The 113,276-nt window shown below is 65.5% G+C and carries 101 protein-coding genes, 3 tRNA genes and 1 pseudogene (1 of these 105 running past the window's edge); 79 read left to right on the plus strand and 26 right to left on the minus strand.

The genetic code is table 11. The features are described from left to right. Positions 1-216 precede the first annotated feature (216 nt). The 3 genes from DES45_RS19005 to DES45_RS19015 all read right to left on the minus strand — a co-directional run bounded on the left by DES45_RS19005 (position 217) and on the right by DES45_RS19015 (position 2,600). Positions 217-573, minus strand: coding sequence for a DUF1236 domain-containing protein (locus DES45_RS19005; RefSeq protein ID WP_114771624.1), 357 nt, complete (start codon positions 571-573; stop codon positions 217-219). 213 nt (positions 574-786) lie between these two features. Beyond that, complete coding sequence (gene glnA, locus DES45_RS19010) at positions 787-2,196, minus strand: type I glutamate--ammonia ligase (protein WP_114771625.1); 1,410 nt, start codon at positions 2,194-2,196, stop codon at positions 787-789. A gap of 65 nt (positions 2,197-2,261) precedes the next feature. Beyond that, positions 2,262-2,600 (minus strand): P-II family nitrogen regulator, encoded by a 339-nt coding sequence (locus DES45_RS19015; RefSeq protein WP_114771626.1) that lies wholly within the window; start codon positions 2,598-2,600, stop codon positions 2,262-2,264. A 178-nt stretch (positions 2,601-2,778) separates the two neighbouring features. Here DES45_RS19015 and DES45_RS19020 point away from each other — a divergent pair, with 178 nt between their 5' ends. Beyond that, positions 2,779-4,266 carry an NAD(P)H-hydrate dehydratase gene (locus DES45_RS19020; protein WP_114771627.1) on the plus strand — a complete coding sequence of 496 codons (1,488 nt, stop codon included), beginning with the start codon at positions 2,779-2,781 and terminating at the stop codon, positions 4,264-4,266. Here DES45_RS19020 and DES45_RS19025 read toward each other — a convergent pair. Beyond that, positions 4,259-5,626: a multicopper oxidase family protein gene (locus tag DES45_RS19025; RefSeq protein WP_114771628.1), complete on the minus strand. Its 1,368-nt coding sequence runs from the start codon at positions 5,624-5,626 to the stop codon at positions 4,259-4,261. The genes DES45_RS19020 and DES45_RS19025 overlap by 8 nt on opposite strands. A gap of 173 nt (positions 5,627-5,799) precedes the next feature. Here DES45_RS19025 and DES45_RS19030 point away from each other — a divergent pair. The 46 genes from DES45_RS19030 (at position 5,800) to DES45_RS19255 (ending at position 55,316) form a co-directional block, all read left to right on the plus strand. Beyond that, positions 5,800-5,884 (plus strand) — tRNA-Leu (locus DES45_RS19030). Positions 5,885-5,996: 112 nt separating this feature from the next. Next, on the plus strand, positions 5,997-7,394 hold the full coding sequence (tig, locus tag DES45_RS19035; RefSeq protein ID WP_114771811.1) for a trigger factor: 1,398 nt from the start codon (positions 5,997-5,999) through the stop codon (positions 7,392-7,394). Between the two features lie 81 nt (positions 7,395-7,475). Continuing rightward, positions 7,476-8,117, plus strand: a complete 642-nt coding sequence (locus DES45_RS19040; protein ID WP_114771629.1) for an ATP-dependent Clp protease proteolytic subunit — start codon at positions 7,476-7,478, stop codon at positions 8,115-8,117. Between the two features lie 226 nt (positions 8,118-8,343). After that, a complete protein-coding gene (gene clpX / locus DES45_RS19045; RefSeq protein WP_114771630.1) occupies positions 8,344-9,612 on the plus strand; it encodes an ATP-dependent Clp protease ATP-binding subunit ClpX in 1,269 nt (422 codons plus the stop codon). Positions 9,613-9,841: 229 nt separating this feature from the next. After that, the gene (gene lon / locus DES45_RS19050) at positions 9,842-12,271 is read left to right on the plus strand and encodes an endopeptidase La (protein ID WP_114771631.1); all 2,430 of its coding nucleotides are present in this window, start codon (positions 9,842-9,844) and stop codon (positions 12,269-12,271) included. A 199-nt stretch (positions 12,272-12,470) separates the two neighbouring features. Next, complete coding sequence (locus DES45_RS19055; RefSeq protein WP_114771632.1) at positions 12,471-12,749, plus strand: HU family DNA-binding protein; 279 nt, start codon at positions 12,471-12,473, stop codon at positions 12,747-12,749. 81 nt (positions 12,750-12,830) lie between these two features. Beyond that, positions 12,831-12,906 (plus strand) — tRNA-Val (locus tag DES45_RS19060). 103 nt (positions 12,907-13,009) lie between these two features. Then, positions 13,010-13,086, plus strand: a tRNA-Asp gene (locus DES45_RS19065). Positions 13,087-13,266: 180 nt separating this feature from the next. After that, a complete protein-coding gene (locus DES45_RS19070; protein ID WP_114771633.1) occupies positions 13,267-13,695 on the plus strand; it encodes a low affinity iron permease family protein in 429 nt (142 codons plus the stop codon). 169 nt (positions 13,696-13,864) lie between these two features. Continuing rightward, the gene (locus tag DES45_RS19075) at positions 13,865-14,230 is read left to right on the plus strand and encodes an NADH-quinone oxidoreductase subunit A (protein ID WP_114771634.1); all 366 of its coding nucleotides are present in this window, start codon (positions 13,865-13,867) and stop codon (positions 14,228-14,230) included. After that, positions 14,221-14,802, plus strand: a complete 582-nt coding sequence (locus tag DES45_RS19080; RefSeq protein WP_114771635.1) for a NuoB/complex I 20 kDa subunit family protein — start codon at positions 14,221-14,223, stop codon at positions 14,800-14,802. Before DES45_RS19075 ends, DES45_RS19080 begins: the two co-directional genes overlap by 10 nt. Before the next feature lie 14 nt (positions 14,803-14,816). Further along, positions 14,817-15,419, plus strand: a complete 603-nt coding sequence (locus DES45_RS19085; RefSeq protein WP_114771636.1) for an NADH-quinone oxidoreductase subunit C — start codon at positions 14,817-14,819, stop codon at positions 15,417-15,419. Positions 15,420-15,431: 12 nt separating this feature from the next. Beyond that, positions 15,432-16,622 carry an NADH-quinone oxidoreductase subunit D gene (locus DES45_RS19090; RefSeq protein ID WP_114771637.1) on the plus strand — a complete coding sequence of 397 codons (1,191 nt, stop codon included), beginning with the start codon at positions 15,432-15,434 and terminating at the stop codon, positions 16,620-16,622. A 98-nt stretch (positions 16,623-16,720) separates the two neighbouring features. After that, positions 16,721-17,785 carry an NADH-quinone oxidoreductase subunit NuoE gene (gene nuoE, locus DES45_RS19095; RefSeq protein ID WP_114771638.1) on the plus strand — a complete coding sequence of 355 codons (1,065 nt, stop codon included), beginning with the start codon at positions 16,721-16,723 and terminating at the stop codon, positions 17,783-17,785. 14 nt (positions 17,786-17,799) lie between these two features. Continuing rightward, a complete protein-coding gene (gene nuoF / locus DES45_RS19100; protein WP_114771639.1) occupies positions 17,800-19,101 on the plus strand; it encodes an NADH-quinone oxidoreductase subunit NuoF in 1,302 nt (433 codons plus the stop codon). Between the two features lie 9 nt (positions 19,102-19,110). After that, complete coding sequence (nuoG, locus tag DES45_RS19105) at positions 19,111-21,189, plus strand: NADH-quinone oxidoreductase subunit NuoG (RefSeq protein ID WP_114771640.1); 2,079 nt, start codon at positions 19,111-19,113, stop codon at positions 21,187-21,189. 12 nt (positions 21,190-21,201) lie between these two features. Then, a complete protein-coding gene (nuoH, locus tag DES45_RS19110; protein ID WP_114771641.1) occupies positions 21,202-22,227 on the plus strand; it encodes an NADH-quinone oxidoreductase subunit NuoH in 1,026 nt (341 codons plus the stop codon). A gap of 14 nt (positions 22,228-22,241) precedes the next feature. Next, positions 22,242-22,730, plus strand: coding sequence for an NADH-quinone oxidoreductase subunit NuoI (gene nuoI, locus DES45_RS19115; protein ID WP_114771642.1), 489 nt, complete (start codon positions 22,242-22,244; stop codon positions 22,728-22,730). Between the two features lie 141 nt (positions 22,731-22,871). Then, on the plus strand, positions 22,872-23,486 hold the full coding sequence (locus DES45_RS19120; protein WP_114771643.1) for an NADH-quinone oxidoreductase subunit J: 615 nt from the start codon (positions 22,872-22,874) through the stop codon (positions 23,484-23,486). Positions 23,487-23,497: 11 nt separating this feature from the next. Beyond that, positions 23,498-23,806, plus strand: a complete 309-nt coding sequence (nuoK, locus tag DES45_RS19125; RefSeq protein WP_114771644.1) for an NADH-quinone oxidoreductase subunit NuoK — start codon at positions 23,498-23,500, stop codon at positions 23,804-23,806. Between the two features lie 25 nt (positions 23,807-23,831). Beyond that, positions 23,832-25,880 (plus strand): NADH-quinone oxidoreductase subunit L, encoded by a 2,049-nt coding sequence (gene nuoL, locus DES45_RS19130; protein WP_114771645.1) that lies wholly within the window; start codon positions 23,832-23,834, stop codon positions 25,878-25,880. Next, complete coding sequence (locus DES45_RS19135) at positions 25,880-27,391, plus strand: NADH-quinone oxidoreductase subunit M (protein ID WP_114771646.1); 1,512 nt, start codon at positions 25,880-25,882, stop codon at positions 27,389-27,391. Before nuoL ends, DES45_RS19135 begins: the two co-directional genes overlap by 1 nt. 7 nt (positions 27,392-27,398) lie before the next feature. Next, a complete protein-coding gene (gene nuoN / locus DES45_RS19140) occupies positions 27,399-28,838 on the plus strand; it encodes an NADH-quinone oxidoreductase subunit NuoN (RefSeq protein WP_114771647.1) in 1,440 nt (479 codons plus the stop codon). Between the two features lies 1 nt (position 28,839). After that, a complete protein-coding gene (locus tag DES45_RS19145) occupies positions 28,840-29,661 on the plus strand; it encodes a biotin--[acetyl-CoA-carboxylase] ligase (protein ID WP_114771648.1) in 822 nt (273 codons plus the stop codon). 3 nt (positions 29,662-29,664) lie between these two features. Further along, positions 29,665-31,341: a ribonuclease J gene (locus DES45_RS19150; RefSeq protein WP_114771649.1), complete on the plus strand. Its 1,677-nt coding sequence runs from the start codon at positions 29,665-29,667 to the stop codon at positions 31,339-31,341. 28 nt (positions 31,342-31,369) lie between these two features. After that, entirely contained in the window at positions 31,370-31,774 is a 405-nt protein-coding gene (gene mce / locus DES45_RS19155; protein WP_114771650.1) for a methylmalonyl-CoA epimerase, read from the plus strand. Between the two features lie 11 nt (positions 31,775-31,785). After that, complete coding sequence (locus DES45_RS19160) at positions 31,786-32,121, plus strand: DUF1467 family protein (RefSeq protein ID WP_245571797.1); 336 nt, start codon at positions 31,786-31,788, stop codon at positions 32,119-32,121. A 396-nt stretch (positions 32,122-32,517) separates the two neighbouring features. After that, entirely contained in the window at positions 32,518-33,846 is a 1,329-nt protein-coding gene (proS, locus tag DES45_RS19165) for a proline--tRNA ligase (RefSeq protein WP_114771651.1), read from the plus strand. A 7-nt stretch (positions 33,847-33,853) separates the two neighbouring features. Then, positions 33,854-35,143: a lipoprotein-releasing ABC transporter permease subunit gene (locus DES45_RS19170; protein ID WP_114771652.1), complete on the plus strand. Its 1,290-nt coding sequence runs from the start codon at positions 33,854-33,856 to the stop codon at positions 35,141-35,143. 3 nt (positions 35,144-35,146) lie between these two features. Next, on the plus strand, positions 35,147-35,842 hold the full coding sequence (locus tag DES45_RS19175) for an ABC transporter ATP-binding protein (protein WP_114771653.1): 696 nt from the start codon (positions 35,147-35,149) through the stop codon (positions 35,840-35,842). Positions 35,843-36,307: 465 nt separating this feature from the next. After that, entirely contained in the window at positions 36,308-39,778 is a 3,471-nt protein-coding gene (gene dnaE, locus DES45_RS19180) for a DNA polymerase III subunit alpha (RefSeq protein WP_114771654.1), read from the plus strand. Between the two features lie 168 nt (positions 39,779-39,946). Beyond that, positions 39,947-40,963 (plus strand): 30S ribosomal protein S2, encoded by a 1,017-nt coding sequence (locus DES45_RS19185; protein WP_114771655.1) that lies wholly within the window; start codon positions 39,947-39,949, stop codon positions 40,961-40,963. Positions 40,964-41,072: 109 nt separating this feature from the next. Continuing rightward, positions 41,073-42,002, plus strand: coding sequence for a translation elongation factor Ts (gene tsf / locus DES45_RS19190; RefSeq protein WP_114771656.1), 930 nt, complete (start codon positions 41,073-41,075; stop codon positions 42,000-42,002). A 72-nt stretch (positions 42,003-42,074) separates the two neighbouring features. Further along, positions 42,075-42,788 (plus strand): UMP kinase, encoded by a 714-nt coding sequence (pyrH, locus tag DES45_RS19195; RefSeq protein ID WP_114771657.1) that lies wholly within the window; start codon positions 42,075-42,077, stop codon positions 42,786-42,788. 57 nt (positions 42,789-42,845) lie between these two features. Beyond that, complete coding sequence (gene frr, locus DES45_RS19200; RefSeq protein WP_114771658.1) at positions 42,846-43,406, plus strand: ribosome recycling factor; 561 nt, start codon at positions 42,846-42,848, stop codon at positions 43,404-43,406. 30 nt (positions 43,407-43,436) lie between these two features. Beyond that, positions 43,437-44,204, plus strand: a complete 768-nt coding sequence (locus DES45_RS19205) for an isoprenyl transferase (protein ID WP_114771659.1) — start codon at positions 43,437-43,439, stop codon at positions 44,202-44,204. 2 nt (positions 44,205-44,206) lie between these two features. Continuing rightward, entirely contained in the window at positions 44,207-45,064 is an 858-nt protein-coding gene (locus tag DES45_RS19210; protein ID WP_114771660.1) for a phosphatidate cytidylyltransferase, read from the plus strand. A 4-nt stretch (positions 45,065-45,068) separates the two neighbouring features. Continuing rightward, a complete protein-coding gene (dxr, locus tag DES45_RS19215; protein WP_114771661.1) occupies positions 45,069-46,274 on the plus strand; it encodes a 1-deoxy-D-xylulose-5-phosphate reductoisomerase in 1,206 nt (401 codons plus the stop codon). After that, positions 46,274-47,437, plus strand: coding sequence for an RIP metalloprotease RseP (rseP, locus tag DES45_RS19220; protein ID WP_114771662.1), 1,164 nt, complete (start codon positions 46,274-46,276; stop codon positions 47,435-47,437). Before dxr ends, rseP begins: the two co-directional genes overlap by 1 nt. 163 nt (positions 47,438-47,600) lie before the next feature. After that, positions 47,601-49,994, plus strand: coding sequence for an outer membrane protein assembly factor BamA (gene bamA, locus DES45_RS19225; protein ID WP_114771663.1), 2,394 nt, complete (start codon positions 47,601-47,603; stop codon positions 49,992-49,994). A gap of 42 nt (positions 49,995-50,036) precedes the next feature. Continuing rightward, the gene (gene lpxD / locus DES45_RS19230; RefSeq protein ID WP_114771664.1) at positions 50,037-51,110 is read left to right on the plus strand and encodes a UDP-3-O-(3-hydroxymyristoyl)glucosamine N-acyltransferase; all 1,074 of its coding nucleotides are present in this window, start codon (positions 50,037-50,039) and stop codon (positions 51,108-51,110) included. Between the two features lie 33 nt (positions 51,111-51,143). Further along, positions 51,144-51,608, plus strand: coding sequence for a 3-hydroxyacyl-ACP dehydratase FabZ (fabZ, locus tag DES45_RS19235; RefSeq protein WP_114771665.1), 465 nt, complete (start codon positions 51,144-51,146; stop codon positions 51,606-51,608). Then, a complete protein-coding gene (gene lpxA, locus DES45_RS19240; RefSeq protein ID WP_114771666.1) occupies positions 51,608-52,414 on the plus strand; it encodes an acyl-ACP--UDP-N-acetylglucosamine O-acyltransferase in 807 nt (268 codons plus the stop codon). The genes fabZ and lpxA overlap by 1 nt, the downstream gene beginning before the upstream one ends. Next, complete coding sequence (locus DES45_RS19245; RefSeq protein ID WP_114771667.1) at positions 52,414-53,280, plus strand: LpxI family protein; 867 nt, start codon at positions 52,414-52,416, stop codon at positions 53,278-53,280. The genes lpxA and DES45_RS19245 overlap by 1 nt, the downstream gene beginning before the upstream one ends. Continuing rightward, a complete protein-coding gene (gene lpxB / locus DES45_RS19250) occupies positions 53,273-54,454 on the plus strand; it encodes a lipid-A-disaccharide synthase (protein ID WP_114771668.1) in 1,182 nt (393 codons plus the stop codon). The genes DES45_RS19245 and lpxB overlap by 8 nt, the downstream gene beginning before the upstream one ends. Positions 54,455-54,518: 64 nt before the next feature. Continuing rightward, on the plus strand, positions 54,519-55,316 hold the full coding sequence (locus tag DES45_RS19255) for a DUF4113 domain-containing protein (protein ID WP_147282451.1): 798 nt from the start codon (positions 54,519-54,521) through the stop codon (positions 55,314-55,316). A 73-nt stretch (positions 55,317-55,389) separates the two neighbouring features. Here the strand turns inward: DES45_RS19255 and gltA are convergent, their stop codons facing one another. Continuing rightward, complete coding sequence (gltA, locus tag DES45_RS19260) at positions 55,390-56,679, minus strand: citrate synthase (protein ID WP_114771670.1); 1,290 nt, start codon at positions 56,677-56,679, stop codon at positions 55,390-55,392. A gap of 168 nt (positions 56,680-56,847) precedes the next feature. Next, on the minus strand, positions 56,848-58,278 hold the full coding sequence (gene gltX / locus DES45_RS19265) for a glutamate--tRNA ligase (RefSeq protein ID WP_114771671.1): 1,431 nt from the start codon (positions 58,276-58,278) through the stop codon (positions 56,848-56,850). 140 nt (positions 58,279-58,418) lie between these two features. Between gltX and DES45_RS19270 the strand changes: the two genes are divergently transcribed. Then, positions 58,419-60,698: a ComEC/Rec2 family competence protein gene (locus DES45_RS19270; RefSeq protein WP_114771672.1), complete on the plus strand. Its 2,280-nt coding sequence runs from the start codon at positions 58,419-58,421 to the stop codon at positions 60,696-60,698. Here DES45_RS19270 and lexA read toward each other — a convergent pair. Further along, the gene (gene lexA / locus DES45_RS19275) at positions 60,676-61,380 is read right to left on the minus strand and encodes a transcriptional repressor LexA (RefSeq protein WP_114771673.1); all 705 of its coding nucleotides are present in this window, start codon (positions 61,378-61,380) and stop codon (positions 60,676-60,678) included. The genes DES45_RS19270 and lexA overlap by 23 nt on opposite strands. Before the next feature lie 167 nt (positions 61,381-61,547). Between lexA and DES45_RS19280 the strand changes: the two genes are divergently transcribed. Next, on the plus strand, positions 61,548-62,186 hold the full coding sequence (locus DES45_RS19280) for a LysE family translocator (RefSeq protein WP_114771674.1): 639 nt from the start codon (positions 61,548-61,550) through the stop codon (positions 62,184-62,186). Between the two features lie 21 nt (positions 62,187-62,207). Here the strand turns inward: DES45_RS19280 and DES45_RS19285 are convergent, their stop codons facing one another. From DES45_RS19285 to DES45_RS19315, 7 genes are read right to left on the minus strand one after another with little or no spacing between them, the layout of a single operon-like run. Further along, on the minus strand, positions 62,208-63,464 hold the full coding sequence (locus tag DES45_RS19285) for a molybdopterin molybdotransferase MoeA (protein WP_114771675.1): 1,257 nt from the start codon (positions 63,462-63,464) through the stop codon (positions 62,208-62,210). Further along, positions 63,461-63,937 (minus strand): cyclic pyranopterin monophosphate synthase MoaC, encoded by a 477-nt coding sequence (gene moaC, locus DES45_RS19290; protein ID WP_114771676.1) that lies wholly within the window; start codon positions 63,935-63,937, stop codon positions 63,461-63,463. The genes DES45_RS19285 and moaC overlap by 4 nt, the downstream gene beginning before the upstream one ends. Further along, complete coding sequence (trpC, locus tag DES45_RS19295) at positions 63,934-64,734, minus strand: indole-3-glycerol phosphate synthase TrpC (RefSeq protein ID WP_114771677.1); 801 nt, start codon at positions 64,732-64,734, stop codon at positions 63,934-63,936. The genes moaC and trpC overlap by 4 nt, the downstream gene beginning before the upstream one ends. Before the next feature lie 9 nt (positions 64,735-64,743). Further along, positions 64,744-65,757 (minus strand): anthranilate phosphoribosyltransferase, encoded by a 1,014-nt coding sequence (gene trpD / locus DES45_RS19300; protein ID WP_114771678.1) that lies wholly within the window; start codon positions 65,755-65,757, stop codon positions 64,744-64,746. 5 nt (positions 65,758-65,762) lie between these two features. After that, positions 65,763-66,389 (minus strand): anthranilate synthase component II, encoded by a 627-nt coding sequence (locus DES45_RS19305; protein ID WP_114771679.1) that lies wholly within the window; start codon positions 66,387-66,389, stop codon positions 65,763-65,765. Between the two features lie 59 nt (positions 66,390-66,448). Continuing rightward, positions 66,449-67,969 (minus strand): anthranilate synthase component I, encoded by a 1,521-nt coding sequence (gene trpE / locus DES45_RS19310; protein ID WP_114771680.1) that lies wholly within the window; start codon positions 67,967-67,969, stop codon positions 66,449-66,451. Between the two features lie 5 nt (positions 67,970-67,974). Beyond that, complete coding sequence (locus DES45_RS19315) at positions 67,975-69,870, minus strand: SurA N-terminal domain-containing protein (protein WP_114771681.1); 1,896 nt, start codon at positions 69,868-69,870, stop codon at positions 67,975-67,977. A gap of 135 nt (positions 69,871-70,005) precedes the next feature. Between DES45_RS19315 and tpiA the strand changes: the two genes are divergently transcribed. From tpiA to DES45_RS19330, 3 genes are all read left to right on the plus strand, one after another. Then, on the plus strand, positions 70,006-70,773 hold the full coding sequence (gene tpiA / locus DES45_RS19320) for a triose-phosphate isomerase (RefSeq protein WP_114771682.1): 768 nt from the start codon (positions 70,006-70,008) through the stop codon (positions 70,771-70,773). A gap of 121 nt (positions 70,774-70,894) precedes the next feature. Further along, positions 70,895-71,332 carry a preprotein translocase subunit SecG gene (gene secG, locus DES45_RS19325; protein WP_114771683.1) on the plus strand — a complete coding sequence of 146 codons (438 nt, stop codon included), beginning with the start codon at positions 70,895-70,897 and terminating at the stop codon, positions 71,330-71,332. Positions 71,333-71,435: 103 nt separating this feature from the next. Further along, on the plus strand, positions 71,436-73,064 hold the full coding sequence (locus tag DES45_RS19330) for a CTP synthase (protein WP_114771684.1): 1,629 nt from the start codon (positions 71,436-71,438) through the stop codon (positions 73,062-73,064). A 94-nt stretch (positions 73,065-73,158) separates the two neighbouring features. Here the strand turns inward: DES45_RS19330 and DES45_RS25235 are convergent, their stop codons facing one another. Continuing rightward, positions 73,159-74,403: a cadherin domain-containing protein gene (locus tag DES45_RS25235; RefSeq protein WP_173947410.1), complete on the minus strand. Its 1,245-nt coding sequence runs from the start codon at positions 74,401-74,403 to the stop codon at positions 73,159-73,161. Positions 74,404-75,576: 1,173 nt separating this feature from the next. On the opposite strand from DES45_RS25235, the gene DES45_RS19340 reads away from it, so the two are divergent. From DES45_RS19340 to DES45_RS19355, 4 genes are all read left to right on the plus strand, one after another. After that, complete coding sequence (locus DES45_RS19340) at positions 75,577-76,440, plus strand: VOC family protein (RefSeq protein ID WP_114771686.1); 864 nt, start codon at positions 75,577-75,579, stop codon at positions 76,438-76,440. Positions 76,441-76,496: 56 nt separating this feature from the next. Next, entirely contained in the window at positions 76,497-76,895 is a 399-nt protein-coding gene (locus DES45_RS19345) for a DUF350 domain-containing protein (protein WP_114771817.1), read from the plus strand. A gap of 150 nt (positions 76,896-77,045) precedes the next feature. After that, entirely contained in the window at positions 77,046-77,894 is an 849-nt protein-coding gene (gene kdsA, locus DES45_RS19350) for a 3-deoxy-8-phosphooctulonate synthase (RefSeq protein WP_114771687.1), read from the plus strand. A 135-nt stretch (positions 77,895-78,029) separates the two neighbouring features. Next, positions 78,030-79,199: an MFS transporter gene (locus DES45_RS19355; RefSeq protein ID WP_114771688.1), complete on the plus strand. Its 1,170-nt coding sequence runs from the start codon at positions 78,030-78,032 to the stop codon at positions 79,197-79,199. On the opposite strand, the gene queF is transcribed toward DES45_RS19355, so the two are convergent. After that, a complete protein-coding gene (gene queF, locus DES45_RS19360) occupies positions 79,184-79,633 on the minus strand; it encodes a preQ(1) synthase (RefSeq protein ID WP_425374298.1) in 450 nt (149 codons plus the stop codon). The genes DES45_RS19355 and queF overlap by 16 nt on opposite strands. Before the next feature lie 129 nt (positions 79,634-79,762). On the opposite strand from queF, the gene eno reads away from it, so the two are divergent. The 13 genes and pseudogenes from eno (at position 79,763) to DES45_RS19425 (ending at position 93,417) form a co-directional block, all read left to right on the plus strand. After that, positions 79,763-81,046, plus strand: a complete 1,284-nt coding sequence (eno, locus tag DES45_RS19365; protein WP_114771690.1) for a phosphopyruvate hydratase — start codon at positions 79,763-79,765, stop codon at positions 81,044-81,046. A gap of 125 nt (positions 81,047-81,171) precedes the next feature. After that, entirely contained in the window at positions 81,172-81,867 is a 696-nt protein-coding gene (locus tag DES45_RS19370) for a hypothetical protein (RefSeq protein ID WP_114771691.1), read from the plus strand. Positions 81,868-81,958: 91 nt separating this feature from the next. After that, on the plus strand, positions 81,959-82,276 hold the full coding sequence (locus DES45_RS19375; RefSeq protein WP_114771692.1) for an FtsB family cell division protein: 318 nt from the start codon (positions 81,959-81,961) through the stop codon (positions 82,274-82,276). 167 nt (positions 82,277-82,443) lie between these two features. After that, the gene (gene pdhA, locus DES45_RS19380) at positions 82,444-83,505 is read left to right on the plus strand and encodes a pyruvate dehydrogenase (acetyl-transferring) E1 component subunit alpha (protein WP_114771693.1); all 1,062 of its coding nucleotides are present in this window, start codon (positions 82,444-82,446) and stop codon (positions 83,503-83,505) included. Positions 83,506-83,565: 60 nt separating this feature from the next. Then, on the plus strand, positions 83,566-85,017 hold the full coding sequence (locus DES45_RS19385) for a pyruvate dehydrogenase complex E1 component subunit beta (protein ID WP_114771694.1): 1,452 nt from the start codon (positions 83,566-83,568) through the stop codon (positions 85,015-85,017). Between the two features lie 4 nt (positions 85,018-85,021). Further along, entirely contained in the window at positions 85,022-85,318 is a 297-nt protein-coding gene (locus DES45_RS19390) for a DUF5076 domain-containing protein (protein ID WP_114771695.1), read from the plus strand. A gap of 82 nt (positions 85,319-85,400) precedes the next feature. Then, positions 85,401-86,849 carry a pyruvate dehydrogenase complex dihydrolipoamide acetyltransferase gene (locus tag DES45_RS19395; protein ID WP_114771696.1) on the plus strand — a complete coding sequence of 483 codons (1,449 nt, stop codon included), beginning with the start codon at positions 85,401-85,403 and terminating at the stop codon, positions 86,847-86,849. Between the two features lie 124 nt (positions 86,850-86,973). Next, positions 86,974-88,402: pseudogene (gene lpdA / locus DES45_RS19400) on the plus strand (dihydrolipoyl dehydrogenase). 825 nt (positions 88,403-89,227) lie between these two features. Beyond that, positions 89,228-89,824: a hypothetical protein gene (locus DES45_RS19405; protein ID WP_147282452.1), complete on the plus strand. Its 597-nt coding sequence runs from the start codon at positions 89,228-89,230 to the stop codon at positions 89,822-89,824. 165 nt (positions 89,825-89,989) lie between these two features. Next, positions 89,990-91,321 carry a dicarboxylate/amino acid:cation symporter gene (locus DES45_RS19410; protein WP_114771698.1) on the plus strand — a complete coding sequence of 444 codons (1,332 nt, stop codon included), beginning with the start codon at positions 89,990-89,992 and terminating at the stop codon, positions 91,319-91,321. Between the two features lie 127 nt (positions 91,322-91,448). Further along, complete coding sequence (lipA, locus tag DES45_RS19415) at positions 91,449-92,408, plus strand: lipoyl synthase (RefSeq protein ID WP_114771699.1); 960 nt, start codon at positions 91,449-91,451, stop codon at positions 92,406-92,408. 16 nt (positions 92,409-92,424) lie between these two features. Next, positions 92,425-92,949 carry a P-loop NTPase family protein gene (locus DES45_RS19420; protein ID WP_114771700.1) on the plus strand — a complete coding sequence of 175 codons (525 nt, stop codon included), beginning with the start codon at positions 92,425-92,427 and terminating at the stop codon, positions 92,947-92,949. Next, the gene (locus tag DES45_RS19425) at positions 92,950-93,417 is read left to right on the plus strand and encodes a type II toxin-antitoxin system RatA family toxin (protein ID WP_114771701.1); all 468 of its coding nucleotides are present in this window, start codon (positions 92,950-92,952) and stop codon (positions 93,415-93,417) included. On the opposite strand, the gene DES45_RS19430 is transcribed toward DES45_RS19425, so the two are convergent. Both DES45_RS19430 and DES45_RS19435 read right to left on the minus strand, forming a co-directional pair. After that, entirely contained in the window at positions 93,418-93,906 is a 489-nt protein-coding gene (locus DES45_RS19430; protein WP_114771702.1) for a CinA family protein, read from the minus strand. It abuts the gene before it with no gap. Next, positions 93,903-95,096 carry a bifunctional 2-C-methyl-D-erythritol 4-phosphate cytidylyltransferase/2-C-methyl-D-erythritol 2,4-cyclodiphosphate synthase gene (locus tag DES45_RS19435; RefSeq protein WP_114771703.1) on the minus strand — a complete coding sequence of 398 codons (1,194 nt, stop codon included), beginning with the start codon at positions 95,094-95,096 and terminating at the stop codon, positions 93,903-93,905. The genes DES45_RS19430 and DES45_RS19435 overlap by 4 nt, the downstream gene beginning before the upstream one ends. A gap of 144 nt (positions 95,097-95,240) precedes the next feature. On the opposite strand from DES45_RS19435, the gene dusB reads away from it, so the two are divergent. The 7 genes from dusB (at position 95,241) to hflX (ending at position 104,360) form a co-directional block, all read left to right on the plus strand. Continuing rightward, positions 95,241-96,260, plus strand: coding sequence for a tRNA dihydrouridine synthase DusB (dusB, locus tag DES45_RS19440; RefSeq protein ID WP_114771704.1), 1,020 nt, complete (start codon positions 95,241-95,243; stop codon positions 96,258-96,260). Beyond that, positions 96,257-97,357 (plus strand): two-component system sensor histidine kinase NtrB, encoded by a 1,101-nt coding sequence (locus tag DES45_RS19445; RefSeq protein WP_114771705.1) that lies wholly within the window; start codon positions 96,257-96,259, stop codon positions 97,355-97,357. The genes dusB and DES45_RS19445 overlap by 4 nt, the downstream gene beginning before the upstream one ends. An 11-nt stretch (positions 97,358-97,368) precedes the next feature. Next, positions 97,369-98,823, plus strand: a complete 1,455-nt coding sequence (gene ntrC, locus DES45_RS19450; RefSeq protein WP_114771706.1) for a nitrogen regulation protein NR(I) — start codon at positions 97,369-97,371, stop codon at positions 98,821-98,823. A 120-nt stretch (positions 98,824-98,943) separates the two neighbouring features. Further along, complete coding sequence (locus DES45_RS19455) at positions 98,944-101,157, plus strand: sensor histidine kinase NtrY-like (RefSeq protein WP_170151571.1); 2,214 nt, start codon at positions 98,944-98,946, stop codon at positions 101,155-101,157. Then, positions 101,154-102,524 carry a nitrogen assimilation response regulator NtrX gene (gene ntrX, locus DES45_RS19460; protein ID WP_114771708.1) on the plus strand — a complete coding sequence of 457 codons (1,371 nt, stop codon included), beginning with the start codon at positions 101,154-101,156 and terminating at the stop codon, positions 102,522-102,524. Before DES45_RS19455 ends, ntrX begins: the two co-directional genes overlap by 4 nt. Positions 102,525-102,700: 176 nt before the next feature. After that, positions 102,701-102,955 carry an RNA chaperone Hfq gene (gene hfq / locus DES45_RS19465; protein ID WP_114188605.1) on the plus strand — a complete coding sequence of 85 codons (255 nt, stop codon included), beginning with the start codon at positions 102,701-102,703 and terminating at the stop codon, positions 102,953-102,955. A 1-nt stretch (position 102,956) separates the two neighbouring features. Continuing rightward, positions 102,957-104,360 carry a GTPase HflX gene (gene hflX / locus DES45_RS19470; RefSeq protein ID WP_114771709.1) on the plus strand — a complete coding sequence of 468 codons (1,404 nt, stop codon included), beginning with the start codon at positions 102,957-102,959 and terminating at the stop codon, positions 104,358-104,360. On the opposite strand, the gene mazG is transcribed toward hflX, so the two are convergent. The 4 genes from mazG to DES45_RS19490 all read right to left on the minus strand — a co-directional run bounded on the left by mazG (position 104,355) and on the right by DES45_RS19490 (position 108,148). Next, positions 104,355-105,197: a nucleoside triphosphate pyrophosphohydrolase gene (gene mazG / locus DES45_RS19475; protein WP_114771710.1), complete on the minus strand. Its 843-nt coding sequence runs from the start codon at positions 105,195-105,197 to the stop codon at positions 104,355-104,357. The genes hflX and mazG overlap by 6 nt on opposite strands. A 75-nt stretch (positions 105,198-105,272) precedes the next feature. Continuing rightward, positions 105,273-106,169, minus strand: coding sequence for a DMT family transporter (locus tag DES45_RS19480; RefSeq protein ID WP_114771711.1), 897 nt, complete (start codon positions 106,167-106,169; stop codon positions 105,273-105,275). Between the two features lie 221 nt (positions 106,170-106,390). Continuing rightward, entirely contained in the window at positions 106,391-106,864 is a 474-nt protein-coding gene (locus DES45_RS19485) for a DUF411 domain-containing protein (RefSeq protein ID WP_114771712.1), read from the minus strand. Between the two features lie 396 nt (positions 106,865-107,260). Continuing rightward, the gene (locus DES45_RS19490) at positions 107,261-108,148 is read right to left on the minus strand and encodes an MBL fold metallo-hydrolase (RefSeq protein WP_114771713.1); all 888 of its coding nucleotides are present in this window, start codon (positions 108,146-108,148) and stop codon (positions 107,261-107,263) included. A gap of 109 nt (positions 108,149-108,257) precedes the next feature. Here DES45_RS19490 and DES45_RS19495 point away from each other — a divergent pair, with 109 nt between their 5' ends. Genes DES45_RS19495 through DES45_RS19505 form a run of 3 tightly spaced genes read left to right on the plus strand, consistent with a single transcriptional unit; the run spans position 108,258 to position 110,105 of the window. Continuing rightward, positions 108,258-108,812 carry a rhodanese-like domain-containing protein gene (locus tag DES45_RS19495; RefSeq protein WP_114771714.1) on the plus strand — a complete coding sequence of 185 codons (555 nt, stop codon included), beginning with the start codon at positions 108,258-108,260 and terminating at the stop codon, positions 108,810-108,812. 24 nt (positions 108,813-108,836) lie between these two features. Further along, positions 108,837-109,616 carry a sulfite exporter TauE/SafE family protein gene (locus DES45_RS19500; protein ID WP_114771715.1) on the plus strand — a complete coding sequence of 260 codons (780 nt, stop codon included), beginning with the start codon at positions 108,837-108,839 and terminating at the stop codon, positions 109,614-109,616. A gap of 48 nt (positions 109,617-109,664) precedes the next feature. Further along, positions 109,665-110,105: a protein tyrosine phosphatase family protein gene (locus DES45_RS19505; protein ID WP_114771716.1), complete on the plus strand. Its 441-nt coding sequence runs from the start codon at positions 109,665-109,667 to the stop codon at positions 110,103-110,105. Between the two features lie 4 nt (positions 110,106-110,109). Here DES45_RS19505 and DES45_RS19510 read toward each other — a convergent pair whose 3' ends face one another. The 4 genes from DES45_RS19510 to metG form a co-directional block, all read right to left on the minus strand. Further along, the gene (locus DES45_RS19510; RefSeq protein WP_114771717.1) at positions 110,110-110,907 is read right to left on the minus strand and encodes an MBL fold metallo-hydrolase; all 798 of its coding nucleotides are present in this window, start codon (positions 110,905-110,907) and stop codon (positions 110,110-110,112) included. After that, positions 110,904-111,701 carry a TatD family hydrolase gene (locus DES45_RS19515; protein WP_114771718.1) on the minus strand — a complete coding sequence of 266 codons (798 nt, stop codon included), beginning with the start codon at positions 111,699-111,701 and terminating at the stop codon, positions 110,904-110,906. Before DES45_RS19515 ends, DES45_RS19510 begins: the two co-directional genes overlap by 4 nt. A 73-nt stretch (positions 111,702-111,774) precedes the next feature. Next, positions 111,775-113,103: a family 1 glycosylhydrolase gene (locus DES45_RS19520; protein ID WP_114771719.1), complete on the minus strand. Its 1,329-nt coding sequence runs from the start codon at positions 113,101-113,103 to the stop codon at positions 111,775-111,777. A gap of 45 nt (positions 113,104-113,148) precedes the next feature. Beyond that, on the minus strand, positions 113,149-113,276 hold the 3' end of the coding sequence (metG, locus tag DES45_RS19525) for a methionine--tRNA ligase (protein WP_114771720.1). It continues 1,423 nt past the right edge of the window; the window shows 128 of its 1,551 coding nt (coding positions 1,424-1,551); the start codon falls outside the window, past its right edge — the gene reads right to left on this strand; its stop codon occupies positions 113,149-113,151.

Raw genomic sequence — 113,276 nt, forward strand, 5'->3', positions numbered from 1 at the left:
GAACGACGCCTTCGGCTACTACGGCGACCGCAACAACGCCGAGTTCGGCGTCGTGCGCGCCGGCCTGAACTTCAAGTTCGGCACCTACTAAGACCCCTTGCCTCACGGCAAACCTGAAAGGCCCGGGATCTCTCCCGGGCCTTTTTGTTGTTGATCCCTCTGGACTTCGAGCCGCCGGCCGTGGCTCAGCCGGTGCGTGGCGGCTTGCGAAGAGCGTTACTCGACGATGGTCACGACCTTGCGGGTCTGCGGGTCGATGAGGACCACGTCGTCGTTGTAGACGAAATACTGGTAGCCTTTGACGGACGGCACGTCGGACACGATCGTCTCGGGCACGGCCTGCAACTCCACGCTGTCCGGCACCGTCCAGCCCACCGTCACCCTCTCCTTGAACGTGACGGGCTTCGCCGTGGTCAGCCTTTCCCGAATGACGGTGCGCTTCTCCGGAGCGATGGTGATCGAGCCGGTCGTATCGGCGGATGTCGTGGTGGTCGTCGTCACGGAGGTCTGGGCCACGGCGGGAGCTGCGGTCAGCAGGCCGAGAGCGGCCGTCGCAACGTGCAGCGATTTCATGTCGTGTCTCCTCTGAAATGATAAGGGCGGACAGCCCATCCACGACAGCCGGTCTAACTCTTTTGGGTGATGCGCCGTTCCACGCTGGGCCTTGGCATTTCTCGCTCACGCTCGAAGTTCGACCGGTCATCCGGGCACAAAAAAGCCGGAGCCTTTCGGGCTCCGGCGGAGGAGACTGCGCGACCGCAGTCGGGAGGAACGATCGGTTCCTGCTCAGCAGGAATAGTACATCTGGAACTCGACCGGATGCGGGGTCATCTCGAAGCGGGCAACCTCCGCCATCTTCAGCTCGATGTAGCTGTCGATGAAGTCGTCGTTGAAGACGCCGCCGGCCTTCAGGAAGGCGCGATCCTTGTCGAGGCTGGCCAGCGCCTCGCGCAGCGAGCCGCAGACGGTCGGGATCTTCTTCAGCTCGCGCGGCGGCAGATCGTAGAGATCCTTGTCCATCGCCTGGCCGGGGTCGATCTTGTTCAGGATGCCGTCCATGCCGGCCATGAGCAGGGCCGCGAAGGCGAGATAGGGGTTCGCGGTCGGATCGGGGAAGCGAACCTCGACGCGCTTGGCCTTGGGCGAGGTCGTCCACGGAATGCGGCATGAGGCGGAGCGGTTGCGGGCCGAGTAGGCGAGCAGCACCGGAGCCTCGTAGCCTGGGACGAGACGCTTGTAGGAGTTCGTCGACGGGTTCGTGAAGGCGTTCAGCGCCTTGGCGTGCTTGATGATGCCGCCGATGTACCACAGGCACTCCTGAGACAGGTCGGCATACTTGTTGCCGGCGAACATCGGCTTGCCGTCCTTCCAGATCGACTGGTGCACGTGCATGCCCGAGCCGTTGTCGCCATAGACCGGCTTCGGCATGAACGTCGCGGTCTTTCCGTAGGACTGGGCGACGTTGTGGATGCAGTACTTGTAGATCTGCATCTCGTCGGCGGTCTTCACGAGCGTGTTGAACTTGGTGCCGAGCTCGTGCTGGGCCGAGGCAACCTCGTGGTGGTGCTTCTCGACGGTCACGCCCATGGCCGCCATGGCGGCGAGCATCTCACCGCGCATGTCCTGGGCCGAGTCGAGCGGCGGCACCGGGAAGTAGCCGCCCTTGATCGGGATGCGGTGGCCGAGATTGCCGCCCTCGTAGTCCCTGTCGCCGTTGGTCGGCAGCTCGGAAGCGTCGAGCTTGAAGCCTGTGTTGTACGGGTCGGCCATGAACTTCACGTCGTCGAAGATGAAGAACTCGGCTTCTGGGCCGACATAGACCGTGTCGCCGATTCCGGTGGACCTCAGGAACGCCTCGGCCTTCTTGGCGATGCCGCGCGGATCGCGCTCGTATGGCTCGCCCGTAGCCGGCTCGAGAATGTCGCAGACGATCGACAGGGTGGAGGCGGCGAAGAAGGGGTCCACCTGCGCCGTCGTCGGATCGGGCATCAGCACCATGTCGGATTCGTTGATCGCCTTCCAGCCGGCGATCGAGGAGCCGTCGAACATGACGCCGTCCGCGAACAGGTCCTCATCGACCATGGAGACGTCGAAGGTGACGTGCTGCCACTTGCCGCGCGGATCCGTGAACCGGAAATCGACATACTTGATGTCGTTGTCTTTGATCGCCTTCAGCACATCCTTGGCGGTCTGCATGATTTGATGGTCCTCTTCTGGCCTTAAGTTTTCCGCGGCCCTGGGCCTCGGTGTCGAAAGCAAGCTCAGATCGCGTCGGATCCGGTCTCGCCTGTCCTGATGCGAACGGCCTCTTCGACCGTCGAAACGAAAATCTTGCCGTCGCCGATGCGACCCGTCTGGGCCGCCTTGCGGATTGCCTCGATGGCGCTCTCGACCATGTCGTCGCTCAGGACGATCTCGAGCTTCACCTTCGGCAAGAAGTCGACGACGTACTCGGCGCCGCGATAGAGTTCGGTATGACCCTTCTGGCGCCCAAAACCCTTGGCCTCGATGACGGTGATGCCCTGGAGGCCGACCTCCTGAAGGGCTTCTTTGACTTCATCGAGCTTGAAAGGCTTGATGATGGCTTCAATTTTCTTCATCCGGTGAACCGCTTCAGTTCGAGGTTTGCCGCTTTTAGCACCAGCAGGAGGTGCCTTCCATGGCTCCAGCCCATGAAAGCCCGTACTTTTGCCGCTTGGAAGAGCAGCGTCTGATTAAAGTTTGTGCACCTGCACCATTCGTAATCTTCACGGCTCAAAACTAGGCTGAGACCCCGCCATGGCGCCTCCAGAACTCATCCTGACCCCCCACGAAATGGCCCGGGCGGATACTGCGACCATCGCGTCCGGCACCCCGGGACTCGATCTCATGCGTCGTGCAGGACGCGCCGTCGCGGATGCGGCGAGGCGGATGACGGCGCCGGGGGGCCGCATTCTCGTGGCTGCCGGTCCTGGCAACAATGGCGGCGACGGCTTCGTGGCCGCCACGGCCCTGGCGGCCGACGGCTTCGATGTCGCCGTGGTGCCTCTCGGCCGGATCGACCGGATGCGGGGCGATGCGGCCGAGGCCGCCAGCGGCTGGCATGGCGAGGTCGTTCCTGCCGAAGAGGCGCGATTCCATGAGGCCGACCTCGTTATCGACGCCCTGTTCGGCACCGGCCTCGCACGTGATCTCGACGGCGCCGCCCGGTCTCTGGTCGAGCAGATCGACGCCGCGGGGCGGCCTGTCCTGGCAGTCGACCTGCCTTCGGGGCTCGACGGGGAAACGGGCGACGTGCGCGGGGTGGTGATCAAGGCGGTCCGCACCGTCACCTTTGCGGCTCGCAAGCCTTGCCATCTCCTGATGCCGGGTCGGGCCTATTGCGGGCCGGTGGAGGTCGCCGACATCGGCATCTTGCCGGAGACCCTGTCCGCGGTAAGCGGACAGCTCTTCGTCAACAGTCCCGATCTCTGGCGGGCTCACCTTCCGAAGCCGGACCTGGCCTCACACAAATACGACCGTGGCCATACGCTGGTCGCCTCGGGCGGGGCGACCCGGACCGGCGCGGCCCGGCTTGCCGCCGTGGCGGCGCTCAGGATCGGATCGGGACTCGTCACGATCGCCTCGCCGCCTGAGGCACTGGGGGTCAATGCCGCCCACCTCACCGCCGTCATGCTGCGGGGCTGCGACGGGCCGGAGGGGCTCTATCACATCCTCAAGGATCCACGGTTCAACGCGCTCGTGCTGGGCCCGGCGCTCGGCATCCATGCCAATACGCGGGCCATGGTGGCCGTGGCGGTGCAGGCACAGCGCAGCCTCGTGCTGGATGCGGACGCGCTGACATCGTTCGAGGATCTGTCATCCGAGCTCCACCAGGCCTTCCGGCAAGCGCCGACGGTGCTCACGCCGCACGAGGGCGAGTTCAAGCGCTTGTTCAGCGGACATCCGGATCTCCTTGATCCGCCGTCGAAAGTCGAGCGGACGAGACGGGCGGCGGCCTATACCGGAGCGGTGTTGCTTCTGAAGGGCTCGGACACGGTGATTGCGGCGCCGGACGGACGCGCGGCCATCAACGAGAACGGGACGCCCTATCTTGGAACTGCAGGCTCGGGCGATACCCTTTGCGGCATCATCGCGGGCCTGATGGCGCAGGGGCTGCCGGCCTTCGAGGCCGCCTGCGCCGGAACCTGGATCCACGCGGAGGCGGGAGCGGGTTTCGGGCCGGGCCTCATTTCCGAGGACCTCGCCGGCCTCCTCCCGGGAGTCCTGCGCGACCTGCTTAGGTGACCTCGATCCAGGTCCAGAGCCCCCGGTCGAAGCGCTCCATCACGGTCGACGCCAGGAGCCACTTGCCCGGGTTGTCGGCCACGAAGGCGATGCGGATGGTGCGAGTCTCCGGAACCTGAGCCGTATCGAGAAAGTAGGGGTCCCAGCCGTCGTCGAGCGGATGGAGCAGGCGGAAAACATGTCCGTGGAGATGAAGCGGCTGGACCATCGGCGTCTGGTTGGTCAGCGTCAGCACCACGGGAGAGCCGCGCTTCACCTTCAGGAGCGGCGCGCCCGCGACGGACCCCGCCGCCCCATTGATCGTCCATGGGCTTCCGGCGCCCGCCGGTGCCTTGATGACCACGTCCTTGCGGGTCGCCGCCTGGAGCTTGATCGTATCCGGCAGGGCCTTGTTCGGCGCAAGGGGCGCGATGGCCGGCAGAGGAGGGCGATTCTCTCCAGTGGTGACGACCTCGACCAGCGGAAAGCCGTTGCCGACCATCGCCATGACCGTGCCGGTGACGTTCGGCTCCGCGGGCAGGTCGACCAGAAGGTCATAGCGAGAGCCGGGCGCGAAGGGGAGCGAGGCCTTCAGGGGCTCGAAGGTGTCGGTCGGCTGGCCGTCGATGGCGATGATGAACGGCTTGAGACCGTCGAATCTCAGGCGCATGGCGCGCGCGTTGCAGGCATTGGCGAGACGCAGGCGCACCCGCCCGCCCTGCGGCGCTTCGACCCGGAACGGGGTGGCTTTGCCGTTGACGCTCAGAAGGTTCCCGAGGCGCCCGGCGGGGTTCTCTCGCGAAGCCTCATCGAAGGGCGCGAGCGAGCCGTCCTCACCGAGACTCCAATCGTCGACCAGGAGGGGAATGTCCGCGTCGACCTGGGGCGGATCCTTCTCGTCCACGATCAACAGGGCGGAGAGCCCGCGCTCGAGGGGTTCGGCGCTTCCCCCGAGGACGCAGGGGCGGATCAGAAAGGTGCCGGCATCGGGCGGCGTGAGGCGGTATTCGAAGGATTGGCCGGGCGGCACCGGATCCTGTGTCAGTCCACCGACGCCGTCCATTGCGTTCGGGCCGCGAATCCCTTGGAAATGGAGGGAAAGAGGCTTCGGTGTCTCGTTGCGGAGGGCTAATCGAAGCTCGCTGCCGTGCTTGATCCTCACGGCCGGAGCCAACTCGCCGTTGAACGTCCAGATCTCCGCCTCCTGGCCCGCATCCGGGCGGAGCCGCCGCTGAGTCGGCTTCGCGACCAGGGTCGGTGAGACGACAGTGCCCAGTCCCTCGACCTTCCCCGCAGAGGGCGCCGGCTGGGCGAAGCCGCACCGGGGGATGCTCGCCACGGAGGCTGTCAGTCCGGCAAGGGCGGCGCGGCGAGTGATCATGGACGACTCATCTATAAAGAAGGGGCAGGGCTGTCGGTAAAGCGTTGAACGCCAACGGCCAAGTTTGGTTGCTTTTGCGCCGGGAAGCCCCAACTTTTTTGATGCACCAAATATTCACCGTGTTATAGAGCCGCGTCCGGACGATGGGGCGCGTGCATCGCGCCGCCTCCCGCGCGGGCGTGGCGGAATTGGTAGACGCACTGGATTTAGGTTCCAGCGGCGAAAGTCGTGGGGGTTCGAGTCCCTCCGCCCGCACCAATCCCGTCAGATTGGTATCCGGACGGCTCCTTCGGCCTGGTTGACGGCGTCACGCCGCCTCGGCCGGAGCCTGGGACACAGATTTTTCGAGTGAATGAAGGCGAATGACATCATGCAGGTGACGGAAACACTGTCCCAAGGCTTGAAGCGAGAATTCAAGGTCGTGCTGCCCGCAACCGAGCTGGAGCAGCGCCTGAACGACGAACTGGCGACCCTCAAGGACCGCGTGCGTCTGAACGGTTTCCGTCCCGGCAAGGTGCCGGTCGGTCACCTCCGCCGGGTCTACGGCCGTTCCGTCATGGGTGACGTGGTCCAGAACGCCGTCAACGAGGCGAACCGCAAGATCGTCGAGGACAACAGCCTCAAGCTGGCCTTCGAGCCGCAGATCAAGTTCCCGGAGAACCAGGACGAGATCGAGAAGGCCATGGACGCCAAGGGCGACCTCGCCTTCACGGTGGCTCTCGAGGTTCTGCCGACCTTCGACCTGATCGACGTCTCCGACGTCGAGGTGAAGAAGCCGGTGGTCGAGGTCACGGACGCCGAGATCAACGAGTCGCTCGAGCGCATGGCCAAGCAGAACCGCTCCTTCGAGCCGAAGGATGGCAAGGCCGAGAACGGCGACCGGGTGGTCGTGGACTTCGTTGGCCGGATCGACGGCACGGAGTTCGAAGGCGGCAAGGGCGAGGACATCCGCGTGGAGCTCGGCTCCAACACCTTCATCCCCGGCTTCGAGGACCAGCTGGTCGGCCTCCAGGCCGGCGACACCAAGCTCGTGAAGGTCGCCTTCCCGACCAACTACCTGGCGCCGCACCTGGCCGGCAAGGACGCCGAGTTCGACGTGACCGTGAAGGCCGTCGAGGCTCCGGGCGAGCTGAAGATCGACGACGAGCTCGCCAAGGGCTTCGGCATGGAGTCCCTCGACAAGCTCAAGGACGCCATCCGCGACGCGATCCGCAAGGACTTCGACGCGCAGTCCCGCCGCAAGGTGAAGAAGGAGCTCCTCGACGCCCTCGACACCCGCTACAGCTTCGATCTGCCCCCGAGCCTCGTGGAGCAGGAATTCGCTGCCGTGTGGTCGCAGGTCGAGGCGGACATGAAGTCCAACAACCGCACCTTCGCGGACGAGGACACCACCGAGGAGGAGGCACGTGCGGAGTACCGCAGGATCGCGGAGCGTCGCGTCCGTCTCGGCTTGGTCCTTGCACAGATCGGTGAGAAGTCCGATATCAAGATCTCCGACGATGAGGTCACCCAGGCTCTCATCGAGCGGGTCCGCCAGTACCCTGGCCAGGAGAAGCAGGTTTGGGAGTTCTACCAGAAGAACCCGCAGGCCCTTGCTGAGATCCGGGCGCCTCTGTTTGAGGAAAAGGTCGTCGATCAGATCCTGTCGCAGGTGAAGGTCGTCGACGAGACCGTGACCAAGGAGGCGCTGTTCGGCGACGACGAGGGCGAGGAAGCCGCGTCCGAGACGAAGGCCAAGGGCGGAAAGAAGGCTGGCAAGAGCGAGTAACGCCCTTTCAAGCGTCTCGCCGCTAGCATCATTTTGAACGGCCGCGCGACCGCGCGGCCGGACTTTTGGAGCAGTGAGACGATGAGAGATCCGGTCGCCCTCTTTAACAACACGCTCGTCCCGATGGTGGTCGAGCAGTCGAATCGCGGCGAACGCGCCTTCGACATCTATTCGCGCCTCCTGCGTGAGCGGATTATTTTCCTCACCGGGCCGGTGGAAGACTACTCGGCTTCGCTGATCGTGGCGCAGCTCCTGTTCCTCGAAGCCGAGAACCCTAAGAAGGAAATCTCCTTCTACATCAATTCGCCCGGCGGCGTGGTCACCTCGGGCCTGTCGATCTACGACACGATGCAGTTCATCCGCTGCCCGGTTTCGACCCTCTGCGTCGGCCAGGCCGCCTCGATGGGCTCGCTGCTCCTGGCCGCCGGCGAGGCCGGCCAGCGCTTCGCCCTCTCGAACGCCCGAATCATGGTTCACCAGCCGTCCGGCGGCTACCAGGGCCAGGTGACGGACATCATGATCCATGCCCGCGAGAGCGAGGCCTTGAAGCGCCGCCTCAATGAAATCTACGTGAGGCACACGGGCCAGGATATCGGGGCGGTCGAGCAGGCCCTGGAGCGCGACAACTTCATGACGGCCGATGCAGCCAAGGAATTCGGCATCATCGACCAAGTCCTGTCGAAGCGCCCCGAGCCGACCACCCCGGTCGGACCTACGGCCTAACCCCTAAAATCTGGGGACAAATTCCTCCCGGATGCGTCTTTTTGGCGTGCGGCCGCGTTCCTATTGATCATGCATCATTCGCATGTTTGCATGGGGATTCGGGAGGCAAGATAATTTTCGTGGCTCGGATTCTCAGCGCCGGAACCTTTCATTAGCTCCGGCGCTCATAAACTGAAGGGTGCCCGGCCGGCATGTGGCCGACCTGGTACCGATTGGAGATGTGATAATGACCAAGGCTGGCGGCAACGACTCCAAGAGCACGCTGTACTGCTCCTTCTGCGGCAAGAGCCAGCATGAGGTTCGCAAGCTGATCGCTGGCCCGACCGTTTTCATCTGCGATGAATGCGTCGAGCTGTGCATGGACATCATCCGCGAGGAGTCGAAATCGTCGCTCGTGAAGTCGCGCGATGGGGTTCCTACTCCCAAGGAAATCAGCCGCGTTCTCGACGACTACGTGATCGGGCAGGAGCACGCCAAGAAGGTGCTCTCTGTTGCAGTGCACAACCACTACAAGCGCCTCGCTCACGCGACGAAGCATAACGACGTGGAGTTGGCGAAGTCCAACATCCTCCTGATCGGCCCCACGGGCTCGGGCAAGACCCTGCTGGCGCAGACCCTCGCCCGGATCCTGGACGTGCCGTTCACTATGGCGGACGCCACGACCCTTACGGAAGCCGGCTACGTCGGCGAGGACGTGGAGAACATCATCCTCAAGCTGCTCCAGGCCTCCGACTACAACGTCGAGCGGGCGCAGCGCGGCATCGTCTATATCGACGAGATCGACAAGATCTCCCGGAAGTCCGACAACCCGTCGATCACCCGCGACGTGTCGGGCGAGGGCGTGCAGCAGGCGCTCCTGAAGATCATGGAAGGCACTGTCGCCTCCGTGCCTCCGCAGGGCGGCCGCAAGCACCCGCAGCAGGAGTTCCTGCAGGTCGACACCACGAACATCCTGTTCATCTGCGGCGGCGCCTTCGCGGGCCTCGAGCGGATCATCGCCGGCCGCGGCAAGGGTACGTCGATCGGCTTCGGGGCGTCCGTCAGCGCGCCTGACGACCGGCGCACGGGCGAGATCTTCCGTGAGGTGGAGCCCGAGGACCTGCTGAAGTTCGGCCTCATCCCCGAGTTCGTGGGCCGTCTCCCGGTCCTGGCGACCCTCGAGGATCTCGACGAGGAGGCTCTGAAGAAGATCCTCCAGGAGCCGAAGAACGCCCTGGTCAAGCAGTATCAGCGCCTCTTCGAGATGGAGAACGTCAACCTGACCTTCCAGGACGAGGCCCTGTCGATGATCGCCCGAAAGGCGATCGAGCGGAAGACCGGCGCCCGCGGCCTGCGGTCCATCATGGAAGGCATCCTGCTCGAGACCATGTACGACCTGCCGGGCCTGGACTCGGTGGAGCAGGTGGTCATCGGCCCCGAGGTCGTGGAAGGAAAGGCCAAGCCGCTTTTCATCCACGGCGACCGTGGGGAGCAGACCGCCAGCGCGAGCGCCTGAGGCCCGCGGGGTTACCTAACGACAATAAGCATGGCGGGTGTGCCGTTCTTGAAACATTCTACCCGCCACGCCACATTATCTCTGACGCGACCGTCGTCAGCTCATTTCCCGAGGGACGGCGCCGCGTACCGGATGCAGCAATCATAAAAAGCTCGAGCGTTCCGGTTTTTCGTCCGCAGGCCAGCTTATCGGAGGGGCCGAACGGGCGCAGTCAAAAGGATGTCGTCTTATGACACAATCGAAGCCACGTCAGCCTGTCGTTCCAGGCTCGACCGGAACCTACGCGGTTCTGCCTCTGCGCGATATCGTCGTCTTCCCGCACATGATCGTGCCGCTTTTCGTCGGCCGCGAGAAGTCCATCCGAGCGCTTGAGGAAGTGGTCAAGGGGGACCGTCACATCCTCCTGGCGACCCAGATCGATGCGACGGATGACGATCCTGCCGCCGATGCGATCTACAAGGTCGGTACTCTGGCCAGCGTGCTCCAGCTCCTGAAGCTGCCCGACGGCACCGTCAAGGTGCTTGTCGAAGGTGCGAGCCGTGCCAAGGTCAAGGCCTATACTCAGACCGAAGAATATTACGAAGCGGAAGCAGAGGTGCTCCCGGACTCCCTGGGCGACCAGATCGAGGCCGAGGCTCTTGCCCGCTCCGTCGTGTCGGAATTCGAGAACTACGTGAAGCTGAACAAGAAGGTCTCTCCGGAGGTCGTCTCGGCGGTCACGCAGATCGACGAGCCCGCGAAGCTCGCCGACACCATCGCGTCCCACTTGGCCATCAAGATCGCCGACAAGCAGGCGATCCTTGAGATCCCGACCGTCGCCCAGCGCCTCGAGAAGGTGCTCGGCCTGATGGAGAGCGAGATCTCGGTGCTCCAGGTCGAGAAGCGAATCCGCACCCGCGTCAAGCGTCAGATGGAGAAGACGCAGCGCGAGTATTACCTCAACGAGCAGATGAAGGCGATCCAGAAGGAGCTCGGCGACGACGAAGGTCGCGACGAGCTGGCCGAGCTCGAGGAGAAGATCGAGAAGACCAAGTTCACGAAGGAAGCCCGCGAGAAGGCGATGGGCGAGCTCAAGAAGCTCCGCCAGATGTCGCCGATGTCCGCGGAAGCCACCGTCGTGCGCAACTATCTCGACTGGCTGCTCGGGATCCCGTGGAACCGCCGCTCGAAGATGAAGAAGGACCTCAAGGTCGCCCAGGACGTGCTCGACGCCGATCACTACGGCCTCGACAAGGTCAAGGAGCGCATCGTGGAGTATCTGGCCGTGCAGCAGCGCGCCAACAAGCTCACGGGTCCGATCCTCTGCCTCGTCGGCCCTCCGGGCGTCGGCAAGACCTCGCTCGGCAAGTCGATCGCCAAGGCCACGGGCCGCGAGTTCGTGCGCATGTCGCTCGGCGGCGTGAGGGATGAGTCAGAGATCCGCGGCCACCGCCGGACCTATATCGGCTCGATGCCCGGCAAGATCATCCAGTCGATGCGCAAGGCCAAGACGTCCAACCCGCTCATCCTGCTCGACGAGATCGACAAGATGGGCATGGACTTCCGCGGCGACCCGTCGGCGGCCCTGCTCGAGGTGCTCGACCCGGAGCAGAACAGCACGTTCAACGACCACTACCTGGAGGTCGATTACGACCTGTCGAACGTGATGTTCGTGACCACGGCGAACACGCTCAACATCCCGGCTCCGCTCCTGGACCGCATGGAGGTGATCCGCATCGCGGGTTACACCGAGGAGGAGAAGGCCGAGATCGCCCGCACGCACCTGATCCCGTCCGCCATGAAGAAGCATGGCCTCGAGGTGAAGGAGTGGGAGATCGGGGATGAGGCGCTGCTCATGCTGATCCGGCGCTACACCCGGGAGGCGGGCGTCCGCAACCTGGAGCGCGAGCTCGCCAACCTCGTCCGCAAGGCCGTGAAGGAGATCCTCCTGACCAAGGTCAAGAAGGTCGAGGTGACCACCGCCAACCTGCCCGACTTCCTTGGGCCCCCGCGCTATCGCTACGGCGAGGCCGAGACCGAGGACATGGTCGGTGCGGTCACGGGCCTGGCCTGGACCGAGGTCGGCGGCGAGCTGCTCACGATCGAAGGCATCATGATGCCGGGCAAGGGCAAGATGACCGTCACGGGCAATCTCCGGGACGTCATGAAGGAATCGATCTCGGCCGCGGCGTCCTATGTCCGCTCCCGGGCCGTCGATTTCGGCGTCGAGCCGCCCCTGTTCGATCGCCGCGACATCCACGTACACGTGCCGGAAGGCGCCACGCCCAAGGATGGCCCGTCGGCCGGCATCGCCATGGGGACCGCGATCGTGTCCGTCATCACGGGCATCCCGGTCCGTCGTGACATCGCCATGACCGGCGAGGTCACGCTGCGGGGCAGGGTGCTTCCCATCGGCGGCCTGAAGGAGAAGCTCCTGGCGGCGCTCCGCGGCGGCATCAAGAAGGTCTTGATCCCCGAGGAGAACGCCAAGGATCTGGTCGACATCCCGGCGAGCGTGAAGAACGGTCTCGAGATCGTTCCGGTCTCGATGATGGATCAGGTGCTCCAGCACGCCCTGGTGCGCATGCCCGAGCCCATCGAATGGGACGAGGCATCCGTGCTGAAGGCGCCCAAGACGCCGGCCGTCGAGGACGACTCGGTCGGGGTCGTGGCCCACTAAAACTGACGTTACGTCACTTCATTATCGGGCCCCCGGACGGCAAATCCGGGGGCTCTTTTTTTGCTTGAGAATCGTAAAAACCGGCTGTTTTCAGCCAGTTCGGGGCTTGCATACGGACTAGCTTTACGCCAGAGGGATGATCCCTGAAACGGTGGCACATATTCCTTTTTGGCTACCGTGATCACTGGAGGACAAAAAGATGAACAAAGGCGAGCTCGTTGCGGCCGTCGCCGACAAGGTGGGTCTGACGCGGGGCCAGGCTGGTGAGGCGGTCGACGCCGCCATCGAGGCCATCACCGGTGCGCTCAAGAAGGGCGACGAGGTGAAGATCGTCGGCTTCGGCACCTTCGTGGTGACCAACCGCGCCGCCGGCGAGGCCCGCAACCCGCGCACCGGTGAGAAGGTGACGGTTCCGGCCTCGAAGACTCCGAAGTTCCGCGCCGGCGCGGGCCTGAAGGATGCCGTGAACGCGAAGTAACCGCTTTTTCAGCGACGATCGCTTCAAAGAGGGCCGACCGCGCTTGCGTTGTCGGCCTTCTCTTTTTATGTGGGACAAAGCGGGCGGTTAGCTCAGTTGGTAGAGCATCTCGTTTACACCGAGAGGGTCGGCGGTTCGAGCCCGTCACCGCCCACCATTTCAAGGTTCCCGGCACGATTTTCGGATCGGCGACAAGGAACGCTTGACAGGGGTCGGGGGCCCTCGTAAACCGCCTCCACACCGCTTCGGCGGTCCGATGCGCGGGCGTAGCTCAGTCGGTTAGAGTGCCGGCCTGTCACGCCGGAGGTCGCGGGTTCGAGCCCCGTCGCCCGCGCCACTTCCTTAGCAGAACATCGATATGCGCCGGCAGGTGATGGATCCGCATCGCCAGAGGCCGGCTTGCCGCCCGACTGCTGCTCCTTCAGCCTAATTCCCTTGCGTCACTGCGCCCCCGGAGTCCGGTTGGGACCATTTCGCAAGCTGTGCGTTATCAGCCGGGAGGTTGAGGCGCAGGAACATGTGGTTTTCGAAGACCTTCACCGAGATTTCGAATCGCGTTTCACAGGCGACGGGCCGTCCGGCCACCTTTGCAGCCGCGGTTGCCATCATCATCCTCTGGGCCGTTACCGGCCCCGTCTTCCACTTCTCCGACACGTGGCAGCTCATCGTGAACACGGGCACCACGATCGTGACCTTCCTGATGGTCTTTCTGATCCAGAACACCCAGAATCGCGACGGTGCGGCCATCCAGGCCAAGCTGGACGAGCTGATCCGGGCCAGCGCGGCCCAGAACGTGTTCATTGGGATCGAGCACCTGACCCAGGACGAACTCGACGAGATCCGGGCTCACTGCGAGGCCAAGGCTAGGGCCGAAACCGCCGCAAACCAGGCCGAAGACCATGCCAACCGCAAGGCGGCCAAGGCTGCCGAGAAGGCCACTTCATAGTTTAGAAGTCTTCTTTTGCGGCGCGTCAAACACTTGTCAGGGAAGGGGATCTCGGATAAGCCTCGCCCCGCAATCAGCGTTGTCGCAGGGCCTTCTCTCGGGCCGGTCTGCGGATTAAATGCTTGATTGTTGCCGGCTTTAAGCCGCGCCTCGTTTCTTTAGGTGTCGCATGACGAATCTCCTCGCCGACTACCTGCCTCTCGTGATCTTCATCGGCGTGTCGCTCGTGATCGGGCTGGCGCTGCTCGTGGCCCCGTTCATCGTGGCCTATAGCCGCCCCGACACGGAAAAGCTGTCGGCTTACGAGTGCGGGTTCAATGCCTTCGATGACGCCCGCATGAAGTTCGACGTGCGGTTCTACCTCGTCGCCATTCTGTTCATCATTTTCGACCTCGAAGTGGCGTTCCTGTTCCCGTGGGCGATCACCTTCGGAAACCTGGGCTGGTTCGGCTTCCTCTCCATGATGATCTTCCTTGGGGTGCTGACGGTCGGGTTCATCTACGAGTGGAAGAAGGGAGCCCTGGAATGGGATTGATCGCCGAGAACCAGACGCTGGTCGCCCCCGCTCCCCGCGGCATCATCGACCCCAACAGCGGTCAGCCGGTCGGCTCCACCGACCCTTATTTCGTCGGGATCAAGGACGAGCTCGCCGACAAAGGCTTCCTGGTCACCTCGACTGAGGACCTGATCACCTGGGCGCGCACCGGCTCGCTCATGTGGATGACCTTCGGTCTCGCCTGCTGCGCGGTCGAGATGATGCAGATGTCGATGCCGCGCTACGACGCCGAGCGCTTCGGCTTCGCGCCCCGCGCCTCGCCGCGCCAGTCCGACGTGATGATCGTGGCCGGCACGCTGACCAACAAGATGGCCCCCGCGCTCCGGAAGGTCTACGACCAGATGCCCGAGCCGCGCTACGTCATCTCCATGGGCTCCTGCGCCAATGGCGGCGGCTACTATCATTATTCCTACTCGGTGGTGCGCGGCTGCGACCGCATCGTGCCCGTCGACATCTACGTTCCGGGCTGCCCCCCCACCGCCGAAGCCCTGCTTTACGGCGTGCTGCTTCTGCAGAAGAAGATCCGCCGCACCGGCACGATTGAGCGCTGAGCAAAGGTCAACTGATGAGTGCTGAGCTCCAAGCTTTGAGCGACCACATCGCCTCGTCCCTCGGCGAGGCGGTGACGGACCGCACGATCGCCTTCGGCGAGCTGACGATCGTCGTCCGCGGCCAGGACATCGTGCGGGCAGTCACCTTCCTGCGCGACGATCCGCAGTGCCGCTTCGTCTGCTTCATCGATATCTGTGGCGCGGACTATCCGGCCCGGGAGAAGCGCTTCGACGTGGTCTACCACTTCCTGGCGCCGCACCATAACCGCCGCATCCGCGTGAAGGTCGAGACCGACGAGGCGACTCCCGTCCCTTCGGTCATCAGCGTCTTCCCGGCCGCGAACTGGTTCGAGCGCGAGGCCTACGACCTCTACGGCATCCTGTTCTCGGGCCACCCGGACCTGCGCCGGATCCTGACCGACTACGGGTTCGAGGGCTTCCCTCTCCGCAAGGACTTCCCGATGACGGGCTTCGTCGAGGTCCGCTACGACGAGGCCCAGGGCCGCGTGGTGTATGAGCCGGTCAAGCTCAACCAGGAATTCCGCAACTTCGATTTCCTCTCGCCCTGGGAAGGCACGGACTACGTGCTGCCCGGTGACGAGAAGGCCAAGGCATAAGGCGGGACGCTCATGGGCGAGCACAACATCCGCAACTTCTCGATCAACTTCGGTCCGCAGCATCCGGCGGCGCACGGCGTGCTTCGCCTCGTGCTGGAGCTCGACGGCGAGATCGTCGAGCGCGTCGATCCGCATATCGGCCTGCTGCACCGCGGCACCGAGAAGCTGATCGAGTACAAGACCTACGTTCAGGCCAATCCCTATTTCGACCGGCTCGACTATGTCGCGCCGATGAACCAGGAGCACGCTTACTGCATGGCCGTCGAGCGGCTCCTCGGCATCGAGGTTCCGCGCCGCGCGCAGCTCATCCGCGTCCTCTTCTCGGAGATCGGCCGGCTGCTCTCTCACCTCCTCAACGTGACGACGCAGGCCATGGACGTCGGCGCGCTCACGCCGCCCCTGTGGGGCTTCGAGGAGCGCGAGAAGCTCATGATCTTCTATGAGCGCATCTCCGGGTCGCGCATGCACGCGAATTATTTCCGGCCCGGCGGCGTCAACATGGACATCCAGCCGGAGCTGATCGACGACATCGAGGCCTTCTGCGACCCCTTCCTGAAGGTGCTCGACGATCTCGACACCCTCGTGATCGGCAACCGCATCTTCAAGCAGCGCAACGTCGACATCGGCGTGCTCACTCTGGACGATTGCTGGGCCTGGGGCTTCTCGGGGCCGCTCGTCCGCAGCTGCGGCGTGGCGTGGGACCTGCGCAAGTCGCAGCCCTACGAGTGCTACGAGGAGATGGAATTCGACATCCCCGTGGGCAAGAACGGCGACAACTACGACCGCCAGGTCATCCGCATGGAGGAGATGCGCCAGAGCGTGCGCATCATGCGCCAGTGCCTGACCAAGCTGCGCGCACCGGACGGGCAGGGGCCGGTCACGACCCTCGACGGCAAGGTCGCGCCTCCATCCCGCAAGGATATGAAGCGCTCCATGGAAGCGCTGATCCACCACTTCAAGCTCTACACGGAAGGCTTCCACGTGCCGGCCGGCGAGGTCTACACCGCCGTCGAGGCGCCGAAGGGCGAGTTCGGCGTGTATCTCGTGTCGGACGGCACCAACAAGCCGTATCGCTGCAAGATCCGCGCTCCGGGTTTCGCGCACCTCCAGGCCATGGATTTCATGTGCCGCGGGCACATGCTCGCCGACGTGGCGGGCATCCTGGGCTCGATCGACATCGTGTTCGGCGAGGTGGATCGCTGAAGATTCAATGCCCGAGCCCGGGGATCGGGCAAGGCGAAAGGTTCAAGTCGTGAATGGCCGGGGCTCTGCCCCGGCCATGACGATGAGGAGAAGAATGAATGGCCGTTCGTAAGCTCGCGCCTGAAAACATGCAGCCCAAGAGCTTCGCGTTCTCGCCCGAGACCGAAGCTTTTGCGGATCAGCAGATCGCCAAGTACCCGCCGGGCCGCCAGGCTTCGGCGGTGATCGCTCTCCTGTTCAAGGCTCAGGAGCAGGCGGGCGGCTGGCTGCCTCAGAAAGCCATCGAGGCCGTCGCGGCCAAGCTCGACATGGCGCCGATCCGCGTCATGGAGATCGCGACGTTCTATACGATGTTCAATCTGGAGCCGGTCGGAAAGTACTTCATCCAGTTCTGCGGCACGACGCCTTGCCAGCTCCGCGGCGCGGGCGATATCAAGAAGGTGCTCGAGAAGCGGATCGGCGACCAGAACCACGTCACGGCGGACGGCACCTTCTCGTGGCTCGAGGTCGAGTGCCTCGGCGCCTGCTGCAACGCCCCGATGGTGCAGATTAACGACGATTACTACGAGGATCTCACTCCTGAGAACTTCGACAAGCTCCTCGACGATCTCGCGGCCGGCCGGCCGGTGAAGAAGGGCTCGCAGATCGGCCGCAGCACGTCCGAGCCGTTCGAGGCCGTCAACACCCTGCAGGATCCGTCCCTCTACGACGGTTCCGTGATTGGCGCCTGGCGCAAGCGCTTCGAGGAGACCGCAAAGCCGGCAGAGACGGCCGAGCCCGCTGCTGCGGCCGCCAGCGTTCCGCAGGAGGTCAAGGCCGCGAAGCCGACCGCCGGCCGTCCGATCGAGAGCGACGTCGCCGATACGCCGGCCAAGCGGGCGAAGGAAGGCGAGACCCCGGTCAACCCGGCCGACCGCGCCGGTGCGGCGGATCAGACGAAAAACACCGTGGTCGACCAGCGCAAGGAGAGCGGCGACAAGCCCGCCCCCCAGAGCAGCAAGTCCTACGTGGCGACGCCCAGCAAGCCCGAAGAGGGCAAGGTGACGCCCGAGGCGCCGACGACTCCGGTCGCCGGCACGAGGCCGGCCCAAGCCGAGACCCGCCGCGACGGCAGCGAGAGCAAGCCGGCCGTGGTGGTCGACAAAGACAACAAGACGTCCTGATGGAGTGATCGGGAATGCTTCAGGACAGAGATCGCATTTTCACCAACCTGTACGGCTTCCATTCACCCGGCCTCCAGGCCGCGAAGATGCGGGGCGCGTGGGACGGCACCAAGTTCCTGCTCGAGAAGGGCCGCGACTGGATCATCGACGAGATGAAGGCCTCGGGGCTCCGCGGACGCGGCGGCGCCGGCTTCCCTACCGGGCTGAAATGGTCGTTCATGCCCAAGAAGTCCGACGGGCGTCCGCACTACCTCGTGGTGAACGCCGACGAGTCGGAGCCGGGCACCTGCAAGGACCGGGAGATCATGCGGAACGATCCGCATCTTCTGGTCGAGGGATGCCTGATCGCGTCCTTCGCCATGGGGGCGAACGCCGCCTACATCTACATCCGCGGCGAGTACATCGCCGAGCGGCATGCGCTCCAGCGGGCGATCGACGAGGCCTATGAGGCCAAGCTGATCGGCAAGGACAACATCCACGGCTATCCCTTCGACCTCTACGTCAGCCACGGCGCAGGCGCCTATATCTGCGGCGAGGAGACGGCGCTCATCGAGAGCCTCGAAGGCAAGAAGGGCATGCCGCGCCTGAAGCCGCCGTTCCCGGCCAATATGGGCCTCTACGGCTGCCCGACGACCGTGAACAACGTAGAGTCGATCGCCGTTGCCGGCACGATCCTGCGCCGCGGCGCCGCCTGGTTCGCCGGCATCGGCCGCCCGAACAACGTGGGCACCAAACTCTTCTGCGTGTCGGGCCACGTGAACAAGCCCTGCAACGTCGAGGAGGCCATGGGCCTCACCTTCCGCGAGCTGATTGACAGCCATTGCGGCGGCATCCGCGGCGGTTGGGACAACCTTCTGGCGGTGATCCCCGGCGGATCCTCGGTGCCGCTCGTTCCCGCCGAGCAGATCATCGACGCGCCGATGGACTTCGATACCCTGCGAAACCTGCGCTCGGGTCTCGGCACCGCCGCCGTCATTGTGATGGACAAGTCCACGGACGTGGTCCGCGCCATCGCCCGAATCTCGTACTTCTACAAGCACGAGAGCTGCGGCCAGTGCACCCCGTGCCGTGAAGGCACGGGCTGGATGTGGCGCGTGCTCACCCGCATGGCGGAGGGCCGCGCCCAGAAGCGCGAGATCGACATGCTTCTTGAGGTTTCGACCCAGATCGAGGGCCACACCATCTGTGCGCTCGGCGACGCGGCGGCTTGGCCGGTGCAGGGCCTGATCCGCCACTTCCGGCACGAGATCGAGAAGCGGATCGACGACTACGCGGCGAACCCGCATTCAGAATCCGTCATGATCGCGGCGGAGTGAGATTGAGAGATGGCCAAAATCATCGTTGATGGCGTCGAGGTCGACGTTCCGCCGGAATACACCCTGCTCCAGGCCGCCGAGGCGGCCGGGGCGGAAATTCCGCGCTTCTGCTTCCACGAGCGGCTTTCGATCGCCGGCAACTGCCGCATGTGCCTCGTCGAGGTGAAGGGCGCGCCCAAGCCTGTGGCGTCCTGCGCCTGGGGTGTGCGCGACTGCCGTCCGGGCCCCAACGGCGAGCCGCCCGAGGTTTCGACCAAGTCGCCGACGGTCAAGAAGGCTCGCGAAGGGGTGATGGAGTTCCTCCTCATCAACCACCCGCTCGATTGCCCGATCTGCGATCAGGGCGGCCAGTGCGACCTGCAGGACCAGGCCATGGCCTACGGCGTCGACACCAGCCGCTACCACGAGAACAAGCGCGCCGTGACCGACAAGTATCTCGGCCCGCTGGTCCGCACCTCCATGAACCGGTGCATTCACTGCACCCGCTGCGTCCGCTTCACCACCGAGGTGGCGGGCGTGGAGGACATGGGCGCCCTGTGGCGCGGCGAGGACATGGAGATCACGAGCTATCTCGAGAAGGCGCTCGGCTCCGAGCTGCAGGCGAACGTGGCGGATCTCTGCCCGGTCGGAGCGCTCACCCACAAGCCGGAAGCCTTCCACTACCGCCCTTGGGAACTCACGAAGACCGACTCGGTCGACATCATGGACGCGGTCGGCTCTTCGATCCGCGTCGACTCCCGTGGCCGCGAGGTGATGCGCATCCTGCCGCGCGTGAATGAGGACGTGAACGAGGAGTGGATCACCGACAAGGCCCGCCAGATCGTGGACGGCCTGCGGCTCCAGCGTCTCGACCGTCCGTTCGTCCGCGAGAACGGCCGCCTGCGTCCCGCCACTTGGCAGGAGGCCTTCGCGACCGTCGCTAACCGGGTCAAGGGAACGGATCCGAAGCGCATCGGCGCCATCGTCGGCGATCTCGCCGCGGTCGAGGAGATGTACGCCCTCAAGCTCCTGATGCAGAGCCTCGGGGTCGCGAACATCGACGCCCGCCAGGACGGCACGGTGCTGTCGCCGGCCCATGGCCGCGGCTCGTACCTGTTCAACTCCACCATCGCCGGAATCGAAGAGGCCGATGCGATCCTGATCGTGGGCTCGAACCCGCGCATCGAGGGTTCGCTCGTCAACGTGCGCATCCGCAAGCGCTGGCGCCAGATCGCGCTTCCGATCGCCATGATCGGCGAGAACGCGGACCTGACCTATCCGGTGGACTACCTCGGCGCCGGTCCCGAGACGCTGGCGGACATCCTCGCCGGTCGCCACAGCTTCGCCGAAGCGCTCAAGGGCGCCGAGAAGCCGTTAGTCATCGTGGGGCAGGGGGCGCTCTCCCGTCCCGACGGGCTTGCCATCCTGTCGCTCGCGGCTCAGCTGGCGCAGAGCATCGGCGCGGTCAGGGAAGGCTGGAACGGCTTCTCGGTCCTGCATACGGCCGCATCCCGTGTCGGAGCGCTCGATCTCGGCTTCGTGCCGGGCGAGGGCGGCCTGACGGCGCAGCAGATGGCGCAGGGCGGTGTGGACTTGCTATTCAACCTCGGTGCCGATGAGATTGATGTCGCTCCGGGCGCCTTCGTGATCTACCAGGGCACCCACGGCGACCGCGGAGCACACCGCGCCGACGTGATCCTGCCGGGCGCCACCTACACGGAGAAGTCCGGCACTTTCGTCAACACGGAGGGACGGGTCCAGATAGCCAACCGCGCGGCCTTCGCGCCGGGCGAAGCCCGCGAGGACTGGGCGATCCTGCGCGCCCTGTCGGACGTGCTGGGTCACCGCCTGCCCTTCGACTCGCTCAACGCCCTGCGGGCGAAGCTCTATGCGGAGTTCCCGCATTTCGCCGCAATCGAGACGATCACGCCCGCCGACGCGGCGTCGGCCGTCCAGGCCCTCGCGGGCCTCGGCGGCAGCCCGGGACGCGACGCATTCGTCAGCCCGATCAAGGACTTCTACCTCACGAACCCGATCGCACGCGCGTCCGGCGTCATGGCCGAGTGCTCCGCACTCGCCCGTGAACTCCGGCTCGAGGCGGCCGAGTAAGAGGATCGGATCATGGAATTCGGAGACATCATCCTCGCGGTCGCGATCATGCTGGGCAAGAGCCTGCTCATGCTCGTGGCGCTGCTCGTGTTCATCGCCTACGCGCTCTATGCGGACCGCAAGGTCTGGGCGGCGGTGCAGCTGCGCCGCGGCCCGAACGTGGTCGGCCCCTGGGGCCTGCTGCAATCCTTCGCGGACCTGCTCAAGTTCGTGCTCAAGGAGCCGGTGATCCCGTCCTCGGCCAACAAGGGCATGTTCCTGCTGGCGCCGCTGCTGATGTGCACGCTCTCGCTCGCCGCCTGGGCGGTGATCCCGCTCAACGCGGGCTGGGCGATCGCCGACATCAACGTGGGCATCCTGTACATCTTCGCGATCTCGTCGCTCGGGGTCTACGGCGTCATCATGGGAGGTTGGGCCTCGAACTCGAAGTACCCGTTCCTGGGTGCGCTTCGCTCGGCGGCCCAGATGGTGTCTTATGAGGTCTCCATCGGCTTCGTGATCGTGACCGTGCTCATGTGCGCCGGCACCCTGAACCTCTCGGCCATCGTGGAGGCCCAGAACACGGCGCTCGGCATCTTCGGCTGGTACTGGCTGCCGCTCTTCCCGATGTTCGTGGTGTTCTTCATCTCGGCCATGGCCGAGACGAACCGCCCGCCCTTCGACCTGCCGGAGGCGGAATCGGAACTCGTGGCCGGCTACATGGTGGAGTATTCCTCGACCCCGTACCTGCTCTTCATGCTGGGTGAGTACGTGGCCATCATGACCATGTGTGCCCTGGGCACGATCCTGTTCCTCGGCGGCTGGCTGTCCCCGATCCCGTTCGCGCCCTTCACCTGGATTCCGGGCGTGATCTGGTTCGTTCTGAAGGCCAGCTTCCTGTTCCTCCTCATCGCCATGGTGAAGGCCCTGGTGCCCCGCTACCGCTACGATCAGCTCATGCGCCTCGGCTGGAAGGTGTTCCTGCCGCTCTCGCTGGCCATGGTCATCCTCGTGGCGGCCGTCCTGATGATCACCGGCACCGCGCCGGGCATGCGCTAACGGAGATCGGCGAAATGAAGCTCGATCAGGTTGCCAAGTCGCTTCTGCTGAAGGAGTTCGTGGCGGGGTTCATCCTCACCGTGAAATACTTCTTCAAGCCGAAGGCGACGATCAATTACCCCTTCGAGATGAGCCACCGCGGGCCCCGCTTCCGCGGCGAGCATGCCCTGCGCCGCTACCCCAACGGGGAAGAGCGCTGCATCGCCTGCAAGCTCTGCGAGGCGATCTGCCCGGCCCAGGCGATCACCATCGAGGCGGGCCCACGCCGGAACGACGGCACCCGCCGCACGACCCGGTACGACATCGACATGGTGAAGTGCATCTATTGCGGCATGTGCCAGGAGGCCTGCCCGGTCGATGCCATCGTGGAAGGCCCGAACTTCGAGTTCTCGGTCGAGACCCGCGAGGAGCTCTACTACGACAAGGCCAAGCTGCTCGAGAACGGCGAGCGCTGGGAGCGCGAGATCGCGCGTAACCTCGTCAAGACGGCGCCCTACCGGTAAGGGCGATCCTGCCCTGCAAACAGGGCAGGGGGCAAACAGGCCGGACGGGTTGTCCCGTCCGGATTCGGAAACTATAGACGGGCCGCCGGATTCCCCGGAGCCACGTCGGAAGGGGCCGCTCCACGCGGCTTGAGCTGAAGCATGACGGTTACCGCTGCCTTCTTCTATCTCTTCGCGACGATCACCGTCGCCTCGGGCTTCATGGTGATCGCCTCGCGCAATCCCGTGCAGTCGGTGCTTTTCCTCATCCTGGCCTTCGTCAACGCGGCGGGACTCTTCCTGATGATGGGCGCCGAGTTCCTGGCGATGATCCTGGTGATCGTCTATGTCGGCGCGGTCGCGGTGCTGTTCCTCTTCGTGGTCATGATGCTCGACGTGGACTTCGCCGAGCTGCGCCAGGGCTTCCTGCAGTACCTGCCGGTCGGCGGCCTGATCGGCATCGTGTTCCTGCTCGAGCTGGTGCTGGTGATCGGCGCCTACGTGGTCGATCCGGGTCTCGTCCGGACCCCTTCGGTCCCGATCCCGGCGCCGGACGTCATGACGAACACCGAGGCCCTCGGCCAGGTGCTCTACACCCGCTACTTCTACTTCTTCCAGGCGGCCGGCCTGATCCTTCTGGTCGCCATGATCGGCGCCATCGTCCTGACGTTGCGTGAGCGCGTCGGCGTCCGTCGCCAGGACATCACGAAACAGAACGCCCGGACGCAGGAGACCGCGGTCGAGGTGCGGAAGGTTCCCTTCCGCCAGGGCATCTAAGGGAGACAGCGATGGTCATCGGTCTTGGTCATTATCTCACCGTCGCCGCTGTGCTCTTCACGCTCGGCGTCTTCGGGATCTTCATCAACCGGAAGAACGTGATCGTCATCCTGATGTCGATCGAGCTCATCCTGCTCGCCGTCAACATCAACATGGTGGCGTTCTCGACCCATATGAACGACATCGTCGGCCAGGTCTTCGCGCTGCTGATCCTCACGGTCGCGGCCGCGGAGGCGGCGATCGGCCTCGCCATTCTGGTGGTCTTCTTCCGCAACCGCGGCTCCATCGCGGTCGAAGACGTCAACATGATGAGGGGCTAAGGCCCGAACGGCGAAGTAAGAGACCATGTATCACGCAATCGTCTTCCTGCCGCTCGTCGGCTTCCTCATCGCAGGCCTGTTCGGCCGGATCCTCGGCGCCCGTCCGAGCGAACTCATCACCACCGGCCTTCTCATGGTGGCGGCGGTCCTCTCCTGGCTGGCGTTCTTCAGCGTCGCTTACGGCGACGGCGCGACCCGCATTCAGGTGGCGCAATGGATGGTGTCCGGCGACCTCGTCGTCGACTGGGCGTTCCGGATCGACACACTCACGGCCGTGATGCTGATCGTCGTGAACACGGTCTCGGCCCTCGTTCACCTCTACTCCATCGGCTACATGCACGAGGATCCGCACCGTCCGCGGTTCTTCGCCTATCTGTCTCTCTTCACCTTCGCCATGCTCATGCTGGTGACCGCCGACAACCTCGTGCAGATGTTCTTCGGCTGGGAAGGCGTGGGTCTCGCCAGCTACCTGCTGATCGGCTTCTGGTACCAGAAGGACTCGGCCAACGCCGCTGCCATGAAGGCGTTCATCGTCAACCGTGTCGGCGACTTCGGCTTCCTGCTCGGCATCTTCACCCTGTTCGTGCTGTTCAACAGCGTCACCTTCGACCAGATCTTCCCGCGGGTCGCCGAGCTCGCCAACAACCGGTTCCACTTCCTCGGAATCGAGTGGCACGCCCTGACCATCGCCTGCCTGCTGCTCTTCATGGGCGCCATGGGCAAGTCGGCCCAGTTCCTGCTCCACACCTGGCTGCCGGACGCGATGGAGGGCCCGACGCCGGTCTCCGCCCTCATCCATGCCGCCACCATGGTGACGGCCGGCGTCTTCATGGTCGCCCGCCTGTCCCCGGTCTTCGAGTACGCCCCGGCGGCCCTGACGGTGGTGACCATCATCGGCGGCATCACGGCGTTCTTCGCCGCCACCGTCGGCCTCGTCCAGAACGACATCAAGCGCGTGATCGCGTACTCGACCTGCTCGCAGCTCGGCTACATGTTCGTGGCCCTCGGCGTCGGCGCCTACAGCGTGGGCGTGTTCCACCTGTTCACGCACGCCTTCTTCAAGGCGCTGCTCTTCTTGGGCGCCGGCTCGGTCATCCACGCGATGCACCACGAGCAGGACATGCGCCATATGGGAGCGCTCCGCCGCTACATCCCGTTCACCACGGCCATGATGGCGATCGGCACCCTGGCGCTGACCGGCTTCCCGTTCACCGCCGGCTACTACTCCAAGGATGCGGTGATCGAGGCCGCCTATGCCTCCCACTCTACGGCCGGTTCCTTCGCGTTCCTGGCGACGGTCATTGCCGCCTTCATGACGTCCTTCTACTCCTGGCGTCTGTTCTTCATGACCTTCGAGGGTTCCGCCCGTTGGGGCCATCACGGGCACGACGCACATGCGCCGCATGACCATGAGGGCGTGGAGCATGACGCACGCAGCCGCGACGTGGAGCCTGCCTCGCACGCTCAGCACGATCACAGCCATGACCATGGCCACGGCCATGCCCATACGCCGCACGAGAGCCCGCTGGTGATGCTGGTGCCGCTGATCGTGCTGGCGACCGGAGCCCTGCTCGCCGGCATCATCTTCCATGGCGCCTTCATCGGCGAAGGCTACGAGGAATTCTGGAAGGGGGCGGTCTTCACCCGTCCGGACAATCATATCCTCGAGGAGATGCATCATCTCCCGGGCTGGGTGCCGCTGCTCCCGACCCTGATGATGATCCTGGGCTTCCTGCTCGCGGTGTACATGTACATCATCGACTCGAAGCAGCCGGCCAAGCTCGCGGCGGATCACCCGATCCTGTACCGGTTCCTCCTGAACAAGTGGTACTTCGACGAGCTGTACGATGCGATCTTCGTCCGTCCGGCCATGGCCATCGGCCGCTTCTTCTGGCGCACCGGCGACCAGCGGATCATCGACGGGCTGGGGCCTGACGGGATCTCTGCCCGCGTCCTCGACGTCACCCGCGGGGTCGTCCGGGTCCAGACCGGCTACCTCTACCACTATGCCTTCGCCATGCTGATCGGCGTCGCCGCTCTCGTGACCTTCTATCTCTTCAGGGGAGCCCACTGATGCTCGGGTTCGGCATTCTCTCCGGACTTCTGATCCTGCCGCTGGTCGGAGCGGCGTTCATCCTCACGCTCCGCGGCGACAGCGAGGCGGCGCGCTCCAACGCGCGCTGGGCGGCGCTGGCCACCACCATCGTGACCTTCCTCCTGTCGCTCGTCGCCTGGGGACGGTTCGATGCCGGTAACTCGGCGTTCCAGCTCGTCGAAAGCCATGCCTGGCTCGCCGAGACGATCCGGTTCAAGCTCGGCGTGGACGGCTTCTCGATGCCGTTCATCGTGCTCACGACATTCCTGATGCCGTTCTGCATCCTGGCCTCGTGGGACTCGATCCAGAATCGGGTGAAGGAGTACTTCGTCGCGTTCCTGATCCTCGAGACGACCATGATCGGCGTCTTCGCGGCGCTCGATCTGGTGCTGTTCTACCTGTTCTTCGAGGCGGGTCTCATTCCGATGTTCCTCATCATCGGCATCTGGGGCGGCAAGCGGCGCATCTACGCGAGCTTCAAGTTCTTCCTCTACACGCTGCTCGGCTCCGTGCTCATGTTGCTCGCCATCATGGCGATGTACTGGGCGGCAGGCACCACGGACATCCCGACTCTGCTGACCTTCAAGTTCGCCGAGAACCTGCAGACCTGGCTGTGGCTCGCGTTCTTCGCCTCGTTCGCGGTGAAGATGCCCATGTGGCCGGTTCATACTTGGCTCCCCGACGCCCACGTCGAGGCGCCGACGGCGGGCTCGGTGATCCTGGCGGGCATCCTGCTGAAGATGGGCGGTTACGGCTTCATCCGTATCTCGCTGCCCATGTTCCCCGACGCGTCGGTCTACTTCGCGCCCTTCGTGTTCTCCCTCTCGGTCATCGCGATCATCTACACCTCGCTGGTCGCCATGATGCAGGAGGACATGAAGAAGCTCATCGCTTACTCCTCGGTGGCGCACATGGGCTTCGTGACCATGGGCCTGTTCAGCATGAACCCGCAGGGCATCCAGGGCGCCATGTTCCAGATGGTGTCGCACGGCCTCGTCTCGGGCGCGCTGTTCCTCTGCGTCGGCGTGGTCTACGACCGGATGCACACCCGCGAGATCCGCGCCTATGGCGGTCTCGTGAATCGCATGCCGCTCTACGCCGTGGTGTTCCTGATCTTCACCATGGCCAATGTGGGCCTGCCGGGCACCTCCGGCTTCGTCGGCGAGTTCCTGTCGCTCATGGGCGCCTTCCGGGCCAACACCTGGGTGTCGTTCTTCGCCACCACCGGCGTCATCCTGTCGGCGGCCTACGCGCTCTGGCTCTACCGCCGGGTCGTCTACGGGGTGCTCGACAAGCCGAGCCTCCAGGGGATCGCGGACCTCAACCGCCGCGAGATCATCACCTTCGCGCCGCTCGTCCTGCTCGTCATCTATTACGGCGTGCATCCGGGCCCGATCCTCGACGCCTTCGCCGCCCCGACGGACGCCCTGATGAAGGGCTACGAGGCTGCGCTCCAAACCGTGAAAACGGCGGCTGTCGCCGCACACTGAGGCCACGATGAATTCCGCCCTCGCCATCCCCACCTTTGGTCCCCTGCTGCCGGAGATCATCCTCGCAGTCGGTGTGCTCGTCCTCATCCTGTTCGGCGCCTTCCGGGGAGAGCGCTCCGCGGACGGCATGAACATCGTCGCGCTGGCGCTTCTCGCCGTCGCCTTCGTGGCGGTACTGATGCTCCCCTCCGAGCGCGTGGAGACCATGGCCGGCTCCTTCGTGGTCGACTCCTTCGCCAAGTTCATGAAGGGACTGACGCTCATCGCCTCCGCGGGCGGCGTCATCCTGTCCATGGACTACATGCGGCGGGAGCGGATCAACCGGTTCGAGTATCCGATCCTGATCGTGCTCTCGACCATCGGCATGCTGATGGTGATCTCGGCCAACGACCTGATCGCGCTCTATCTCGGCCTTGAGCTGCTCAGCCTCTCGTCCTACGTGATCGCCGCGTTCGACCGCGACAATGTCCGCTCGACGGAAGCGGGCCTCAAATACTTCGTGCTCGGCGCCCTGTCGTCCGGCATGCTGCTCTACGGCGCATCGCTGGTCTACGGCTTCACCGGCAGCGTGTCGTTCCCGGTCATCGCCACCACGCTCCAGGGCAACGTGGGCAACGGCGTGATCTTCGGCCTCGTCTTCGTGGCGGCCGGCATCGCGTTCAAGATCTCGGCCGTGCCGTTCCACATGTGGACGCCGGACGTCTACGAGGGCGCTCCGACTCCGGTCACGGCGTTCTTCGCCGCGGCGCCGAAAATGGCCGGCATGGCCATGGCGACCCGCGTCTTCATCGATGCCTTCCCGGGCATCCTCGGCCAGTGGCAGCAGATCATCGTCTTCATCTCGATCGCCTCGATGGCGCTCGGCTCCTTCGCGGCGATCGGTCAGCGCAACATCAAGCGCCTGATGGCCTACTCGTCCATCGGCAATGTGGGCTACGCGCTGATCGGCCTCGCGGCGGGCACGCCGGAAGGCATTCAGGGCGTCGCCGTCTACATGGCGATCTACCTCGCCATGACGCTCGGCACCTTCGCGGTGATCCTCGGCATGCGCCGCGGCAACGTCATGTTCGAGACGATCGACGATCTCTCGGGCCTTGCCCGCACGCATCCGGTCATGGCCTTCTGCCTCGCCATGATGATGTTCTCGCTCGCCGGCATCCCGCCGCTCGCCGGATTCTTCGCGAAGTTCTACGTCTTCGCCGCCGCTATCCAGGCCAATCTGGTGACGCTCGCGGTGATCGGCGTGGTGACCAGCGTCATCGGCGCCTATTACTATCTGCGCATCGTCAAGGTCATGTACTTCGACGAGCCCGTGCAGCCGTTCGAGCGCATGGCGCCTGGCGTCAGCTTCGTGCTGGTGGTTTCGAGCGCGGTCGTCCTCCTCTTCTGGATCGTTCCGGCTCCGGTCGTGAACGCAGCGGGCGCTGCGGCGCGCTCCCTGTTCTGACGTGCATCTGTCGCCCGAAACGCAGGCCGCCGGCTATCGGCTGATCTCGCTCGAGGCGACGGAGTCCACCAACGACGACGCGCTTCAGGCTGCGAAGGAGGGTGATCCTGGCCAACTCTGGATCACCGCCACGGAACAGCGGTCGGGGAGGGGGCGCCATGGCCGGCAATGGTCGTCGCCTCCCGGCAACCTCTATGCCAGCCTCCTGCTCCTCGATCCCTGCGAGGTGGCGCTTGCGCCGCAGCTCGGCTTCGTGGCCGGCCTCGCCCTGCACGAAGCGGTAGAGACCGTCACGGGCGTCGGAATCCCGCGGCTGGCCCTGAAATGGCCCAACGACCTCCTGCTCGACGGCGCCAAGGTTTCCGGCATGCTGCTCGAAGGGCATCGGGTCGGGGCGGGCCGTCTGGCGGTGATCATCGGGCTCGGCGTGAACGTCGCCTTCTCGCCGACCGGCACGCCCTACCCGACGGCCAACCTGAGATCTCTCGCGCCCGGCCTGCGGCGCGAGGACGTCTTCGCCGCTCTTTCGTCCGCCTTCGCACGAACCTTTGCGGCGTGGAGGGCCTCGATCCGTCAGAACAATGCGGATCCGTTAGGTCCGGTCCGCCGGCTGTGGCTGGAGCGGGCAGCCGGGCTCGGCCGGGAGGTTACCTTGCGCCTTCCCTCGGGAGAGAAGCGCGGTATCTTCGAAGGGCTCGACCGCTCGGGCCGGCTGCAGCTGAAGACCCCCTCCGGTCTGGAGCTGGTCGATGCGGGCGATCTTTATTTTCCTCATTTACTGCACGATATAGCCCAGCCTGACGCTGGTGCGACAAGGTTTTGATACATGGCATCCTCTACGGACGAATTGGTTTTCCTGCCCCTGGGAGGCCTGGGCGAGATCGGCATGAACGCCGCCCTCTACGGGTTCGGGCCTGAAACGAACCGGCAGTGGATCCTCGTCGATTGCGGGATGGGCTTCGGAGGCGAGGAGCATCTTCCCGGCATCGATCTGGTCTATCCCGACCTCCGCTTCATCGAGGAGGAGCGGCACAATCTCCTCGGCATCTTCATCACCCACGCGCACGAGGACCATATCGGCGCCCTCGTCGAGATGTGGCCGCGCCTCCGCGCCCCCGTCTACGCCACGAAATTTGCGATCGGCCTCCTGGAGACCCGCCGCCTGTCGGAGCCGGGTGCCCCGAAGATCGACCTGAACGAGATCGCTCCGGGCCAGCGGTTGAAGCTCGGGCCGTTCGACATCGAGTACGTGCCGGTCGCCCACTCGATCCCGGAATCGAACGCCATGGCGATCCGGACCCCGCACGGTCTCGTCGTCCATACGGGTGACTGGAAGCTCGACCCCACTCCCTATCTGGGCAGCCTGACGTCCGAGGAAACGTTCCGCGCGCTCGGCGACGAGGGCGTGCTGGCTCTGGTCTGCGACTCGACGAACGTGGTGCGCGATGGCGTGAGCCCCAGCGAGGCGGACGTGTCACGGAACCTGGCCGCGCTCATCAAGGATGCGCCTTACCGGGTCGCGATCACGACCTTCGCGTCGAATGTCGCTCGCATCCGCTCGGTTGCCGAGGCGGCGCGGGAATGCGGCCGCGAGGTCGTCGTTGTCGGCCGGGCCATGGACAGGGTCGTCGATGTGGCCAACGAATGCGGCTTTCTCGAAGGGCTGCCTGAGTTCCGCTCCACGGATACCTTCGGCTATCTGCCGCGCGACAAGGTCGTGGCGATCCTGACCGGCTCCCAGGGCGAGCCTCGCGCGGCTCTCGCGCGCATCTCGCAGGACGAGCACCCGGACATCGCGCTCTCCAAGGGCGACCGGGTCATCTTCTCGTCCCGCGCCATCCCGGGGAATGAGAAGGAGGTCGGCGGGATCATTAACCGCCTCATCGAGCAGGGGATCGAGGTCATCACCGACCGGACCGAACTGGTGCACGTGTCGGGCCACCCGCGCCGCGGAGAGCTCGCCCAGATGTATCAGTGGACGAGGCCGCGGATCGCCATTCCGGCCCACGGCGAGGCGCTGCATCTGGAGGAGCATGCGCGGTTCGCCCATGCACAGGGCGTCCCTGAGGTCGTGCACGGCGTCCGTAACGGCAAGATGGTTCGTCTCGCTCCGGGCCCCGCCGAGATCATCGACGATATACCGGCAGGTCGGCTCTACAAGGACGGCAACATCGTCCTGCCCGCGGGAGAACGGGCCGTTCCCGAGCGCCGGAAGCTTTCCTTCGCGGGCATCGTCAGCGTGGCCATCGCCATCGACGGGCACGGGGAGATCGCCGGGGATCCGGTGATCGACGCCATGGGGCTGCCGGAAAAGAACCGGCAGGGGGAGAACATCCTCGACATGGTGGCCGATGCGGTTGGAGACGTTCTCGACGGGCTGTCCAAGGCCAAGCGCCGGGATCCGGAGCTGGTGGAGAATGCGGTCACGCGCACGGTGCGGGCCACCATCAACGAGGCCTGGGGCAAGAAGCCCGCGTGCCATGTGCTCGTGATCGAGGTATAGCCACGGTTACGTGATCAGAGGGGACAGAATGATCGGGCGCCTCAACCACATCGCCATCGCGGTCCGCGACCTCGGGGCCGCGTCGCGGCTCTACCGGGAGACGTTGGGCGCCGAGGTTTCGGCCCCGCAACCCCTGCCCGAGCATGGGGTGACGGTCGTCTTCATCACTCTCCCCAACACGAAGGTCGAGCTGCTCGAACCCCTCGGCGAGACGTCTCCGATCGCGGGTTTCCTGGACAAGAACCCGGACGGCGGCATCCATCATGTCTGCTACGAGGTCGAGGACATCCTGGCGGCACGCGACCGGCTCGTTTCCTCGGGCGCCCGTGTGCTGGGCGGCGGAGAGCCGAAGATCGGGGCTCACGGAAAACCGGTGCTGTTCCTGCATCCGAAGGACTTCAACGGCACCCTGATCGAACTCGAGCAGGCGTAAGGGGCAGGGCCGTGATCAAGCTGATCAAATCCGTCGCAGAATCAACTTGGGCAACCGTGGCGGTCGTCGTTGTCCTCACGGCCATCGCCATCGCGGTCGTCGTCAATTTCCTCGGCATGCGGGTCAGCGGCAGCCTGGCCCTGTATTTCGTGATCTGGTGGATCCTGCTCTTCGCCGTGCTCCCGTTCGGGGTGCGCAGCCAGATCGAGGCCGGGGAGGTGGTCAAGGGCAGTGAGCCGGGAGCTCCTGCGGCGCCGGCCCTGCGCGAGAAGGCCATCTGGACCACCCTGGTGGCGTCGACCGTCCTGGTGATCGTCGCAGGCGTTCTGCCCCTCTCGGGCCTCTGAAATTCAAGAAAAAGCGAGGGGCCAAAAAGAAAAAGCAAGGCTTTCGCCTTGCCTGAACTGCCTTTTGGCCATGTTGTCCCTTGGCTTTCTTACGCCGTCGCTTGTCATAGCGAGCGAGGGACTTGTTCCTCCCGAAACTCGGACCGCTCAGCCTTTGACCAAAGACCGGTCGAAAGCGTTAGCGGCTTGTTTATAGCCGCCTCAAAGTGGCCTGTCATCTTTTTTGGCAGCCTCTGATGCAATTTTCGGCATATCTTGTATTGACCTTTGGTATTAGACACTCGCCGCGGCCCCATGCGTGGACATGACAGCTTGTCTTTTGCCGGGGGTCTGTGTTGTGTGCTTGAAACGAGTCGCGACCGGTCTTTCCACATCCATCGACACTGAAGGCGTTCCATGCGTTTGAGCCGCTATTTCCTGCCCATTCTCCGCGAAACGCCGAAAGAGGCGGAGATCGTCTCCCACCGTCTCATGCTGCGCGCCGGCATGATCCGCCAGGAAGCCGCAGGGATCTACGCCTGGCTGCCGCTGGGCCTGAAGGTCCTGAACAAGGTCAATGCCATCGTGCGCGAGGAGCAGAACCGCTCCGGGGCGATCGAGCTTCTCATGCCGACGATCCAGTCCGCGGATCTCTGGCGGGAATCGGGCCGCTACGACGCCTACGGCAAGGAGATGCTCCGCATCCAGGATCGGCACGAGCGCGAGATGCTCTTCGGGCCGACCAACGAGGAGATGATCACGGAGATCTTCCGCGGCTACGTGCGCTCCTACAAGGACCTGCCGCTGAACCTGTACCACATCCAGTGGAAGTTCCGTGACGAGGTGCGTCCGCGCTTCGGCGTCATGCGCTCGCGCGAGTTCCTGATGAAGGACGCCTATTCCTTCGACCTGGACCAGGCCGGCGCCGTCCACTCCTACAACAAGATGTTCGTGGCCTACCTTCGCACCTTCGCCCGCATGGGCCTGAAGGCGATCCCGATGCGCGCCGATACCGGTCCTATCGGCGGCAACCTGAGCCACGAATTCATCATCCTGGCCTCCACGGGCGAGAGCGAGGTCTTCTGCCACGCGGACTACCTGAACTACGACATTCCTGCGGCCGATACGAACTTCGACGACATCCAGGGCCTGCAGGGCATCGTCGACAAGTGGACGACGCTCTATGCCGCGACCTCCGAGATGCACGACGAGGCGGGCTTCGAGGCGATCCCAGACGACAAGAAGATGTCGGCGCGCGGCATCGAGGTCGGCCATATCTTCTATTTCGGCACCAAGTACTCGGCCCCGATGGGCGCCAAGGTGATGGGACCGGACGGGCAGGAACGGGAGGTCCACATGGGCTCCTACGGCATCGGCCCGAGCCGCCTCATCGCCGCGATCATCGAGGCGAGCCACGACGAGAGCGGCATCATCTGGCCCGAGGCCGTCGCACCGTTCGACGTGGCGATCCTGAACCTCAAGACCGGCGATTCCGCCACGGATGCGGCCTCGGACCGGCTCTACAAGGAGCTGACCGCTGCCGGCCGCGACGTGCTCTACGACGACCGCGACGAGCGCCCAGGCGGCAAGTTCGCCACCGCCGACCTGATCGGCATTCCCTGGCAGGTCCTCGTCGGCCCCAAGAGCCTGGCCGAGGGCAAGGTGGAGCTGAAGCACCGCGCCACGGGCGAGCGGGAGATCCTGCCGCTCTCCGACGTGGTTTCCCGCCTGACCGCACCCAAATAAGGGCACGATGGCCAAGACCTCGTCCACCAAGGCGGCGCCCACCGGGACCAAGCCCTTCTCGCTTTTCGAGTGGATGCTCGCCGGGCGCTATCTGCGCACGCGACGGCGGGAGGGCTTCGTGTCGGTCATCGCCGGATTCTCGTTCCTCGGCATCATGCTGGGCGTCGCGACGCTCATCGTCGTGCTGTCGGTCATGAACGGCTTCCGCAAGGAACTGCTCGACAAGATCGTCGGCATCAACGGCCACATCTTCGTCGCGCCGATCGAGTCGCCGCTTACCGACTACGCGGAGGTGGCCCAGCGGATTGCGGCGGTTCCGGGCGTCAAGCGGGCAATTCCCCTGGTCGAGGGGCAGGCCTTCGGCTCCTCGCAGTACAACGGCAGCGGCGTGCTCGTGCGCGGCATCCGGGGCGAGGACCTCCGACGGATCGACTACATCGCCAACAACCTCCGGCAGGGCACGCTCGAGAACTTCGAGAACGGGGAGGGCGTCGCCATCGGGCGCCGCCTCGCGGAAGCCCTGTCCCTTCAGGCCGGCGACACGTTCACGCTCATCACCCCACGCGGCGCGGCGACGCCGTTCGGGACAGCGCCGCGGGTCAAGGGATATCCCGTGAAGGCGATCTTCGAGATCGGAATGTCCGAGTTCGACTCGAGCTTCGTCTACATGCCGCTCGCGGAGGCGCAGGCCTATTTCAACCGCCAGAACGACGTTCAGCTCATCGAGGTCTTCCTCGAGAATGCCGACCGGGTCGATGAGGCGCGCGCCGCCATCGAGGCGGCGGCGGGCCGACAGATCCTCATGACCGACTGGCGGCAGCGCAACCGCACCTTCTTCGGGGCGCTGGAGGTGGAGCGGAATGTCATGTTCCTCATCCTCACCCTCATCGTCCTGGTGGCGGCCCTCAACATCATCTCGGGCCTCATCATGCTGGTGAAGGACAAGTCCGAGGACATCGCGATCCTTCGCACCATGGGGGCGACGCGCGGCGCGATCATGCGCGTCTTCCTCATCACGGGGGCATCGATCGGCATCGTCGGCACGATCGCAGGGTTCGCGCTCGGGCTCGTGCTGGCGCTCAATGTCGAGTCGATCCGCAATTTCATCTCGCACCTGACGAACACCAACCTGTTTCCGGCGGAGCTCTATTTCCTCAGCCGATTGCCGGCCGATGTGGATCCGCGCGAGGTGATCACGATCCTCATCATGGCCATGGTGCTGTCGCTCCTCGCCACCCTCTATCCGTCCTGGCGGGCCGCGAAGCTCGATCCGGTCGAAGCGCTGCGCTACGGATAGCCCATGGCACCGGCCCAGCCCAGACCAACCCTGCACCTGTCCAAGGTCGAGCGCCGCTATCCGCAAGGGCAGGGGTTTCTCGAAGTACTGCGCGGCGCCGATCTCGCGATCTGGCCTGGGGAGATCGTGGCCCTCGTCGCGCCGTCCGGAACCGGCAAGTCGACCCTGCTCCATGTCGCGGGGCTGTTGGAGAAGCCCGATGGCGGCGAGGTCTTCGTAGGCTCCCAGCCGACCGCCTCCATGGGCGACCAGGAGCGTACGCGGCTCCGGCGCGAGGATCTCGGCTTCGTCTACCAGTTTCACCACCTGCTGCCGGAATTCTCGGCGCTGGAGAACGTGGTGATTCCCCAGCTGATCCGCGGTCTGCCGAAGGGCGAGGCGGAGGAGCGGGCCAAGCAGATCCTGGCCTTTCTGGGTCTCGGCAAGCGCTTGGATCACCGCCCGGCCGAACTCTCGGGAGGCGAGCAGCAGCGCGTCGCCATCGCCCGTGCGGTTGCCAATGCGCCGCGGCTCCTCCTGGCGGACGAACCGACCGGGAATCTCGATCCGAACACAGCCGACCGCGTGTTCCAGACGTTGGTGTCGATCGTGCGCGCATCCAAGCTCGCGGCCCTGATCGCCACCCACAACATGGAGCTTGCAGCGCGCATGGACCGGCGGGTCACCATCCGCGACGGGCTCGTGGTGCAGTTGCCCTAAGGCTTCACTCTTTTCGTCAGCCGCCTATCGTCCCCAATGCTCCGGAGGGCTGGGAAAGGGATTTCCCGCTTGGCGCGCACGTGCGGGTGGCTTCCGTTCCTTACCTGTGTCTCCGCCGCCTCAGGCTGGGAACCACATCGGCTCGATCCACGCCTCCCCGGCCTTAAGACTCTGTTGACTCCGTCCAAACGGCAGGTTCTGCACACCCTTTACACAGAACATCCGCCGAACAAAAATGAACATACAAGGAACACGGAGTTGGAACCATGCTGCGAATGATCGTCGAGACGGCCGCTGAAATCGCTTCCCTGATCATGTTCGGATCTGCCATAGCAATCTGGGCGCTGGTACTCTCCCCCGTGGCATAATCCTCACGATTCACAGGAACCATTTCTCCCCAACCGTCGGTAACGACCGCTTGGGGAGAATCGTGTCACACTAGGCGCCTGTCTCGAGTTTCGGTTCATGGCGCGCGTTCTTCAAGATATCGGCTTCGTCCACCTGCATGTGCATTCCTCGTATTCGCTTCTCGAGGGAGCGCTGAAGATCGCGCAGCTCGCGAAGCTGGCGGCGGCCGACAAGCAGCCGGCGCTGGCCCTGACGGACACCAACAATCTCTTTGGTGCCCTCGAATTTTCCGAAAAGCTCGCGGGCTCCGGCATCCAGCCCATCGCGGGCGTCCAGCTTTCCGTCTGCTTCGAGGAGCCGGACCCGGTCGCCCGGATCGTGCCGCAGCCGTCCAACGTCGTGCTGCTGGCGCAGACGGAGGAGGGCTACCGCAACCTCATGCGCCTGGTGAGCCACGCCTATTTCGGCGTGCCGCTCGGTGATTCCCCGCGTGTGGCGGCGCCGGATCTGGCGCGGCACTGCGAGGGGCTGATCGCCCTGACGGGCGGGTTCACGGGCCCGCTCGACAGTGCGTTGCGCGAAGGCCGGCCGGAGCTGGCCCAGGCCCGGCTCGACGTTCTCAAGCATGCCTTCGGGCATCAACTCTATGTCGAGATCCAGCGCCACAATCTGGATTCGGAGCGAATGGTCGAGGGCGAACTCCTCGCCTTCGCCGATCGCAACGGCCTGCCCATCGTGGCCGCCAACGAGCCGTTCTTCTCATCCGCCGGCGACTACGAGGCCCATGACGCGCTGCTCACCATCGCGGAGGGACGAATCGTCTCCGACGACAACCGCCGCCGGGTTTCGCCGGAGCATCACTTCAAGACCCGACAGCAGATGATGGAGCTGTTCGCGGATCTGCCGGATGCCCTCCAGTCGAGCGTCGAGATCGCCATGCGCTGCTCGACCAGGGTGCGGACCCGCAAGCCCATCCTGCCGAATTTCGGCACCGGCCCCGATGCCGCCGCGCTGGACGAGGGCGAAGAGCTGCAGCGCCAAGCGGAGGAGGGGCTCGCCAAGCGCCTCGCGGCGCACGGTCCGGCGCCGGGACTGACGGAGCGGGACTACCGCGACCGCCTCGCCTTCGAGGTCGGCATCATCCGCAAGATGAAGTTCCCCGGTTACTTCCTGATCGTGTCGGACTTCATCAAGTGGGCGAAGGACCACGACATTCCCGTCGGTCCAGGCCGCGGCTCGGGTGCGGGCTCCCTCGTCGCTTATGCGCTGACCATCACCGACCTCGACCCCCTGCGATTCACCCTGCTGTTCGAGCGCTTCCTCAACCCGGAACGTGTCTCGATGCCGGACTTCGACATCGATTTCTGCGTCGAAGGGCGTGAGCGGGTCATCGAATACGTGCAGCAGCGCTACGGCGAGGAGCAGGTCGCGCAGATCATCACCTTCGGTACCCTGCTCGCCCGCGGCGTGATGCGCGACGTCGGCCGCGTGCTGGAAATGCCCTATGGGCAGGTCGACAAGCTCACCAAGCTCGTGCCGCAGAACCCGGCCAATCCCGTGACCCTCGCCCAGGCCATCGAGGGCGAGCCGCGCCTGCAGGCGGCTATCGACGAGGAGCCGGTCGTCAAGCGCATGCTCGACATCGCCCAGAAGCTGGAGGGGCTCCACCGCCACGCCTCGACCCACGCGGCCGGCGTGGTGATCGGCGACCGCCCGCTTCAGGAACTGGTGCCGCTCTATCGAGACCCGAAGACCGGGATGCGGGTGACCCAGTTCAACATGAAATGGGTCGAGCAGGCGGGCCTCGTGAAGTTCGACTTCCTCGGCCTCAAGACCCTCACGGTCCTCCGCACCGCCGTCGATCTCATCAAGCGCAAGGGCATCGAGATCGACCTCTCTGCCCTGCCGCTCGACGACCGCAAGACCTACGAGATGCTCCGACGCGGCGAGACGGTCGGCGTGTTCCAGGTGGAATCGGTCGGCATGCGCAAGGCGCTGGTCGAGATGGAGACCGACCGCTTCGAGGACATCATCGCCCTGGTGGCGCTCTACCGCCCGGGCCCAATGGCCAACATCCCGGTCTACTGCGCCCGGAAGCTCGGCAAGGACGAGCACAACAAGGCGGACTGGTACCCGCACGACAAGCTGGAGCCGATTCTGCGCGAGACCTTCGGGATCATCGTTTACCAGGAGCAGGTGATGGAGGTGGCGAAGGTCCTCGCCGGCTACTCCCTCGGGGACGCCGACCTGCTCCGCCGCGCCATGGGCAAGAAGATCAAGGCCGAGATGGACGCGCAGCGCGAGCGCTTCGTGTCGGGTGCGAAAGAAGGAGGAATCGACAAGGCCAAGGCCAACGAGATCTTCGACCTTCTCGCCAAGTTCGCCGATTACGGCTTCAACAAGAGCCACGCCGCCGCCTACGCGCTCGTCGCGTTCCAGACCGCCTACCTCAAGGCCAACTACCCGGTCGAGTTCCTGGCCGCGTCCATGACGCTCGACCTCGACAATACCGACAAGCTCTCGGAATTCCGCCGCGAGGCGCAGCGCCTCGGCTTCAAGGTGGTGCCGCCCTCCATCAACCGCTCGGGCGTGGTCTTCGACGTGATCTACGACGAGGAGGGCCAAGGCCAGATCCTCTACGCCCTCGCCGCCGTGAAGGGCGTCGGGCGGCAGGCGATCGAGGCAGTGGTCGAGGCGAGGGGGACTAAGCCTTTCAAGGACCTCTCGGATTTCGCCCGGCGCATCAACCCGCGCATGCTCAACAAGCGCACGCTCGAAAACCTGATCGCGGCCGGCGCCTTCGACGAGCTGGAGCCCGACCGGGCCAAGGCCTGCGCCTCCATCGACGCGATTATGAGCCTCGCCCAGCAGTCGCACGAGGCGGCCAACGGCGGCATGATCGACATGTTCGGCGGCGTCGCGGCCGCCGACGTGCCCCTGCGCATCTCCAACTACGAGCCCTGGCCGGCCGCAGAGCGGCTCCAGCGGGAATACGATGCGGTCGGCTTCTTCCTGTCGGGCCACCCCCTCGACGAGTACGGCGACCTCCTGAAGAAGCTCCGGGTTCAGACCTGGTCCGAGTTCAGCCGCTCGGTGCGGGCGGGCAACTCCGTGGGCCGGGTCGCCGCCACGATCCTCGACCGGCAGGAGCGCCGCACCAAGACCGGCAACAAGATGGGCATCCTCACCCTCTCGGATCAGACCGGGCAGTACGAGGCCATCATCTTCTCGGAAGGGCTCCAGCGCCTGCGCGACGTCCTGGAACCCGGCAGCGCCGTGGTCCTCATGCTCCAGGCGGGGCTCGAGGGCGAGGAGGTGAGGGCGCGCATCGGCATGGCCGAGCCCCTGGAGGAGGCCGTTGCCAAGCACCAGAAGGGCATGCGGATCTTCCTGCGCGACGAGCGCCCCATCGGCAGCGTGTTCGAGCGCCTCAAGGCGCGCGGCGAGGGCGAGGTCTCCCTCGTGCTGATTCTCGACGAGGGCGACCGGGAGGTCGAGGTCAGGCTCCCGGGCAAGTACATGGCCACCCCCCAGATCGCCGGCGCCATCCGGGCCGTCCCGGGGGTGGTGGACGTGCATATGAATTGAGCCGCTCGTCCCTTCCGTCCGGGGAGGGACGACCTGCTTGCAATTCCCTATCTTTCCGCCTATATGCGCCGCATCCCACACGCGGAGCCTGTCCTCATGTCCTGAGGCAATCCCGGTGGCCGGTCGACCGGTCCACTGCTCCGCGGAGGCTTAACCGGAGAATAGACAATGGCGCTTCCTGATTTCTCGATGCGCAGCCTCCTCGAGGCTGGCGCTCACTTCGGCCACCAGTCCCACCGCTGGAACCCGAAGATGGGTCCGTACATTTTTGGCACCCGCAACAACATCCACATCATCGACCTCGCCCAGACGGTTCCGATGCTGCACCGCGCCCTCCAGGCTGTCAGCGACACGGTGGCCAAGGGCGGCCGCGTGCTCTTCGTCGGCACGAAGCGTCAGGCTGCCGATTCTGTCGCCGACGCGGCCAAGCGTTCGGCCCAGTACTACGTGAACTCCCGCTGGCTCGGCGGCATGCTCACCAACTGGAAGACGATCTCCGGCTCGATCTCGCGCCTGCGCAAGGTCGACGAGATCCTCGCCGGCGGCGGCCAGGGCCTGACCAAGAAGGAGCGCCTGATGCTCTCCCGCGAGAAGGAGAAGCTTGAGCGCGCCCTGGGCGGCATCAAGGACATGGGCGGCACGCCCGACCTGATCTTCGTGATCGACACCAACAAGGAGCAGCTCGCGATCCAGGAGGCCAAGCGCCTCGGCATCCCGGTTGCCGCCATCGTCGACACGAACTGCGACCCGGACGGCATCACCTTCCCGGTCCCGGCCAACGACGACGCCGGCCGCGCGATCTCGCTCTACTGCGACCTGATCGCCCGCGCCGCTCTTGACGGCATCTCCCGCGGCGCCGGTGCCATGGGCATCGACATCGGCGAGTCCGAGAACCCGGTGGCCGAGGAGCTCCCGGCCAACGACGCGGCTCCGGCGGCCTACGAGGGCGAGCAGTTCGAGCGTCTCGCGGCTCCCCGCGGCGCTCCGGACGACCTCACCAAGCTGAACGGCGTCGGCCCGCAGCTCGAGAAGAAGCTGAACGAAGCCGGCATCTTCCACTACTGGCAGCTGGCCGCCATGCAGCCGGGCGACGTCGCCCAGCTCGACAAGGACCTGAAGCTGAACGGCCGCGTCGAGCGCGACGGCTGGCTCGGTCAGGCCCGGTCGATGATCGAGGCGGCGTAAGGCCCGCTGGCGCTGCGAACATTGCGGCGCCGCCTGAAGAAATTGATCGAGCCCGGCGTTCCCTGAGCGCCGGGCTCCCTATATGCGTAAACCTGTGAAAGGATGAGCCATGGCGAACATTACCGCTGCGATGGTGAAGGAGCTGCGCGACAAGACCAGCGCCGGCATGATGGACTGCAAGACGGCCCTCAACGAGACCAACGGTGATATCGAAGCCGCTGTAGACTGGCTGCGCAAGAAGGGCCTCTCCAAGGCCGCCAAGAAGGCCGGCCGCGTCGCCGCCGAGGGCCTTGTCGCCGTCGAGTCCGCCGGTCACACCGCCACGATCCTCGAGGTCAACTCCGAGACCGACTTCGTCGCCCGCAACGACCAGTTCCAGGCTTTCGTCCGCGAGGCCGCCAAGATCGCCCTCATGGGCGACGGCACGATCGAGTCGCTCGAAGGCGCCCACTTCCCCGGCTCGCAGACCACGGTCAAGGACCGCCTGCAGGAGCTGATCGCCACCATCGGCGAGAACATGACGCTGCGCCGCGTGGCGAAGCTCGAGGTCTCGAAGGGCCTGATCTCGTCCTACGTCCACAACGCAGTGACCGAAGGCCTCGGCAAGATCGGCGTCCTCGTGGCGCTCGAGTCCGAAGGCGACGTGACCGTGCTCGGCAACCTCGGCCGTCAGATCGCGATGCACATCGCGGCGACGAACCCGGTCGCCGTCGACGCTTCCGGCATCGATGCCGCCACGATCGAGCGCGAGAGCGCGATCCTGCGCGAGAAGAACGCCGGTAAGCCGGACAACGTGCTGCAGAAGATCGTCGAGAGCGGCCTGAAGAGCTACTACAAGGAGGTCACCCTCCTCGAGCAGTCCTTCGTGCACGATCCGTCGAAGAGCGTCACGCAGGTCCTCAAGGAGGCCGAGTCCAAGGCCGGCAAGCCGGTCGCCCTCAAGGGCTTCGTCCGCTTCGCCCTCGGCGAGGGCATCGAGAAGGAGGAAGCTCCGGACTTCGCGGCCGAAGTGGCCGCACAGGCCGGGCTCAAGGCCTAAAGCAGACCTCACGCAAAACGGCGGCTCTCGGGCCGCCGTTTTCATGAGAAGGTTTGAAAAGAGGGTCAGACAGTGACACAGTTTCGGCGCATCCTGGTAAAGCTCTCCGGAGAGGCCCTGATGGCCCCGGACGGATACTGGCTCGATCCCCAGACCCTGTCGGGGCTGGCTCAGGACCTGGCGGACGCGACCCGCGCCGGATTCGAGATCGCCCTCGTGATCGGCGGCGGCAACATCATCCGCGGGGCCCGCATGAGCGCCGCCGGCTGGATCGACCGTCCGACGGCGGATTCCATGGGCATGCTCGGCACGGTCATGAACTCGCTCGCCATCGAGACGGCCCTGAATGCGGCCGGCGTCGATGCCCGCACCATGTCGGCGGTGTCGATGCCGACGATCTGCGAGACCTATGCCCGCCAGCCGGCGTTGCACCACCTCGACAAGGGACAGGTGGTCGTGCTCGCGGGCGGAACCGGCAATCCCTTCTTCACCACCGACACGGCCGCCGTTCTGCGTGCGGCGGAGCTGCGCTGCGACGCGGTCCTGAAGGCCACCCAGGTGGACGGCGTCTACTCGGCGGACCCCAAGAAGGACCCGAACGCGATCCGCTACGACCGCATCACCCACGACGAGGCCATCGCCCGCGACCTGAAGGTGATGGACACGGCGGCCTTCGCGCTCGCCCGGGAGAGTCGCCTGCCCATCATCGTCGGCTCGGTCCATGCTCCGAGTTCCGTCACGGCAATTCTCCAGGGCAAAGTTCCTTCCACCGTCGTCGCCCCTTGATGCCAGGGCGCGCTCAGCGTAAGCCCTTTAGAATCGTTCGCGTAAGGACAGGACCCGATGGCCACTTCTTTCGACCTTGAGGATATCAAGCGCCGCATGCAGGGCGCGATCAACGCATTCAAGAACGACCTGGGCAGCCTGCGCACGGGTCGCGCGTCGCCCAACCTGCTCGACCCGATCCAGGTCGACGCCTACGGCTCCCTTCTGCCGATCTCCCAGGTGGCGACGGTCAGCGTTCCCGAGCCCCGCCTCCTGAGTGTGCAGGTGTGGGATCGCGGCATGGTCAACGCCGTCGAGAAGGCGATCCGCGAGTCGGACCTCGGTCTGAACCCGCAGACCGAAGGGCAGGTCATCCGCCTGCGCATTCCGGAGATGAACGAGCAGCGGCGCAAGGAGATGGTGAAGGTCTCCCACAAATATGCCGAGGAGGCCCGCATCGCCATCCGCCACGTCCGCCGCGACGGTCTGGACCTGCTGAAGAAGCTGGAGAAGGACCACGCGATCAGCGAGGACGACGGCAAGCGTCATGCCGACCAGGTCCAGAAGGCCACGGACCAGTTCGTGGCCGAGGTCGAGCATCTCGTTGCGGCCAAGGAAAAGGAAATCATGCAGGTCTGACCGGTTCGGTCCTGCATCTGGAAAGAAATCATGAGTGGTGAAGCCAAGCGGTCGGCCTCCGTCCTCGCCTGTCAGCCGGAAGGCGAGGGCCTGCCTGCGCACGTGGCCATCATCATGGACGGCAACGGCCGTTGGGCGGCTCAGCGTGGGCTGCCCCGGCTCGAGGGCCATCGGCGGGGTGTCGAGGCGATCCGGCGCGCCGTGCGCGCCGCCGGCGATCTCGGCATCCAGTACCTGACGGTCTACAGCTTCTCGGCCGAGAACTGGCGCCGGCCCGCCCAGGAGGTCTCCGACCTCATGGGCCTTCTGAAGCGGTTCGTGCGGCATGATCTTGCCGATCTCCACCGCAATAACATCCGTGTGCGAATCATCGGTGAGCGGCAGGGCCTCTCGCCCGACATCGGGATGCTCCTCGACGAGGCCGAGCAGCTCACACGCTCGAATACCGGCCTGACCCTGGTGATCGCCTTCAATTATGGCGGTCGGCAGGAGATCGTTCAGGCCATGCGCGAACTCGCGCGGCAGGTGAAGGCCGGGACCCTCGACCCGGAAGCCATCGACATGGAGACGGTGGAGCGCGCCCTCGACACGCAGGGCATTCCCGATCCGGATCTCGTGATCCGAACCTCCGGCGAGCAGCGGATCTCCAACTTCCTGACCTGGCAGACGGCCTATTCGGAGTTCGTCTTCATTCCCGACTTCTGGCCGGACTTCGACGAGGCGACATTCCGCGCCGCGCTGGCCGAATACCGCAGGCGCGACCGTCGCTTCGGCGGCCTCAGCGCCCGGACGGGGTGACCATGGCTGCCCAGGAAGGCTCCTCTCTGCCCGATTCCGCCAGACGATCTCCGTCGAAGGAACTGGTCACCCGGGTGGCTTCCGCCATCGTTCTCATTCCCCTCGCGCTGGTTGCCGCCTATCTGGGCGGGTGGGCCTTCGCCCTGTTCTGGCTCGCCGCCGGCATCGCCATGATGGTCGAATGGACCAACATGACCAAGGTCGAGCCCCTGCGCCCCGTGCAGGCGGTGTTCGGCATCGGCTTTGCGGTCCTGACCGTGCTCTTCATGACCGGTATGGGCTTCACTGCATCCGTCCTTGCCGGTATGGCCTTCCTGGTCGTCGGTACCCTCTTGGCGCGGGGCGGCACCGGCCGGCTCTGGGCGGCGACGGGCTTTCTCTATGCGGTCGTGATCGTGGTCGTGCCGCCGATCGTCCGCGAGCACCCCAATCTCGGGCTACTCGGCTTGCTCTGGATGTTCGCGGTAGTCTGGACGACCGATATCGCGGCCTATTTCACGGGCCGGTCTCTGGGCGGGCCGAAGCTTTGGCCGGCCGTCAGCCCCAAGAAGACCTGGTCGGGCTTCGGCGGAGGACTGGTCGCCGGCACCCTGGCGGGCTTCCTGGTCGCCTGGGGCGCCCAGGCTCTCGGTCTCGTGCACCCGTTCAGCCTGCGCAACACCATCATCCTGTCCGCAATCGCCTCGGTCGCAAGCCAATTGGGCGATCTCGGCGAATCTGCGCTCAAGCGCCATTGCGATGTGAAGGATTCGAGCCATCTTATTCCTGGGCACGGCGGCGTCATGGATCGCCTCGACGGTTTCTGGGCCGTTGCCCTCATCATGGGCCTCGTTCTCCTCATCATCCAACTGGCAGCCTGAGCGTATGACACGATCCCTGACCATCCTCGGCGCGACGGGATCCATCGGGCGCTCGACCGCCGACGTGGTGCTGGCTCATCGCGACGAGTTCCGGGTCGAGGCCGTCGTCGGTGGCCGGGATGCGGAGGCGCTCGCCAAGGTCGCCCGCAAGCTGGGCGCAAGGTTCGCGGCCCTGGCGGACGAGAAAGCGGGTTCCGACCTGAAGGGGGCGCTCTCGGGGACCGGGATTGCCGGCGGCGCCGGGAGCAGCGCCGTGATCGAGGCGGCCGAGCGGGATGCGGAGCTGGTTCTCGCGGCTATCAGCGGCACCGCGGGCCTGCGCCCGACCCATGCGGCCTTGAAGCCGGGGAGGCGGCTGGCGCTCGCCAACAAGGAAAGCCTCGTGTGCGCCGGTGCTGCCTTCATGGCGGACGCGAACCGCTTGGGCGTCACGATCATGCCGGTCGATTCCGAGCACAATGCCCTCGACCAGGCCCTCGCGGCAGGCCGGAACGGGGATGTGGAGAAGGCGGTCATCACCGCTTCAGGCGGCCCGTTCCGCACCTGGACGCGGGAGCGGATCGCCCAGGCGAGCCCAGCGGAAGCCTCTGCCCATCCGGTCTGGTCCATGGGCAACAAGATCAACATCGACTCGGCCACCCTGATGAACAAGGGGCTGGAGCTGATCGAGGCCCACCACCTGTTCGGGCTCGAGCCCGACCGGCTCGACGTGCTCGTCCATCCGGAATCGATTGTCCACGGGCTCGTTCAGTGGAGCGACGGCGCCGTCACGGCGGGGCTCGCCCTGCCGGACATGAAGGTCCCCATCGCCAATGCCCTGCGGCATCATGAGCGGCTGCCCATGGACCTGCCGCGTCTCGATCTTGCCGCGATTGGGCGCTTAACCTTCGAGCAGCCGGACGAGACCCGTTTCCCGTGTCTCGCCCTTGCCAGAGCCGCGCTTCGCGCCGGCGGAGCGATGCCGGTGGTGCTGAATGCGGCGAACGAGATCGCCGTCGAGGCCTTCATGACCGGACGTATCGGATTCTACGGGATTTCCGAATGCGTTGAGACTGTCTGCTCGACGTTTTTGAAAAGAAACAATATGACTGTTCCGGCGACCGTCCTTGATGCTTTGGCGATCGATGAGGAGGCGCGGGACATGGCCCGGCAGGTGCTTTCCGGCCCGGCCGAGGCGAAGCCGCTCCTCGGAGCAGGAAAGAGACGATAATGGACTTGCTTGCAACGATCACAGGCGCGACGGGGTCCCTGTTCCTGACCCTGATCTCCTTCCTGGTGGTGCTCACCGTCGTGGTGTTCTTCCATGAACTCGGCCATTTCTGGGTCGGCCGCCGCTGCGGCGTCGGCGTGACCGCCTTCTCGGTCGGGTTCGGGCCGGAACTCTTCGGATGGACCGACCGGCACGGCACCCGTTGGAAGCTCTCGGCGATCCCACTCGGCGGCTACGTGAAATTCGTGGGCGACCTCAATGCCGCCAGCGTTCCGAATGCCGACCAGATGCAGGAGATGTCGCCGGAGGAGCGGGCCGTCAGCTTCCCGCACCAGAACGTGGCGAAGCGCGCCGCCATCGTGGCGGCCGGGCCGATCGCGAACTTCATTCTGGCAATCGCGATCTTCGCGGGCTTCAACTACTTCAGCGGCCGTCAGGTCCTCGAGCCCCGAATCGAGGCGGTCCAGACGGGAAGCGCCGCCGAGAAGGCCGGCTTCCAGCCCAAGGACCTGATCGTCGCCATCGACGGCAAGCGAATCGAGACCTTTGCCGACATGCAGCTCCTCGTCAGCTCCAGCGCCGGCGAGAGCCTGTCCTTCACCGTCGATCGGGGAGGCCAGACAGTCGCGCTGAGCGCTGTCCCCAACTTTGTCGAGCGCACGACGCCGTTCGGCAAGCAGCGCATCGGGCTCCTTGGAGTCGAGGCGTCCAAGGACCCCTCGGCCATCAAGCGCATCTCCTATTCGCCCTGGGGGGCGATCAAGGCCGGTGCGGTCGAGACCTGGAATCTCGTCGACCGGACCCTGAACTTCTTGCGCCGCCTCGTGATGGGCTGGGAATCGGCCGACCAGCTCTCGGGCCCGATCGGGATCGCGAGGGCTTCTGGTACGGCATTTGATGTCGGGGGCGTCTACAGCTTGGTCAGCCTGATCGGCTTCATGTCCGTCTCGATAGGCCTCATTAACCTTTTTCCCATTCCGTTGCTGGATGGCGGGCACCTTTTGTTCTACGCCATCGAGGCCGTTCGCGGTCGCCCCTTGAGCGAGAAAGCCCAGGAAATCGGCTTTAGAATCGGCTTCGCAATCGTTGGAATGCTTATGCTTTTTGCCACTTGGAATGATCTTGTTCACCTTGGGACAAGTTTCATGGCCAAGGGTACGTGACACGAACGCCACGCCCGTTAAAAATGCTACTGTGTTGGGGAAAGCGCCGTTTGCAATGACGGCGAAAGTTTGTACAAGCGGTACCGCACCGATAAGGTTGGGGCACGTATTCCCAGCCGGCGGGGGAACCCGCGATGGACAGATATAAAGAACGGGCCAGTTGATGATGTCGACGACCACGCCACGCCGGAGGAAACCGGCTGCCACCGCAGTGATCGCAATGAGCGCGCTGATGGCTGGGATCACCGCAGCCGATACGGCCTTCGCTCAGCAGGGCCGCCGCGCTGCCGCCGCTCAGGGGCCGATCGTCAACCGTGTTGTCATCGAGGGCAACAAGCGGGTCGAGAAGGGCATGATCGAGGGCGACCTCCAGGTCCGCGCCCGTGCTCCCTACAACCAAGCGACCGTCGATGCCGACGTTCAGCGCATTCTCCAGGTCTACCAGCGCTCCGGCCGCGGCCTGGCCCAGGTGACGCCGCGGATCGTCGATCTTCCGAACGGCACCGTCGACGTGGTCTACACGATCAACGAGGGCGACAAGACGGGCGTGAAGGAAATCCGCTTCGTCGGCAACAGCCAGATCTCGTCGAGCCGCCTGCGCGGAATCATGACGACGACCGAGACGAACATCCTGAGCTTCCTCAAGACCTCGGACGTTTACGACCCGGATCGCATCGCGAACGATCTCGAGCTGATCCGCCGCTACTACCTCAAGAACGGCTATGCGGACTTCCGCGTCGTCTCCAGCGACGTCACGTTCGATCCGAATGCCGGCGGCTACATCGTGACCATCGCGGTCGAGGAAGGTCCTCAGTATCGCGTCGGAAGCGTCAACGTCGATTCGCGCATTCCCGAGATCACGTCCGAGTCGGTCGCGGGCAGCGTCGCCACCTCGGCGGGCTCCGTCTACAATGCGGACTCGGTCGAGCGGTCGCTCCAGAACATCACTACGAGCGTCAACCGTCGCGGCTATTCCTTCGCTCAGGTTCGTCCGGTCGGCACCCGTGATCCGGCGAGCCAGACGATCAACATCGGCTACGTGATCGAAGAGGGTCCGCGGGTTTACATCGAGCGCATCAACGTGCGCGGCAACTCCCGCACCCGCGACTACGTCATCCGCCGCGAGTTCGATCTCGGCGAGGGCGACGCCTACAACAAGGTGCTGCTCGACCGCGCGGAGCGTCGTCTCAACAACCTCGGCTACTTCAAGCGGGTCCGGATCTCGAACGAGCCCGGTTCCGCGCCCGACCGCGTGGTCGTGAACGTGGACGTGGAGGATCAGTCCACCGGCGCCTTCTCGATCTCCGGTGGCTACTCGACGGCCGATGGCTTCATCGGCGAGGTTGCGGTCAGCGAGTCGAACTTCCTCGGTCGTGGCCAGTTCGTCCGCGTCGCGGGCCAGCTCGGCGAGCGCACGAACGGCATCGACTTCTCGTTCACCGAGCCGTACTTCCTCGGCTACCGGATGTCGGCCGGCATCGACCTGTTCTCGAAGTTCAGCGACCAGACCAAGTACTCGCGCTACGAGAACCGCGTCACCGGCGGTCAGCTCCGCCTCGGCCTGCCGTTCACGGAAGAGTTCACGCTGACCCTGCGTTACTCGCTGTTCCAGCAGGATCTTGAGATCCCGAACGACTACAAGCAGCCCTACAACGACTGCTCGGTTCCGTTGCCTGGCTATACGCAGATCAACCCGGCCGGCACCCCCGGTGCGGGCCTGCCGAACCGCTTCTTCTGCGAAGGCAACGGCGAGGCGTCGCTGGCGATCAAGGAATCGCAGGGCAAGACCCTGACCTCGCTCGCCGGTCTGACCTTCAACTACAACACCCTCGACAACGTGAAGGATCCGCGCAACGGGTTCTATGCCGAAGCGAAGACCGACTTTGCCGGTCTCGGCGGTGACTCCCATTATTTCCGCGCCACCGGAGATGCGCGCTACTACCGCGAGCTGTTCGAGGATGTTGTCGGTATCGCCCGTGTCCAGGCTGGCCACATCATGGGCTTCGGCGACAATGGCAACGGCACGAGCTCCGGCGGCAACCTGCGCATCGTGGATCAGTTCTTCATGGGCCCGTCGCTGGTCCGCGGCTTCGCCACCAACGGCATCGGCCCGCGCGACATCTCAAGCCTGGATTCGCGTGCCAACGCCATCGGCGGTACCACCTATTTCGGCGGTACGCTTGAGGTGCAGTTCCCGATCTTCGGCCTGCCGCGGGATCTCGGCCTGAAGGGTGCCGTGTTCGCCGATGCCGGTACGCTCTATGGCTACGAAGGGCCGACCCGGTTCGACACCACGGGCAGCGGCAGCATTCTGGATCCGATCGCTCCCTGCGTGCAGAACCCGAACGTTCCGCAGAACTGCATCAATGTGCTGGACAGCAAGAAGATCCGCTCGTCGGTCGGCGCATCGCTCCTGTGGAGCTCGCCGCTTGGCCCGATCCGCTTCGACTACGCCTTCGCGCTCTCGAAGGAAGAGGGCATCGTTGGACCGGATGGCGTCCGGATCGGCGGCGACCGGACCCAGGCCTTCCGCTTCTCGGGTGGCACACGCTTCTAACGATTGGAGAGGGCGCCGCGAAGGCGCCCTCGCTTTTGGTTCATGACAGACACGACTTTCTTCCCGCAGAGCCAGGCGCTTACCTTGCGTCAGGTAGCGGAGATGGCGAATGCAGCACTCCCCGACGGCGTCGACGGGGAGTTTTTGCTTCATGGGGTTGCGCCCCTGGAAACCGCCGGTCCGCAGGACCTGGCCTATATGGACAACGCCTCCTATGTCGGGGCGCTGGGCACCACGAAGGCCGCCGCCTGCCTCGTCACGCCGCGCTTCGCCGCCAAGGTGCCGGCGACGACGGTTGCTCTCGTCACACCGCAAGCCTATCGGGTCTTCGCGCAGGTGCTGGCGCGGCTCTTTCCGTCGGCCATGCGGCCCGAATCGTCCTTCGCGGCGACCGGAATCTCGCCCGGTTCCTTCGTTCATCCGTCCGCTCGGCTTGAGCATGGGGTCAAGGTCGATCCCGGCGCCGTGATCGGTCCCTATGCGGAGATCGGAGCGGGGACGCTCGTCGGAGCCCATTCGGTCATCGGAGCTCATGTGCGGATCGGGCGGGACTGCACGATCGCACCCCACGTGAGCGTCTCCTACGCCTTCATCGGCAACCGCGTCATCCTTCATCCCGGCGTGCGGGTGGGGCAGGACGGGTTCGGCTTCGCCATGGGGCCGCAGGGCCACCTCAAGGTGCCGCAGGTCGGCCGTGTGATCATCCAGGACGACGTGGAGATCGGCGCCAACTCGACCGTGGACCGCGGGGCGAGCCGCGATACGGTGATCGGCGAGGGCACCAAGATCGACAATCTGGTGCAGATCGCCCACAACGTGGTGATCGGCCGACATTGCGTGATTGTGGCCCAGGTCGGCATCGCTGGCTCGACCACCATCGAGGACTACGTGGCCCTTGGTGGACAGGTGGCCGTGAAGGGGCACGTCCGGGTCGGCATGGGGGCTCAGATTGCGGCCACGAGCGCCGTCAATGGCGATGTCCCGGCCGGCGCACGCTGGGGCGGCATCCCGGCCCGTCCCGTCCGCGAGTGGTTCCGTGAGATCACCGCCCTGAAAAAACTTGCATCGCACGGCGATTCCAGCGATTCCGCCAGGGACGATGGCGCGTCTTCCTGAGAAGACGCTCGCGCAGCATCCGGAGTGAACGTCATGTCAGAAGCGACCGCTACGCTTCAAACCGCCGATATCATGCAGATCCTGGATCTGCTGCCCCATCGCTATCCCTTCCTGCTCGTGGACAAGATCATCGAGATCGACGGTGACAATTCCTGCATCGGCATCAAGAACGTGACCTTCAACGAGCCGCAGTTCACGGGCCATTTCCCGTCCCGGCCGATCTTCCCGGGCGTTTTCCTGATTGAGGCCATGGCCCAGACCGCCGGCGCCATCTGCGTGAAGGCGAAGATGGCCCAGCAGGAAAAGCCCAAGCAGGTTTTCTTCATGACCATCGACAAGGTGAAGTTCCGCAAGCCCGTCGAGCCGGGCGACCGGGTCGAGTTCCACATGAAGAAGCTCAACAACCGGCGCAACATGTGGTGGTACAAGGGCGAGGCTAAGGTGGACGGCAACCTCGTCTGCGAGGCGGAGGTCAGCGCCATGCTGGTGACCGACTGATGGAAACCGTGATCCATCCCAGCGCCGTGATCGAGGACGGCGCGAAGATCGGCGCCGGCGTGAAGATCGGTCCGTTCTGCACCGTCGGCCCGGAGGTCGAGCTCGGCGAGGGCTGCCAGCTCATGAGCCATGTGGCCGTTGCCGGGCACACCGCGGTCGGTCCGCGCACGCGCATCTTCCCCTTCGCGTCCATTGGACATATCCCGCAGGACCTGAAGTACAAGGGCGAGGCCTCGACCCTGACGATCGGGGCGGATTGCATGATCCGCGAGGGCGTGACCATGAATCCCGGCACCGAAGGCGGCGGCCTCAAGACCGTCATCGGCGACCGTTGCGCCTTCCTGGCGAATTCCCATGTCGGGCACGACACGAAGGTTGGGAACGACTGCATCCTGTCGAACAACGTCATGCTCGCGGGCCACGTGACCGTTGGCGATTTCGTGATCTTCGGCGGCGGTTCGGCGGTCATCCAGTTCGCCCGCGTCGGCTCCCATGCCTTCGTCGGCGGCATGTCGGGGCTCGAGAACGACCTCATCCCCTACGGCATGGCCATGGGAAACCGTGCGCACCTCGCCGGGCTCAACATCATCGGGTTGCGCCGCCGCGGCTTCACCCGCGAGCAGATTCACGACATCCGCCGCGCCTACCGGCTGCTCTTCGCCGACGAGGGCACGTTGTCGGAGCGGGTCGAGGACGTGGCCGAGGAGTTCTCGAACCACCCCTTCGTCCACGAGATCCTCGACTTCATCCGGGACGGCAAGGATCGGTCGATCTGCACGCCGCGGGATCCCGTCGGGACGGCCTGATGACGGCGGACGGCCCGATCGCGATCATCGCCGGGTCCGGGCAGCTTCCCATCCAGCTCGTGAAGCACCTGGAGGAGACCGGGCAGAACTACCGTGTCCTTGCGTTCCGGGGCTTCGCGGCGCCGGAGCTGCGCCGGCACGCGCATGCGACCGCGGATCTCCTCGATCTCAAGACCATCATGGGCGTCCTGGAAGGGTGGCGACCCCGGGCCGTGTCCCTCGTGGGCGCAGTGCGGCGTCCCGGCTTCTCGGCGCTCCTTGGGGCTTATTCGCTCCTGCGCAACATGCAGGAGGTGAAGGAAGTCATCGCCCGCGGCGATGATCAGGTGCTGCGTGGCGCCGTGATGCTGCTGGAAGAGCGCGGCCACCGGGTGGTCGGAGCGCACGAGCTTGCGCCGGGGCTCGTCGCCCCGCCGACCCTGACAGGAAAGCTCGACCCCCAGGAAGACGACCGGCAGGCCATCTCGGTCGGCCTCGATCTCCTTCACTCCCTCTCGGCCTTCGACATCGGTCAGGCGGCCATCGTCGCCCGCGAGCACGTGCTGGCCGTGGAAGGGCCGGAAGGCACGGACGGGATGCTGCGCCGCGTGAAAGGCCTGCGCCAGAGCTGGTTCGGCCTCCGGCGGCGGAAGGAGGGCGGGGTGCTGATCAAGGCTGCCAAACGAGGGCAGGACCTGCGCGTCGACATGCCGACCATCGGCCCCAGGACCGTCGTCGAAGCGGCCCAGGCCGGCCTCTCGGGGGTTGCGATCGGGGCGGGCTCGACCCTCGTGCTCGATCAGGAGAAGAGCCTCGCCACGGCGGACCGCCTTGGGCTCTTCCTCGTCGCCGTCGATCTGCCCTGGATGGAGCCGCATCGTGACTGAGAGCAAGCCGCTGGCGATCTGGATCGTCTCAGGCGAGGAATCGGGCGACCAGCTCGGCGCCAAGCTCATGCGCGGGCTAAAGGCGCGGCTTGGGGCGGAGCGCCTGCGCTTCGGCGGCGTGGGCGGCCACGCCATGGCGCGGGAGGGGCTGAAGAGCCTTTTTCCGCTCGAGGAAATCTCCGTCATGGGCTTCTCGGCCGTGATCGCGCGGCTGCCGACGATCCTGACGCGCATCCGGTTCACGGCCGATGCGGCCGTCGCCGCGAAGCCGGACCTCCTCGTCATCATCGACAGCCCTGATTTCACGCACCGGGTTGCCAAGGCTGTGCGCGCCCGTGCGCCCCAGATCCCAATCGTCGACTACGTCAGCCCCTCCGTCTGGGCCTGGAGGCCGGGCCGTGCGCCGAAGATGCGCGCCTATGTGGATCATCTCCTCGCCCTTTTGCCCTTCGAGCCTGCCGCGCATGAGCGTCTCGGCGGCCCGCCGACCACTTATGTCGGCCATCCCCTGATCGAACGCCTGGACGAGATCCGCCCGGGAGCCGGCGAAAGAGGGCAGGCGGGCGACATCCCCCTGAAGCTCCTCGTGCTGCCGGGCAGCCGACGCTCGGAGGTGAGCCGGCTCATGGAGCCGTTCGGGGAGACGCTGGCGCTACTCAAGCAGCGTTCGGCGCGCCCCTTCGAAGTGACCATTCCGGCCGTTTCCCATCTGGCGCACGAGATCAAGGAGCGTGCGGAGTCCTGGAGCGTGACGCCCCGGATTGTCGAGGGCGAGGCCGCCAAATGGGCCGCGTTCCGCCAAGCGGACGCGGCGCTTGCGGCGTCCGGCACCGTGACCCTCGAGCTCGGCCTCTCGGGCATCCCCATGGTGGTGGCTTACAGGGTGTCGAAGATCGAGGAAGTACTGAAATACCTCATCAAGGCGCCCTCGATCGTCCTGACGAACCTCGTGCTCGGCGAGAACGTCATTCCCGAGCTGATCCAGTGGGACTGCACGCCCGAGAAGCTGGCGGACGCGCTCCTCCCGCTCTTCGACGACACGCCGGAGCGGCGCAGGCAGCTCGCGGCCTTCGCCAAGCTCGACGAGCTGATGCGGATCGGCGGCGAGGCGCCGAGCGAGCGGGCTGCGAGAATTGTCGCCGAGGTGCTCGATTCCCGCGAGGCGGGTGCCTAGCGGCACATCGATCTTAACGAAGCGGTGCTATCGAGGTCCGATCAAGCGCTTGGACCCTGGCGACATGAACGCCCGAATTTTGCTGACGATCCTGCTCGCGACGAGTGCGGCTCCGGCAATCGCCGCCCCTCAGGCGCAGAATGGTGCGCCCGACGAGCTGCTCGGCGTCTTCGGTAGCAGCCGGGAGCAATGCGTGGCCTTCCATCGCAAGACGGACGACATCCACCGGTTCTCGAAGGACTACTATTCCTGGTGCAGCGGCAGCGGCTGTGAGGCCAAGGTCGTGAGCAGCAGGCGTACGCCGCAGGGCTACGTCCTGAAGTTCGCCAGTCCCGGCAATCCGGAGGGCTGGTCGATGCGGATCAAGCGCCTGCGTCCGGGCGTCTACCAGACCCGTCTCGACGATGGGGAGGAGCCGGAAACCCTGTCGCGCTGCCGTGACGAGGACATGGTCGCCGGCATCGGCATCGATCCCGGTTTTCCGCCCGGGTCCTTCAATGCGGTGAATGCGGCCTTCGCGTCGCTCAAGGCGGAGGTGAAGTCCTCCAACGCGGTCTTCTCCGCGCACTATGCCGTCGCGGTGACGAGGTATTGCCCTGAGCTGAAGCTCCAGCGCGAAGCGGCCGAGACGATCATCGACGCGGGGCGGCGAGGATGGCTCCAATTCGCCCAGGACAAGAAGCTCAGGCTGGCCCAAGGCTGGACCTATGAGCGCGAGGCGGACGACCACATCGACCGGGACAGGCGGCAGGCGGAAATGGCCGTCGAGGCGGATGCGACGGCAATCAAGGATTTCTGCCACCACGTACTCGACGCCTTCGGACCGCAGGGGCGGGTTATATCCGGCCTGCTGTCGCCGTGATGAACGTCCTGACGTGCCGACAAAGAAAAAGGGGCCCGTGAGGGCCCCTTCTCGCGCGTCTCGCGCTGCCGGCTCAGCCGCGCTGGGCGAGCGTCACGTATTCGCGCTTGGGCGAACCCGTGTAGAGCTGGCGCGGGCGGCCGATGCGCTGGGACGGGTCCTCGATCATCTCGCTCCACTGGGCGATCCAGCCGACCGTGCGGGCCAGCGCGAACAGCACCGTGAACATGGAGGTGGGGAAGCCCATCGCCTTGAGGGTGATGCCCGAATAAAAGTCGATGTTCGGGTAGAGCTTCTTCTCGATGAAGTACTCGTCCTTGAGGGCGATCTGCTCGAGCTCCACGGCGACGTCGAGGAGCGGATCGTCCTTGATGCCGAGCTCGTTGAGCACCTCGTGGGTGGTCTTCTGCATGATGCGGGCGCGCGGGTCGTAGTTCTTGTAGACCCGGTGGCCGAAGCCCATGAGGCGGAACGGATCGTTCTTGTCCTTGGCCTTGGCGATGTACTCCGGAATGCGCTCGGGCGTGCCGATCTCCTCCAGCATCTTCAGGGCCGCCTCGTTGGCGCCGCCATGGGCGGGACCCCAGAGGCAGGCGATGCCGGCTGCGATGCAGGCGAACGGGTTGGCGCCCGACGAGCCCGCGAGGCGCACGGTCGAGGTCGAGGCGTTCTGCTCGTGGTCGGCGTGCAGGATGAAGATCCGATCAAGCGCCCGCGAGAGCACCGGGTTGACCTTGTAATCCTCGGCCGGGACCGCAAAGCACATGCGCAGGAAGTTGGACGTGTAGTCCAGGTCGTTCTGCGGGTACACGAAGGGCTGCCCGATCGAGTACTTGTAGGCCATCGCCGCCAGTGTCGGCATCTTGGCGATCATCCGCATGGAGGCGACCATGCGCTGGTGCGGATCCGAGATGTCGGTCGAGTCGTGATAGAAGGCCGAGAGCGCGCCGACCGAGCCGACCATGACGGCCATCGGATGGGCGTCGCGGCGGAAGCCGGTGAAGAACCGGTTCATCTGGTCGTGCACCATGGTGTGGCGCGTGACGCGATAGTCGAAGTCGGCCTTCTGGGCCGCCGTCGGCAGCTCTCCGTACAGGAGAAGGTAGCAGGTCTCGAGGAAGTCGCCGTGCTCGGCGAGCTGCTCGATCGGGTAGCCGCGATAGAGCAGGATGCCCTTGTCGCCGTCGATATAGGTGATCTTCGACTCGCAGGCCGCCGTGGAGGTGAAGCCGGGGTCGTAGGTGAACATCCCGGTCTGCGCGTAGAGCTTCGAGATGTCGACGACACTCGGACCGATGGTGCCTTCTTTGACAGCCAGTTCCACCGACTTATCGTCAACGTTGAGCGTGGAGGTAGAACTCATGCGTCTTCGCCCTTTCAAAAAGGAGGCCGGGCATAACCTAGGGCAGCCTTGGATTCGGAGAAGGCCTCCGGACGGCCCAACCGATTTATGCCGGTCGGTAGGTGTGATGGGTCTCGGTAGCTTATCCGTATGGAGGGGGCAAGCACGTCTAAAGGCGAGATCCGCCCGCTATGCAGCGGGCGCATCCTTGAGCTGATCACGAAGGCGCAGCAAGGTTTCATCTCGGCCCAGCACGGCCATCACGTCGAACAGGCCCGGCGAGGTCGCCCGGCCGGTGAGCGCCGCGCGCAGGGGCTGTGCGACCTGCCCGAGCTTGGCGCCGATGGCCTCCGCGTGCTGGCGGACCACCGCCTCGACATTCGCGGCCGTCCATTCCGAGACGGCGTCGAGCTTCCCCTCGATGCCGGCGAGCCGTGCCTTCCCGTCCGCCAGCAGTCCCGCGGCCTTCTCGTCGAGGTGCAACGGCCGCTTGGCATAGAGGTAATAGGCGCTATCGAGGAGCTCCACGAGGGTCTTGGCGCGCTCCTTCAGGCCCGGCATGGCGGCGATCAGCTTCTCCCGCAGGGCGGGCGTGAAGGTGCGGCCGAGATGGTGCTCGTCGTTGTCGAGCTCAGGCAGCAGGTCCTCGAGCGCGCTGACCAGCCGCTCGTCGCTTGCCTGGCGCATGTAGTGGCCGTTCAGGTTCTCGAGCTTGGCGAAGTCGAAGCGCGCCGGCGAGCGGCCGATGCTCGACAGGTCGAAGGCGTCGATCATCTCCTGGGTGGAGAAGATCTCCTGGTCGCCATGGCTCCAGCCGAGGCGAACGAGATAGTTGCGCAGGGCCTCCGGCAGGTAGCCCATGCTGCGGTAGGCCTCGACGCCGAGGGCGCCGTGGCGCTTGGACAGCTTGGCGCCGTCCGGTCCGTGGATCAGCGGGATATGAGCCATCTTAGGCACGTCCCAGCCGAGCGCCTGATAGATCTGCGTCTGGCGCGCGCCGTTGGTGAGGTGATCGTCGCCACGGATGACGTGGGTGATGCCCATGTCGTGATCGTCGACAACGACGGCCAGCATGTAGGTCGGCGTGCCGTCCGAGCGCAGCAGCACGAGGTCGTCCAGGTCCTTGTTCTGCCAGACGACGCGGCCCTGCACCTCGTCCTCGACCACCGTCTCGCCCTCGGTGGGAGCCTTCAGGCGGATCACGGGCTTCACGCCGGCCGGGGCCTCGGACGGGTCGCGGTCGCGCCAGCGGCCGTCGTAGCGCATCGGCCGGCCCTCGCGGCGGGCGGTCTCGCGCATCTCCTCCAGCTCCTGCTGGGACGCGTAGCAGTAATAGGCGCGCCCCTGCGCCAGCAGGCTCTCGGCCACTTCCCGGTGGCGTGCGGCGCGGGAGAACTGGTAGACCACGTCGCCGTCCCAATCGAGGCCGAGCCATGTCAGCCCGTCCAGGATGGCCGCGATGGCGGCTTCCGTCGACCGTTCCCGATCCGTGTCCTCGATGCGCAGAAGCATCTTGCCGCCGTGTCGCTTGGCGTAAAGCCAGTTGAACAGGGCCGTGCGTCCACCACCGATATGCAGGAAGCCGGTGGGCGAGGGGGCAAAGCGGGTGACAACGGTCATGGGCTTGGAAACCTAAGGTGTAAGGATCACGCATGGGCCTATCGCCCATGACGGCAACTCATCCACAGGCGGGATTGGGCCGCGGCGTGTGCTCGTCTAACATGCAACCCACCCAGCGTTAAGCCGATAAGCAAAAACCAATGGCTGAGCACACTAGGGGGCGAGGGCGAACAACCGTGCGCGCGGTCGCGCGGGCCGTGGTGCTGCCCGGAACCTGGCCGGCCGCGCTCGACCTGGGACTGGTCGACGGCGAGCGCTGGCTGTCGCGCAATCTCGCAACCGAGATCGAGCAGAGGCGGCTCTTCCCCTGGATCCCGGTCTTCTTCGGCCTGGGCATCCTGCTGTTCTTCCAGGCGAAGGGCACGCCGGCTCTGTGGGCCCCTGCAGGCGCTCTGGCGCTCTGCATCGCCGGTGCCGTCGCTCTGCGCGGAAAGCCGTTCATCCTGGCCGTGATGATTGCGCTGTCGGCGCTCTTCGCAGGCTTCACGACGGGTGTGGTCCGCGCCCGGAGCGTCGCGGCTCCGGTTCTCGCCAAGGTCACCATCGCGCCGATCACCGGCTTCATCGAAACGGTGGAGGATCGTGAGGAAGGGAAGCGGGTGCTGGTGCGCGTGACGGACATCAAGGGACTTGCCGAAACGGAAAGGCCCCGTCTGGTGCGCCTGTCCGTTCGCAAAGGGGATGGCCTGTCCGCCGGGCAGTTCGTCGCCGGCACCGCTCGCCTGCTTTCGCCGCCGGAACCCGCTTGGCCGGGCGGCTACGACTTCGCACGGGATGCCTATTTCAAGGGCATCGGTGCGGTCGGATCCTTCACCGGGGCCGTGAAGCGGCTCGATCCCTCCGTGGCAGCCCCGCTGTCGCTGCGGGTCGCCGCCGGGATCGACGAGGCGCGCAATGCCCTGACCCAGCGGATCGCGACGGCCATCGGCGGAGCAGCCGGCGGCGTCGGAGCGGCGCTCGTGACGGGCAAGCGCGGCCTCATCCCCGAGGAGACCAATGATGTGCTGCGCGGGGCGGGGATCTATCACATCGTGTCCATCTCAGGGCTTCACATGGTCTTGGCGGCAGGCACGTTTTTCTGGCTCGTGCGCGCGCTCCTGGCGCTTGCGCCCGGGGCGGCGCTGCTCTGGCCGGTGAAGAAGATCGCCGCCGGCGTGGCCATGATCGGCGCGACGATCTACTGCGTCTTCTCGGGCTCCGATGTCGCCACGGTGCGGTCGCTCGTGATGACCCTGGTCATGTTCGGCGCCGTGCTGGTGGACCGGCCGGCGCTCAGCATCCGCAATCTCTCGATTGCGGCCGTCATCGTCCTTGCTCGCGAGCCGGAGGCGCTGCTCGGCCCGAGCTTCCAGATGTCGTTCGGAGCGGTGGCGGGCATGATGGGGCTCCTGCCGCTCCTGCAGTGGAAGCGGGCGGAGGGGCGGGCGGAGACGCTTCTCGACCAAGGCCTGCGCTGGATCTTTCATGCGGTGACGGGGCTCATCGCCACCACCCTGGTGGCAAGCCTCGCCACGGCGCCCTTCGCGGCCTATCACTTCCAGACCCTGAACCCCTACGGCCTCGTCGGCAATGCACTCGCCCTGCCGCTCGTCTCGCTGGTGGTGATGCCGGCCGCCGTGCTGGGCGTGCTGAGCTATCCCTTCGGCCTCGATGGGCCGGTCTGGCGGCTGATGGGCTGGGCCGTGGCTCGGGTGATCGAGGTGTCCGGCTGGGTCGGCGGCATTGGCGGGTCGACCCTCGTGGTTCCCGCGCTGGGCGTGGGTGCGCTGGGCCTGCTCAGCCTCGCACTCCTGATCGTGGCGCTTTCGATCTCTTCGTTCCGATGGCTGGCTTTGCTTCCGGCTGGGATCGGGCTCGCGCTCGCGGCCGATCCCAGCCGGTTCGACGTCTATATCGACCGCGAGGGGGGCGGGGCGGCCATCCGCCATGCAGGCGGTCAGTTGAGCCTCGTCGGGCGGCCTTCCGCCTTCGTCGTCGAGCAGTGGTTGCGGGCGGACGGGGATGCGAGGGCGGCGGACGATCCGAGCTTGAGGCGTGATGCGCGCTGTGATCCGCAGGGCTGTGTGGTGGAGATGCGGGTAGGGCATCACGTGGCCTACGTTCAGGACGTCGCTGCCTTCGAGGAGGATTGCCGCCGGGCATCCGTCGTCATCACGCGGCTGAAGGCGCCGCCTGGCTGCAACGCCGCCCTCGTCCTCGATCGGGAGGCGCTTCTCGCCCGCGGCGCGACCGCGATCCGCTTCGGGCCGAAGGCCATCGAAATCCGCTCCGTGCGCAGAGGCAGCGAGGCGATGGCCTGGAGCGAGCGGAGAACGGGTGAAACCGCAGACCCTCCAAAAGAAAACGGGCCGCGTCGTGCGCGGCCCGTTCCCGAACAGGATCTTCCGGAGGACGATTTCAGTAGCGGCGAACCAGACTGACCAGCTTGCCCTGGATCTTGACCCGGTCGGGGCCGAGCACGCGGGTCTCATAGGACTGGTTGGCGGCCTCGAGCGCGATGGAGGAGCCGCGGCGGCGGAAGCGCTTGAGGGTCGCCTCCTCGTCGTCGATCAGCGCCACGATAATGTCGCCCGTGTTGGCAGTGTCCTGCTTGCGGATGACCACCAGGTCGCCGTCGAGAATGCCGGCCTCGACCATCGAATCCCCCCGAACCTCCAGGGCGTAGTGCTCGCCTTGGGTCAGGAAGTCGTGCGAGAGGGTGATGGAATGGCTCGGGTTCTGGATGGCGGAGATCGGCACACCGGCGGCGATCCGACCCATGACGGGAATCGACACGTCGCGGGTCTTTTCCTCCACCGGAGCGGGCGCCGGCGCCTTGGCCTTGGCGGCCAGACCGCCCTCGACCACGCTCGGGGTGAACCGGCGCTGCGTCGCCGCGCCGCCGACCGTATCGGGCAGGCGCAGCACCTCAAGCGCACGGGCGCGATTCGGGAGGCGACGGATAAATCCACGCTCCTCCAGCGCCGTGATGAGGCGGTGGATGCCGGATTTCGACTTGAGATCGAGCGCATCCTTCATCTCGTCGAAGGATGGCGGAATCCCGGTCTCACGCAGCCGCTCATGGATGAAGCGGAGCAATTCGTGCTGTTTACGCGTCAGCATGGCTGGCCCTTACTGCTCCGCGGGGGAGCGATTCTGAAACAAAGCGAGAACAGGGTAACTGTTCTTGCTGTGTTCTGCAAGTGCAAGGTCAAGCTGATCTGTGCCGGTTTTGATTTCCCGCACTCGGCCCTTAGTCTTAAGGGCCTTGCAGAAGGCCGGAGGCGCCCGTGCTCGAAACCTATCTTATCACTCTTGCGGGCATCGTGCTCGGGCAGATCGCGCCCGGCCCGAATCTCCTGGCGGTCGCCGGCGCTGCGCTCGGCCAGGGTCGACGGGCCGCGTTCTTCCTGGCGCTCGGCGTCTCCAGCGCCATCTTCGTCTGGGTGACGGTTGCGGCATTCGGCCTGGCGGCTCTCCTGGCCGTCTATCCGTCCCTTCTCACTATCATGAAGTTCATCGGCGGCGGCTATCTCTGCTTTCTCGCCCTTAGGTCGCTCGTTGCCGCGTGGCGCGGGGGCGATCCCAGCTTCCGGGCGAGCCGGACCGAGTGGACGCCCCTGAGCGCCTGGCGTCGCGGGCTCCTTGTGAACCTGACCAATCCAAAATCCGCCCTGATGTGGAGCGCCGTGACGACATTTCTCTACGGCAGCGGCCTGTCGGCTCCGCAGGTGCTCGGATTCGCTCCGACCGGGTTCGTATCGGCCCTGATCGTCTACGGGATCTACGGCACCCTGTTCTCCACCGGCGTCGCCCAGCGCGCCTATGCGCGATTCGCTCGTGTCGTCGAGGCCTTGTTCGGACTTGCCTTCGGGGCGCTCGGCGGAAAGCTCGTCGCGGATGCGGTGGGGGAGATCAGCGCAAAATAGGGGGAAACACGCCGCCGCATCTCAGCAGAAGCGGTCGAGCCGGACGATGCGGCAGGACTCGCCGGCCCTTGCGGCGGACGCATGGGGAGGTCGGACCAGCAATACGTCCGAGCGGGTCAGAATGCCGAGCATGGACGAGTCCTGTGCCTTGTGCGGCGTCGCGACGGGGAGCGGCACCGACTGGGCGTCCGTGGGACCTGACAGGGTGAATTCCCCGAGCGATAGAGCCGCCCGCATGTAGTCCTGTCGGTCGCCATTGGCCGGGAGATCGCGTCCGAGAATCGCGGTCTCGGATGGATCCGCGCCTGCCTGCGGATCGCCGCAAAGCGCTCGGATCGCCGGCACGAGGAAAAGCACCGCGCAGACGAGGGACGAGACGGGGTTGCCCGGCAGGCCGAGGAGCAGTGTCTTGCCGAGGCGGCCGTGCATCAGCGGCTTGCCGGGCCGCAATGCGACCCGCCAGAAGCCGAGATCCATGCCCTTCTGCGCCAGCGCCTTCTGAACGAGATCGTGCTCCCCGACCGAGGCACCGCCGAGAGTCACGAGGAGATCGGCGTGCGCATCGAGTGCCGCCTGGATCCGCTCGTCGAGAGAAGAGAGGGTATCGCGCGCGATGCCCAAATCGATGGCTTCGCCGCCCGCTTTCTCCACCATCAGGGCCGTCGCCGGCAGGCTCGAAGCGGTGATCTGGTCCGGTCCGGCCGGCGCTCCCGCCCGCACCAACTCGTCACCCGTCGCCAGGATGGCGACGCGAGGTCTGCGACGGACGGAAAGTTCGCCATGGCCCATCGCTGCCGCCAGGGCGATGTAACGGGCGTCGAGACGCGTCCCGGTTTTCAGGAGAACGTCGCCCGCCTTGAAGTCGAGTCCGGCCGCCCGGATGTGCCGATAGGGTGCGGAAGCCTCAGTCACCGCGACGCGCCCGTCGGAGGCTTGCGTGTTCTCCTGGATGACGACGGAATCGGCGCCGTCCGGAAGAGGCGCGCCCGTGAAGATGCGCACGGCCTGGCCCGGTCCGACGGCCCCGCAGAACCGATTGCCGGCGGCACTCGTGCCGATCACGTCGAGAATCGCCGGGATCCGCCCGATGTCTGCGGCGCGCACCGCATAGCCGTCCATGGCGGAGGCCGGGAAGGGAGGCTGGTCCCGGAGCGCGCTCACGTCCTCGGCCAGAGTGCGCCCGGCGCAGGCGGCGAGCGGCAGGCGCTCGGATACGGTCGGCCCGGACACCCCGGCAAGCACAAGACGCAGCGCCTCTTCGACCGGGATCAGGCTCATGGCGCGTTGAAATCCCCGGAGCGGCCGCCGCTCTTGTGGCGCAGCCGGATGTTCTCGATCCGCATGCCCTTATCGGCAGCCTTGACCATGTCGTAGACCGTCAGGCACGCCACCGAGACGGCGGTCAGCGCCTCCATCTCGACACCGGTCTGGCCGGAAACCTTCACCTCCGCCGTCACGCGCACGCCCGGAAGGCTGTCGTCTAGGTCGCAATCGACCTTCACCTTCGAGATGAGGAGCGGATGGCAGAGCGGAATGAGCTCGTGCGTCTTCTTCGATGCCATGATGCCGGCGAGCCGCGCCGTGCCGAGCACGTCCCCCTTCTTCGAGTCGCCGTGGCGGATCAGGGCCACAGTCTCTGGGCTCATGACGATGCAGCCCTCGGCGACCGCCGTGCGGCTGGTGACGGCCTTTTCCGAGACGTCGACCATGTTGGCCGCGCCGGTCGCATCGAGATGCGTCAGCCCGCTCATGCGGCCTCGCCGAAGAGCAGGCGCCGCGTGGCGGCGGCCACGTCGGCCTGCCGCATCAGGCTCTCGCCCACCAGGAAGGTGCGGATGTTCACCCCGGCGAGGCGGTTGATGTCGTCGAGGGTGAAGATGCCGCTCTCGCCGACGACGATGCGGTCGGCCGGGATCAGAGGCGCCAGCTCCTCGCTGACGGAGAGCGACACCTCGAAGGTGCGGAGATTGCGGTTGTTGATGCCGACGAGCTTGGTCTCAAGGGGAAGAGCGCGGTCGAGTTCCGCGCGATCGTGCACCTCGACAAGCACGTCCATGTCCAGCGCATGCGCGGTATCGATCAGGGCGCGGGCCTCCGCGTCCGTGACGCTCGCCATGATGACGAGGATGCAGTCGGCGCCCCAGGCGCGGGCCTCGTAGACCTGATAGGGCTCGAACAGGAAGTCCTTGCGCAGTGCCGGCAGGCCCGAGGCGTCACGGGCCTGGGCGAGATATTCGGGCTTTCCCTGGAAGGAGGGCGCGTCGGTAAGCACCGACAGGCAGGTGGCTCCGCCTTCGGCATAGGCTTTCGCAAGCGACGGCGGGTCGAAATCGGCCCGGATCAGGCCCTTCGACGGGCTCGCCTTCTTGACCTCGGCGATCAGGGCCGGGCGCCCCTCCGCCAGATGGCGCTCGAGGGCCGCCGCGAAGCCGCGCGGAGGAGAGACGGCAGCGATGCGGCGCTCCAGTTCGGCCTGGGAAACGGCCGCCTTCGCTGCGGCGATCTCCTGGCGCTTATAGGCTTCGATCCGGGCGAGAACGTCACTCATCGCCTGTCCTCACGCGTTCGAAGCGCGGACGAGCTTGTCGAGGGTGGCTTTCGCGGCGCCGCTGTCGAGGGCGCGCGAGGCGCGGTCGAGCCCGTCGCGCAGGTTGGTCGCCTCGTCGGCCACCACGAGGGCGGCGGCGGCGTTGAGCAGGGCCACGTCCCGGTAGGGAATGCTCGCGCCTTCCAGCACGTTGCGCAGCTGAGTCGCGTTGTGCTCCGGGTCCGCGCCCTTCAGGTCCTCCGGCCGCGCGGTCGGAAGGCCGACCTCCTCGGGCGTCACCGTGAAGCGGCGGATGGTGCCGTTTTCCAGCGCCACCACGAAGGTCGGACCGGTCGTGGTCATCTCGTCGAGGCCGTCGGAACCGTGGACCGTCCAGACTTTCTTGGAGCCGAGCTCCTTCAGGACCTGGGTGAGCGGCTCGAGCCAGGCTTCGGAGAAGACGCCCAGAAGCTGGCGCTTCACCCCGGCGGGATTCGACAACGGGCCCAGCAGGTTGAAGATCGTGCGGGTGCCGAGCTCCACGCGCACCGGCGCCACGTGGCGCATGGCGGCGTGGTGCGTCTGGGCGAACATGAAGCAGAGGCCCACATCCTTCAGGCAGCGCTCCAGGTTCGCAGGATCGAGGCCGAGCTTCAGGCCCAGTGCCGCGAGAACGTCGGCGGTGCCGGATTTCGAGGAGGCTGCGCGATTGCCGTGCTTGGCCACCGGCACGCCGCAGGCCGCCACGATGATCGAGGCGAGGGTCGAGATGTTGTAGCTGCCGGAATGGTCGCCGCCGGTGCCGACGATGTCGACTGCCTTGTCCGGGGCGGTCACGGTGAGCATGCGCCCGCGCATGGCCGAGACGGCGCCCACGATCTCGTCGAGAGCCTCGCCCCGCACCCGGAGGGCCATGAGAAAGGCGCCACCCTGGGCCGGCGTGACTTCGCCGGACAGGAGGTCGTCAAAGGCGTCGCGCGCCTCGTCGCGAGAGAGCGAGGCCCCCGTGGCCACCTTGGCGAGATAGGATTTGAACGATTCCATCGGTCTTATTGCCCTGAAGCCGCTTGAGCGCGGGTTGGCGCGTGCCTGGCGTTCCAGGCGGCGGCCAGGTCGAAGAAATTGCGCATGATCGTCGCGCCGTGCTCCGAGAGGATGCTCTCGGGGTGGAACTGCACCCCGTGGATCGGCAGCGTCCGGTGGGACAGTCCCATGATCAGGCCATCCGGCGTCTCGGCCGTGATCGCCAGAGCGTCGGGGCAGGTCTCCCGTTCGACGATGAGCGAGTGGTAGCGCGTCGCCTTGAAGGATCCATTGATGCCGCGGAAAACCCCCTGTCCCTGGTGCTCCACGTCGGACACCTTGCCGTGCATCGGCAGCGGCGCGCGCCGGACGGTGCCGCCGAAGGCCTGCCCGATCGTCTGGAGGCCGAGGCAGACGCCGAAGGTCGGGATCTCGGGCGAGACGCGCTTCACGAGGTCGAGACAGATGCCAGCCTCGTTCGGCGTGCAGGGGCCAGGCGACAGAACGACTGCGTCGGGCGAGGAGGCGAGAATCGCGTCCGTGGTCACGGCGTCGTTGCGCACGACCTCGACAGAGGTCGCGAGCGGACCGAGCAGATGCACCAGGTTCCAGGTGAAGCTGTCGTAATTGTCGATGACGAGGACGCGGGTCATGGTGCGGGAGACGTTTGCCGATGCGGCTGACGGGGTCAAGCGCGGCGTTGTCCCGGTGCTCACTGGCCGAACCTCGCCTGGCTCGCGAAACGCACCGCCTCCTCGGCGGCCCGGAACAGGGCCTTTGCCTTGTTGACGCATTCCTGCTGCTCTGAGGCGGGATCGGAATCGTAGACGATGCCCGCGCCGGCCTGCACAGCCATACGGCCGTCCTTCACCACGGCGGTGCGCAGGACGATGCAGGTGTCCATCTCGCCGTTGGCCCCGAAATAGCCGATGCAGCCGGCATAGGGCCCGCGCTTGTCCTTCTCGAGCTCGTCGATGATCTCCATGGCGCGCACCTTGGGGGCGCCGGAAACCGTGCCGGCGGGAAAGCCCGCTACGAGCGCATCGAGGGCGTCGAAGCTCTCGTCGAGCCGGCCCTCCACGTTCGACACGATGTGCATCACCTGGCTGTAGTATTCCAGGAAGAACGAGTCCGTCACCTGCACGGACCCCATCTCGGCAACCCGTCCCACGTCGTTGCGGCCGAGGTCTAGCAGCATCAGGTGCTCGGCCCGCTCCTTCTGGTCGGCCAGGAGGCTCTCCGCATGGGCCCGATCCTCGGCGGCGGTGGCGCCGCGGGGGCGCGTTCCGGCGATGGGCCGGATCGTGACCTTGCCGTTGCGGACCCGCACCAGGATCTCGGGCGACGAGCAGACGATCTGGAAATCCTCGAAGTCGAGGTAGCAGAGGAACGGCGCCGGGTTGATCCGGCGGAGCGACCGGTAGAGCGCGAAGGCCGGCAGCGGAAAGGGCGCGTCGAAGCGCTGGGAGAGCACCACCTGGAAAATATCGCCGGCGCGGATGTATTCCTTCGCCTTCGCGACCATGCCCTCGAATTCCTCAGGTGTCGTGTTCGAGGTCGGCGGCTCGAAATCGATCCCGCGCGGGTCGGTCCGGTGCTCGAAGGGCAGGGGGCGCTCCAGCGCGAAGGTCACCTCCTCGAGCCGCGCCAGGGCTGCCTCGTAGGCAGTCTTGGCGGACATGCCGTCCTTCGGGCGGACCGGGGTGATGAGGGAGATCTCGTCCTTCACGCCGTCGAACACGACCATGACGGTCGGCCGGATCAGGATGGCGTCGGGGACCTTCAGGACGTCGGCGTTCGGCTCCGGCAGGCGCTCCATCTGCCGCACCATGTCATAGCCGAGATAGCCGAACAGGCCCGCCGCCATGGGCGGCAGATCCTCGGCGAGGGGCAGGGCGCTCTCGGCGATCAGGGCGCGCAGGCTGTCCAGGGGCCTGCGGTCGTCCGGCTCGAAATGCGCCGCATGATCCAGCGCGCGACGGTCAATCGACGCCACGCCGTCCTGGCAGCGCCAGACGAGATCGGGGTCGAGGCCGATCATCGAGAAGCGGCCGCGCACCGCGCCGCCCTCCACCGATTCGAGCAGGAAGGCAGAGCCCTTGCGGCCGTGCCGCAGCTTCAGGAAGGCTGCGACCGGAGTCAGGAGGTCCCCGACGAGGCTGGTGCGCAGCACACCGGCCTCGCCTGCTTCATAGGCTTTCGCGAAGGCGTCGTAGGCGGGCGTGACGGCCATGGGGCTCAGATTTCGCCCCCCGTGGCCTGGCGCAGCGCCTGCTGGTTGATCGTCACGCCGAGGTCCTGGCGGATCTGGGCGATGTACTGGTTGATCAGGTCGTTGCTCATCCCGTTGCGGAGCTGGTTCTCGATGTTCTGCGCCTCCTGCGTGGTCGTCACGAGCGGCGGCACGGTGGCTCCCGTCACCTTGAAGACGGCGCGGGAATCCGTGCCGTTGGCCGCATTGGCCGCCTGGCCGACCGGGACCGCGAAGACGCGGGCCACGGCTTCCGCCGTCAGGTCGTCCTTGGCGGCGTTGCGGGCGAGGTCGCTGGCGGTCTTGACCGGTGCGCCGCTCTCCTGAGCCACGGCCTCGATCGCTTCGCCCTTCTGCAGGCGCTCGGTCAGGCCGCGGGCCTTCTCGGACAGCTTCTGGGCGATCTGGTCGTCGCGCCACTGGGCCGAAACCTGGTCGCGAACCTCTGCGAGGGTTTTCTCGCGGGCGGGCTCGACCCCGGTCACGTCGTACCAGATGTAGCCGCCGTTCGAGCGCAGGGCTTCGTTGTCGGCGCCGATATCGGACGCGAAGGCGGCCTTCACGACGGCATCCCGATCCGGGATGTCGACCGGGTTGCCGGCCCTGTCGAGACCCTGGGCGTCGACCGCCGGCACCTGGACGATGTTCAGGCCCTTCTCCTTAGCGATCTCGGCGAGCGGACGGGCGCCTGCGCGCAGGTCCTCGATGGCATCGTGGATCGTCTCGATCTCGCTGCGGGCGCGGGCCTGGGCCAGCTCGTTGCGCACGTCGGCCGACACTTCCTCGAAAGGCTTGACCGATTCCGGCTGGATTTGGGTCACCCGGACGAGAACCGGTCCGAAGCGGCCGGCGACCGGGCCGCTGGTCGCGCCCTGCTCGAGGGAGAAGGCCGCGTCGGCCACGGTCTGGTCGAGCATCTCCGACTTGGCGAAGGTGCCGAGATCCAGGTCCTTGGGCTCGATGTTGCGCTCGGTCGCGACGGACTCGAAGGTGGCGCCTTCCTTGATCTTGTTGAAGGCCGCCTCGGCCTCCTCCATCGTCGGGAAGGTGATCTGCTGGATCGTGCGGCGCTCGGGGGTGCCGAACTTGGCCTTTTCCTGCTCGTAGCGCTGGCGGGCATCCGCGTCCGAAACGCTCTCCGGCTTGGCGATGGCGGCCGGCGTGAGCGCCAGCACCGAAACGGCGCGGAATTCCGGCGCCTGATAGGCGCTCTTGCGCTCGTTGTAGAAGGTCTGGAGCTGCTCGTCCGTCGGGGCAGGGATGTCGCCCGCCATCTGCGGGGTCAGCACGAAATAGGAGGCCGTGCGGCGCTCGTTCGTGTAGCGGTTCATCGCCTCGCGGGCGGCGAGCGGCACGGTCAGGTCGCCCGCGAGGGCCTCGGCCAGGTGAATCCGGGTCATGGCGAGCCGCTGCTCCTGCACGAAGCCGGTTTCGGACAGGCTGGCATTGCGGAGCACCTGGTCGAACAGGGCGCGGTTGAACTGGCCGTCGGCGCCCTTGAAGTTCGGATCGTCCATGACGGAGCGGGCGACGAGCTGGTCGGAAACGCTGAGGCCCAGCTTGCGGGCCTGCTCGCCCATGACGGCCTCGGTCACGAGGGTGGACAGGACCTGCTGGTCCAGGCCGAACGCCTTGGCCTGCTGCGGGGTGATGACCGTCCGGAACTGGCGGCCGAGCCGCTGGAGCTCGTTGTTGTAGGCGTTCCGGAACTGGTTGACCGAGATCTCCGTGTCGCCGACCTTGGCGACGGTGCTCGGGGCCGTCGTGCGGAAAATGTCGCCGATGCCCCAGATGGCGAAACTGACGATCAGAATGCCGAACAGGATGGTGGCGATGATCTTGCCGACCACGCTCTGGCCGGCCTTGCGCATTCCTCGGAGCATTTGAACCCGTCTCGCTTAAAACTCGTTAAAGACGCCGATAACCGATCAGGGGCCCGTCGAAAAGGGCAAGTCTGGTTGAAAGCCCACCTGAGCCTCTGCTAGTGCCAATCTATCAAGCGTGACAGGAGAGCGTGAATGAGCGTCGATCGGCCGCGCCCGCTGGTGGCGGGCAACTGGAAAATGAACGGGCTGAAGTCCTCCGCCAAGGTTCTGGACGAGATTCATGCCGGCTATACCCCGGGCCTCAAGGCCAAGGTCGACCTAGCCGTCTGCCCGCCGGCCACGCTCGTCGGCCCCCTCGCACTCCAGGCGGTCGGGTCCCGCGTCGCCATCGGCGGGCAGGACTGCCATGCCAAAGAGTCGGGCGCCTTTACCGGCAATGTCTCGGCCGAGATGCTGGCGGATGCCGGGGCAACCTACGTGATCGTCGGGCACTCCGAGCGGCGCCAGTACCATGGCGAGAAGGACGTGGACGTCTGCGCCAAGGCGGTCGCCGCCCACCGGGCCGGGCTCACGGCCATCGTCTGCATCGGCGAGACCCGCGAGGAGCGCGAGGCCGGACGCGCCCTGAGCGTGGTCAAGAAGCAGCTGCGCGGCTCGACCCCGGTCGATTCGAACAGCCAGAACCTCGTGGTGGCCTACGAGCCCGTCTGGGCGATCGGGACGGGACTCACTCCGACGAGCGCCGACGTGGCCGAAGTCCACGCCCTGATCCGCGACGAGCTCAAGCGCTTGGTCGGCAAGGCCGATTCCGCACGGGTGCGGATCCTCTACGGCGGCTCCGTGAAGCCCTCCAATGCGACCGAGCTGATGGCGGTCGAGAACGTGAACGGCGCCCTCGTGGGCGGCGCCAGCCTCGTGGCGGCCGACTTCCTGGCGATTGCGGGCGCGTATCTGGAATAGCCCCCATGCAAAAGGTGCTTGCGGGTCTTTGATCCTGCAACCACCTATGCTACAGGCCGCCCAACGAACGATTACGAGCGGCTGACGCCTGCCGGCGCGGCCGCTTGAGGTTTTTGGAACGATGCAAACAGTTCTCATCATTGTCCACCTGATCATCGTGCTCGCCCTGATCGGCGTGGTGCTCCTGCAGCGCTCCGAAGGCGGCGGCATGGGTCTCGGCGGCGGAGGCGGGAGCGGCGGCGTGTCCGGCTTCATGACCGGCCGCGGCCAGGCGAACGCGCTGACCCGGGCGACCGCCATCCTGGCTGCCCTGTTCTTCGTGACGAGCCTCGCGCTGACGATCATGGCCGCCACCAGCCGTGCCCCGCGCTCGATCTTCGACGGCGGCGCCCCGGCTGCTCCGGCGGGCCAGCAGGCTCCGGCCGCCCCCCAGGGCGGCAACGTCCTTGAGCAGCTCCAGCGGATGCAGGGCGAACAGCCCGCACCGGCGCCCGGCGCGCCGGCTCCGGCGGCACCAGCCCCGGCACCGACAGCGCCTCAGGTGCCCCAGTCTCAGTAAGGCGAAAAGGGCCGGGCTTCCGGCCCTCTCTTTTTGTTGATGGCAATCGAGCGGCCGGGTTCGTTGTTGCGAATCGGCGCTCCTTCTTTATGGATAGGGGTCCATGACGCGGTACGTATTCATCACCGGCGGCGTGGTGTCTTCGCTCGGCAAGGGCCTGGCTTCGGCGGCCCTGGGAGCGCTTCTCCAAGCTCGCGGCTACAAGGTCAGGCTTCGCAAGCTCGACCCATATCTCAACGTCGACCCGGGGACCATGAGCCCCTACCAGCACGGTGAGGTCTTCGTCACCGACGACGGGGCCGAGACGGACCTGGACCTCGGCCACTACGAGCGCTTCACGGGCGTGCCGGCCTCGCGGGCCGACAACATCACCACGGGCCGGATCTATCTTGACATCATCACCAAGGAGCGGCGCGGCGACTACCTCGGCGCCACGATCCAGGTGATTCCGCACGTGACGAACGCCATCAAGGACTTCGTCCTCACCGGGAACGAAGGCTTCGACTTCGTTCTCGTCGAAATCGGCGGCACGGTGGGCGACATCGAGGGCCTGCCGTTCTTCGAAGCGATCCGCCAGCTCGGCAACGATCTGCCCCGGGGGCAGGCGATCTACACTCACCTGACCCTGCTGCCCTACATTCCGTCCGCGGGCGAGCTGAAGACCAAGCCGACCCAGCACTCGGTGGCGGAGCTGCGCTCCATCGGCATCCAGCCGGATATCCTGCTCTGCCGCACCGACCGGGAGATTCCTCGCGACGAGCGGCGCAAGCTGGCGCTGTTCTGCAATGTGCGCGAGACGGCCGTGATCGAGGCCCGCGACGCGCCCTCGATCTACGACGTGCCGCTGGCCTATCACGAGGCCGGTCTCGACAGCGAGATCCTCGCCGCCTTCGGGATCGAGAACGCGCCCGCGCCGGACCTCAGCCGCTGGACCCGGATCTCCTCCCGCGTCCACAACCCGGAGGGCGAGGTTAACATCGCCGTCGTCGGCAAGTACACGGGCCTCAAGGACGCCTATAAGTCCCTGATCGAGTCGCTCCATCATGGCGGCATCGCCAACCAGGTGAAGGTGAACCTGCACTGGATCGAGAGCGAGATCTTCGAGCGCGAGGATCCGGCTCCGTTCCTGGAGGGCATCCACGGGATCATGGTGCCGGGCGGCTTCGGCCAGCGCGGCGCCGAAGGCAAGATCCGCGCCGCCCGCTTCGCCCGCGAGCGCAAGGTGCCGTATTTCGGCATCTGCTTCGGCATGCAGATGGCCGTGATCGAGGCTGCCCGCTCTCTCGCCGGAATCGAGGAGGCGAGCTCCACCGAGTTCGGCCCGACCCCTGAGCCCGTGGTCGGTCTCCTCACGGAATGGCTGCGCGGCAACGAGCTCGAGAAGCGTGCGGCCGGCGGCGACCTCGGCGGCACCATGCGTCTCGGCGCCTATCAGGCCACCCTCGCGCCCGGCAGCAAGGTGGCCGAGATCTACGGCGGCACCGAGATCTCCGAGCGCCACCGCCACCGGTACGAGGTCAACATGTCCTATCGCGAACGCCTGGAGGAGAAGGGCCTGCGCTTCTCCGGCGTGTCGCCGGATGGCATCCTGCCGGAGATCGTCGAGTATGCCGACCATCCGTGGTTCATCGGCGTGCAGTACCATCCCGAGCTGAAATCCCGCCCCTTCGAGCCGCACCCGCTCTTCACGAGCTTCATCCACGCCGCCGTGGAGCAGAGCCGGCTGGTGTGAGCCGGGAGGGCAGGGACTTCCTTCAGGTTGAAAAGAAGAGCCTCGCGATGCCGCTGCATCGCGAGGCTTTTTCTAGTCTGACCTCGCCGCTCCGTCAGATCACGAAGAAGTCCGCTTTGGTGAGGGTGGGCTTGTTGGTGAGCTTGGCGATGGCGATGGCAGCCTTCGCGCCCGAGCCGTCCTCGTCGTAGTAGAGCACGCCCGTCTTCTTGTTGTAGACGATGCGGTCGCTCGCATCGTGCGCCTTGCTGCCGGCATAGAACGCCTTCGCCTCCAGCGCCCCCTTCTTGGCGATCTTCGTGAACACGCCACTCTTCTTCAGCCAGATCGTGTCGTCCGCCGCGTTGAAGTCGGTGATCGAGTCTACGTTGGTGCGGTTGTTGGGCCGCGTGTCGAACACGAACACGTCGCCTCCGGCCCCACCCGTGAGCACGTCCTTGCCAGCCCCGCCATAGAGCGTGTCGTTGCCCGCCTGCCCGGTGAGCGTGTTGGCACCCGATGTGCCACGCAGCACCAGGTTCACCGCCCCTGGCGTGCCGGGAGTACCAGGGTTGGTCGGGGTGCCGGGCGTGGTGTCGAGCAGGTCGGTGACAGTGATGGTGAAGCTCTGGGTGGTCTCGCCGCCCCAGGCGTCTTTGGCCGTGACGGTGACGGCGTGCTGCGTCTTGGCCTCGAAGTCGAGCGCGCGGGTGACCACCAGCTCGCCGTCGCGGATGGCGAACACCCCGTCCGGATCGGCCGCGAGGCTGTAGCTGACCGCATCCCCGTCCGCATCGGTGGCGGCAAGCTGCCCCACCACCGCGTTGGCGGCGTTCTCGGCCACGCTCATGTTGGACAGGCCCACGGAAGCCGGCGCGCTGTTGATCAGCGCCACGGTCTTGTCGCTGAACCTGGCGAAGCGGATGTTGGTCAGGGTGTCGGTGCCGTCCTGGCCGTTGTTGTTGTGCTGGACCGTGATCGTGGCGCCGTTCTTTGTGACGGTGTAGTCGCTCGCGCGGCCGGAGAACACGGCCGTGTTGACCCCGCCGCCGCCGTCCAGCGTGTCGTTGCCCTTGCCCCCGGTGAAGGTGTTGGCGTCGGCATTGCCGATCAAGTGATCGCCGAACGAGGTGCCGATCAGCGCCTCGATGCTGATGTAGGTGTCGGCCCCGTAGGTGTTGTTCGCATAGTCCTTGTTGGCCATATTGACGAAGACGGATTGCCCGTCCGCTTCGGCGTCCTGGAACACGACCGTATCGAAGCCGTCGCCGCCGTTCAGAATGTCGTTGCCATAGCTGCCGTCCAGCGTGTCGTTGCCGCCCCCACCCTCGAGCCTGTCGGCGCCCACCCCAGTCCTCAAGACATTCTCAACGTCATTGCCGATGAAAGTAATTGCCTGGCCTGCGCTAGTATATTGGATCGAGAGATTCTCAACATTGCGCAACGTCTCTAAACCATGTCCCGTATCTTGCCGGTCCGTTAGCCGAAGATCGACTACAATCGCGTCTAGACCTTCAAAGACGACGGTATCGAATCCTTCTCCGCCGTCGTAGAAATCGTTTCCGATGCCATCAAGAAAGGTTTCACCGCTCACTCCTCCATAAGCAACGTCCTCCCCACCACCGAGTGAGACAGAGCCGGTTACGGTTCCAGATCGGCCATCATAAACATCAGATCCAGCCCCACAGTTAACTTGTCCTTGTATTAGACCTGAATTGACAATATTACTAAGCCTAGAAAATGAATTAAGGCTTCCTATCAGTTCTCCGACATTGAACAACGAAAACATACTTGCATTTGAAGAAACAGTAATCGCCGTCTTGAATGCAGGATTGACTTGTTCAGTATCGGATATTTTTCCATAATTCCATATTGCGGTCGATCCTGTTGAGAATATCCCCGAAGCTATCCCTCGTACTTCTCCACCTGCTCCAACCGTAACTGCACCGCCTGCTGCGCCTATACCAATGCCGTTCCTGTTGTCGCTTTCGACTAGGCCGTTGACGACTACTCTGTTGGTAAGATCTGTGATCGCGATGCCGTCGCCAGGCCCAGGCGCAACGGCTTTAACCCACCCTCCCTGCTCAACAATGACGGTATCGCCTGTTGCCAAGGTAAGCCCGTTGCCATTGGCGATCTCGCGGGTGTTCTGGGCGTTGATGACATAGTTCGTTGGCATGGCGGCATTCCTCCGTTGGATCGATGCGGCGGTTCAGGCATGCCGCGGATATGAGGCTGGTCCCGGCTCCTGTGCGGCTACGGCCCGAGGTAGCTCTAAGCCGATCCGCACGAGATCCAGAAACAACGTTACGTCACCAGACTTATAAACCCGCCGCTCCCGCCAACAACTCCCCATTCAAGGGGGAGCCCGGTTCCGCGACCTATAGCGAGGTCGAAATCCACCGTCCCGTTCATTTCGGCCCAAGCACCGGATCTCCGTTGGAAATCCAACGCTTGTGCCTACACCGCCCCTTGCCGTGCTCGCGCCTTGCGCGATATCCGTGACATGGCAGAGTTCCGTTAGGTAGTGCCCATGCCGCGCCGCATCGATCACCTCGTCGTCGCCGTCCACGATCTCGACGAGGCGTCGGGCCTGTATCAGCGCCTCGGCTTCCAGGTCGGGGCGCGCAACCGGCACCCCTGGGGCACCGAGAACCGGCTGGTGCAGTTCGGGTCCTCGTTCATCGAGCTGATCACCGTCGGCGAGGATGCGGAGATCTCGCCGCACGGGGAGGGGACCTTCAGCTTCGGGGCCTTCGTCCGCGACTACCTCGAGCAGCGCGAGGGCCTTGCGATGCTGGTCCTCGACAGCGACGACGCCAAGGCGGATGCGGCTTCCTTCGCGCAGAAGGGCATCGGATCCTTCGAGGCGTTCTTCTTCGAGCGGCGCGGGCGTCGCCCAGACGGAACGCCGACCCATGTGGCCTTCACGCTCGCCTTCGCCCGCGACGAGGCCGCGCCCCAGGCGGCGTTCTTCGTCTGCCAGCAGCACTATCCGGAGAATTTCTGGAATCCGGAATTCCAGCGCCACGACAACAAGGCTGTCGATATCGCGGCCATCGCCTTCGTGGCCTCGCACCCGGAGCAGCACCGCACGTTTCTCGCCGCCTTCACCGGTTCGGACCCGGAGCGGATCGTCGACCACGATCTCTCGTTTCCGCTGCGGGACGCGCGCCTCGACGTGATGACGCCCGACGACGCCGCGGAGGTGTTCGGCTCGGTCGAGGTCGATCCGGGCCAGCCGTCGCTGGCGGCGTTTTCCGTCCGTGTCGAGGATATCGGACGGCAGGCCCGGTGGCTCGATGCCGCCGAGGTTCCCTACCAGCATATCGGCAGCCGGCTCGTCGTGCCGGCGAGCGCCGCTTTCGGTGTCGCGATCGCCTTCGAGGCAACGTAGTATCGGGTGCGATTCGCGAAAAACGATCAAAAGCGGCTTTGGGGGCCTTCGACAACATGACCTATTTGGCGGACCTGACCAGTTTCCTGGTCTTCTTCGTCCTCGCGACCGTGCTCGTGGCGCTCTACCTCGCCATCTACACGCTCGCCACCATGCACAACGAGTTCGCGCTGATCCGGCAGAACGTGATCTCGGCCGCGACGGCGCTCGGCTTCAGCCTCGTGGGCTTCGCGCTTCCGCTGGCGAGCGCCATCGTGCATGCGCAGACCATCGTCGACTGCCTTGTCTGGGGGCTCGTGGCGCTCGCGGTGCAGATCCTGGTCTACTGGCTCGTGCGCATCATCATGCCGAACCTGTCCCAGCGCATCGCCGCCGGCGAGATGGCGGCCGCGCTTTTCCTGGGCGCCGCCTCCCTGTCGGCCGGAATCATCAACGCGGCCGCGATGACGTTCTGACCTAGTGTCATCCCCGGCGGCTCGAAGAGCCGGGAAGGGGATCCATTGATCCGCGTGGCGCCATGGATTCCCTTCCCCTCCGCTTCGCTTCGGTCTGGAATGACACCGAAACACTTCCCGTCCGGCCCCAAAAAGGCTAGGGGAGCGCGCATGACCGACACCGCATCCCGTTCCGCCGTCGTCGAGGCCGGCTCCGTCCGCTTCGGCAACCACCTGCCGCTCAGCATCATCGCCGGGCCCTGCGCCATGGAGAGCCGCGACCACGCGCTCGAAACGGCCTCGGCCCTCAAGGAGATGGCAGGGAGGCTCGGGATCGGTCTCGTCTACAAGTCGTCCTTCGACAAGGCGAACCGGACGTCGATCTCCAGCGCCCGCGGCATCGGGCTCGACAAGGCGCTGTCGGTCTTCGCCGAGGTGAAGGAGCGCCTCGGGCTGCCCGTCATCACCGATGTGCACGAGAATGAGCAATGCGCTCCCGTGGGCGAGGTGGCGGACATCCTCCAGATCCCGGCCTTCCTGTGCCGTCAGACCGATCTGCTGGTCGCTGCCGCCAGGACCGGCCGGGTGGTGAACGTCAAGAAGGGCCAGTTCCTGGCTCCCTGGGACATGGCCAACGTGGCCGAGAAGGTGAGGGCGGCCGGGAACCCGAACGTGATGCTGACCGAGCGCGGAGCCTCCTTCGGTTACAACACGCTGGTGTCGGACATGCGGTCGTTGCCGATCATGGCCGAGACCGGCGCGCCGGTGATCTTCGACGCGACCCATTCGGTACAGCAGCCCGGCGGCAAGGGTGCGACCTCGGGCGGCCAGCGCGAGTTCGTGCCGGTTCTGGCCCGCGCCGCCGTAGCGGTGGGCGTCGCCGGCGTGTTCATCGAGACGCACCAGGACCCGGACAAGGCGCCGTCCGATGGGCCCAACATGGTGCCTCTGCGGGAGCTCGAGGCTCTGCTCGGACGGCTCAAGGCCTTCGACGCGCTGGCCAAGGCGGGCAGAGGCTGAGCAAGTTCCCGGGCCGCCCATGCCCTTAGGGTGGGGCAGCTTTGCATTCAGGCCGGTCGCCCTATCTCGGGCTCATGATAAGGAGCCTTCAGGCTCCGCTTCGCGGGCCACCAGACCAGGGCGCCAGTCTTCTCGATGTCTCCTCGCAATCTGATCCTCATCCTCGCGACCAGCGGCTTTGCGGGGACGTTCTCGTCCCGCGCGGTCGAGCCCATGGTCGGCATCATCGCCCGCGATCTGCATTCGAGCCCGCAGACCATCGCGCTCCTGTCGGCAGCCTTCGCGCTGCCTTACGCCTTCATCCAGCCCGTCCTGGGGCCGATCGGCGACGCTCTGGGCAAGGAGCGGATCATGAAGGTGGCGCTTTCGCTGCTCTTCCTGGCGCTTGCCAGCTCCTGCTTCGCGCCTGACGCCACCAGCCTGTTCGTCCTGCGCATCATTGCCGGAATGGCGGCGGGCGGAGCCGTGCCCCTGTCCATCGCGCTCATCGGCGACAGGGTCGATATGGCGCACCGGCAGGTCGCGCTCAGCCGCTATCTCGTGGCCATCATCGTCGGACAGCTCGCCGGCTCCTCCTTCGCAGGGCTGCTGGCGGAACTGGTCGGCTGGCGCGGGGTCTTCGTGCTGTCCACCGCCATGATGGCCGTCGCGCTGGCGGCGACCGTGGTCGGGTTCCGGGGTGCCGTGCCCGGCGGCAAGTTCGACATGGGCAACGCCCTGCGGCGCTACCGGGACATCCTGTCCAATCCACGGGCGCTGTCCCTCTTCGCCTTCGTGTTCGTCGAGGCGATCGCGATCTTCGGCATCTTTCCCTACATCGCCCCGCTCCTCGAGGAACGGGGAGGGGGCGGCGCAGCGGAAGCCGGCTTCGCCATCGGCGGCTTCGCCGTGGGCGGCTTGGTCTATTCCGCGCTGGTCACATGGATGCTGAGGCGTCTCGGGATCGGAAAGATCCTCGTGGGCGGAGGGCTTTTCGCGGCCGCGGCCCTCGTGGTCCTCGGCTTCGGGGGCGACTGGAAGCTCGATGCCGTCGCCCTGCTGCTGATGGGCCTCGGGTTCTACATGCTCCACAACACCTTCCAGGCCCAGGTGACGGAAGTCGCTCCGCAGGCGCGCGCCTCGGCGGTCGCGCTCCATGCCTTCTCGTTCTTCTGCGGCCAGGCCCTCGGCGTCGTGATTATGGGCATGGGCCTGCGCGGGATCGGCCTCACCGCCTCGACGGCGGTGGGGGCCGTGATCATCCTCGGCGTCGGCCTGGTCGCCTCGTTCGTCCTGAGCCGTCCCGCGCCTCAGCGCGCCCGGTAGGGCGCTACGCCCTGATCGGGGAGCCAGAGGTTCTTCGGTAGCTCGCCCGTCTGCCAGAAGACATCGATCGGGATGCCGCCGCGAGGGTACCAGTAGCCGCCGATGCGCAGGTAACGGGGCTCCAGCAGCTCCGCGAGGCGCTTGCCGATGGCGATCGTGCAATCCTCGTGGAAGGCGCCGTGGTCGCGGAAGCTGTGCATGTAGAGCTTCAGGGACTTCGACTCGACGAGCCAGGGGCCCGGCGCATAGTCGATCACGAGAATCGCGAAATCCGGCTGGCCGGTGACCGGGCACAGCGATGTGAATTCCGGCACGGTGAAGCGGGCGAGATAGTCCGTGTCCTGGTGCGGGTTCGGCACGCGGTCGAGCTTGGCCTCCTCGGGGGAACGGGGACTGGCGCTCGCCTGCCCGAGCTGGAGATGGGTGTCCGTCACGGTGATTGTCCTTGGATCTGTTGTGGTGAATGCTGGCCCCGTCCTTGCTCACCTGCGGATTTCGGTCAATAAGCCCCTTCATGACGTGAGGCCGCACCGGCGGCCGCTGAGCCCTCAGGAGCCCGTTTCATGACAGCCATCATCGACGTTCACGCTCGCCAGATCCTCGACAGCCGCGGCAATCCCACGGTCGAGGTGGATGTGACCCTGGAGGACGGCTCCCTGGGCCGCGCGGCGGTTCCGTCCGGCGCCTCGACGGGCGCCCACGAGGCGGTCGAGCTTCGCGACGGCGACAAGAGCAAGTATCTCGGCAAGGGCGTGCTCAAGGCGATCGAGGCCGTGAACGGCGAGATCCTCGACGCGATCGGCGGGCTCGATGCCGAGGAGCAGATCCTCATCGACGAGACGATGCTCGAGCTGGACGGCACACCGAACAAGGCCCGCCTCGGCGCCAACGCCATCCTGGGCGTCTCGCTGGCGGTCGCCAAGGCCGCGGCCGATGCGGCGGCGCTGCCGCTCTACCGCTATGTGGGCGGCACGCAGGCCCGGGTTCTCCCCGTGCCGATGATGAACATCATCAACGGCGGCGCCCACGCGGACAACCCGATCGACTTCCAGGAATTCATGGTCATGCCGGTCGGCGCTCCGAGCATCGCCGAGGCCGTGCGCATGGGCTCCGAGATCTTCCATACCCTGAAGAAGAGCCTGAAGGACGCCGGCCACAACACCAATGTGGGCGACGAGGGCGGCTTCGCCCCGAACCTGCCCTCCGCAGAGGCCGCGCTCGACTTCATCATGAAGTCCATCGAGGCTGCCGGGTACAAGCCGGGCCAGGACATCGTCATCGGCCTCGATTGCGCCGCGACCGAGTTCTTCAAGAACGGCGCCTATGTCTACGAGGGCACCGGCCAGAAGCTGAACCCGCAGCAGCAGGCCGAGTATCTGGCCAAGCTCGTCTCCGCCTATCCCATCGCGACCATCGAGGACGGCATGAGCGAGGACGACTGGGAGGGCTGGAAGATCCTGACCGACCTCGTCGGCTCCAAGTGCCAGCTCGTGGGCGATGATCTCTTCGTCACCAACGTGACCCGGCTGTCCGAAGGCATCAAGCGGGGCGTCGGCAACTCGCTGCTCGTGAAGGTGAACCAGATCGGCTCGCTGACCGAGACGCTGGCCGCTGTCGATATGGCCCACCGGGCCGGCTACACGGCCGTGATGTCCCACCGCTCGGGCGAGACGGAGGATTCCACCATCGCGGATCTCGCGGTCGCCACGAACTGCGGCCAGATCAAGACCGGTTCGCTCGCCCGCTCGGACCGGCTGGCCAAGTACAACCAGCTCATCCGCATCGAGGAGGAGCTGGGCTCCCAGGCGCGCTACGCGGGCAGGGCGGCGCTCAAGGCGCTGGCGTGAGCCTTGACGGCATCATGATCTGAACCGAAGGGCCGCCTCGAGCGGCCCTTTTCGTGACTCGGCTCTAGATATATAAAGATATATAATAACAAATCTCGCGCACTGCTGATGACGGAGCCAGAACCATGATCTTCGATGCCCGGGTGCTCGGCTCGGTCCTGATCGCAGCATGTTTCAGCTTTTCGGCTGCAGCGGAGGCAAGCGACTTCATGATCGAGCCGGGCAGGCGTGCGGGACCGGTGACGAAGGACATGACGGAGGCCCAGCTGAAGGCGCTCCTGCCGAAAGGGCAGGTGAAGCGGGTCCTGCAACATGTCGAGGAAGACGTCTATAACTGCGGGACCCTGATCTACGCGGGAACCGACAATGAGGCCTTCGTCAGCTGGGCCTCGATGACGAAGGACTACTGGGGCGACGACCCAAAGAACGTGAAGGAATGTGAGGGTCTCCCAGGTCCATCGAAACCTCAGGCCGTAACCATCGAGAACGACTTCTTCCGCCATCCCGAGCGGCGGAGTTCCTGGCGATCGGCCAAGGGAATCAGGCTGGGCATGAACCTCCGGGAGCTGGAGACCGCCGCTGGCCAGCCCTTCCTGTTCTCGGCCTGCCAGTGCGACTATGGCGGGGTGGTCTTCGGGGAGCCGCTGCAGCGCACTTTCCCCAACCTAGACCTCCGGCTCTTCTACACCGACATTCCAGACGACATCAGAGCGAAATATGTGAACGAGGACGACGATTATGCTCTGAAATCGTCGGACGTGCCGCCGGCATTGGCCCGCCGAATTCTTCTCTGGAAGATCGTTGCGCGCCTCGCACGGTGACTTCGTCGAGCAACGCTTCAACCCCTCATTAACCATGCCTGTGCCATGGTCGGCGTCCGGCCATCGTCCATGGCCGCGCAAGGTTTCCTACATGGTCATCCGCAGGCGCTTACGTCGATTTCTGATCCCGCTGGTGCTCTACAGCTTCGCGGCCGGCGTGGTCGGCTACTTCGTGCACCATGCCCATTCCGGCGCGCGCGGCATCGAGGCGCAGCAGCAGTTCGAGGCGCAGGCGGCCGAACTCACGAAGGAGCTCGAAGCCGTGAGAACCGAGCGTCAGGACTGGGAGCGGCGCATCGCACTGCTCCGCAGCGACCAGATCGACCGGGATCTGCTCGAGGAGCGCGCCCGCGTCATGCTCGGACGTGTGCACCGCAACGATCTCGTGATCATTCCCGGAGACCAGTGAACTTATCCCAAATTTCGAATTAACTCGATTTTTGTTAATCTTGTAATTGATATATTCATCAAAGACTTGGGCGATTCACTGTAGTATTGAATCACTCCTCCGACCCTCTCGATTTCCGGTTGTGACTGCGCTACAACTTTCGTCGAGGAAACCCTTCGGAGGACCCGATGGCTGTTGCTGCCCGCAAGGCGGGCCGTGCCGGTTCTGGCGCGGCTAACAAGTCCACTTCCACTAAAGGCCAGGTACGTAAGGCCGCCCCCAATACCCCACAGTTCGACAAGGATCAGGATCTCAGCGCCTACAACGACATGCTGCTGATCCGCCGCTTCGAGGAGAAGTCCGGCCAGATGTACGGCATGGGCCTCATCGGCGGGTTCTGCCACCTCTATATCGGCCAGGAGGCCGTCGTCGTCGGCATGCAGATGGCCACCCGCGAGGGCGATCAGGTCATCACGGGCTATCGCGACCACGGCCACATGCTGGCCTGCGGCATGGACCCCAAGGGCGTCATGGCCGAGCTCACCGGACGTCGCGGCGGCCTGTCGAAGGGCAAGGGCGGCTCCATGCACATGTTCTCGAAGGAAAAGCACTTCTACGGCGGCCACGGCATCGTCGGCGCCCAGGTGTCCCTCGGAACGGGCCTCGCCTTCGCAAACCACTATCGCGAGAACGGCAACGTCTCGCTGACCTATTTCGGTGATGGTGCCGCCAACCAGGGCCAGGTCTACGAGAGCTTCAACATGGCGGCTCTCTGGAAGCTGCCCGTCGTCTACATCATCGAGAACAACCGCTACGCCATGGGCACGGCGGTGACCCGCGCCTCGGCGCAGACGGACTTCTCCAAGCGCGGCGTCTCGTTCGGTATTCCGGGCGAGCAGGTCGACGGCATGGACGTCCGGGCCGTCTATGCGGCGGCCCAGCGCGCCATCGAGCATGCCCGCACCGGCAAGGGGCCTTACATCCTCGAGATGCAGACCTACCGCTATCGCGGCCACTCCATGTCCGACCCGGCGAAGTATCGCACGAAGGACGAGGTCGCCCGCATGCGTGAGGAGCACGACCCGATCGAGCAGGTGCGCCGCCGTCTCCTCGAGGGCTGGAAGCTGTCCGAGGACGAGCTGAAGGCCATCGACAGCCGGGTGCGCGAGATCGTCAACGAGGCGGCCGAGTTCGCCACGCACGATCCGGAGCCCGATCCGTCTGAGCTCTACACGGACATTCTGCTCTAAGCGGCGCCGCAAGCGTCGCTTCCCCTTTCTCGCCGCAGCGACACAGAACACGAGTCTTCCATGGCGATCGATATTCTCATGCCCGCCCTTTCTCCCACCATGGAGCAGGGCAAGCTGGCCAAATGGCTGAAAAAAGAAGGCGACAAGGTCAAGCCCGGCGACGTGCTGGCCGAAATCGAAACCGACAAGGCGACCATGGAGGTCGAGGCGATCGACGAGGGCGTCCTCGCCAAGATCCTGGTCTCCGATGGCACCGACAACGTGGCCGTGAACACCCCCATCGCCGTCCTGGCGGGGGAGGGCGAGGACGTGTCCGCCGCTGCCTCTTCGGCGCGCGCCCCGGCTGCTCCGGCTCCCGAAGCGCAGCCCGCCCCGACCCCCGACATGCAGGCGGAGGGGTTGGCGCAACGGCCGGCTCCGGACGGCATCCAGGGCACCGATGTCACGCCCGTCGCGGAGCCCGCCGCCCCGGCGGTGATCACCAACCGCACGACGCATGATGCCATGGCGGAGATCCCGGAAGGCACCGAGATGGTCACCATGACCGTCCGCGAGGCCCTTCGCGACGCCATGGCCGAGGAGATGCGCAAAGACGGAAACGTCTTCGTCATGGGCGAAGAGGTCGCCGAGTACCAGGGCGCCTACAAGGTGACCCAGGGCCTGCTGCAGGAGTTCGGCCCGAAGCGCGTGGTCGACACACCGATCACCGAGCACGGCTTCGCCGGCGTCGGCGTCGGCGCTGCCTTCACGGGCCTGCGCCCCATCGTCGAGTTCATGACCTTCAACTTCGCCATGCAGGCGATCGACCAGATCATCAACTCGGCGGCCAAGACCCTCTACATGTCCGGCGGCCAGCTCGGCGCGCCCATCGTGTTCCGCGGTCCCAACGGCGCGGCGGCCCGCGTGGCGGCCCAGCACAGCCAGGACTTCTCGGCGTGGTATTCGAACGTGCCGGGCCTGAAGGTGATCGCGCCCTATTCGGCCTCGGACGCGAAGGGGCTGCTCAAGAGCGCCATCCGCGACCCGAACCCGGTCATCTTCCTCGAGAACGAGATCCTCTACGGCCAGTCGTTCCCGGTGCCGAAGCTCGACGACTTCACGGTGCCGATCGGCAAGGCGCGCATCCACCGGGAGGGCAAGGACGTGACCATCGTGTCCTTCTCGATCGGCATGACCTATGCGCTGAAAGCGGCTCAGGAGCTCGAGAAGGAAGGCATCCAGGCCGAGGTGATCGACCTGCGCACCATCCGTCCGATGGACACCGACACCATCGTGGCCTCGGTCATGAAGACCGGCCGCTGCGTGACGGTGGAGGAGGGCTATCCCCAGTCGGGCGTGGGCGCCGAGATCGCCGCGCGTATCATGGAGCACGCCTTCGACTATCTCGATGCGCCCGTGATCCGCGTCACCGGCAAGGACGTGCCGATGCCCTACGCGGCCAATCTCGAGAAGCTGGCCCTGCCGACCGTGGCGGAGGTCGTCCAGGCGGCGAAGGCCGTTTGCTACAGGTGACATCATGACCGAACGGAAATTCGAAGCCCTCAATGTTCCGCCCGACGTCCTGGAGAAGGGCGGCGTCGAGATCCTCAGGGCTTCGGTGGTCGATGGGGCGGTCAGCGTCGCGCTGCGCCGCGCCTTCGACGATCCGTTCACCTGGGGCGTGCTCCTCGTTGATCTCGCCCGCCATGCCGCGCGCGTCTACGCCATGGAAACCGACCTCTCCGAGGACGAGGCCATGGCCGAGATCAGCGCCGGCATCCAGGCCGAGCTCGACGATCCGAGCGACCCGGGCTCCACGCAGGCCATCAACTGAGCACGCTCCGGACGACGCCGATGCGTTTTCCCGGAGCGTGCAGCAAACAAAATTCCAACTCTCGGTCAGGATCCCATACGCCATGCCCATCAATATCCTGATGCCCGCCCTGTCTCCCACGATGGAGAAGGGCAACCTCGCCAAGTGGCTTAAGAAAGAAGGCGACACGATCAAGTCCGGCGACGTAATCGCCGAGATCGAAACCGACAAGGCCACCATGGAGGTGGAGGCCGTCGACGAAGGCGTGCTCGCCAAGATCCTCGTGCCCGAAGGTACCGCCGACGTTCCGGTGAACCAGCTCATCGCGCTGATCGCAGGCGAGGGCGAGGACCCGAAGAGCGTGCAGGCTCCGGCCGGCGGCGGCGCTCCCGCCGCAGCTTCCGCGCCTGCCCCGCAGGCAGCGCCGGCTCCAGCGCCCTCGGCACCCGCAGCCGCCTCGCAGCCGCAAGCCAACACCATTCCAGGCGACGCCTCAGCTCACATGTCGTATGCCCGCGTCGATCAGGCCCCGAGCGGCCCGGCCCAGGCACAGGGCGCAGCGAAGCCGAACGGGGCAGGGCAGAGCCAAGGCGGCAACCGCGTCTTCGCCTCGCCGCTCGCCAAGCGGATCGCCAAGGAAGCCGGCATCGACGTCGCGTCAATCCAGGGCTCCGGCCCGCATGGGCGCGTGGTCGAGAAGGACGTGCGCGCCGCCATGGCGGGCGGAGGCGCCAAGCCTGCCGCCCCGGCCGCTGCTCCTGCTGCTGCACCCGCCGCGAGGGCTCCTGCCGCACCGCAGCTTGCTCCGAGCATGGGCGCCGATCAGGTCAAGGCCATGTTCGAGGCGGGCACCTACGAGGAGGTGCCCCTCGATGGCATGCGCAAGACCATTGCCAAGCGCCTCGTCGAGTCGAAGCAGACGGTGCCGCATTTCTACCTGTCGCTGGACTGCGAGCTCGACGCCCTAATGGCGCTGCGCGAGCAGATCAACGCGGCGGCCGGGAAGGACAAGGACGGCAAGCCGGCCTACAAGCTCTCGGTCAACGACTTCGTCATCAAGGCTCTCGCCATCGCGCTCCAGCGCGTGCCGGCCGCCAACGCGGTCTGGGCCGAGGACCGAATCCTGAAGATGAAGCACTCGGATGTGGGCGTTGCCGTCGCCATCGAAGGCGGCCTGTTCACACCGGTCGTGCGCAAGGCGGAACAGAAGACGCTGACGGCCATCTCGGCCGAGGTGAAGGACATGGCGGGCCGCGCACGCAATCGTCGCCTGAAGCCCGAGGAATATTCCGGAGGCTCCACGGCGGTTTCCAACCTCGGAATGTTCGGCATCAAGAACTTCCAGGCCGTCATCAACCCGCCCCAGGGCACGATCCTTGCTGTCGGCGCGGGCGAGCAGCGGGTCGTCGTGAAGAACGGCGCACCCACCGTCGTCCAGGCCATGACCGTGACGCTCTCCTGCGACCACCGGGTCGTGGACGGCGCGCTGGGCGCGGAACTGTTGGCAGCGTTCAAGCAGCTCATCGAGAACCCGATGGGGATGCTGGTTTAAGGGAATGCGTCATCCCGGCCGGAGCGTCAGCGCAGAGCCGGGATCGCAAGACCAGACTGGCGCCCTATCCTGATAGCGATCCCGGCTCTCGCTCTGCTCGGCCGGGATGACGAGTGGGGACACCATGGCAGACCAATACGACATCATCGTCATCGGCGGCGGGCCGGGCGGCTACGTGGCGGCGATCCGCGCCGGGCAGCTCGGGTTCAAGACCGCGGTCGTGGAGCGCGAGCATCTGGGCGGCATCTGCCTCAACTGGGGCTGCATCCCGACCAAGGCGCTGCTGCGCTCGGCCGAGATTTACCATTACATGGAGCACGCCAAGGATTACGGTCTCTCGGCGGAGAAGATCGGCTTCGATGCGGGCGCCATAGTGCAGCGCTCCCGCGGCGTCTCGGGCCGCCTCAACGGCGGTGTCGGCATGCTCTTGAAGAAGAACAAGGTCGACGTGATCTTCGGCGAGGCGGTGATCTCCAAGCCGGGCGAGGTCGTGGTCTCGACCACGAAGAAGCCCGCGATGCAGCCGCAGCATCCGGCCCCGAAGGGCGCGCTGGGGCCCGGCACCTATTCCGCCAAGCACATCATCGTGGCGACCGGCGCGCGTGCTGCCGGGCATCGAGCCGGATGGCAAGCAGATCTGGACCTATTTCGAGGCCATGGTGCCGCCCGCCATGCCGAAATCGCTCATCGTCATGGGCTCGGGCGCGATCGGCATCGAGTTCGCCTCGTTCTACCGCACCATGGGCGTGGACGTGACGGTGGTCGAGGTGATGCCGCAGATCCTGCCCGTCGAGGATGCGGAGATCGCCGGCATCGCCCGCAAGCGCTTCGAGAAGCAGGGCATCAAGATCTTCACCAACACCAAGGTCACGAAGGTCGAGAAGGGTCCGAACGGCGTCTCCGCCACCATCGACGACGGCAAGACGATCCAGACCATCCAGGCGGAGCGCCTGATCTCGGCCGTGGGCGTCGTCGGCAACATCGAAAATCTCGGCCTTGAGAAGCTCGGCGTGAAGACCGACCGGGGTACCATCGTGACCGACGGCCTCGGCCGCACCAACGTGCCGGGGATCTACGCCATCGGCGACGTGGCCGGTCCTCCCATGCTGGCGCACAAGGCCGAGCACGAGGGCGTGATCTGCGTGGAGACCATCAAGGGGCTGCATACGCACGCGATGGACAAGGGCAAGATTCCGGGCTGCACTTACTGCCAGCCGCAGATCGCGAGCGTCGGCCTCACCGAGGCCAAGGCCAAGGAGCAGGGTTACGACATCCGCGTCGGCCGCTTCCCGTTCGTCGGCAACGGCAAGGCGATCGCGCTCGGCGAGCCGGACGGAATGGTGAAGACGATCTTCGACAAGAAGACCGGCCAGCTCCTCGGCGCGCACATGGTCGGCGCCGAGGTGACGGAGCTGATCCAGGGCTTCGTGATCGCCATGAACCTCGAGACCACCGAGGAGGAGCTGATCCACGCGGTGTTCCCACACCCGACGCTCTCCGAGATGATGCACGAGAGCGTCATGGACGCCTACGGACGCGCGATCCACATTTGACGGAACCGCCCTCTGAATACGGGCGCAGATCGAACGTGAAAAAGGCCGGTCGGCTTTGCGGAGCCTGCCGGCCTTTCTCTTTGGCGGCGTTGCCGGGCCGACAGGCCGGAAGGCAGGGCCATACTCGGCTTCTATTGGTCTGAAGGGAGATGGGTGCGTCGCTTCTCCAGATCGCCCCGTTTGCGCCTGTCGTTCTTCGGCTGCTCGCTTCCACCCGGAATCGAAGGGGCACCGCCGTCCTGAGGCAGGCGGTTGCCGGGAATGTTGTCCGGTTCGCTCCGGCCAGGCGCCGTTGGGGCTGTGCGGGCCTTACCTCGGTCATCATCCGGCTTGCTCGGTGCCATCTGCCACCCCTTTCGCGATCGACCTTCCTGCACAACCGGCCGCTCCTATGCCGGTTCCGGATGGCGCGCCTGCATGGGCTGAGTGCGGCGTCAGTACGTCGTCTCGTACAATCGAGGTCAGGCCAGGAAGTAGTTCTGAAAAGGGTCGATGTTTTCTTAGGTAAGAAAATCTTCGCAGGAAAGCGGAGACGGAACTCATCTACGAAACATCCAAGATGATGCTCCAAGCGGAGCAGTTCTCATCCTTTCGTGTGATGAGACCTAATACTGAATAGCTATGTCTGGCGGTGCCCTGTTTGAGCTACTTCGCTTGGCATCTGGTTCGCCGATCTCAGAGCCATTTCGAACACTAACAAAATACTCGATTGGGGCGTTTTTCATGGATGGCTCGTCACGGCGTCTGCCTGCCTATTTCACAGCTCCGACAACGGCCACCGCGGGGACGAAGGCCCGGCGCAGGTTGAGGCAGGTGCGGGTGCTGGTGCGTCGGTCGGCATCGCGGCTCGGCGTCCCGGTTCCGTCGAGGCAGAGGCTCGCCCGCAGGTCGGAACAGGTCGTTCTGATGGTGCAGGCCGTCACCGATCGGGCACGGGCGGAATGGCGGGCGGGATATCCCGTCGTTCTGCGACACCTGCAGGAGCGGTTTCCGTCCCTGCCGCTCGGTTCGCTTTCCGATGCGGATGCCGAGCCGGATCCCGTCGAGCTGGTGATGGAGGAATTCGACAGGCTCGAGCCTGAACAGCAGGACAAGGTCGCCAAGAACCTCGCGCTCCTCTGGAACAGCTTCACGGGAGCATTCGGTGGCGTGAGCGGCTTCCAGGCCGCTTCACCGACCGAACAGCAATCCTATGTCGAGAAGCTGGAGGCGGCGGCCCGGCGCATGGAGGCCGCACGTGGAACCGAGGCTGCCTTCCACTATGTGACCGTCGAGCTCATCCGGCAGTACATCGCCTTCCTGCAGGTCGGGAGCACCGAACAGAGGGCGGTGGCACTCGCCCGTCGGGTCGCCCCGCTGATCGATCGGGGCTACAAGATGGAGGCCCAGCCCTTCCTTCATACGGTCGGCTCCCGTAGATAGCGAGCATTCCGGCCCAGCGGGCTCTTCCGCCACCGGCAGCTTGAGACTTTTTTTCGTTCGAGCTGGAGCAGCCGCAGCCTCTTCCCGTTATCCCAGCAGCCTCCGCTCGGTCGCCTCCCGGCTCTAGAGCGGAGCCGTGGGGGTGATGGGTTAGAGGAGAGCGCCATGACGAGCATCACCGTCAGCGACCGAGCCCGGCCGATCCCCCGGCGAAAGCCATGGTACAAGGTGCTCTACGTCCAGGTCCTGATCGCGATCTTTCTCGGCATCATAGTCGGCTGGCTCTTTCCGGATTTCGCCAAGAACGACTGGATCAAGGCGCTGGGCGACGGCTTCATCAAGCTGATCAAGATGGTGATCACGCCGATTATCTTCTGCACCGTCGTGTCGGGCATTTCGCACATCCAGGACGCCAGGAAGGTCGGGCGCGTCGGCATCAAGGCCCTGGTCTATTTCGAGGTCGTCTCGACCTTCGCGCTCATCATCGGCCTTCTCGTGGGCAACATCGTCAGGCCCGGCGCAGGCTTCACGGGCACGCCGGATCCCAATGCGGTGGCCGGCTACGCCAAGCAGGCGGCCGAGCAGAAGCCCGTGGACTTCATCCTCCACATCATCCCCGACAGCGTGGTCGGTGCCTTCGCCCAGGGCGACATTCTGCAGGTGCTCCTCTTCGCCATCCTGTTCGGCTTCGCGCTGCTGGCTTTGGGCGAGCGGGCGAATACGCTCCGCAATCTCATCGACGACACGGCCCACGCAGTGTTCGGTGTCATCGCCATCGTCATGAAGGCGGCTCCCATCGGGGCCTTTGGGGCCATGGCATATACGATCGGCCGTTACGGACCGCAGGCATTAGGCAATCTGCTGGGCCTGATCGCGACCTTCTATGCCACCGCCGCCTTGTTCGTATTCGTCGTTCTCGGGCTCATCGCGCGGATGGCCGGGTTCAGCATCTTCAAGTTCATCGGCTACATCAAGGACGAGCTCCTCATCGTGCTGGGGACGAGCTCGTCCGAAAGCGCGCTGCCGCAGCTGATGGAGAAGCTCGAGCGGCTCGGCTGCTCCAAATCCGTCGTCGGCCTCGTCGTGCCGACCGGCTATTCGTTCAACCTGGACGGCACCAACATCTACATGACACTGGCGACCCTCTTCATCGCCCAGGCTCTCCATATCGACCTCACCTTCGGCCAGCAGATCACCATCCTGCTCGTAGCGCTGCTGACCTCGAAAGGGGCAAGCGGCGTAACCGGAGCGGGATTCATCACGCTCGCTGCGACCTTGGCGGTCGTGAACCCGGCGCTGGTGCCGGGCATGGCCATCGTCCTCGGGATCGACAAGTTCATGAGTGAGGTGAGGGCGCTCACCAACATCACCGGCAACGGGGTGGCGACGGTCGTCGTCTCCTGGTGGGAGGGCGAGCTCGACCGGGAGAAGCTTCAGGCCGGTCTCAACCAGGAAATCGACCCTTCGGACATGGAGACTGCGGTCACGACGGACTGACCGGGAGCGGCGCTCTGCAGGCCGCGCGGAGCTGCCTTCCGTCCGCCCCGATTGCGAAGACGGCCCGAAACCCTTAAGTCATCCGGGCATGGGATGCTCGTCGGCATCCTTCAGAGGTTCACGCTTCATGGCCGTCGTTCTCGATCTCCTGAACCGGGACAATCGTCCCCGCCACCCGGAAAAGGCCCACCGTCCGGACCAGCCGGTCCAGCAGCGCAAGCCCGATTGGATCCGCGTGAAGGCGCCGGGCTCGCCCAAATGGGCCGAGACCAACAAGATCGTGCGCGAAAACAAGCTCGTGACGGTCTGCGAGGAGGCGGGCTGCCCGAATATCGGCGAGTGCTGGGAAAAGAAGCACGCCACCTTCATGATCATGGGCGACACCTGCACGCGGGCCTGCGCTTTCTGCAACGTGAAGACCGGCCTGCCGCAGGCTCTCGACCTCAACGAGCCGGAGAGCGTCGCCAAGGCGGTGGAGAAGCTCGGCCTCGAGCACGTGGTCATCACCTCGGTCGACCGCGACGATCTCGCCGACGGCGGGGCCCAGCACTTCGCCGACGTGATCCATGCCATCCGGGCCCGCAGCCCGAAGACCACGATCGAGATCCTGACCCCCGACTTCCTGCGCAAGCCCGGCGCCCTGGAGGTGGTCGTGGCGGCCAAGCCCGACGTGTTCAACCACAATCTCGAAACGGTGCCGTCCAAGTACCTCAAGGTGCGTCCCGGCGCCCGCTACTTCCACTCCATCCGCCTGCTCCAGCGCGTCAAGGAGCTCGACCCGACCATCTTCACCAAGTCCGGCATCATGGTCGGCCTGGGCGAGGAGCGGAACGAGGTGCTCCAGCTCATGGACGACCTGCGTTCGGCGGAGGTCGACTTCATGACGATCGGCCAGTACCTGCAGCCGACCCGCAAGCACCATCCGGTGATCCGCTTCGTCACGCCGGACGAGTTCAAGGCCTTCGAGACGACGGCCTATGCCAAGGGCTTCCTGCTGGTCTCCTCCACCCCGCTGACGCGATCCTCGCACCATGCGGGCGAGGACTTCGCCAAGCTGAAGGCCGCACGCCTCGCCAAGCTCGGCTGATCCGTCGCGAGAGGCCATGCGGCGCATCCTCGTCATCGGCAGCCCGGGCGCGGGCAAGAGCACCCTGGCGCAGCGCCTCGCCATGCGCCTCGACCTGCCCCTGATTCACCTGGACCGAGAATATTTCGGCCCGGGCTGGGCCATGCCCTCCAAGGCGGAATGGCGGGACAAGGTGGCTCGCCTCTCGGCTCGTCCTGCGTGGGTCATGGACGGCAACTACGCGAGCACCTTCGATATCCGGGTGCCGCGGGCCGAGGCGATCGTGTGGCTGGACGTCCCCCGCTTGCAATGCGCTCTGAGTGTGCTGTGGCGGGTGGCTCGCAACTACGGCCGGGTCCGGCCCGACCTGGGACCCGACTGCAGCGAGCGCTTCGACTGGTCCTTCATGCGCTGGATCTGGTCTTATCCTGAGCAGATGCGAGGGAAGACCGCGCGCCTGCTCGAGAGACGAAGTGCGCATCAGCGCGTTTACGTCCTGCGCTCCCGCGCCGAAATCCCGGCCCTCGAGGCCGAACTTGTCTCCTACCGAGGGGCCGCCTGAATGCCGACCTTTCGCACCACCCGGCCCGTGAAGCACAGCGCGGACCAGATGTTCGCCCTCGTGGCCGACGTCGAGCGGTACCCTGAGTTTCTTCCGCTTTGCGAGGAGCTTCGCATCCTGCGCCGCGTCCAGAGCGGCGAGGGGATCGAGACCCTCGTCGCCTCCATGACGGTCGGCTACAAGGCCATCCGAGAGAGCTTCACGAGCCGTGTGGCCCTCGACCACCCGCGCCTGCAGATCAACGTCGAGTACGTGAACGGGCCGTTCAAGTATCTCGAGAACCGCTGGACCTTCCGGCCGACGGCGAGTGGCAGCGACGTCGAGTTCTACATCAACTACGAGTTCAAGAGCTTCGCTCTGGGTCTGCTGATGGGAACCGTGTTCGACAAGGCGTTCAGGAAATTCGCGGAAGCCTTTGAGGAGAGGGCGGAAATCGTCTATGGAGAGCCATCGCCCGCTCGGGCCTGATCAGCCGAGCGCCCGTTCGAGGAGGCCGATGGCGTCCTCCACCGCCCGCCGCCGCACGTTTTCCCGTCCGAGATCGCCGTAGCGCCGCTCCAGATGGACAACCGGCGCACCCCTGCGCGCCAGCCCGAAATGCACGAGGCCGACTGGTTTCGTCGCCGTGGCCCCGGTGGGACCGGCAATGCCCGTGATGGCGACCGCCACATCGGCTCGAGAATGGGAGAGCGCCCCCTCGGCCATGGCCCTGGCGACGGGCTCGCTGACGGCCCCATAGGCTGCGATCTGGTCGGCCGGCACCCCGATGAGTTCGGTCTTCGCCTCGTTCGAATAGGTCACGAAGCCGCGTTCCACCACCGCCGAGGAGCCGGCGATCTCGGTGAGAAGGGCGGCCACGAGGCCTCCGGTGCAGGATTCCGCGGTCGCGATCTTCAGCCGCTGGGCCTCGTAGGCCTTCAGCACGGCGGCGGCGCGGGCCTTGAGCTCGGGCGTCATGCGGGAACCTCCGGCAGGCGGATCGTAGCGGCGGCTTGGGCAGCGATGCCCTCGCTTCGTCCCGTGAAGCCGAGCTTCTCGGTAGTGGTCGCCTTGAGGGAGACCTGATCGACGCGAAGGCCCGCGATCTCGGCGATCCGCTGGCGCATGGCCTCCCGGTGCGGACCGAGGCGGGGCTTCTCGCAAAGGAGGGTGGTGTCGAGATGATCCACGATCCCGCCCCGCTGCCGCACCAGTTCGACCGCATGGGCCAGGAACCGGTCCGAGGACGCACCGCGCCATTGCGGGTCGCTTGGTGGGAAGTGAGTTCCGATGTCGCCGTCCGCCAAGGCGCCGAGGATCGCGTCGGTCAGGGCATGCAGAATCACGTCGCCGTCGGAATGGGCGAGCACGCCGCGATCGTGCGGCACCCGGATGCCGCCGAGCCAGACATGGTCGCCTTCCGCGAAGGCGTGGACGTCGAAGCCGGTTCCGAGCCGAGTCAAGTAGGCCATGGATACGCCTTTCAGCCTTCGCTCCGCCGCACTGAAATCGACGGGATGGGTCAGCTTGATATTGCCGGGATCGCCGTCGAAGACCCGAACGGGGAGCCCGGCCCATTCGGCGAGGGCCCCGTCGTCGGTGAACCCGTGGAGCTCTACAGCGGCGGCTTTGCGGTGGGCTTCACTCAACATGGCGTACGGGAAAGCCTGAGGGGTCTGCACCGCCCGCAGCGCGGTGCGATCCGGTGTGGAGACGACGGCGCCCTGAGGATCGACCACCTTGATGGTATCCGTGACCGGAATCCCCGGGACGGCCGCACCCTGTCGCCCGGCCGCTATGGCGCGCTCGATCAGGTCGGGGGTGACGAACGGGCGGGCGGCGTCGTGGACGAGAACGACGACGTCAGCCGTCGCCGCCAGAGTTTCGAGACCCAGACGGACGGAATCCTGCCGTGTCTCTCCGCCATATGCCGGCGGGAGGAGGCGCTGCGATTCGGAAAGCCCAACTTCCGCAATGCTTTGCTCATAGAGCGCCCGGTCGTCGGGATGGATTACCACGACCACCTGGTCGATCTCCGGATGGGACAGAAAGGCCGCCAGCGTTCGGGTCAGCATCGGTGTTCCGGCGAGGGAGCGGTACTGTTTCGGCAGTCCTTCTCCCGCGCGGGATCCGCGTCCGGCGGCGACGATGAGGGCGACGACTGGCATGAAGGGCGGCTCTCCGTTGCTCCGACCCTCCTAAGCAACCCTGATGGCGAAGGCAAATCGACCTCGGCGGCATGTGCATTCCACCTGAGACACCTTTCCGCAGGGGCTTGTGCTATGCCCGGTTTTGGCTATTGATTAGGCAGAATGAGAGTTGATCAAAAATTAGGCGGAACGAGTTTCGATGTCGGTCCGGTCAGGATCGGGACGCCGACCGTTCTCGCACCCTTGTCCGGAGTGACCGACGTCGCCTTCCGGCGCATTGCCAAGCGTCTCGGCGCAGGTCTCGTCGTGTCCGAGATGGTCGCCTCGGACGAATTGGTCAAAGGCTCGGACGAGGCGCAGCTTCGCGCCGAGGGGGCGGGAATCGAGCCGCATGTGGTGCAGCTCGCCGGATGCGACCCGGCCTGGATGGCGCGCGCCGTCGCAGTCGCCCAGGAGGCCGGGGCGCGGATCATCGACATCAACATGGGTTGCCCGGCGAAGCGGGTCATCGGCGGCTATGCCGGGTCCGCATTGATGCGGGACCTCGACCATGCCTGCCGGCTGATCGATGCGACCGTGAAGGCAGCGAGCGTGCCGGTCACCGTCAAGATGCGCCTCGGCTGGGACCACGCATCGATCAACGCACCCGAACTCGCGCGGCGGGCTGAGGCGCTCGGCGTCAGGGCCGTGACCGTGCATGGGCGGACGCGGCAGCAATTCTACAAGGGAAAAGCCGATTGGGCTGCGATTGCGCCCGTCGTCCAGGCGGTCGGCATTCCGGTCATCGCCAACGGCGATATCGGGACGGTCGAAGACGCCCGTGCCTGCCTGGCCGCCTCGGGGGCCGCGGCAGTAATGATCGGGCGCTCGGCCGTGGGCCGGCCCTGGCTCGTCGGCCAGATCGGTGCGGCGCTGCAGGGAAGGGTGCTTCCCGACCCTGAGCCGGATGTCATGGCGGAGATCGCCGTCGAGCACTACGAGGGGCTGCTCTCGCTCTATGGCGAGGCGACCGGCATCCGGCACGCGCGCAAGCATCTGGCAGCCTATGCCGATGCGGCGATCGCCGCGGGCTTTCAGGTGCCGGCGTCCACCAGGACGGCCCTCGTCACGTCGGAGGAGCCCCGCACCGTCGTCGCCCTGCTGCGCACCCTCTATGACCGTCGGGAGCGGGAGGCGGCATGACGATCGCCATCAACGATCTCATCATGAATGCGCTGCCGCTGCCGGTCCTGACCATCGGGCCGGCGCAGCAGGTAACCCACGCCAATACGGCGGCCGAGTCGTTCTTCGAGATGAGCCTGCGCATGATGCAGCGCCAGAAGCTCAGCGACTTCTTTCCCTTCGGCTCACCCGTCATGGCCCTCGTGGAGGACGTACGCCAGCGGGGATCGAGCGTGAGCGAGCACCGGGTCGACATCGGCAGCCCTCGTCTCGGCGCCGAGCGGATCGTCGACGTGTTCGCGACCCCTTTGGGGGACGACAGCGACAGCGTTGTGATCATGCTCCAGGAGCGCACCATCGCCGACAAGATGGACCGCCAGCTCACCCATCGCGGCGCGGCCCGATCGATCACGGCGCTGGGCGCCATGCTGGCGCACGAGATCAAGAATCCGCTCTCAGGCATCCGCGGCGCGGCGCAACTGCTCGAGCAGTCCGCCGCCGAGGACGACCGGCTGCTGACGCGGCTCATCTGCGACGAGACCGACCGGATCGTGAAGCTGGTCGAGCGCATGGAGCTGTTCGGCGAGGAGCGGCCGGTGGAGCGTGGCCCCATCAACGTGCATGGCGTCCTCGACCACGTGAAGCGCCTGGCCCAGTCCGGCTTCGCGCGTCACATCCGCTTTGTCGAGAACTACGATCCGTCCCTTCCGCCGGTGCTCGGCAACCGGGACCAGCTCGTCCAGGTCGTCCTGAACCTCGTCAAGAACGCCGCCGAGGCCATCGGCATTGATGCGTCGGACGGGGAGATCGTCCTGAGCACGGCGTTCCGTACCGGCGTGCGGCTCCAGGTTCCCGGTTCCCAGGAGCGCCTGAGCCTCCCGATCGAGCTCGGCATCAGCGACAACGGCTCGGGCATCCCGCCGGACCTCGCCAGCGATCTCTTCGAGCCCTTCGTCACCACCAAGGTGCAGGGCAGCGGCCTCGGCCTCGCGCTCGTGGCCAAGATCGTGGGCGACCACGGCGGCATCGTCGAGTGCGATCCGGCCCCCAGACGCACCACTTTCCGAATTCTCCTGCCGATGCACCGTGCCGATGACGGTCGCGCGGCCGACATGTGAGGCTTGAGCCCATGCCCAGCGGACAGATCCTTCTTGCTGACGACGATGCCGCAATCCGCACCGTCCTGAACCAGGCTCTGTCGCGGGCCGGGTACGAGGTGCGGTCCACCAGCAATGCCGCAACGCTCTGGCGCTGGGTGTCGCAAGGCGAGGGCGACCTCGTCATCACGGACGTGATGATGCCGGACGAGAACGCGTTCGACCTTCTTCCGCGGATCAAGAAGCAGCGGCCGGACCTGCCGATCATCGTCATGAGCGCGCAGAACACCTTCATGACGGCGATCAAGGCCTCGGAACGGGGCGCCTACGAGTACCTGCCGAAGCCCTTCGACCTGAAGGAGCTCGTCGCCGTCGTCGGCCGTGCGCTCTCGCGCCCTCGGGCCGTCTCCAGCCAGAACCCGGTCGCGGAGAACGAGGACATTCCCCTGGTCGGGCGCTCCCACGCCATGCAGGAGATCTACCGGGCGCTCGCACGCCTGATGCCGACGGACCTGACGGTGATGATCACGGGCGAGTCGGGCACCGGCAAGGAGCTGGTAGCGCGTGCGCTCCACGATTACGGCAAGCGCCGTCAGGGACCCTTCGTGGCCGTCAACATGGCGGCGATCCCGCGCGAGCTGATCGAATCGGAGCTGTTCGGCCACGAGAAGGGGGCCTTCACGGGAGCCACCGCGCGCAACACGGGCCGGTTCGAGCAGGCCGAGGGCGGTACTCTGTTCCTCGACGAGATCGGCGACATGCCGATGGAGGCCCAGACTCGCCTCCTGCGCGTCCTGCAGCAGGGCGAGTACACCACAGTCGGAGGACGGGTGCCGATCAAGACCAACGTCCGCATCGTCGCGGCGACCAACAAGGACCTGCGGGTTCTGATCCAGCAGGGCCTGTTCCGCGAGGACCTGTTCTTCCGGCTGAACGTGGTTCCGTTGCGCCTGCCACCGCTGCGTGAGCGGGTCGAGGACATTCCGGACCTCGTGCGGCACTTCTTCGTGCTGGTGGAGAAAGAAGGGCTGGCCCGCAAGCAGGTCGACGTGGAGGCCATGGACCGGCTCAAGCGCTACCGCTGGCCCGGAAACGTGCGCGAGCTCGAGAATCTGGTGCGTCGCCTCGCCGCCCTCTACCCTCAGGATACGATCACCGGCGCGATCATCGACGCGGAGCTGGACGCTCAGCCGATGCTCCTGCCGGTCGCTGCCTCCAAGGCCGACCGCCTCCACGAATCGGAAGGGCTGTCCGATGCGGTTGAGCGGCATCTGGCCGAGTATTTCTCCGGCTTCCGCGACACGCTGCCGCCGCCTGGCCTGTATCATCGGATCCTGCGCGAGATCGAGGGGCCCCTGATCGGGGCCGCCCTGGCCGCGACCCGTGGCAATCAGATCCGGGCCGCGGAGCTTCTCGGGGTCAACCGAAATACCCTTCGCAAGAAGGTCCGAGACCTGGAGTTGTCGGTCGTGCGGTCCGGCCGCTAGGGCTGTATTAATTTGACCACAGTGTTGTGTTGGTGCATCACCCCATGAGGAGACGCGACGAACGCGTCTGATTTGTGGGGCCCCGTCTTGAGCAGCCAAGACATTCCAGCGCAGCGCCAGATGGCGGATATTCCGCAGCGCAGCTTCGGCTGGCTGGGACCCGTTGCCGTTTTGACGGCGCTCGCGTCCGCGCTGGCGACATTCCTCGTCCTGTCCGGGGCCACACCGATCCTCCCGACCCACGACGTGGTCGTTTGGGTCTTCATCCTCAACGGCATCCTGATCGCCCTGCTGATCGGGATCGTCGCCTGGCAGACCAAGAAGCTTGTGCGGGAACGCCGGGCGGGAGCCGCCGCGGCGGGCCTCCACGTGCGGATCGTCGGCCTGTTTAGTCTCGTAGCCGTGCTGCCGGCGATCCTGGTCGCAGTCGTCGCAACGGTCACACTGGAACGAGGGCTCGATCCCTGGTTCACGAGCTCCATCCGGGAGATCATGACCAGCACGGTCGAAATCGCGAAGTCATATCGTGAAATGCAGTGCCGCACCCTGGCGCGTGAGACGCAACTGATGGCGGCCGACCTGAACCGCGCCAAGGTGCTCTATGACGCGGACCCCAAGGTATTCCGGGACTTCATGCAGTCCCGGGCGGTCTTCCTCGGCTTCCCGCTCGCGATGATCGTCGAGAAGAATGGCACGGTGGTCGAGAAGATCGAGATCAAGCCGCTCGAAGGCGTGCCCCAGCCGAGCACCGCTGATCTCGACGATTCGAACAGCACCGACGCGCTCTGCCTGTTTCCGCGGACCGGCAACATCTTCCGGTCGATGCTGACGCTGGAGGCTCACGGCGGGCGGGTTCTCTACGTAGCGCGCGAGGTCGACCCGCGCGCCGTCGAGTTCCCGATCGCCGCCGAGGCCGGCATGGCGTTCTACATGGCCCTGGAGCAGAAGAAGGCCGGGATCCAGATCGCCTTCGCGTCGATGTTCACGCTCATCGCGCTGATCGTCCTGCTCTCCGCCATCTGGTTCGGATTGAACTTCGCGAACCGGCTGGTCGCCCCGATCCGGCGGCTGATTCACGCGACCGACCAGGTTGCGACCGGCAACTTCTACGTCCAGGTTCCCGTGCGGAAAGGTGAGGGCGATCTCGCCCATTTGGGAGAGACCTTCAACAAGATGACCTCGGAGCTGCGCCAGCAGCATGACGGCTTGACGGCCGCGAGCGAACTGATCGACCGCCGCCGCCGTTTCACGGAGGCGGTTCTGGCCGGTGTTTCGGCCGGGGTCATCGGCGTCGATGCTCGCGGCATCATCACCATCGTGAACCCGTCCACGGAGGCGCTGCTGGCGACCGGCCGCGACGAACTCCTGGGACGAGCGATCATGCTGGTCCTGCCCGAGGTGGCGGACCTCGTCGAAGAGATGAGCCACGGCCGCCAGCGGCTGATGCAGCGGCAGATCCAGATCACCCGGAAGGGCAAGGAGCGGACCATCAACGTCCGCGTCACGAGCGAGCATGCGCGCAGCGAGGATCGAGACCTCGTCATCACGCTCGACGACATCACCGATCTGGTGACGGCGCAACGCACGTCGGCCTGGGCCGACGTGGCGAGGCGCATCGCACACGAGATCAAGAACCCACTGACGCCGATCCAGCTTTCGGCGGAGCGGATCCGCCGCAAGTACGGCAAGGTCATCACCACCGACCGGGAGGTCTTCGATCAGTGCACGGACACGATCGTCCGGCAGGTCGACGACATCAAGCGGATGGTGGACGAGTTCTCGTCATTCGCCCGCATGCCGAAGCCGACGATCGGGAACGAGGATCTGGTCGAGACAATCCGTCAGGTGGTCTTCATGATGCGAATCGCGCATCCGGAGATCCAGTTCACGGACGATGTCCCGTCCGGGCCTGTGGTGGCGCCGTTCGACCGCCGCCTTCTCTCGCAGGCCTTCACCAACATCGTGAAGAATGCCACCGAGGCGATTGCGGCGGTGCCGGAGGAGGAGCGCGGCCAGGGCCGGATCTCCGTGATCCTCGACGACACGCATCCGGATTATCTGATCCTTGCGGTGACGGACAACGGCAAGGGCTTTCCGGCCGAGGGGCGTCAACGGCTCCTCGAGCCCTACATGACGACGCGCGAGGGAGGTACCGGGCTGGGCCTGCCGATCGTGAGCAAGATCCTGGAAGAGCATGGCGGGGGCATGGAGCTTGTCGACAACCCCGCCGGAAGGGGGGGACAGGTCCGAATGTGGATTCCCAAGAAGCACATCGCAGAGGAGCAGACTGCCGCGACCTCTGCCCGGACCGGATCGCAGGGGGCGCGCCAATGAGTGCTGACATTCTCGTCGTCGACGACGAAGCCGATATCCGCGAACTCGTCGCCGGCATCCTCGAAGATGAGGGGCACCGCACCCGTACGGCCGGAAGCTCCGACGAGGCGCTGGCCTCGATCGAGGCGCGGCGTCCGCACCTCGTTTTTCTCGATATCTGGCTTCAGGGAAGCCGCCTCGACGGCCTGCAGGTGCTCGACCTCGTCAAGGCGCAGCATCCGGACCTGCCCGTGGTGATGATCTCCGGCCACGGCAACATCGAGACCGCCGTCTCGGCCATCAAGTCCGGCGCATACGACTTCATCGAGAAGCCGTTCAAGGCGGACCGCCTCGTGCTCGTGGCCGAAAGGGCGCTCGAGGCGTCCCGCCTGAAGCGCGAGGTGCGCGACCTTCGTGCGCGCTCGGTGCAGGCGAGCCGGATCGCCGGCCGGTCCATCGTGATCAACCAGCTGCGGCAGGCCGTGGAGCGGGCCGCGCCCACGAACGCCAGAATCCTGATCACCGGCGCTCCGGGAACCGGCAAGGAGCTTACGGCGCGCACGATCCACGGCATGTCGACCCGGGCGAACGGGCCGTTCGTCGTGCTCTCCGCCGCCACGATCACGCCGGAGAACATGGAGGCCGAACTCTTCGGCCTCGAGGGCAGCGAGGGCAGGGGACGCCGGGTCGGCGCCCTGGAGGAGGCCCACGGCGGCACCCTCTATCTCGACGAGATCGCCGACATGCCGCGCGAGACCCAGAACCGCATCCTGCGAGTCCTAGTGGACCAGAACTTCCAGCGGGTGGGGGGAACGACGCGCGTCCATGTGGATGTGCGCATCATCTCCTCGTCCAGCCGCGACCTGCCGGCGGAAATCGCCGCAGGACGCTTCCGCGAGGACCTCTTCCACCGCCTCGGCGTCGTTCCGATTCGGGTGCCGTCTCTGGCGGAGCGTCGCGAGGACGTGCCGGAGCTGATCGAGTTCTTCATGGACCAGATCTCCGCCGCCACGGGCCTGCCGAAGCGCACCATCGCGGAGGATGCGATGGCCGTTCTCCAGTCGCATGACTGGCCGGGGAACGTCCGACAGCTCCGGAACAACGTGGAACGCCTGCTGATTCTCTCCTCGGGCGACCTGGACGCGGCCATCACGGCCGACATGCTGCCTTCCGAGATCGGAACGCTCGTTCCGACCACGCCTGGCGGCTCGGGCGGCGAGAAGCTGATGAGCCTGCCGCTGCGAGAGGCGCGGGAGATCTTCGAACGGGAGTATTTGCTGGCTCAGATCGCCCGGTTCAGCGGCAACATCTCGCGAACCGCCGAATTCATCGGAATGGAGCGGTCGGCCCTCCATCGAAAGTTGAAGTCCCTGGGGATCGGGGGGTAGGCCTCATCCACGGAAAATATGCGCGGAGGGGGTAGAACTGCCATGTTACCCCTTGCGTAACGGTAATCTTCGCCCTGTAATAAGCCTGCCGGTCACCGACCGCACGCATGCGGACAACCATATAGTGGCGGCCCCATAGCCAAGACCGGCGGCGATGGGCTGGCGAGGCAACTTCAATGGCGGGCGATCGCGCGCAAAATCTTCAGGACACCTTTCTCAACTACGTCCGGAAGAACAAAATTCCCCTTACGATCTTCCTCGTGAACGGCGTCAAGCTCCAAGGCGTCGTCACCTGGTTCGACAATTTCTGTGTTCTCCTGCGTCGAGACGGGCATTCACAGCTCGTCTACAAGCATGCGATCTCCACCATCATGCCAGGTCAGCCCGTCCAGCTGTTCGATCAGATCGACGAGGCAGGCGAAAAGGCTTGAGGTGACGGAACCGCGCACACCGGGGGAACATCGTCTCGCTCACCTGGCCGAACCTGAGAAGGAGGTTGCGGCAGGAACGAAGACGCTCGTGGTCGGTCCTTACCTGACCCGGCGCCGTCGTGCGGCGGCTGGAGCTCCTGACGGGGAGGGGGATGAGACCAATCCCCGTCCGCCGGAGGCTCGGCTTGGGGAGGCGGCGGGCCTTGCGGCCGCCATCGACCTGTCCATCGTCCAGTCGATGATCACGCCGCTCGCCTCGCCCCGCCCTGCCACCTATATCGGCAGCGGCAAGGTGGAGGAGCTGGCCGGGCTGATCAAGGCCGAAGGAATCGGGCTTGTCGTCATGGACTGCGCGTTAAGCCCGGTCCAGCAACGCAATCTCGAAAAGGCCTGGGGCGCCAAGGTCATCGACCGCACGGGCCTGATTCTCGAAATCTTCGGGCGCCGGGCGCGGACGAAGGAGGGCACCCTTCAGGTCGAGCTCGCCCACCTCTCCTACCAGAAGGGCCGACTGGTCCGATCCTGGACCCACCTGGAGCGTCAGCGCGGCGGTTTCGGCTTCCTGGGCGGCCCGGGCGAGACCCAGATCGAGGCCGACCGGCGCCTGATCCAGGACCGGATGACCCGGATCGAGCGCGAGCTCGAAACGGTGGTGAAGACGCGTGCCCTGCATCGGACGAGCCGGAGGAGGGTGCCTTACCCGATCGTGGCGCTGGTCGGATACACGAATGCCGGCAAGTCGACCCTGTTCAATCGCATGACCCAGGCCGACGTGCTGGCGGAAAACATGCTGTTCGCCACCCTCGATCCGACCTCCCGCGCCATCGAACTGCCTCATGGCGAGAAGGCGATCCTGTCCGACACCGTCGGTTTCATCTCGGATCTGCCGACCATGCTGGTGGCGGCCTTCCGGGCGACCCTGGAGGATGTGGTCGAGGCGGACGTCCTGCTCCACGTCCGCGACGTCTCTCACGGCGAAACCGAGGCTCAGGCGGGCGACGTGGCGGTCGTTCTGCGCGAACTCGGGATCGATCCGAACGACACCCGACGGATCATCGAGGTCTGGAACAAGGCCGATCTTCTGTCTCCGGAAGAGCGGGAGAGGCTGGCGACGGCGTCGGGCCGACAGGAAGACGAGCGGCGCCCGATCCTGATCTCGGCCCTCACGGGCGAGGGCATCCCGGAACTCCTGACGACCATCCAGGACCATCTCGCGATGGGACGGTTGAGCTACGAGGTCGATGTGGCGCCGGAGGATGGCCAGGGGCTCGCTTGGCTGCACGAGAACACCGAGATCCTCGACCGCCGCACCCTCGAGAACGGGCACACGATCCTTCACGTGCGGCTCGGCTCCGGCAAGGAGCCCCGATTCCTGAATCGGTTCCCGACCGCCCGGGTCCTATGAGGAGCGGGGCTCCCGCTCCGCCCGCTTGGCCTCGACCCAAAGCTCCTCCATCTCGTCGAGGGATGCCGCTTCCAGCGATTTCTGTTTCCGTCCGAGCGCACGCTCCACGGCGCCGAAGCGCCGCTCGAACTTGGCATTGGTCCTGCGCAGCGCGGTCTCCGGGTCGATACCGTAGTGGCGCGCCAGATTGCTGACGGCGAAGAGAAGATCGCCGATCTCGTCCTCGACCTTGTCTCTGTCGCCGCTTGAACACGCTTCCTTAACCTCCTCCAGCTCCTCGTGAATCTTGTCGATCACCTGAGATGCGTCGGGCCAGTCGAACCCGACCTTCGCGGCCTTGGTCGTAAGCTTCTGGGCACGGGTGAGGGCGGGTAGGGTGGTCGGGATTCCACCGAGGAACCCCCTCTCCTCATCCTGCATGGGTTGGCCGAGCTTCTCCCGGGACAGGCGCCGTTCCGCCTTCTCCTCCTGCTTGATCTCGTCCCACAGCAGCTTGACCTGGTCCGGCGAGAGATCGCGGGCATCGCCGAAGACGTGCGGATGGCGGCGGATGAGCTTGCGGGTGATCGCCTCCACGACGTCCGGAAACGCGAAAAGGCTTTTTTCCGCTGCCATTTGGGCGTGGAACACCACCTGGAGCAGGAGATCGCCCAGTTCCTCCTTCAGATCCGCGAAATCTCCGCGCTCGATCGCATCCACCACCTCGTACGCCTCCTCCAGGGTATAGGGGGCGATCGAGTGGAAATCCTGCTCCTGGTCCCAGGGGCAGCCGGTGTCGGGGTTGCGCAGGGCCGCCATGATCTCCAGGAGCCGAGAGATGTCCGAGGAAGGCTTCATCCGAATGTCACCAGGTGTCAGAAGGCAAATGGGGTTCGACCATGTGACCCATGTCCGGAGGACGCAAGTCCGATCTTACCGGAAGCGGCGGCGGAGCCGGAAGGCGAGGGAGGAGAGCTGGCTCCGATTCACCGTGATGATGAGGATCCCGCACAGCGCGATGAGCGATCCGAGGCCGGTCCGAAGATCGAAGCGGTCGCCCGTGATGGCGATGCCGAGAGCCACCGTCAGAAGGGGGTTCATGACGATCAGGGGCGCAATGATGTTCGCGGGGTACTTCTGGATGAGGCCGTAATAGAGCGTATGGGCGAATAGCGAGACCACGAGGGCCGAGAAGAGAACGGCTCCGACGAACGGCCACCCGGCCCTCATCGCCAGATCGACCTGTCCAGTCTCCAGCCCCGTCGTCATGACAACGAGCGGCAGCACCGAGGCCAGACCGACCCAGGCCTGGAACTGGATCGGCTTGACACCACTGATCTGCTTCATGAGCACGGCCGCGAGCGATCCCACGAAGGCGGCCGCGCCGATCAGCGCGAGGCCGCCCGACAGGGCGAACGCTTCCCCGGGCTTCCACATCACCAGCACCCCGCCCAGGAAGGTCAGGGCGATGCCGATCCCACGCCGCCAGTCGATGGTCTCCCGGAGCATGGTGAATGACAGAAGCGCCGTGAACGGCAGACCGAGCTGGCTGACGACCGCCGAGCTCGATGGCGTCGCGGTCTTGATGCCGAGGAAGAACAGCGCAAAGCCTCCGCCGCCCATCAGAAAGCCGACCAGGAGAACGCGCCATGGCGGACGCGGAAACGGCACGAGCCAAGGGGCCGCGACGAGCGCCACGATCCCGAAGCGCACGGCGGCGTAGAACAGCGGCGGGATCTCCATGCCGGAGACCACGAGCTTGCTGACGATCGTGTGAGCCGCCCAGGTCAGGCAGACCAGAAATGCGATCGAAAAATCCCGGACGGTCATGCTCCGATTAAGGCCGGTCCGGCGCGATGATCAATCCGTTCCTGACGCGGATCAGGCATGATTTCTCATAAAGCGGAGCGGGAAGGGTGCTTGTGCCAACAAGCTCACCGCTTGGCTATTTACAAGGAGACCCCTGGTGCGGAGCCTTGAGGGCGCAACGCCGGGACGCCACGGAGGCGAAGGAGGAACCGAACGAGGTCCCCGCTCCTCACGCACCTATGTCAGAGCAGCCGCGCGCCTTCATACCGCGCGAAGACGGACCGACCGCCGGAACCGAACAGAACCACATCGTAGGTGTCTGGCGCCGTCCCATCGACTTCCATGCCTGGCGATCCGACCGGCATTCCGGGAACGGCCAATCCCTGGCCGGCGGGTTTCGCTGCCAGCAGGCGCTTGACCGCATCGGCCGGAACATGGCCCTCGATCACATAGCCGGCGACCTCGGCCGTATGACACGAGGCCAGATCGTCCGGAACCCCCAGGCGAGCCTTCACCCGGTTGATCTGCAGGGTGGACACCACCTCAACGGTAAACCCAGCACGACGCATGTGATCGACCCAGCCTTCGCAGCAGCCGCAATTCGGATCTTTGGTGACGCGAACCGTCGGCAGGGCCGTATCCGCCAGGACAGGTCCCGCGACAATCACGGCGCCTGCGACCGCAAATGCGATGAGAAGTCGGCGGCGGTCGAGCATGTAAAATCTCCATTCATCGGGCGACGAGCCGAACAGGCACTACGCGGCTCAAGTCATAGGCGCCTTGATGCACATCACGTCGGGATCACCCCATGGGAAAACAAGGCGCGGTCCGAAAGCCCGATTGATCGAGAAGGCATGGCACAGCAGAGGGAAGAGCAACCGCGGCTGGAGGTCCGCCTTCCGTTACATCGAATTCGCATAAGATATATTATGGAACCAAAATGATGGGACAGGTGTTCAGCGGATCCTGGGGCTTCTCTTTGGTCCATCTGGAGCCAAGCCATAGACGGATGATCCGTGTAGCAGATCTCCATCGGTCATCAATCAGTCAAGACACGAATGGAATGGGCGGACGCAGAGAGTTGCGCCTGCCCCGGTCACTCCGTCCATGGATCAGACCACGGCCTCGGCACCGCCCTTCATCGTGACCGGGATCATCAGGTACCGGACCCCATTGGCTTCAGCGGGCGGAAACTTGCCAGCGCGGATGTTCACCTGGATCGACGGCAGCAGAAGCCGCGGTGCCGCGAGCTTGGCGTCCCGGGCCGTCCGCATGGCAACGAACTCGTCTTCGGTGACGCCTTCCTTGACGTGGACGTTCTGCCCGCGCTGTTCGCCGACCGTCGTCTCCCAGGCGTAGCTGTCCCGGCCCGGCGCCTTGTAGTCGTGGCACATGAAGAGCCTGGTCGCCGGCGGCAGTGCCAGGAGGCGCTTGATCGAGCGGTAGAGCTGATGCGCATCGCCGCCCGGGAAATCGGCTCTGGCGGTTCCATAATCCGGCATGAACATCGTGTCGCCGACGAACACCGCATCCTCGATCTTATAGGAGACGTCCGCGGGCGTGTGGCCTGGCGTGTGCATCACCTCGACGTCGAGATCGCCGATCCTGAAATGTTCCTCGTCCCGGAACAGGTGGTCGAAGTCGCGCCCGCTGGCGTCCAGGTCGGAGGCGTTGAAGATCGGGCGGAAGATCCGCTGCACGTCCTTGATGTGCTCGCCGATGCCGATCCTGGCTCCCGTCTTGGCCTTGATGTAGGGCGCGCCCGACAGGTGATCGGCATGGGCATGAGTCTCGAGCGCCCATTCGACCACGTAACCCGCCTCCCCGGCCGCCGCCAGGATCGCCTCGACGGAACGGGTGTCGACCGTGCCGGAGGCGTAGTCGTAGTCGAAGACCGGGTCGATGATGGCGGCCTTCCTCGTCGCCGGATCGGCGACCAGATAACTGACCGTATTGGTCGGCTCGTCGAAGAACGCCCGGATGATGGGTTTGCCTGACATGGTCTGAACTCCTGCTCGGCGCCAGCGCCGTTATTGACAATGTATGAGTGATATCTAAATAAGCAATATCTAATTTAATTCTGAGTTCGACCCGACCCGGAGATTGACCATGTCCCTTCCTGTCATCGCACCCGAAGAAGCCAAGCGCCTTCTCGAACAGGGCGCCGTCCTCGTCGATATCCGCGAGCCGGACGAACATGTGCGCGAAAAGATCCCGGGCGCACGGCTGATGCCGCTCTCGAAGCTCGACGAGGCGGATCTCGCCCTCCATGACGGGACACCGGTGATCTTCCACTGCCGCAGCGGGGCGCGCACCAAAGGGAATGCCGCACGCCTTGCGGGCAAGGCCTCCAGTGCCTGTGACGCTTACATTGTCGAGGGTGGCCTCGAGGCCTGGAAGAAGGCGGGCCTGCCGGTCGTGGCCGACCGTCGCCAGCCGCTCGAACTCCAGCGGCAGGTGCAGATCGGCGCCGGCAGCCTGGCGCTTTTCGGCACCCTGCTCGGGCTCCTTCTCTCGCCCCTGTTCTTCATCGTGCCGGGCTTCGTCGGAGCCGGGCTGATGGTGGCAGGCATCACGGGTTTCTGCGGCCTGGCGCGAGTTCTCGCAAAAGCGCCCTGGAACCGGGCGGTCTACGGCCGGCCAGACGCGGCGCGCACCGCCTGATCGGGAACACTTCTGGAGACGGACATGCTGTCCCTCACCCAAAGCGCCCTCGGGCTGGTATCGGGCTCGCTGGTCGGCTTCTCCCTCGGCCTCGTAGGCGGGGGCGGATCGATCCTGGCCGTGCCGCTGCTGGTCTATCTGGTCGGTGTCGCGAACCCGCATGTGGCGATCGGCACCAGCGCCATCGCGGTCGCGGCCAACGCGGCGGCCAATCTCGTGAACCATGCCCGCGCAGGCAACGTCAAATGGCGCTGTGCCTTGGTCTTTGCCGCAGCGGGCATGCTCGGGGCCTTCGGCGGGTCGACGCTCGGCAAGCTGGTGGACGGTCAGAAGCTTCTCGCTCTCTTCGCGGTTCTGATGATGGTGGTCGGCGCCCTTATACTCCGGGGTCGGCACGGCGAGGGCGATGCTTCGGTTCGGCTCGGCCGCGACAACCTGCCGAAGCTCGTCGGATTGGGGCTGGGTGCCGGCATCCTGTCGGGCTTCTTCGGCATCGGCGGCGGCTTCCTGATCGTCCCCGGGCTGATGCTCGCGACCGGCATGCCGATCCTGAACGCGGTCGGATCATCCCTTGTCGCGGTCACGGCCTTCGGCCTGACCACGGCGGCGAACTACGCCATTTCCGGTCTCGTCGACTGGAAACTGGCGCTCCTATTCATCGCCGGCGGCATCATGGGAGGCCTGCTGGGCGCCCGTTCGGCGAAGGAACTCTCGGGAAAGCGCGGCGCGCTCAACCTGGTCTTCGCGGCGCTCATCTTCGCCGTGGCGCTCTACATGCTGGTCCGGAGCCTTGGCCAGTTCTGAGCAGCAAAGGCGGCCGGCGAGCGCCGCCCCGAACGGAAAGGACATCTCATGAAGATCGCAAAGCTCACGGACGGTTTCTCGGTGGCGCCCCAACTGTCCGTAAGGGACGTCGAGGCGGCTTCCGCCGCAGGATTCCGCCTCCTGATCAACAACCGCCCGGATGGCGAGGCACCGGATCAGCCGACCAGCGCCGAGCTCTCCGCGGCCGCACGCCGCCTGGGTCTCGACTACCGCCATGTTCCGGTCGTCCCGGGCCAGATCTCCGACGAGCAGGTCGCGGCCATCAGGAAGGCGTTGGCGGAGGGGCAGGGACCCGCCCTCGCCTTCTGCCGCAGCGGCACACGGTCGGCGACCCTGTGGGCGCTTGCCTCCGCCGACACGATGCCTCCGGAGGAGATCCTGAGGACGGCAGGGGACGCGGGCTACGATCTTTCGGCCCTCCGCGGCCGGATTTCCGAAGCCGCCAGCCGTCACGCCGGAGAAACGTGAGCGCTCAGTCGGCGAGGATCTGCATTCCGTCGTAGGCGGGCTCCACGTTCGGCGGGAGTTCGCCCCGAAGCCTTTCGTAGTCCAGATCGGAGTGCAGGTTGGTCAGGATCGCACGCTTCGGCTTGACCTCGTCGATGAGGGAGAGCGCCTCCGACACCGAGAAATGGGTCGGATGCGGCGTGTAGCGGAGCGCGTCGATGATCAGGACGTCGAGGTCCTGAAAATGGCGCATGCTGGCCTTGGGCAGTTCGCTCACGTCGGGCGCGTAGGCGATCCTGTCGAACCGGAAGCCCAAGGCGTCGATGTCGCCGTGCACCATCCGGAACGGCATCGCCCGGATAGCCCCGCCGGGACCTGAAACGACGGTTTCTCGGTCATGGTCCAGACGATGGGCCTCGAGAATGGGCGGATAGCCGCTGCCGGGCGGGGTCTCGAAGCAATAGCCGAAGCGGATCAGCAGCAGCTCGCTCGTGGTTCGATCCGCATAGATCGGGATCTTCCGGCGCATCGAAATCACCAGGGGGCGCAGATCGTCGATCCCGTGGGTGTGGTCGGCGTGCTCGTGGGTGTACAGCACGGCGTCGAGGCGCTTCACGTCGGCCCCGAGAAGCTGCTCGCGCAGGTCGGGGGAGGTATCGATCAGAACGCTCGTCGTTCCCTCGGCCCCTGCCCGCTCGACCAGAAGCGAGCACCGCCGCCGCCGATTCTTCGGGTTCGACGGATCGCAGGCGCCCCAGCCTGCGCCGACGCGCGGAACCCCGCCGGAAGAGCCGCAGCCGAGAATCGTCAGTTTCAGGCTCATGCGGCGGCTTGCCTGTCAGCCGCCGCCGCCTTCGAGAAGAGGCGGTAGAAATTGGCGGTCGTGATCTCGGCGATCTCGGATTCGGTCGCGCCGATCACCTCCGCCAGCGTCCTGGCGGTGTGGGCCACATAGGCAGGTTCGTTGGTCTTGCCCCTGTAAGGGACCGGCGCCAGGTAGGGCGCATCGGTCTCGACCAGCAGCCGATCCCGCGGGACCTGGGCGGCGATGCGGCGGATATCCTCCGAGTTCCGGAACGTCAAGATTCCCGAGAACGAGACATAGAGCCCCAAATCAACGCCGACCTGCGCCAGTTGCTCGCCGGACGAGAAGCAGTGCAGAACGGCGCCGAACCGCCCTCGCCCCATCTCGTCGGACAGGATCTCGATCATGTCCTCGTCGGCGTTGCGGGCATGAATCACGAGGGGCAGACCTGTTTCCCGCGTGGCCGCGATATGGGTGCGGAACACCTTCCGCTGCACATCCCGAGGGCTCTTGTCATAGTGGTAATCGAGCCCGGCTTCGCCGATGGCGATGCAGCGCGGGTGAGCCGAAAGCGCGACGAGGCGCGACGCCGGCACGTCCGGCTCCTCGGCGGCATTATGAGGGTGCGTCCCGACCGTGAAGAAAACGTCTCGATGAGCCTCGGCAAGGGCGCGATAGGTCTCGAACCGGGCCACATGGGTGGAGATCGTCACCATCCGGCCGATGCCGGCCTCGGCAGCATGAGCCAGCACCTCGGGGAGGCGGGCCTGGAGATCGGGAAAGTCGAGGTGGCAGTGGCTGTCGATCAACATGAGGAAAGGCGCCCTCCTCTTCCGACGCCTCGTTTTGCGTGGCCTCACCCATAAGCGGATGAGACTGTTCCGTCTAGCGACGACCCATTTCGGCAATGGACGATTGCTGGGTATCGTCCTTCTCGTGCTCCCGAATCTGCCGCATCCGCGCCTGATGTCGTTGCACCACTTGCTCGTCGCAATCCTGCGGCCGGGTGACCGGCACGGTGAGGCAGACGCTCTGAGCCGGAAGCACATCGCACCAGTGCGCGATCAGGTTCTTATAGCGCGTTCCGACGGGGCGGATGTTGCGCTGGAGATCGTAGAGGCCCACGGGGGTGACCCGATTGTTCTCCTCCCGCAACGCCGTGTCCCAATCCATCTGGTCGGTGAGCGAGTACCAGGTGAAGCCGACGATCGGAACGCCCGTGTTCCGGACCCGCAGCACGTTGGCCCATTGCTTCCAGAGCCAGTTGACCGCCTCGTCCCCGTTCGGACCTTCCATCAGGTTGGTCTCGGTGTGCATGACCGGGAGCCGGTAGCGGTCGTAGTACTGGCGGGTGATCTCGTCGTAGCCGAACACGTCGCCCGCCGCCACGGATCTGCCGTCCTCCGTGACCCGGTGCTCGTTCGTGACGTAGTAGTCGTTGCCCATGATGCAGTGGTGGCGCAGGGACGAGCGATTGAGGAAGAAATGGTACTCGTCGCGGGTCATGCCGCTGTCCAGCAGGAATTCGTACATTTCCGAGTCGACCCGGCGGCCGTAATTGAGGTCGAGGGACAGGAATCGACGGGAGTTCAGGATTTCGGCCGGCTTGATCGCATCCGGGTTCTCGGCGTGGAAATATTCGGAGGATTCGCTCTGGACGAAGATCGCATCGGGCCGGACCTTCAGGATCCGCTCCATCGCCATCACGTTGGCCTTCACGATATGCTTCAGGGCCGTCACGAAGGCGGTGTCGCTGCTCAACTGCTCGTTCCACCAGCCATAGGCTGCCGAGAACGTAGCGCAGATGAACATCTCGTTGATCGGCGTGTAGAGCTGAACCCAGGGGAAGCGGCGGGCGAAATCCTCCGCGTAGGCTGCAAAAAGCGTCGGAAAGTCTGGATTCTGGAAGTTGCCGATCCAGTCCGGCACCCCGAAATGGCAGAGATCGACGATCGGAATGACGTTGCGCCTGTGAAGCTCGCCGAACGTCTCGTCGGCAAAGCTCCAGTCGTACCGGCCAGGGCCCAGGAACGTCCGGTGCAGCGGCGGACCATAGCGGAGGACCTGAATTTCGAGCTCTTCGAGCAGCGCGAAATCGGTCTGCCAGTATTTGTAGTGGCCGCACTTCTCCATCTGGTCGATGCGGGTGCGGCCGTTATTGATGGTCGGGATGCTGTTCTCGATCCCGGTCGCGAACATGAAGGTGGTGTACATCTTACACTTCCGCCGTAGGCCCGAAGGCCCATCAAAGCGGAAGCGTCAGGATGCCTCCGCCTCGATGTAACGCGGAAAGATCGGCGCAGGTTGCGGCAAGGGCGTGGCAGGCGCTAGCCGGTTCTCCGGCCCGACGAGGGCCAGCACCCGGTTCTCCGGAGCCACCGACAGGA

Origin of the sequence: Microvirga subterranea, from assembly GCF_003350535.1 — a bacterium.
GTDB classification, from domain to species: domain Bacteria; phylum Pseudomonadota; class Alphaproteobacteria; order Rhizobiales; family Beijerinckiaceae; genus Microvirga; species Microvirga subterranea.

What these genes read in the sequence shown, in the direction of transcription:
- nuoF (WP_114771639.1), top strand. Translation starts at nt 17,800, where the DNA reads ATGCTTCAGGACAGAGATCGCATTTTCACCAACCTGTACGGCTTCCAT.
- DES45_RS19395 (WP_114771696.1), top strand. Translation starts at nt 85,401, where the DNA reads ATGCCCATCAATATCCTGATGCCCGCCCTGTCTCCCACGATGGAGAAG.
- DES45_RS19510 (WP_114771717.1), bottom strand. Translation starts at nt 110,907, where the DNA reads ATGAGCCTGAAACTGACGATTCTCGGCTGCGGCTCTTCCGGCGGGGTT.
- nuoG (WP_114771640.1), top strand. Translation starts at nt 19,111, where the DNA reads ATGGCCAAAATCATCGTTGATGGCGTCGAGGTCGACGTTCCGCCGGAA.
- DES45_RS19150 (WP_114771649.1), top strand. Translation starts at nt 29,665, where the DNA reads ATGGCATCCTCTACGGACGAATTGGTTTTCCTGCCCCTGGGAGGCCTG.
- DES45_RS19480 (WP_114771711.1), bottom strand. Translation starts at nt 106,169, where the DNA reads ATGACCGTCCGGGATTTTTCGATCGCATTTCTGGTCTGCCTGACCTGG.
- glnA (WP_114771625.1), bottom strand. Translation starts at nt 2,196, where the DNA reads ATGCAGACCGCCAAGGATGTGCTGAAGGCGATCAAAGACAACGACATC.
- DES45_RS19080 (WP_114771635.1), top strand. Translation starts at nt 14,221, where the DNA reads ATGGGATTGATCGCCGAGAACCAGACGCTGGTCGCCCCCGCTCCCCGC.
- DES45_RS19315 (WP_114771681.1), bottom strand. Translation starts at nt 69,870, where the DNA reads ATGCTCCGAGGAATGCGCAAGGCCGGCCAGAGCGTGGTCGGCAAGATC.
- pdhA (WP_114771693.1), top strand. Translation starts at nt 82,444, where the DNA reads ATGGCTGTTGCTGCCCGCAAGGCGGGCCGTGCCGGTTCTGGCGCGGCT.
- DES45_RS19070 (WP_114771633.1), top strand. Translation starts at nt 13,267, where the DNA reads ATGTGGTTTTCGAAGACCTTCACCGAGATTTCGAATCGCGTTTCACAG.
- mce (WP_114771650.1), top strand. Translation starts at nt 31,370, where the DNA reads ATGATCGGGCGCCTCAACCACATCGCCATCGCGGTCCGCGACCTCGGG.
- DES45_RS19085 (WP_114771636.1), top strand. Translation starts at nt 14,817, where the DNA reads ATGAGTGCTGAGCTCCAAGCTTTGAGCGACCACATCGCCTCGTCCCTC.
- DES45_RS19495 (WP_114771714.1), top strand. Translation starts at nt 108,258, where the DNA reads ATGTCCCTTCCTGTCATCGCACCCGAAGAAGCCAAGCGCCTTCTCGAA.
- trpD (WP_114771678.1), bottom strand. Translation starts at nt 65,757, where the DNA reads ATGGAATCGTTCAAATCCTATCTCGCCAAGGTGGCCACGGGGGCCTCG.
- DES45_RS19490 (WP_114771713.1), bottom strand. Translation starts at nt 108,148, where the DNA reads ATGTCAGGCAAACCCATCATCCGGGCGTTCTTCGACGAGCCGACCAAT.
- DES45_RS19305 (WP_114771679.1), bottom strand. Translation starts at nt 66,389, where the DNA reads ATGACCCGCGTCCTCGTCATCGACAATTACGACAGCTTCACCTGGAAC.
- DES45_RS19505 (WP_114771716.1), top strand. Translation starts at nt 109,665, where the DNA reads ATGAAGATCGCAAAGCTCACGGACGGTTTCTCGGTGGCGCCCCAACTG.
- tpiA (WP_114771682.1), top strand. Translation starts at nt 70,006, where the DNA reads ATGAGCGTCGATCGGCCGCGCCCGCTGGTGGCGGGCAACTGGAAAATG.
- trpC (WP_114771677.1), bottom strand. Translation starts at nt 64,734, where the DNA reads ATGAGTGACGTTCTCGCCCGGATCGAAGCCTATAAGCGCCAGGAGATC.
- DES45_RS19015 (WP_114771626.1), bottom strand. Translation starts at nt 2,600, where the DNA reads ATGAAGAAAATTGAAGCCATCATCAAGCCTTTCAAGCTCGATGAAGTC.
- gltA (WP_114771670.1), bottom strand. Translation starts at nt 56,679, where the DNA reads ATGAGTTCTACCTCCACGCTCAACGTTGACGATAAGTCGGTGGAACTG.
- DES45_RS19330 (WP_114771684.1), top strand. Translation starts at nt 71,436, where the DNA reads ATGACGCGGTACGTATTCATCACCGGCGGCGTGGTGTCTTCGCTCGGC.
- ntrX (WP_114771708.1), top strand. Translation starts at nt 101,154, where the DNA reads ATGAGTGCTGACATTCTCGTCGTCGACGACGAAGCCGATATCCGCGAA.
- DES45_RS19515 (WP_114771718.1), bottom strand. Translation starts at nt 111,701, where the DNA reads ATGTTGATCGACAGCCACTGCCACCTCGACTTTCCCGATCTCCAGGCC.
- DES45_RS19435 (WP_114771703.1), bottom strand. Translation starts at nt 95,096, where the DNA reads ATGCCAGTCGTCGCCCTCATCGTCGCCGCCGGACGCGGATCCCGCGCG.
- fabZ (WP_114771665.1), top strand. Translation starts at nt 51,144, where the DNA reads ATGTCAGAAGCGACCGCTACGCTTCAAACCGCCGATATCATGCAGATC.
- dxr (WP_114771661.1), top strand. Translation starts at nt 45,069, where the DNA reads ATGACACGATCCCTGACCATCCTCGGCGCGACGGGATCCATCGGGCGC.
- tsf (WP_114771656.1), top strand. Translation starts at nt 41,073, where the DNA reads ATGGCGAACATTACCGCTGCGATGGTGAAGGAGCTGCGCGACAAGACC.
- dnaE (WP_114771654.1), top strand. Translation starts at nt 36,308, where the DNA reads ATGGCGCGCGTTCTTCAAGATATCGGCTTCGTCCACCTGCATGTGCAT.
- DES45_RS19185 (WP_114771655.1), top strand. Translation starts at nt 39,947, where the DNA reads ATGGCGCTTCCTGATTTCTCGATGCGCAGCCTCCTCGAGGCTGGCGCT.
- bamA (WP_114771663.1), top strand. Translation starts at nt 47,601, where the DNA reads ATGATGTCGACGACCACGCCACGCCGGAGGAAACCGGCTGCCACCGCA.
- DES45_RS19055 (WP_114771632.1), top strand. Translation starts at nt 12,471, where the DNA reads ATGAACAAAGGCGAGCTCGTTGCGGCCGTCGCCGACAAGGTGGGTCTG.
- nuoE (WP_114771638.1), top strand. Translation starts at nt 16,721, where the DNA reads ATGGCCGTTCGTAAGCTCGCGCCTGAAAACATGCAGCCCAAGAGCTTC.
- secG (WP_114771683.1), top strand. Translation starts at nt 70,895, where the DNA reads ATGCAAACAGTTCTCATCATTGTCCACCTGATCATCGTGCTCGCCCTG.
- nuoI (WP_114771642.1), top strand. Translation starts at nt 22,242, where the DNA reads ATGAAGCTCGATCAGGTTGCCAAGTCGCTTCTGCTGAAGGAGTTCGTG.
- lon (WP_114771631.1), top strand. Translation starts at nt 9,842, where the DNA reads ATGACACAATCGAAGCCACGTCAGCCTGTCGTTCCAGGCTCGACCGGA.
- DES45_RS19120 (WP_114771643.1), top strand. Translation starts at nt 22,872, where the DNA reads ATGACGGTTACCGCTGCCTTCTTCTATCTCTTCGCGACGATCACCGTC.
- DES45_RS19345 (WP_114771817.1), top strand. Translation starts at nt 76,497, where the DNA reads ATGACCTATTTGGCGGACCTGACCAGTTTCCTGGTCTTCTTCGTCCTC.
- eno (WP_114771690.1), top strand. Translation starts at nt 79,763, where the DNA reads ATGACAGCCATCATCGACGTTCACGCTCGCCAGATCCTCGACAGCCGC.
- DES45_RS19210 (WP_114771660.1), top strand. Translation starts at nt 44,207, where the DNA reads ATGGCTGCCCAGGAAGGCTCCTCTCTGCCCGATTCCGCCAGACGATCT.
- DES45_RS19340 (WP_114771686.1), top strand. Translation starts at nt 75,577, where the DNA reads ATGCCGCGCCGCATCGATCACCTCGTCGTCGCCGTCCACGATCTCGAC.
- moaC (WP_114771676.1), bottom strand. Translation starts at nt 63,937, where the DNA reads ATGAGCGGGCTGACGCATCTCGATGCGACCGGCGCGGCCAACATGGTC.
- nuoK (WP_114771644.1), top strand. Translation starts at nt 23,498, where the DNA reads ATGGTCATCGGTCTTGGTCATTATCTCACCGTCGCCGCTGTGCTCTTC.
- proS (WP_114771651.1), top strand. Translation starts at nt 32,518, where the DNA reads ATGCGTTTGAGCCGCTATTTCCTGCCCATTCTCCGCGAAACGCCGAAA.
- DES45_RS19255 (WP_147282451.1), top strand. Translation starts at nt 54,519, where the DNA reads ATGAACGCCCGAATTTTGCTGACGATCCTGCTCGCGACGAGTGCGGCT.
- DES45_RS19285 (WP_114771675.1), bottom strand. Translation starts at nt 63,464, where the DNA reads ATGAGCCTGATCCCGGTCGAAGAGGCGCTGCGTCTTGTGCTTGCCGGG.
- nuoL (WP_114771645.1), top strand. Translation starts at nt 23,832, where the DNA reads ATGTATCACGCAATCGTCTTCCTGCCGCTCGTCGGCTTCCTCATCGCA.
- DES45_RS19455 (WP_170151571.1), top strand. Translation starts at nt 98,944, where the DNA reads ATGGCGGATATTCCGCAGCGCAGCTTCGGCTGGCTGGGACCCGTTGCC.
- DES45_RS19090 (WP_114771637.1), top strand. Translation starts at nt 15,432, where the DNA reads ATGGGCGAGCACAACATCCGCAACTTCTCGATCAACTTCGGTCCGCAG.
- DES45_RS19270 (WP_114771672.1), top strand. Translation starts at nt 58,419, where the DNA reads ATGGCTGAGCACACTAGGGGGCGAGGGCGAACAACCGTGCGCGCGGTC.
- lpxA (WP_114771666.1), top strand. Translation starts at nt 51,608, where the DNA reads ATGGAAACCGTGATCCATCCCAGCGCCGTGATCGAGGACGGCGCGAAG.
- DES45_RS19500 (WP_114771715.1), top strand. Translation starts at nt 108,837, where the DNA reads ATGCTGTCCCTCACCCAAAGCGCCCTCGGGCTGGTATCGGGCTCGCTG.
- DES45_RS19355 (WP_114771688.1), top strand. Translation starts at nt 78,030, where the DNA reads ATGTCTCCTCGCAATCTGATCCTCATCCTCGCGACCAGCGGCTTTGCG.
- DES45_RS19430 (WP_114771702.1), bottom strand. Translation starts at nt 93,906, where the DNA reads ATGACGCCCGAGCTCAAGGCCCGCGCCGCCGCCGTGCTGAAGGCCTAC.
- DES45_RS19370 (WP_114771691.1), top strand. Translation starts at nt 81,172, where the DNA reads ATGATCTTCGATGCCCGGGTGCTCGGCTCGGTCCTGATCGCAGCATGT.
- DES45_RS19040 (WP_114771629.1), top strand. Translation starts at nt 7,476, where the DNA reads ATGAGAGATCCGGTCGCCCTCTTTAACAACACGCTCGTCCCGATGGTG.
- DES45_RS19375 (WP_114771692.1), top strand. Translation starts at nt 81,959, where the DNA reads ATGGTCATCCGCAGGCGCTTACGTCGATTTCTGATCCCGCTGGTGCTC.
- DES45_RS19425 (WP_114771701.1), top strand. Translation starts at nt 92,950, where the DNA reads ATGCCGACCTTTCGCACCACCCGGCCCGTGAAGCACAGCGCGGACCAG.
- lexA (WP_114771673.1), bottom strand. Translation starts at nt 61,380, where the DNA reads ATGCTGACGCGTAAACAGCACGAATTGCTCCGCTTCATCCATGAGCGG.
- dusB (WP_114771704.1), top strand. Translation starts at nt 95,241, where the DNA reads ATGAGAGTTGATCAAAAATTAGGCGGAACGAGTTTCGATGTCGGTCCG.
- frr (WP_114771658.1), top strand. Translation starts at nt 42,846, where the DNA reads ATGGCCACTTCTTTCGACCTTGAGGATATCAAGCGCCGCATGCAGGGC.
- DES45_RS19245 (WP_114771667.1), top strand. Translation starts at nt 52,414, where the DNA reads ATGACGGCGGACGGCCCGATCGCGATCATCGCCGGGTCCGGGCAGCTT.
- DES45_RS19445 (WP_114771705.1), top strand. Translation starts at nt 96,257, where the DNA reads ATGACGATCGCCATCAACGATCTCATCATGAATGCGCTGCCGCTGCCG.
- lipA (WP_114771699.1), top strand. Translation starts at nt 91,449, where the DNA reads ATGGCCGTCGTTCTCGATCTCCTGAACCGGGACAATCGTCCCCGCCAC.
- nuoH (WP_114771641.1), top strand. Translation starts at nt 21,202, where the DNA reads ATGGAATTCGGAGACATCATCCTCGCGGTCGCGATCATGCTGGGCAAG.
- mazG (WP_114771710.1), bottom strand. Translation starts at nt 105,197, where the DNA reads ATGAAGCCTTCCTCGGACATCTCTCGGCTCCTGGAGATCATGGCGGCC.
- DES45_RS19020 (WP_114771627.1), top strand. Translation starts at nt 2,779, where the DNA reads ATGGCGCCTCCAGAACTCATCCTGACCCCCCACGAAATGGCCCGGGCG.
- DES45_RS19385 (WP_114771694.1), top strand. Translation starts at nt 83,566, where the DNA reads ATGGCGATCGATATTCTCATGCCCGCCCTTTCTCCCACCATGGAGCAG.
- DES45_RS19135 (WP_114771646.1), top strand. Translation starts at nt 25,880, where the DNA reads ATGCTCGGGTTCGGCATTCTCTCCGGACTTCTGATCCTGCCGCTGGTC.
- DES45_RS19485 (WP_114771712.1), bottom strand. Translation starts at nt 106,864, where the DNA reads ATGCTCGACCGCCGCCGACTTCTCATCGCATTTGCGGTCGCAGGCGCC.
- DES45_RS19025 (WP_114771628.1), bottom strand. Translation starts at nt 5,626, where the DNA reads ATGATCACTCGCCGCGCCGCCCTTGCCGGACTGACAGCCTCCGTGGCG.
- DES45_RS19175 (WP_114771653.1), top strand. Translation starts at nt 35,147, where the DNA reads ATGGCACCGGCCCAGCCCAGACCAACCCTGCACCTGTCCAAGGTCGAG.
- DES45_RS19005 (WP_114771624.1), bottom strand. Translation starts at nt 573, where the DNA reads ATGAAATCGCTGCACGTTGCGACGGCCGCTCTCGGCCTGCTGACCGCA.
- hfq (WP_114188605.1), top strand. Translation starts at nt 102,701, where the DNA reads ATGGCGGGCGATCGCGCGCAAAATCTTCAGGACACCTTTCTCAACTAC.
- ntrC (WP_114771706.1), top strand. Translation starts at nt 97,369, where the DNA reads ATGCCCAGCGGACAGATCCTTCTTGCTGACGACGATGCCGCAATCCGC.
- trpE (WP_114771680.1), bottom strand. Translation starts at nt 67,969, where the DNA reads ATGGCCGTCACGCCCGCCTACGACGCCTTCGCGAAAGCCTATGAAGCA.
- clpX (WP_114771630.1), top strand. Translation starts at nt 8,344, where the DNA reads ATGACCAAGGCTGGCGGCAACGACTCCAAGAGCACGCTGTACTGCTCC.
- DES45_RS19205 (WP_114771659.1), top strand. Translation starts at nt 43,437, where the DNA reads ATGAGTGGTGAAGCCAAGCGGTCGGCCTCCGTCCTCGCCTGTCAGCCG.
- kdsA (WP_114771687.1), top strand. Translation starts at nt 77,046, where the DNA reads ATGACCGACACCGCATCCCGTTCCGCCGTCGTCGAGGCCGGCTCCGTC.
- DES45_RS19075 (WP_114771634.1), top strand. Translation starts at nt 13,865, where the DNA reads ATGACGAATCTCCTCGCCGACTACCTGCCTCTCGTGATCTTCATCGGC.
- rseP (WP_114771662.1), top strand. Translation starts at nt 46,274, where the DNA reads ATGGACTTGCTTGCAACGATCACAGGCGCGACGGGGTCCCTGTTCCTG.
- DES45_RS19390 (WP_114771695.1), top strand. Translation starts at nt 85,022, where the DNA reads ATGACCGAACGGAAATTCGAAGCCCTCAATGTTCCGCCCGACGTCCTG.
- nuoN (WP_114771647.1), top strand. Translation starts at nt 27,399, where the DNA reads ATGAATTCCGCCCTCGCCATCCCCACCTTTGGTCCCCTGCTGCCGGAG.
- DES45_RS19520 (WP_114771719.1), bottom strand. Translation starts at nt 113,103, where the DNA reads ATGTACACCACCTTCATGTTCGCGACCGGGATCGAGAACAGCATCCCG.
- gltX (WP_114771671.1), bottom strand. Translation starts at nt 58,278, where the DNA reads ATGACCGTTGTCACCCGCTTTGCCCCCTCGCCCACCGGCTTCCTGCAT.
- DES45_RS19410 (WP_114771698.1), top strand. Translation starts at nt 89,990, where the DNA reads ATGACGAGCATCACCGTCAGCGACCGAGCCCGGCCGATCCCCCGGCGA.
- lpxD (WP_114771664.1), top strand. Translation starts at nt 50,037, where the DNA reads ATGACAGACACGACTTTCTTCCCGCAGAGCCAGGCGCTTACCTTGCGT.
- tig (WP_114771811.1), top strand. Translation starts at nt 5,997, where the DNA reads ATGCAGGTGACGGAAACACTGTCCCAAGGCTTGAAGCGAGAATTCAAG.
- DES45_RS19420 (WP_114771700.1), top strand. Translation starts at nt 92,425, where the DNA reads ATGCGGCGCATCCTCGTCATCGGCAGCCCGGGCGCGGGCAAGAGCACC.
- DES45_RS19170 (WP_114771652.1), top strand. Translation starts at nt 33,854, where the DNA reads ATGGCCAAGACCTCGTCCACCAAGGCGGCGCCCACCGGGACCAAGCCC.